Source organism: Aliiroseovarius sp. F47248L, assembly GCF_023016085.1.
Lineage (GTDB): Bacteria > Pseudomonadota > Alphaproteobacteria > Rhodobacterales > Rhodobacteraceae > Aliiroseovarius.
On sequence record NZ_JALKBF010000001.1, the window covers coordinates 165,138 to 280,480 of the forward strand.

A 115,343-nucleotide genomic window follows, 5' to 3' on the forward strand; every position below is an offset into this window, starting at 1 on the left:
TCAGATCAAAGCTCATCCGCTACGTGCCCGTTCTATTGCGTTCAGTATTTCCTCGGCCGTGGCCGGGGCGTTCAGGCCGGGATAGCCATCGCCGCAGGCCGACACCGCATCCGACAGCGCAAGCCAAGCGGAAATGCCCAGCATCAATGGTGGTTCTCCAACCGCTTTCGAGCGGAACACCGTGTTCTCGTGATTGGGCCGATCCCACAGGTCGACATTAAAGATGCGCGGCCGATCAGAACAGGCGGGGATTTTATAGGTTGAAGGGGCGTGAGTGCGAAGCCGGCCTTTGTCGTCCCAGACCAATTCTTCGGTGGTCAGCCAACCAGCACCTTGCACATATCCGCCCTCGATCTGCCCGATATCCAAAGCTGGGTTCAAGCTGCTGCCCGCATCATGCAGAATATCGGTGCGCAAGATGCGGTTTTCTCCGGTCAGCGTGTCGATGACGACCTCGGTCAATGCTACGCCATGGGCAAAATACAGGAAGGGGCGGCCTTGCCCTTTCATCCGATCCCAAGTGATGTCAGGTGTTTTATAGAACCCTGTGGCTGACAAACTGACGCGGGCTTCATAGGCGGCCGCCGCAGCCTTGGCAAAGCTAAGGGTTTGCCCGTCTGGACCAAGCAGCTTGCCTCCCTCAAAGGTGACATCCCCTGCCTTGCAGCTCCAAAGTTTCGCAACATGTTCAGACATACGCTTACGTATGGTCAGGCACGCCGCCTGCACAGCCATCCCATTCAGATCGGACCCAGATGATGCCGCCGTGGCCGAGGTGTTTGGCACCTTCGCCGTGTCGGTCGCGGTGATCTTCACAACCTCGGTCGGAACGCCGAAACACCGTGCGGCGACCTGTGCGACCTTCTGGAATAACCCTTGCCCCATTTCAGTGCCGCCATGGTTCATGCGGATCGACCCGTCTGCATAGACATGCACCAGTGCACCTGCCTGATTTAGATGGGTGAGCGTGAAGCTGATCCCGAACTTGACCGGAGAATAGGCGAGGCCCCTTTTTAGGATCGGATTTTCCGCATTGAACGCATCGACCCTTGCCCGTCGTGCAGCATACTCTGCCCGATCCAGCAACGCGTCGGTCATGGCCGGGACGTGGAAGCCCTCGATGGTCTGACCGTAATGTGTCGTCTGCCCGTCGCGATAGAAATTGACGCGCCGCACCTGAACTGGATCCAGACCTTGCACGGCGGCGACATGATCCAGAATGCGTTCGATACCCAATACACCTTGCGGGCCGCCGAACCCGCGGAAAGCCGTGGCCGACGCCGTGTTGGTCTTCAGCCGATGGCTTTCTATCCGCACGGCAGGCAGGTGATAGGCGTTGTCCACATGCAGCATCGCCCGATCTGCCACCGGCAGCGACAAGTCTTGCGACCAGCCGCATCGTGCCAGCTGAGTGACCTCAAGCCCCAGAATGCGCCCCTCATCGTCGACGCCCGCGCGATAGGTGATACGGAAATCGTGGCGTTTGCCAGTGATCACCATGTCATCGTCGCGGTCATAGCGCATGTTGCAGGGGCGCCCTGAACGCCGGGCAGCAACGGCACAAGCCACGGCCAGCGCGTTGCCCTGACTTTCCTTGCCGCCAAAGCCGCCGCCCATCCGGCGCGTCTCGACCCGGATACCGTGCATCGGAACGCCAAGCGCCTCGGCCACCTTGTGCTGAATTTCTGTTGGGTGCTGGGTCGAACTGTGGACCAACATGTCGCCCGCTTCCTGCGGGATCGCCAACGCGGCCTGGCCTTCCAGGTAGAAGTGTTCCTGTCCGCCCATCTCGAACGATCCGGTCACGGTGTGCGGGGCGGATTGGATGGCGTCTGCTGCTTCGCCGCGCGACCAGATCACCGGGCCGCCTTCGAAACGGCTGTCAGCTTCCATCGCTTCGTCTATGGTCAGGATCGCGGGGCGTGGGTCGATGGTGATCTCTGCCTTCCGGGCAGCTTTGCGGGCTGCAAGATGGGTGGTCGCGACCACAAGGAAAATCGGCTGGCCGTGATAGTAGACCTCGCCCTGCGCCAGCAGGGGTTCGTCATGGACCGAGGGAGACACATCATTGGCATGAGGCAGGTCAATTGCCGTGAGCACGTCTACCACGCCGGGCGATTGACGCACCTTTGACAAATCAGCGTGGGTGATCACGCCGCGTGCCGTATCGCTGAGGCCAAATGCCAAATGCAGGCAATTGGCAGGGGTCGGGATGTCATCGACATACCGCGCCTCGCCCGTCACATGAAGGCGGCCTGAATCGTGGGGAAGGGGGCGACCGACGCTCATAGTTGCACCTCAATCACGGACGTCGTCAGCCCTTGATCTTCATACCAATAGCGGATCAGCAGGTTCTGCGCCGTTTCCATTCGATAGCCGGCCGAGGCACGCATATCGGACATCGGGGTGAAGTCTTTCTCGAACAGCGGAAGTGCGGAGCGAATGGTCGCCTCTGACCACACTTTGCCCTTAAGGGCTGCTTCGACATGCGATGCGCGCTTGGGCGTGCCAGCCATGCCTCCAAAGGCGATGCGGGCATCTACGACTGTGCCGTCATTTACCGTGATATTGAACGCCCCCAAAACGGCCGAGATATCCTGATCAAACCGTTTAGACAGTTTATAGACCCGCAGCCGATCTGGCTGGCGCTCAAACGAAACAGCTTCGACAAACTCGCCGGGGCGTCGATCCTGTTTGCCGTAGTCGATAAAGAAACTTTCCAGCGGGATTGCCCGGGTTTCAGACCCGCGCCGCAGGTGCAAGGTGGCATCAAGGGCAATCAGCGCGGGCGGCGTGTCCCCGATGGGGGAGCCGTTTGCGATGTTGCCGCCAATCGTTGCGACGTTGCGAACCTGGATCGAAGCAAAGCGGCGCAGCATTTCGGCAATATGGGGATGGTGGGGTGCAATAGCTCCGCGCAGGTCTTCCAGCGTCACGCCCGCACCGATGCGGATCTTGTCATCACCAATATGGATGTCTTTCAGATCTTTGACGTTGCTTAGAAAGATAACCGGGTTCAGGTCACGCAACGCCTTGGTGGCCCAAAGCCCGACATCCGTCGCGCCCGCGATCAAGGTCGCGTGGGGCGAGGTCATCAGGGCATGTGCAAGCTCATCAGATGTTTCGGGCCGGGCCGGGTCCTTGTCGTCAACAGTATCCGGCAATGAGCCAGAACGAGCGTCGAACCCCTCTGGAACGGCTTTATGTGCAGCGTCCTCGGCGGCGCGAATGATCGGGGCGTAGCCTGTGCAGCGACACAGGTTGCCTGCCAGCACATCGTCGTGGTTTTGATCGCCGTTCAGATGCGCGGCTGCCAGTGACATGGTGATGCCGGGCGTGCAGAAGCCGCATTGCGACCCGTGCCGATTAATCATCGCATCCTGCACCGGATGAAGCTGGTCGCCCTGTGCCAATCCTTCGACAGTTGTCAGGGATTTGCCGTTCAACTGCCCCAGAAACAGAATGCAGGCGTTGACGGCTTTCGCGCCATGCGCGTCAGCGATCATGATCGTGCAGGCGCCGCAATCGCCTTCGTTGCAGCCTTCTTTGGTGCCAGTCAGTCCTTGAGTGTCGCGCAGCCAATCCAGCGTGGTCCGCGTGGGGTCCACGTCATGCAAGGTCACACTCTCTCCGTTCAGAAGAAAGGCGATATCCATGAGATGCGTCCTGCCGCGTTACCCTGTTGTGGCCCCAATTTGCCTGTCTTCGATGCGGCGTAGAAAACAGGCGGGGTTTTATTGTGTTGGTTAAGCAAAGCCGAGATTCGGCGTTCTGGCAAGAAATTCCTTCTTTTCATATCTGGCGCGGCTTTGATTGAAGGTAGGAACTTGGGTGGTTGCGAGCGTTGTGCAATCTGCATACAGTGGCATACAATAGAGGAAGTTGAAGATGATTACGCAGCTACATCACGTCCAACTGGCCATGCCAGTGGGGCAAGAACATCTGGCCATCCGTTTTTATTCGAACCTTCTGGGCTTGGACATTGAACCAAAGCCCGATGTCTTGGCGAAACGTGGCGGCGTATGGTTTCGGCTAGGTGAGGTGCGCGTTCATCTTGGTGCCGAAGAGCCGTTTGTGCCAGCAAAGAAAGCGCATCCTGCTTTTTTGTGTCATGATCTGGACGTCCTGGCGCAAACGCTGAAATCAGCGAAGTTTCACGTGCATTGGGATGAAAAACTCAGCGGTTTCAAGCGCTTTTATACCGCCGATCCGTTCGGAAACCGGATTGAGTTTCTTCGACCTGCAACCTAGTCGTTTCTGCGCTTCCCCCGTGGCGGGTGCTCGTCTAGTTTGACGCTATGACCAAACACCCCCGATTCATTCACCTGCGCGTTCACACCGAATATTCCCTTTTAGAGGGGGCTATTCCGGTTAAGAAGCTGCCAGGCTTGTGTGCTGCAGCGGGAATGCCTGCCGTTGCAGTCACAGATACCAACAATATGTTCTCGGCGCTTGAGTTTTCGGTGACGGCCGCCGGGCAAGGGGTCCAACCTATTATGGGATGTCAGGTCGATGTGTCGTTCGACACACCTGCCCCCGGTGAAAAAAAGCGCCCTGCCGCACCACTCGTTTTATTGGCGCAGAACGAGCGGGGGTATGAAAATCTGATGAAGCTCAATTCCTGCCTTTATATCGACAAAGGCGGAGAGCTGCCGCAAGTCCAATTGGATGAGCTTGAGACCTACTCCGAAGGTTTGATCTGCCTGACAGGCGGATCGGAAGGCCCGGTGGGCCAGTTGTTGCAGGCGGGGCAGAGCACGAAAGCCAAGGCGCTGATGCACCGATTCCACACATGCTATGGCGACCGGCTTTATGTCGAACTGCAACGCCATCCAGACGAGGGCGGACAGACAACACAAGCAGAACGCGCGACCGAACAAGGCTTCGTAGAAATGGCATATGCGTTGGGCATCCCTCTAGTTGCGACCAACGACGCCTATTTCCCCAAGCAGAAACTTTACGAGGCCCATGACGCTCTGATTTGCATCAAAGAAGGCGCTTATGTTGACCAGCAAGAAGGGCGTCGTCGTCTAACGCCCCAACATTATTTCAAAAGCCCCGAAGAGATGATCACGCTGTTCGCTGATCTGCCCGAGGCGATTGAAAGCACAGTGGAGATCGCCCGCCGCTGCGCCTTCATGGCTTATCGTCGTGATCCTATTCTACCCAAGTTTGCCGATGACGAGGTGCAGGAACTGCGCCGTCAGGCGAACGAAGGATTGCAGGCTCGTCTTGCCGTAATACCTCATGCAGTTAGCATCGACGACTATCAGAAACGCCTCGACTTCGAGCTGGATATCATCGAAGGCATGGGCTTCCCCGGCTACTTTCTAATCGTCGCCGATTTCATCAAATGGGCCAAGGATCACGAGATCCCCGTCGGACCGGGTCGTGGTTCTGGTGCTGGTTCGCTGGTGGCCTATGCGCTGACCATCACCGACCTTGACCCCCTGCGCTATTCGCTTCTGTTCGAGCGGTTCCTCAACCCCGAACGTGTGTCGATGCCTGACTTCGATATCGACTTCTGCATGGATCGCCGGGAAGAGGTCATCCGCTATGTGCAAGAGAAATATGGCCGCGACAAGGTGGGCCAGATCATCACCTTCGGCGCGCTTTTGTCCAAGGCGGCGGTGCGCGATGTGGGGCGTGTGTTGCAGATGCCTTACGGGCAGGTAGATCGCCTTTCCAAGCTAATCCCGGTTGAAGGGGTCAAGCCAGTGTCGATCGAAAAGGCGCTGGCCGATGAGCCGCGCCTGCGCGAAGAAGCCCGCGCCGAAGAAGTTGTTGACCGGCTGCTGACTTATGGCCAGCAGGTCGAGGGATTGTTGCGCAATGCCTCGACCCATGCTGCCGGGGTGGTGATCGGTGATCGGCCCTTGGACGCGCTGGTGCCGCTGTATCAGGATCCAAAATCCGACATGCCTGCCACCCAGTTTAACATGAAATGGGTGGAACAGGCGGGGCTAGTGAAGTTCGACTTTCTGGGTTTGAAAACGTTGACCGTGATCCAGAACGCCGTGGACCTTATCAGGGGGCAGGGGCGTGACATTCACGTCAGCGCAGATGGCCAAACGCTTTATGACCCTCCTACAGGAACCGAGAACGAGATTAACACCATCCCGCTGGACGATGAAGCGACCTATAAGCTTTACGCCGCGGCCAAGACCGTCGCCGTGTTTCAGGTGGAAAGTAGCGGCATGATGGATGCGCTTCGGCGCATGAAGCCGACCTGTATCGAGGATATCGTGGCACTTGTGGCCCTGTATCGTCCCGGCCCGATGGAAAACATTCCAACATATTGCGAGGTAAAGAACGGGCTGCGCGAGATCGAAAGCGTCCACCCCCTGATTGACCATATCCTTGAGGAAACGCAGGGCATTATCGTTTATCAGGAGCAGGTGATGCAGATCGCGCAGGTCATGGCGGGGTATTCCCTCGGGGGTGCTGACCTTCTGCGCCGCGCCATGGGTAAGAAGATCAAAGAGGCTATGGATGCTGAACGTCCAAAGTTCGAGAAAGGCGCGGCCGAAAACGGTGTGCCCGCCAAGAAGGCGTCCGAGGTTTTTGACCTTCTGGAAAAATTCGCCAATTACGGCTTCAACAAATCCCACGCCGCTGCCTATGCCGTGGTCAGCTATCAAACCGCATGGCTGAAGGCGAACCACCCGGTCGAGTTCATGGCAGGCGTGATGAATTGCGATATCCACCTGACTGATAAATTGTCGGTCTATGCCCATGAAGTACGCCGCGGCATGGAGATCGAGATTGTACCGCCCTGCGTCAATCGCTCGCTTGAAACTTTCAGCGTGGATCAAGGCCGCTTGGTTTATGGGCTTGGGGCGCTGAAGAATGTCGGCATCGAGGCGATGAAGTTGGTGGTCGAAGGCCGTCGCGTAGACAGTATCGACAAACCGTTCGCGACACTCTTTGACTTTGCGCGTCGTGTTGACCTGAAACGTGTTGGGAAACGCCCGATGGAAATGCTGGCGCGGGCAGGAGCATTCGACCAGCTCGATCCAAATCGCCGACGGGTGTTCGACAGCCTTGACGCGCTTGTCAGCTATTCAGCGGCAATCCATGAACAGCGAGCGTCAAATCAGGTCTCATTGTTCGGCGAAGCGGGCGATGACCTGCCCGAACCACGCCTGTCACCGGTTGGCGATTGGTTGCCCAATGAGCGGCTGGCAGAAGAACACAAGGCTATTGGATTCTATCTGTCCGGCCACCCGTTAGACGATTATCTGCCCGCATTGAAACGCAAGGGCATCATGACCCTACGCGAATTGCGCGACAAGGCGGAACGGTCCGGGGCTGCCGTCGGCAAGGTGGCGGTGAATGTCAGTGGCCTTCAGGCCCGCAAATCGGCGCGCGGCAACCAGTTCTTCCGGCTGAATATCGACGACCCGACCGAGCAAGTGTCCGGTATCTTGCTGTTTGCAGATGATTTCGAATCCTGCCGCAAGGTTTTTGACGAAACCATGCAGGTGGTCATGCAGCTTGAAGGCCGGTTCGAGGAGGGCCAGTTCGATCCGCGCGGCCGCTCGGTTGCGCCGCTGGATGCGGTGATTGCTGATGCGGGGGGGATGGCGCTGAAGCTGTATCTTGATCAGGCCGAAGCGCTGACCCAAGTCGCAACGCTTTTGCAGGACGCGATGGAAAAAGCCCGAAATGTGCGGCCCGGGGAAGTTTCAGTCTGCTTGATGGATCCCACTCTGCCCGGTGAGGTCGAGATGACGCTGGGCCAGTCCTTCCCTCTGAACCCACAGATTAAAGGAGCGCTGAAATCACTGCCCGGCGTGTTGGACGTGGAAGAGGTATAAGGGCCTTGCCCCTCTGCGCATGCGCGCATTCACCCGAAGATATTTTTGGCCAGAAGAAACCGAGATGTCAGTAGTGGGGTGGGCGTTCGTCGCCCAGCACGACGCCACCGGAATTGGCTTGTTCCCGCTCGGCTTCGCGTTCCATCAGCGTCCGCACGCGATGGGTCATCTTTGACAGTTCGGTGTCTTGCCGCGCGACAACTTCGTTCAACTCCTCAACCTGCCGGGACAGGTGGGCGATGGTTTCTTCCAGTTGGGTCAGGCGATCTTGTGTCATGGGGGCGTGATAGCGTGACTTTGTCACGAGACCCAGCGGTTTTTTGGGTGTGTGCGAATACAGGCTTTCCTTGCCCCTGACGCCCCCATCCGCTAGACCGCCCGCGACACTTATCTGAACCGGGACCAGCCATGGCCAAGCAGAAAAAACAGCCCCGCCCCAAGGCAGCGACACCCAAGGGGTTTCGCGACTATTTCGGCGCAGAGGTGGACGAGCGGAAACACATGCTCGACCAGATCGCAGCGGTATATCATCGCTATGGGTTTGATGCGCTGGAAAGTGCGGCGGTGGAAACGGTTGAAGCACTTGGAAAGTTCCTGCCGGATGTGGATCGCCCGAACGAGGGTGTGTTCGCGTGGCAGGAGTTTGATGAGAAGGGAGATGGCGACTGGTTGGCGCTGCGTTATGATCTGACCGCGCCTTTGGCACGTGTCTTTGCGCAGCATCGTAACGATCTGCCGACACCCTATCGTCGTTATGCTATGGGGCCGGTCTGGCGGAACGAGAAGCCGGGGCCGGGACGATTTCGTCAGTTTTATCAATGTGACGCGGATACGGTTGGCACGGCATCCATGGCGGCGGATGCCGAGATTTGTGCACTGCTGGCCGACACACTGGAAACAGTTGGTATTCCGCGTGGCGACTATATGGTTCGGGTGAACAACCGTAAGGTTCTAAACGGTGTACTAGAGGTGATGGGCGTCGATGAAGGACCGGTTCGTGATGCCGTTCTGCGTACAATCGACAAGTTCGATAAGGTTGGCGAGGCCGGTGTGCGCGAGCTTCTGGGCAAGGGACGGCTGGATGCGTCGGGTGCGTATATTGATGGCGTAGGCCTATCTGATGAACAGGCTGGACCGGTGCTGGCTTTCCTGACTTCAAAAGGGGACACCGCCAATCAGACACTTGCGAACCTTCGTGCAGCGGTTGGTAACAGTGCCATTGGCGCCGAAGGCGTGGGTGAGTTGGAAGAGATCTCGACATTGTTGACCGCACAAGGCTATGGCCCGGATCGTATCGAGATCGACCCCTCCGTCGTACGCGGCCTTGGCTATTACACCGGTCCAGTATTCGAAGCGGAATTGACCTTCGAAATTTTGGATGAAAAAGGGCGACCGCGTCAGTTTGGGTCGGTTGCAGGTGGCGGTCGCTACGACGATCTGGTCAAACGGTTCACGGGGCAGGCAGTGCCAGCGACGGGTGTTTCGATTGGTGTGGATCGCCTGTTGGCGGCATTGCGCGCCAAGGGGCGCGTTGGTGGCAAGGCTGTTGGCCCCGTCGTCGTGACCGTGATGGATAAGGCGCGACTTGCGGATTATCAGGCGATGGTGGGTGAACTGCGGCAGGCGGGCATCCGGGCCGAGGTCTATTTGGGTAATCCGAAGAATTTCGGCAATCAGTTGAAATATGCAGATAAGCGAGAGTCCCCCGTCGCGATAATCGCGGGCTCTGACGAGTTTGAAGCGGGAAAAGTGCAAATCAAGGATTTGGTGCTGGGTGCGAAAATCGCCGAGAACGCCACGCTTGAAGAATGGAAAGAACGCCCTAGCCAGTTCGAATGCGACCGCGCCGATATGGTTGCCAAGGTGCGTGAGATCGTTGAGGGCTATGATGGCTGACAAGGCACGCGTCCGCATCGAGGCCGCGCGATACCTTCAGTTTTTCGAAGATCACGGTGCACGCGTCGTTGAAGCGGATTTCCTGCAACCTGCGGAAACCCTTCTTGATCTTTACGGCGAAGACATTCGCGCGCGCGCCTTCGTAACATATGATCCGGATTTCGGAGAGGCGATGTTGCGCCCGGACTTCACCGTTCCTGTAGTGCAGATGCACATGGCAGGGGGCGCGGAGCCTGCGCGCTATGTCTATATGGGCGAAGTGTTTCGCGCACAGGAAGAAAGCAAACACCGCGCGTCTGAGTATTTCCAAGTGGGGTACGAGGTGTTCGACCGCGCCGCCCCGATCGAAGCGGATGCCGAGGTTTTCGCCTTGTTAAAAGAGGTTCTGGAACCTCTGAATCTGCGCGCTGCCACCGGGGATATGGGGTTGCTGTTGGCGGCTGTGCGCGGGCTTGGCACGACGGATCGGCGAAAGGCCGCATTGTTGCGCCATATATGGCGCCCCCGTCGCTTTCGCGCGTTGTTGGATCGGTTCGCCGGACGCGCGCCTTTGCCCGAAGGTCGTGATGCATTGTTGGCGATGGCAGAACCGATGAGCAAAAAGACATCGCAGATCGGTTTACGTTCGCGTGCCGAAATTGCCGAACGGATCGACGCTTTGCGCGAAGATGCCGCGGCTGCGCCTATATCGGCGCAAGAAGTCGAGTTGCTGGATGATCTGCTGGGGCTGCGCGAGACCACGGCCAACGTATTGGAACATTTGCGTGACATCGCGGTCGATATGCCCGCGATTGCGCAAGCGGTTGATCGGCTGGAAATGCGTGCGGAAGCACTGACCCGGCGCGGCGTTGATGTGGACACGCTGGATTTCGAAGGCAGCTATGGCCGCACTTCGATGGAATATTACGACGGGTTTGTCTTCGGCTTCTATGCCGAGGCCCGGCCAGACTTGCCCCCGGTCGCGACCGGCGGGCGGTATGATGCGCTGACTCGCGTATTAGGAAATCAGAACGGTGAAGCGCGCGACATTCCGGCAGTTGGTGGCGTGATCCGCCCCGAGTTGACACTGGAACTGACAGGCGAGGCAGGGCAATGACCGTGAAGCTGGGTGTGCCCTCGAAGGGTCGGTTGATGGAAAAGACCTTCGATTGGTTCGGAGCGGCGGGGATTGAATTGTCGCGCACCGGGTCAGATCGGGAATATGCCGCTGCTGTCGATGGGATCGACGGTGTGGAGTTGGTGCTTTTGTCTGCCGGTGAGGTTCCCCGCGAACTAGCCGCCGGGCGCATCCATCTGGGCGTCACTGGGTCTGATTTGGTCCGCGAAAAGCTGGGCGCGTGGGACGAGAAGGTGGTCGAGCTTGCACCGATGGGGTTCGGTCATGCCGACCTGATCATAGCTGTGCCCAAATGCTGGGTCGATGTGAACACACTGGATGATCTTGATGCGGTGGCCGCTGCGTTCCGCGCCAAGCATGGTTTTCGCCTGCGGATTGCCACCAAGTATCACCGTTTGATCCGTGACCATTTGCGGAATCACGGTGTGGCCGACTACCAACTGGTCGACAGTCAGGGCGCAACCGAAGGCACGGTGAAGAATGAAACCGCCGAAGCGGTCGCGGACATCACGTCAACTGGCGAAACGCTGCGGGCGAACCACCTGAAGATTTTGTCTGGTGGACCGGTGCATAAAAGTCAGGCCACTTTGTTCAAATCGCGTAAGGCGGATTGGTCGGATGCTGATCGTGCAACGCTGGCAGATCTGTGCCAGAAGTTGGGCATCGAACGGTAAAGGCACGGCGGTCAGGCAGGCAGGTGTTCAACCATCCAATTGCGGATTGGATCGAAGACACGCAGCGCGTGGGAGATCTCGGCCCCAGCGGTGGCACCCATGGCTTGGACAAGCGCTAACCCATCCTGCCAGACTGCAATGCCTTTTTGACGCAGTAAAATAGCGTTCTGGTGATCGGCAGGGTGCGGCGACGGCACGCGTTTTAGGTCGGGTTCTGACAACCGTAGTCCGGCATTCTGAGCCTCTTGGATTAGATCGGACAGAGTGTCGCCCGCCGGGCCAGCCACCACGTCGCGCCATCGGGCGAGCCGCTGCTTGTCAAAAGCAAACAGGCCATAGCCAATGACAAGTTCGCCAGGTTGCAGACCAAACATCCAGGCTGCCCCCGTCGCAGCATCGCTTAAACTGATATGCACATGAGTGTTGTAGGGGGTTTTATCCTTCGAAAACCTCAGGTCGCGATGGATGCGAAAGATTTTGGCGGTGACATCTGTGTTGTACTGCACGGCCAGTCGTGGGGTTAGATCGTCGCAGAACGCCTTGGCTGCATCCTTCACATGGGATGTATAGCGGGCCTTGTTCTGGGTAAACCACGCGCGCGTGTTATCTGCCTTGAGGTCTTGCAGAAAGGCCGTTGTTTCCTTGCTGAACATCTCGCTCCTCCTGATCATGGTGTCTGCGCCCATTGACGCAGACACCGGTGTTACCCGCGCAGTTTGTGGTGAAGCAGGATCGGCACGACCAGATCTTCTTCGTCCGACAGGTGACGTGACAGGAACCCTTTCAGCACCCCGGACAGATCGTGGACCGAATGGGCCTCTTCTCGCGCTTGCGCTTTGTCAAGCTGGGTCAATTTTACCACACGATTGGATTGTCGTGTGAACTGATCCAGCAGATCATCCAATGCAACGTGGTCAGCTTCCAGCGTGTCCAGCCCGTGATCGAACCGACCATCGATTGCAGACAACTCTGGGAAAAACTTGCGATCTTCCCAATGATGATGCCCATGCAGATTCCGCACCAATAGGTTTCCGTAGTGCGATAATCGCCGGGCGTGATCGTCTGGATCGATTTGCTTTTCCAGATATCCCTCGCTGTTCAAACGGATCGATTCAGCCAGTTGTCCAAACATAACATGTGCCCCCATCCAGTTTTGAATGGACGCGGCGAAATTCGGGTGATCTGGCCACGCGTCGCGTGGGTAGTCCCGAAGCAAAAGGCGCATGTCTTCAGGCAGGGCCTCTTGTCTTAGTGTGGGCATTTGTATCATGACTGGGTAAGTAGTGTAATGTTATAACAAATCAAGTGCTGATTTAACACCGCCCTAAAGATCAGCCCGGAGCATCCTTGAAACCGACCTGCTTGTGACTGCCATCGCAAAACGGTTTGTTCTTCGAATGCCCACAACGGCACAGATACGCCATACCCAGCTTTGCAATACGCTTGCCGGTGCCAGTGCACATTTCGACATTCCCGTCGATTTTCAGTGGGCCATCTGGTTGCCGGTCCACTTTCACCGCACCCCCCTGTCCATCTTTTTCCGGTGGGGTCTTTGGTGCAGGTTCGCCGGTTGTCGCAAAGCCCGTGTCCACATGGCTGTTGTCACAGTAGGGTTTGTTTTTCGACTGCCCGCAGCGGCATAAGGCCACGCGCGTTTGCGTGTCGCTGTTTTCTATCGAGATGTTTCCCGCAAGAACCAATGGTCCGTTTTCAAGGATCGCCAGCCGGTTGATCTGTGGCGGCTGCTCGTCCCGTCCGTCCTCTCGTTGATAGGCCAGCGCACCGGAGGGGCAGGCTCGGATCACGGCGGCCACCTCTTCTGCGGCAGCTTGATCGGGTTGGACCCATGGGCGGTTGTTGGGATCAAACACCTTTGGCAACTGCAGGAAGCAGTTACGAGAATGGATGCAGCGTCCAAGGTCGAAACTGACTTTGATATCCTGACCGGTGTATTCTTTCCGCTTCATCGCGCATTCCTTTCAGCTGTGAACCTTCAGCCTAGCCCGGAATGCGTCACTGACCAAAAACTTGAACGAGAAAGGGCGCGAAGCTGTCTGCGCCCTTTGTATACGACCAAATTTTGAGCTGCGTCGACTTACCCTCGACGAGACCGCAAAAAACCCATGATCTCATATGTCTGGTCAAGGATCGGTTGGGCGATTGCTTCGGCGCGTTCGGCACCCTGCGCCAAAACCCGGTCAATCTCGGCCTTGTCGTTCATCAAGCGTGCCATTTCTTCCGATATCGGTCCCAACCTTTCCACGGCCAGATCGGCCAAGGCAGGTTTGAATTTGCCCCAACCAGCACCTGCGAACTCAGCTATAACCGCTTCGGGCGAGGTTTCGGACAAACCAGCGTAGATATCCACAAGATTGCGTGCCTCAGGACGCCCTTTAAGGCCATCAAGTGTGTCGGGTAGGGGCTCTGGGTCGGTGCGCGCCTTTTTGAATTTCTTCGCGATCGTGTCGGCGTCATCGGTCATGTTGATGCGCTCCATGTCGCTTTCACCCGATTTGGACATTTTCTTGGATCCATCGCGCAGGTTCATCACCCGGGTTGCTGGCCCTTCGATAATGGGTTCAGGCAGCGGGAAGAAACCTTCGGCGCCGAAATCGTGGTTGAATTTTGCAGCAATGTCGCGCGTCAGTTCGACGTGCTGTTTCTGATCCTCGCCCACAGGCACGTGGGTGGCGTGATAGAGCAGAATGTCGGCAGCCATCAGCGCCGGGTAAGCATAAAGACCCAGCGAGACTTTCTCGGCGTTCTTCCCCGCCTTGTCCTTGAACTGCGTCATGCGGTTCATCCAGCCCACGCGTGCGACACAGTTGAACAGCCACGCCAGTTCGGCATGGGCAGGCACCTGACTTTGGTTGAACAGAACGGACTTCGACGGGTCGATCCCAGCGGCCAGATAGCCCGCCGTGACTTCGCGGGTGGCATCCATCAGCTCTTTCGGGTCTTGCCAGACGGTGATGGCATGCAGGTCGACGACGCAAAAGATTGCCTCGTAATCCTGCCCTTGCATGTCCACAAAACGCTTGATGGCCCCAAGGTAGTTGCCCAATTGTAGCCCGCCCGAAGGCTTAACGCCCGAGAAGACGCGAGGCGTGTGATTGGTCATGTTTTCGCTCCGTCTGGATTTCTTACTTCACGTCGCTTACCCATGTGGACAAAGGCCGTCAAGAAAGGCCCGTATGGAAGTGGCCAAGGAGAGCCAGTTATGAGCAGTTATCGCGAAGAAAGCCCCGTAAACCCGTTGCCGCCGGTGGTGATTGCGCTGGCCGTGTTCCTGATCGGCATTGAACTTGTGTTTGCTGCGGGCAGTCGGGGCTTCATCGGTGGACCCGAAGCCGCAGGCTGGCGCATATCTATGATCGAGGAATGGGGGTTTTACGAACCCTTGTTCTCGAAAATGGTCGAAACCGGCAGCTTCCCACTTCGCGAGCTTGCGCGCTTCTTCACCTATCCGTTCCTGCACCTTAGCTTCACCCACCTTCTGTTCGTGCTGGTTTTTCTGCTGGCGCTGGGCAAAATGGTGGGCGAGGTGTTTTCGCCTCTTGCCTTTCTGGTTGTGTATTTCGGAGCGTCGATTGGCGGGGCGTTGGCGTATTGGGTGGTGTGGGACACACCGGTCATCCTGTTTGGTGGGTTTCCGTCGGTCTATGGCCTGATCGGGGCATACACGTTCCTTTTGTGGAGCAATCTTGCAGCAACAGGCGGCAACCAGCTGTCGGCCTTCCGTATTATCGCGTTCCTGATGGGATTGCAGTTGATCTTTGGGTTGCTGTTCGGGGCAGGTCTGAACTGGGTGTCCGAAATCGCCGGGTTCGCGGCGGGGTTCGGCCTGTCGTTTCTGGTCAGCCCTGGTGGCTGGTCAAACGTTCTGGCACGGCTGCGCAAGCGATAGCGGATATCAACCCCGGCGCAGTGCGTCCTTGATCTCGGACATGCGGAAGGCGCCGAACAATTGGCCCAAGACGCCATAGGTGACGATCCCGCCGACCACCAAAATAACGAGCGCCACGATTTTCAATCCCGGAATGCCGAACATGGGCCCCATGACAAGCACCAGAATCCACAGAACGGCACCCATGGCCCAACTGGCTGCGGCCAATCGCCAGAAGCGGCGCCAGAACCGTGCATCGAACCGTGTATCCTCGCCCATGCGCGCCGCGCCAATCCATGTCAGACCGGTGATTGTCCAACCGGCAACCGTTGTGCCAATGGCGGCGGCAATGAAGCCGATCCAATAGCTTAGCCCGACGGCGACCAGCAGATTGACGACCATTCCCACAATAGCGAAGTGGAACGGCGTGCGGGTGTTTTCTCGGGCGAAATAGACCGAGGCGAGAACTTTCTGCAGCACGAATGCTGGCAACCCTGCCCCATAAATCGCAGTTGCCAAGGCGGTCGATGCAGTGTCATCGGATGTGAACGCGCCGCGTTGAAACAGAACTTCGATCAACTGGGTCGGAACCACCATTAACGCAACCGCCGCCGGAAAAGTCAGCGCCAGAGACAGCTCGCCCGCGCGGCTCATGGCATTGCGCCCGGCAAGATTGTCACCGGATCGTAGGTTACGCGAAAGCTCTGGCAACAGAACGATCCCGATGGCAATACCCACGACGCCCAATGGCAGTTGATAGAGACGGTCGGCGTAGTAAAGCCATGCCACTGCTCCGTCGAAAAAGCTGGCAACCTGACGGCCCACCAGAAGGTTGATCTGCGTCACGCCACCGGCAAGGGCGGCCGGTGCTGCGATGATAAACAGGCGCTTCAGTTCGGGCGTCATATGTGGCATGCGCGGCACAAGACGATAGCCCGCACGGCTTGCCGCCACCCAGACCAGAACCACTTGCGCGATTCCGGCGACAGGCACGGTCCAAGCCAAGGCGCTACCGATGTCACAACCCAGACTGTCAGCAACAAACATCGCCGCTATGAAGATAACGTTCAGAAGGACAGGGGCCGCCGCCGCCGCCATGAATCGTCCTGTCGCGTTCAGGACGCCGGATAACAAGGCTGCCATCGAGATGAACAGGATATAGGGAAACGCAATGCGTCCATAGGTGACGGCCAAGTCAAACCGGTTGTCCTCAGCAAACCCCGACGCCATTGCATAGACCAGCGCAGGCATGAAGATCTGAGCAAGGATGGTAAAGATCACCAAGATGAAGGCCAACCCCGACATCGCGTCACGCGCGAACTCCTTCGCCCCTTCGCCGCCCTCGTGCTTTTTGGCAAACATCGGCACGAAGGCCACGTTCAACGTACCTTCGGCAAAGAACCGGCGGAACATGTTGGGCAGGGAAAACGCGATCAGGAACGCCTCGGCGACTGCCGATGATCCCAAAAACGCGCCGATCATGATGTCACGCACAAAACCAAGGATACGGCTGGCCATCGTCCAGCCGCCCACGGTCATGAAGCCACGCGCCAGTCTGGAAGCCATTACGCCGTTGCCCTTTCGGCCGTTTGTTCGATTGCTTGCCGCAACTTGGCTTCAAGTTGCAGCTTCTTGTGCTCGGCCATGATCTTTAGTCCAAACATGTCCTTGACGTAGAACGAGTCCACGACCTGTTCGCCATACGTCGCGATCACGGCTGACGCAATATAGATATTCGCACTTGCCAATGTCCGTGTCAGGTCATGCAGCAGGCCGGGGCGATCCCGCGTATCGACCTCAATGATCGTGTAAATCTCGGACCCATCATTGTCGAAGGTGATATGCGTGGGCACTTTGAACACCCGCTCGCGCTTTTTCAGCTTGTCGCTGTTGGCGTTGGCCTCGGACGCGATGACCTCGCCCTTCAACAGGCGATGAAGCATCTTTTCTATGCGTTCCTTGCGCGCCACGTCAAATGGGTGCCCGTCAGAATCCTGCACCCAGAAGCAAGCCGTCGCGTACCCGTCCTTCGAAGTATAGGTCCGAGCATCAACGATATTTGCGCGAACAGCCGTCAACGCGCCTGCAATACGCGAAAAGATGCCCGGATGATCCGCCAACGCGAAATAGACGCGGGTCACGTCGCGTTCTTCATCCTCGTAGATGTCGATCCGAACCTCGTCATCCTTGATGTCGCGCAAAAGCTTGGCAAAAACCTTGTGTGCAGTGACATGCAGCCCTTGCCAGTAGCTGTCGTAATGGCGGGCTGTTTCGGCGCGCAGGTCTTTATTCGACCAGTCTGATAGTTCCTGACGCAGGGCGCGCTTGGCCTCGGTGCCACGCGTGGCGCGGTTCAGGTCCTCCATCCCGTCTTCAAGGGCGCGCTGTGTTTGGTTGTAGAGCGTGCGGATCAGCGTGGCTTTCCAGTTGTTCCACGTGGTCGGGCCTACTCCGCGAATGTCGCAGACGGTCAGTACGGTTAGAAGTTCCAGCCGCCGCATGGTTTTCACAGCCTTGGCGAAATCCCGAACTGTGCGTGGGTCGGCGATGTCGCGTTTTTGCGCCATATCAGACATAAGCAGGTGATACCGCACCAGCCATTCAACCGTCGCGGTGTCTTTGGCGTTCAACCCCAGCCGCGGGGCGACGCGGCGGGCGATCTTTGCACCAAGTATGGAATGATCCTGTGGTCGCCCCTTGCCGATATCATGCAGCAGCATTGCCACGATCAGCACCTTGCGATTGACCCCCCTGTCCAGAATCTCGGTCGAGATCGGCAGTTCTGCCCCTAACTCGCGCCGCTCGATCTGGGCAAAATTCGATATCACCTGAATCGTGTGCTCATCCACCGTATAGGAGTGATACATATTGAACTGCATCATCGCGACAATCGGTTCAAATTCGGGAATGAACGCCGCCAACACGCCGACCTCGTTCATCCGACGCAGCGCACGTTCTGGGTTGCCGTGCTTCAATAAGAGATCAAGAAAGATCCGATTTGCCTCTTTATCGTTGCGCATACCATCGTCAATCAGATCCAGATTGGCCGACACAAGTCGCATGGCATCCGGGTGGATCAACATGCCGGTGCGCAAACCTTCCTCGAACAGGCGAAGCAAATTCAGCTTATCCGATAAAAAGGCCGTGCCACTGACCACATCAAGACGGCCATGTTTCTCGCGGTATCCCGCCTTCAGGCGTTTGCGTCGTTTGAACAGCCGCAGAAGTGTGGGGGCCTCTTTCAATTGCGCCGCTTCCAACGCGCTCAGAACGATGCGCGTCAGGTCACCCACTTGGGTGGCATGCCGGAAATACGCCTGCATGAAATGTTCAACCCCACGCCGCCCTTCGGTGTCCTTGAACCCCAGTCGATCCGCTACTTCGACCTGAAGATCAAAGGTCAGCTGGTCCGATGGTCGATTGGTCACAAGATGCATCTGGCATCGCACAGCCCAAAGAAATTCTTCGGCGTTGCGGAAGGTTTCGTATTCTTCCTCCGTAAATACGCCCTTCGAGACAAGATCTTCGGGTTTTTTGACCCGGTGTTGGTATTTCGCGACCCAAAACAAGGTTTGCAGATCGCGCAGGCCGCCTTTGCCCTCCTTCACGTTGGGTTCGACCATGAACCGCTGATCACCCTGTTTTTCGTGTCGGGCATCGCGTTCGGCCAGTTTGGCTTCGATGAATTCAGCAAGAGTGTGCTTGAACAGCTTGTTCCAGAGCAGATCGGAAAGCTCTTTGGCAAGTTTAGCATCGCCGCAGATGTGACGTTTTTCCAGCAACGCAGTGCGGATGGTGAAATCCTCTTCGCCAAGACGCAGGCAATCGTCGATCGTTCGTGACGCATGACCGACTTTCAACCGCAAATCCCACAGCATATACAACATGCTTTCGATTACGCTCTCGGCCCATGGGGTGATCTTGTAGGGTGTCAGGAACAGCAGATCGACATCTGATTGGGGTGCCATTTCTGCCCGTCCATACCCACCCACTGCCAGCAGGGCAATGCGTTCGGACGCAGTGGGATTGGCTAAAGGATGCAATTTTTCAACTGCCACCCGATATATAAACGAGACTATCCCATCCGTCAGAAAGGCATAGGACGCAATGGCCGGATAGGCGGTCAAAGGGTGTTCGGCAAGCGCGTCGGCAATCGCTGTGCGACCCGCCTTCATTGCGTTACGCAACAGCGATACGGTGGCATTCCGCACCGTTGCCGCATCAGGTCCGTCGTCGAACACCGGCCGCAACTTGTCCCATAACGCCGCACCATCAAAGATGTCGCGTTCTGGGCAAATCAGATCAGAGACCGGGGGGGAAACGTCCCGGCTTGGCTCAGAACCCGGCACCGCCAAAGCTTCTGGGTGCTGGGTCGATCACGACGACCTGATTGTTCCGGATCTGAGCGACGGCCAGTCCGCGCTCGTTCGTGCCGTTTGGACGAAGACGGAAGATGCCGTTGACCCCCACAAAGCCCTGCGACTGGGTCAATGCGGTCGAGGTAAGCGCGTTTGCGCGGCCGGATTTGGCAAGCGCACCGATGGCCGCTATGCCGTCATACGCAAGACCGGCAATTGGGTGGGGTGCTGCGCCAAAACGCGCCTGATAGCGGCTGGCGAAACGGCTGGACAAACCGGGGTCGGGCAGGGCAAACCAACCGCCCTGAACGCCGGGCAAGGCCAACGCGTTAGATGGGATATCCCAGCGTTGCAAACCAATAAACTGGGTGGTTGCCGGGCTGACGCCGTTTTCGGGAAGAAGACCAGCTAGGAACGGCAGCGCGCCTGAAGTGCCGGATGTAAAGAACACTGACTGTGCGCCCGAGCTTTTCACCTTGGAACTGATCGCAGGCATCGCATTGATGATACCATTTTGCGATAGTTCGAATGATGCGGTGCCTGCAAGTGTCGCGCTTGAATTCGCAATTGCGGCGCGGATGGCATTACTGCCCTGCACTTCGGCCTGATCATTTCCGTGCAAAACCATGATGCGGCCTTTGCCACTACGCGCGGCATAGCGAACAAGACGGTTGGCCACGTTTTCAAACGTATTACCCAGTACGAAGACGTTGCCTCCTGCAATTCCCGTGTTGTTCGAGAAGCTCAGCACATTCACATTGCGGCGCGCCACAGCAACGCCGGCCGCGTTCGCGCTTTGGGCAAAGACAGGTCCCAGAATGATTTTCGCACCGTCATTCACCGCTTTGGTCGCCATCGCGCCCGCTTGATTCGGACTGCCGCCGGTATTGTAAACCCGCAGGTCGATCTCGACCCCTGACAGTTCCGACATCGCCATACGCGCTGCGTTTTCAAGTGACGCGGCAAGGTTTGCGTCATTCGCCGAACCTGATCCTCCGGGCACCAATAGGGCTACAGGGACAGGTTTTCCGGGGTTTATGTTCTGACCGACCTGCGGACCTTGAACGCCACATGCTGAAAGTGCGGATAATCCTAATGTGGCAAATAGCAGACCGATCGCCTTGCGGGTGCGGACGAAAACAGAGAACATACTAAAATCCTTTCCCAGACACGGCACCGAACGGCCGATGCAGACGGACGTATCATAGACTCAACAATTGACAGGTCCAGTGTGAAACCCCAAAACACCCAGCTTGATCCGGGCCTCTATCTTTTGGCGACGCCCATCGGTAACGCGCGTGACATCACGCTCAGGGCGCTGGACGTTCTGGCGTCCGCTGATGTGATCGCGGCGGAAGACACCCGCACGACGCGCAAGCTGATGGATATTCATGGGATTGCATTGAATGGGCGCAAGCTCATTCCCTATCACGACCATTCAGGCGGTGCCGCACGGGCGGGCATTGTGAAGCTGATTGCCGCCGGAAAATCCGTCGCATATGCCAGCGAAGCGGGCAGCCCCCTGATCGCTGATCCGGGTTATGCGCTCGCGCGGAATCTGGCCGAGGGTGGTCACTATGTGACGGCTCTGCCGGGAGCTTCTGCTACGCTTGCCGCGTTGAGCCTGTCTGGTCTTCCTACCGATAGGTTTCTGTTTGCCGGGTTTCCGCCCGCCGCAAAAGGTGCACGCGCAACGTGGCTGGCTGAATTGCTGCCCCTGCCTGCAACACTTGTTTTTTTTGAAAGCGCCAAACGTATTCAGAAATTGTTAGAGGAATTGTGCTCTTCTGGGGCTGATACACGTCAGGCTGCCGTGTGCCGCGAACTGACCAAGAAGTTTGAAGAGGTGAAGCGCGGTACGGTTGCCGAACTGGCTGATTGGCTGGACGAAAAACCCATCAAGGGCGAGGTTGTGTTTGTGCTGGATCGCGCCGGTGACGTGCAAGATGAAGGGGAGATGGAGGATTTGTTGGTGAAAGCTATGGCGGACATGTCGATGAAAGATGCAGTCAATGCGGTGTCACAAGCACTGGGTCTGCCCCGTCGCAAAGTCTATCAGGCGGCGCTCGAGATTGGGCGCAAGGAATGAGCGGACTTGTCTCCTATCTGTCCGGTCGGGCAGCCGAGGATGCGATCGCGACTGATTATGATCGCAGGGGGCAACCCGTTGAAGCGCGTCGGTGGCGTGGCAAATATGGCGAAGTTGACCTGATCGCCCGAGATGGCGAAACGGTGGTGTTTGTCGAAGTTAAAAAATCCCGAGACTTTCTGCGCGCAGCCCAGCGGATCACACCAGCACAGCTAGAACGCATTCATGCCACGGCCTGCGAATATCTGGAAAATGAACCAAAAGGCCAGATGACGCCCTGCCGTTTCGACATGGCTTTGGTAAATGCCCAAGGTGCAACCGAGATCATCGAGAACGCATTGGCCTATTGAAGCCCATTGCGCATTGGCGCCGGCTGTCCCATGTAAGGGAAGCTGAATAAGGAGTGCGCCATGTCGCTGAAAGTCGCCATTCAAATGGATCCGATCGATCATGTTAACATCGACGCGGACAGCACGTTTCGGATTGCGGAAGAGGCACAAGCGCGGGGCCATTCGCTGTTCTACTATACGCCTGATCACCTGAGCTATCGGGAAGGAAAGGTTTGCGCCCGAGGTTGGCCTTTGACCGTACGTCGCGAGAAAGGCAACCACTTTACTTTGGGTGAGCAAACGGATGTCGACCTTCAGGATTTTGACGTCGTCTGGCTGCGTCAAGATCCGCCGTTTGACATGGGCTATATCACCACCACCCATATTCTGGATATGATCCATCCCGATACGCTTGTGGTGAACAATCCGTTCTGGGTGCGAAACTATCCTGAAAAATTGCTGGTGTTAGCTTTCCCTGATCTGACCCCACCGACGATGATCGCACGTGATTTTGCCACTTTGAAATCCTTCAAAGCGGAACATGGCGATATAATTCTAAAGCCACTTTACGGTAACGGTGGGGCCGGCGTTTTCCGGTTGGACGTAAATGACCGCAACCTTGCTTCGCTGCACGAACTGTTCGTTGGCATCAATCGCGAGCCTTTGATTGCGCAAAAGTTTTTGCCTGATGTCTCAAACGGCGACAAGCGCATCATTCTGGTGGATGGGGAACCCGTCGGCGCCATCAATCGTGTGCCTGCAGCCGGTGAAACCCGATCAAACATGCATGTGGGCGGTCGTCCTGAAAAGGTTGGGCTGACGGACCGCGATCTGGAAATTTGCGCTGCAATTGGACCTCTCTTGTGCGAAAAAGGGCAGATATTCGTCGGTATCGACGTGATCGGCGATTATCTGACCGAAATTAACGTGACCTCACCCACCGGTATTCAGGAGCTGGAACGGTTCGACGGTGTGAACATCGCCGAAAAGATCTGGCAGGCTATCGAGGCGCGCCGGGCGTGAGTTGGCAACTTGCGACGGCGAAGTTTCTCGGACGTCTGCTTGTCAAAACTCGCCTGAGACATCTGAGTGACATCAACTTGGCTCGGCGCGAATTGGAGCTCGCGGCCGACTGGCTGTTTCGCGCTCCACCCTTCGCGTGGTATCGCGAGGCAAAGTTGGGCAGCCTACTTGAAACGCTGTGGATCGAAACCCGCCCGGCTTCGCACTCTGCACCGAATGATAAGGTCATCCTTTATTTGCATGGCGGCGGCTTTGTTGCTGGATCGCCAAAAACTCATCGCAAGATGTTAGCACGCTTGTCATGGCTGACGGGCCTGCGAATCTGCGTTCCGGATTACCGAAAGGCACCCGAATACCCTTTCCCGGCTGCTCTTGACGATTGTATCGCGGCCTATGAAGCGTTGATTGCGGATGGATATGCCCCGCGAAATATCATTATCGGCGGGGACAGTGCCGGCGGTGGGCTGACTTTCTCATTACTTGCTCAGATCGACGGGCGGATGCCAGCGCCTCGGGCCGTGTTTGTCTTTTCACCCATTGTGGATTTGCGATTTATGTCGCCGTCTTTCTGTGACAACAAAGACAACGATCCGCTGTTGCCGTCCGAACGCCACGATTTGGTGGTCGAGAACTATCTGGGTGCGATCGCGGCGGATGACGAACGCGCGTCGCCCATTTTGCATGATTTCAAGTCACCTCCTCCAGCGTTTTTTCAGTTCTCAACGACTGAGATTCTGCGTGATGAAAGCCTTCGTATGGCCGAGGTTTTTCGCACGGCAGGCGGCCATGTCGAGCTGGACGAATGGCCGGATGCGCCGCATGTGTGGGTGATACTTGATGGCTGGTTGCCCGAGGCGCGTGAAGCGCTGTGCCGTGCGGCCGATTTCATCACCCGACAGTTTCGCGATGGGATACAAGGCGAAAGCTAAGTGACTCGGCCACATGTTTGCGAGAGATTTCCGACGCGCCCGCCAGATCTGCGATGGTGCGCGCGACCCGCAACACCCGATGATAACCGCGCGCAGACAGGCCAAACCGCTCGGACGCTTTTAGAAGCGTGTCGCGCCCTTCCTGATTAGGGCTGGCAAAATCCGTCAGTGTCTTTCCTTCGATGTCTGCGTTGGTGGTCACTCCGCTTAACCCGGCATAACGCTCGGTCTGAATGGCGCGGGCGTTGGTGACCCGCTGGGCGACCACTTGTGACGGTTCGCCATTTGCAGGCAGGTCAAGATCCTGAAACGTGACCGGCGGCACCTCAACCCGCATGTCGAACCGATCCAGCAACGGCCCGGATATCCGCTGCATATAGTCTTCGCCGCATAGAGGCGCTCGATTGCAGGCGCGATTGGGGTCGGTCAGGTGCCCGCATTTACACGGGTTGGCCGCTGCGATTAGCAGAAATCGACTGGGATAGCGTACATGCGCATTCGCGCGCGCGACGGTGACATCACCGGTTTCCAAAGGTTGGCGAAGGGTTTCCAACACTTGCCGGGTGAACTCGGGAAATTCATCCATAAACAAGACACCATTATGGGCCAGGCTGATCTCGCCAGGTTTTGCGCCGCGTCCTCCACCGACAATGGCGGCCATCGAAGCCGTATGATGCGGTGCGCGATACGGCCGATCTTGCGAGATGCCGCCCCCGTCCAGCAAACCTGAGACCGAGTGAATCATCGAGGTTTCAAGTGCCTCGGCGGGCGACATGGGCGGTAGTATTCCCGGCAATCGCGCCGCCAGCATGGATTTGCCAGAACCGGGCGGGCCAACCAGCAACAGGTGGTGGCGCCCGGCGGCGGCGATTTCCAGTGCGCGTTTGGCGCGTTCCTGCCCTTTGACATCGCGTAGGTCTTTGGTGATTGTCTCTGTCCTGACCTTGCCGGGTTCTGCTACATCCAATGGCGACAGACCCGTGAAATGCTGCAACACGGCGGCAAGCGACGTTGCGGCGTGCACTTTGGTCGCCCCGATCCACGCCGCTTCAGCCCCGCAATCCTTTGGGCAGAACATCGACATATCCTTTTCGGCGGCGGCCAGTGCGGCGGGTAGGGCGCCGACAACAGGCAACAGGGTGCCGTCCAGCGCCAGTTCGCCAAGAGCGACCACATCGGCGATGTCTTCGCGCGCCAGAATGCCCGCCTCGGCCAACAGCGCCATCGCGATGGGAAGGTCAAAATGAGACCCTTCTTTCGGGATGTCTGCGGGGGATAGGTTGATGACAATCTTGCGCGGGGGCAGGGCGACTGACATCGCCGACAGCGCCGCGCGCACCCGTTCACGAGCTTCGGAAACCGCTTTGTCCGGCAAACCGACGATCGAGAAACTGGGCAATCCCGGTGACAGGGCGCATTGCACCTCTACCAGCCTGGCGCAGATCCCTTCGAATGCGACCGTGTTTATCCGAGCGACCATCACCGACCCCACATTAAGTAGATTGCAGCGTATCGGGTCGTGGTTACCGAATGGTTAACTGCTCATCTTGGGCTGCAAGCCAAACAGATCTATCAAGGCTGATGATTGATGGAATGAACTGACCAGAGCCGCCCGTCCCAATCCAGCCGCGTCACCGACAGATTGTCGATCTTGTGCCCCAGCGCGGCATAGGGCGTCATGCCGCCTGCTCGGGCGATCTGGGTCAGGATAACGCCGAAATGTGCGACAGCAATGACATGGTGATGGCCGCTGGTGTTGATCAGGTCGACGGTGTCCGAGACCCGTGTGGCGAGTTGGTTCCAGCTTTCTCCATTCGGTGCTTGATGCACGCCCGGGTCTTCCCAAAAAGCACGGGACAGGGTGGGATCGCAGGTGGCGACCTCGTTCCAGTGTAATCCGTCCCAATCACCAAAATTGAACTCACGCAGGGATTGCTGATGAGGCAAACGGACGCGCGAGCCGGCCACTGCATCTGCCGTTGAAACGGCGCGCAACAGGTCAGAAGACACAACGGTCGCTTGACTTGGTAAATATGCGGACAGACGGGCAATCGCGGCCGTGTCCGACAAGTCCGCGGGCACATCGCGCCAACCCACCATACATTTGGCGTGCGTTGGGCCGTGTCGCACCCACCACCAACTGACCGGGGTGGTCATGGTGCTCCCTTCGGCAACCGGCCCTTCAGCACCAAAGGCAAACCAGCCATGACAGTGACCACTAGATCCGCGCGTTGGGCAAGTCGTTGGTTCAATTCACCCTGCGATTGTCGAAACCGTCGCGCCAGCGCGTTTTCCGGCACGATGCCAGCGCCAACTTCATTTGATACCACGACGACGGGCGCCGCGCAGTTGGACAATGCGGCGAACAATCGGGTTTCAGCATCCGGCAGATGCGCCTCTGCGAACAGATGGTTGGATAGCCACATGGTTGCGCAGTCAAACAGGACGACCTCGGTCTGGTCTGCGGCGTCGAGAGCGGGGGCGGTATCCAGAGAAGTCTCAAGCGTGCGCCAGCCAGCGCCGCGCCGGGATTGATGACGCGCGATCTTCGCTGCCATCTCGGCGTCATGCGCCTGAGCGGTCGCGATGTAGAGCATTGGGCGTGCGGTCGCAGCAACCAGCCGTTCGGCATAATCCGACTTGCCGGATGCAGCGCCGCCCAGAACGAGCGTAAGGGGAGGAAGCGTGACGGTCATGGCGCTTGCCTAGCACTGCGACACGGGGTCCGCCAAGACGAAAGCTCTTGAGGAGATCTGCTGCCAGACATAGCCTTGCCCTATGAAACTGTATCCCTTTCTCTTTCCACTGCTGGTCCCGATGGCAGCACATTCCATGGATGCTGGACCAAGTGCAGATGATTTGGCACTTTTGGCCACGGCGGACGTGGTGATCATTGGGGAAACTCATGACAACCCGGCCCACCACGAAGTTCAGGCACAGATTGTCGCCGCACTGCAACCTGCGGGTTTGGTGCTGGAGATGCTGGCTCCAGAGCATGTGTCGGTGCTAACGAAAGACGTTCAGGGGTTCAGCGAAGCGTGGGAAGAGGCAGGCTGGCCTGATTACGAGATGTATTTGCCCATCTTCACCGCATCGAACGCCGAGATTTTCGGGGCTGCCGTCCCGCGTGATGTGGCGCGGGCGAGCTATACCGAGGGTGTGGCTGCTCACTTCGACGGTGATGTGGCGTTGTTTGGACTGGATCAGCCGCTGCCCAGGGATCAACAAGAACAACGGCTGGACCTTCAGTTCTTTGCCCATTGCGAGGCGATGCCACGTGTCGCGCTAGGCGGGATGATCGAGGTGCAGCGCCTGCGGGATGCAATGCTTGCGAAAGTGGCGATAGATGCGCTTGAACACGTTGGAAAGCCAGTGGTTGTTATTACCGGTAACGGACATGCGCGCACGGATTGGGGTGTTCCGGCTACGTTGCAACAGGCCCACACGGATATTATTGTGAAAAGCATCGGTCAGGCAGAAGATGGAAACGCGCCAGAGGGTACGTTTGACCTTGTTTATGACGCGCCCAGCGTCGACCGACCCGATCCGTGCGAGACATTCAAGTGATCGACACCAACCCTGCCCATTGATCCATGCGCGCTGGTCCCGTAACTGTTTGATGAACCTAACCCGGGGGCTGCTATGCTGGCTGGCAAACACATCCTATTGATCATTGGCGGCGGGATCGCGGCCTTTAAGGCGTTGGACCTGATCCGACGGCTGCGTGAACGCGGGGCCGAGGTGACTCCGGTTCTGACCCGTGCAGGACAGGAATTTGTGACGCCCTTGTCGGCGTCCGGTCTGGCGGCCCGCAAGGTCTATACCGATCTGTTCGATCTGACCGACGAGTCCGAGATGGGGCACATCGAACTTAGCCGCTCTGCCGATCTGGTGGTGGTGGCCCCGGCCACCGCTGATTTGCTGGGCAAGATGGCGGGGGGGCTGGCCAATGATCTTGCCTCGACCCTTTTGATGGCGACCGACAAGCGCGTTCTGGTTGCGCCAGCGATGAACGTGCGGATGTGGGATCATCCGGCCAATCAACGCAATGTCACCACGTTAAGGCAAGATGGCGTCCTGTTTGTTGGCCCGACCGATGGGGCCATGGCCTGCGGAGAATTCGGCCCCGGCCGCATGTCTGAACCGCTGGAGATTGTGGCTGCCGTCGAAACCGCTCTGACGGATGGGCCGCTGAAGGGCAAGCATGTGCTCGTGACATCTGGCCCAACGCACGAACCGATTGACCCCGTGCGCTATATCGCCAACCGATCTTCAGGCGCGCAGGGCACGGCGCTTGCGCGTGCGCTGTCGGCACTGGGGGCGGATGTGACCTTTATCACTGGCCCGGCCGACGTGCCGCCACCTGACGGTGTGAAGGTCGCGAAGGTGCAGACCGCACAGCAAATGCTGGACGCCGTGCAGGCCGCGTTGCCCGCAGATGCCGCGGTGTTCGCAGCCGCCGTTGCCGATTGGCGTGTCGCTTCGGCCTCGGATAAGAAGATCAAGAAGGACCAGGCGGGAAGTCTACCGGTATTGGAGTTTGCCGAAAATCCCGACATTCTGGCGACTGTCAGTCAGATGAAGAAGGACCGCCCCGAGCTGGTAGTCGGCTTTGCTGCTGAAACCAATGATGTGGTTGCGCATGCCACCGCCAAGCGCAAACGCAAAGGCTGTGACTGGATTGTCGCCAATGATGTCAGCCCGGAAACGGGTATCATGGGCGGATCGGAAAACGCGGTGACATTGATTTCCGATCAAGGGGCGGAAGATTGGCCGCGCATGGGCAAGGATGATGTGGCGCGTCAACTCGCCGCCCGAATAGCTGATGTGATTGGAGGCGATACGTGATGCCGATCATTAAGGTATTGCGCGATACCGATGCCGATCCATTGATTTCGCTTCCCACTTATGAAACGTCCGGCTCTGCTGGTGCCGACCTGCGCGCCAATTTGCCGGATGTGGACCGCAAAAGCGGCTTGACGCTTGCCCCGTTGGAACGGCGCATCGTGCCAACCGGATTACGCGTCGAAATCCCCAAAGGGTATGAAATGCAAATCCGCCCACGTTCGGGTCTTGCCGCGAAGCACGGCATCACGCTGGCGAATGCGCCCGGCACAATCGACAGTGATTATCGCGGCCCGCTGGGGGTGATCCTGATCAATCTTGGTCCCGAGCCATTCACGATCGGACATGGCGACCGCATTGCGCAGGCGGTGATTGCCCCGGTGGTGCAAGCTGACTATGTCCAAGTGGACACATTGTCAGACACCGCCCGCGGCGTGGGTGGCTTCGGCTCGACCGGGCGTGGCTGATCGGAGGCGATTGTGATCTGGGTTCTGATCTGGATGGCAGTGATATGGGTGGGCGGCAGCTATGGCGGCCTGTCAAGTGCGCGCCGATGGCAGTTGACGGCGCTTTTGGGTGCAGTCGTGTTGCTGAGCCATCTGGTGTTGCCGGAAGGTGCGGGAATTCGACGGGCGCTGGGCGGCAACTTCACGTCTTGGGCGGTATTGTTTGCCGTAATTTCACTGGGTGCGCTCTATGGGCGCGGTTTGTCATGGCTGAAAGCGCGCGCACCAAAGGTGCCTGTTGCGAACTCCGATGAAGGCCTCTTTTCGGAGGCTGAACTGAACAGATATGCCCGACATGTCGTATTGCGTGAGATCGGTGGGCCGGGGCAAGTGGCCCTGAAGAATGCACGGGTTCTTGTGGTCGGTGCTGGGGGTCTTGGCTCGCCTGCGCTCATGTATCTGGCGGCGGCAGGCGTGGGCACCATAGGCGTGATTGATGATGATGTTGTCGATAGCTCGAACCTGCAACGACAGGTCATTCACAGGGACGCAGATATTGGCATGCCCAAGGTGTTTTCGGCCGAAGCGGCGATGCGTGCCCAAAACCCCGCAATTGTGGTTCGGCCTTATCGGCGACGCCTGACCAATGATATCGCGGAAGATCTGATGCACGACTATGATCTGGTGCTGGAAGGAACGGATAACTCTGAAACCCGCTATCTGGTTAATCGTGTCGCTGCAAAGCTTGGCAAACCGATGATCGGCGGGGCATTGAGCCAGTGGGAAGGGCAGGTATCGACATTTGACCCAGCCAACGGGGTACCGTGCTATCAATGTATCTTCCCCGAAGCGCCCGCCCCCGGCCTTGCGCCCAGTTGTTCCGAAGCAGGTGTAGTCGGACCTTTGCCCGGTATCATCGGATCAATCATGGCGACCGAGGCAATCAAGGAAATCACCGGCGCGGGTGAAGGTTTGCGCGGGCGGATGCTGATCTATGACGCCTTGTATGCCGATACCCGGATCATCCGCACCGCAAGACGCGAGGGATGTCCTTGCTGTGGTTGATCTTGAACTTGCCCCTTTAAGTATAGATGACGTGCCCGGCCTGTTTGCCTTTGAGGTCAAGAACCGACTGTGGTTCGAAAAACATGTCGGTCCACGACCGGACAGCTATTGGAACCTCACCACCCTGACCGAAGTTGTGCACAAACAGGTGAGTGCGGGTGAAATGATGTTCTTGCTGAAAATCGGTGGACGGATTGTAGGTCGGGTGAACGTGACCGCATTGGAGGGCGGTGTGGCGCAACTGGGCTATCGCATTGGACAGGCCCATTCAGGGCAAGGCATCGCGACACGCGCTGTCGCTATGGCCTGCCAAGAGGCATACGACCGGGGTGTCTGGGCGCTTGAAGCACGCGTACTTCTCGACAATATCGCCTCAAAACGTGTGCTTGAGAAGGCGGGATTCATTCGAACGGGAAACACCACGGTCGGGGATCTGGACTGCGAAACCTTTCGCCGCGATCTTGATCAGGATTAACCTGACAAAAGTCCGCCGCTGTCTCTGGTAATCCATAAGCGTGAGGCATAGCTTCTGCGCAAAGGAGATTTGCCGATGACCAATCCGCTTCTGGCCCAATGGGACACCCCGTTCAAGCTTCCGCCCTTCGACGATATCAAGGACGAAGATTTCGAACCTGCGTTTGATGCGGCCTTAGATCAGACGCGCGCCGCCATTCGCAAAATCACCAAAAATACCGATGCCCCTAGCTTTGCCAACACGATTGAGGCGTTGGAGCTGTCTGATGCCACGCTCGACCGGGTGTTGGGCGTGTTCTATAATGTTGCAGGTGCCGACAGCACGCCTGCGCGGGAAGAACTGCAGCGCAAAATTTCGCCACGTTTAGCTGCGTTTTCATCGGAAGTTATGATGAATGAAGCGCTGTTTGCGCGGGTTGAAGCCTTGTGGCAGGCCCGCGACACGCTGGACCTGACGGATGAACAACAGCGTGTATTAATGCTGACACGCCGCCGATTTGTTCGGTCTGGTGCCTTGTTGACGGGGGCGGACCGCGATCGGTTGAAAGACGTGCAGCAGACGCTGGCGACCCTGGGCACTCAGTTCACGCAAAACCTGTTGGCTGATGAGCGATCATGGTTCATGCCGCTGACCGAGGACGATATTGACGGGCTGCCGGATTTTGTCGTCAATGCTGCCCGCGCTGCCGGTCAGGAAAAGGGCTGTGACGGTCCAGCGGTCACGCTGTCGCGATCGGTCATCACGCCGTTATTGCAACATTCGCCCCGACGCGACCTGCGCAAAACGGCATATTTGGCTTATACCGCCCGCGGGGCGAATGGCGGTGAGACTGACAACCGTGCGATTGCCGCCGAAACACTTGCCTTGCGTGAAGAACGCGCGCGTTTGCTGGGCTATGATAATTTCGCCCAGTTCAAGCTGGAAACCGAGATGGCGGGCAATCCCGAACGGGTACGTGAATTGCTGATGGAAGTTTGGGAACCCGCCCTCAAGTCAACCTTGGCAGACGCTGCCAAGATGACAGAAATGCTACATGCAGATGGTTATAACGGTGATCTAGAGCCATGGGACTGGCACTATTACGCGGAACGGCGGCGCGAGGTCGAACATGATCTAGACGAGGCCGAGATCAAACCGTACCTGCAGCTGGATCGCATGATCGAAGCGGCGTTTGACACAGCGCACAAGCTGTTTGGGTTGGAGTTTTCACCGCTTGATGTGGCGCTCTATCATCCCGACGCCCGCGCGTGGGAGGTGACGAGGGACGGAAAGCACCTGGCGGTGTTCATCGGGGATTATTTCGCCCGCGGCTCGAAACGGTCGGGTGCGTGGTGTTCGACGATCCGCGATCAACAAAAATTGGCAGGTGATATTCGGCCCATCGTTGTCAATGTCTGCAACTTTGCCAAACCCGAGACGGGTCAAGCCGCGTTGTTGTCTTGGGATGATGCGCGCACTTTGTTTCATGAGTTCGGCCATGCGCTGCACCAGATGTTATCAGATGTGACCTATCCATCGATCTCTGGCACGTCTGTGGCGCGTGATTTCGTTGAGCTTCCCAGCCAGCTCTATGAACACTGGCTTGAGGTGCCAGAGGTGCTGGGTAAGTTCGCCACCCACGCCAAAACGGGCGATCCGATGCCCAAGGCGCTGCTGAAGCGACTTCTGGCGGCTTCGACCCATGATATGGGGTTCCAGACGGTAGAGTTTTTATCGTCCGCTTTGGTCGATCTGGATTTCCATGATGGTCCGGCACCCAAGGATGCCATGGTCGCGCAAGAGGCAACGCTGAAACGTATCGGAATGCCTGCAGCCATCAAGATGCGCCACGCCACGCCGCATTTTGCGCATGTGTTTGCCGGCGACGGCTATTCGTCCGGTTACTACAGCTACATGTGGTCCGAAGTCATGGATGCCGACGCCTTCGACGCGTTCACGGAAACCGGCGATGCATTTGACCCCGATATAGCGCAGAAGCTAGAGGACCACATCTTGTCCAAAGGCGGATCGGTCGACGCAGAAGACCTTTATACTGCGTTTCGCGGACGATTGCCGGGCGTGGAGGCGCTGTTGAAAGGACGCGGGTTGGCGGACGCCTGAGCTTAACTATCCTGACGTGACGGGTCATCGGGGTGTGGTGTCACCCCGACGGGATCCTTGTGGATCATTACATCCGTGTCGGGATAAGCATGCAGGATCGCGCGGCGCAGACTTGCACCGATCGCATGAGCTTCGTCCAGGCTTTGGCTGCCATCGAGTTCAATGTGCATGTTCACAAAGGTGATTGACCCTGACCGGCGTGTCTTGAGATCGTGAAAGCCGTGGATGCCTGGATGGGTGCGGGCGATATCCTCGACCCCGGCAACAAGATCGGGGTCGGCGGCGTGGTCCATCAACCCGTCCCATGCGGTTTTGAAAATTCGCAGAGCACCGACGACCAGCATGATTGCAGCGCCGATGGCAACGACGCTGTCAATGGACTCCATCCCGAACAGGTTCGCAGCCCAAAGGGACAGGATCGCGCCGATATTGGGGATAAGGTCGCCAAGATAGTGCAGGCTGTCGGCCTTTACGACAGCCGACCCGGTTCGGGATGCCACGCGCCGTTGCCAAAGCACCAGCCCGATGGTCAGCCCGATAGAAACAACCATAACCGCGATGCCGCGCTGATGGGCCATAATCGGCGCGGGCTCGCCTGACAAAAGCCGCGCTATGGCGGCCCAAGTGATGATACCCGCCGAGGCCATGATGAAAAGGCTTTGCCCAAGAGCAGCAAGATCTTCTGCGGCGGAATGCCCGAAGGCATGATCATCATCGGCAGGGCGGGCGGCATACCAGATCGCTGCCAAGGCCCCCAGTGACACCATCAGGTCCATAGCGCTGTCGGCCAGCGATGCCGCGACGGATAACGACTGTGTTTGACCCAGCGCCCATAGCTTCAGCGCGACCAGCGTCACCGCCACTGATGCCGAAGCAATGCCGGCAGATAGGTTCAGTCTGATGCGCTCGTCTGTCATGGGTTCCGGCTTACCCAGCCGATTTACCAGACGCAAGTGGGGTGGGTGGTTCTATTCGATCACTTCGTTTGGACGCACGCCCCAAAGATTGGATTTGAGCGTCCAGCCCCGAATGCCATCGGCCTTTACCCTGCACCAGTCAAGGCCGCAGTTTTCAAGCCGCGCTATAACGCCAGCCTCAAGATAGGCGTCAATCTGGCTTTCAGTATCAGCTCGGCTGAACAGCGGGCTGAGATCTGTATCAACAATAGATGTACGCACACCGGACAGAAGCGAATAATGCACCCATCCGCCGACACCGTCCCGGTCACGCACCTGACGCCAGTGACCAAACTCTCCGATGATTTCCAACGGCATACCCGGGTGTTTGAAAACCCAATCTATGCGATGGCGCAAGGACGGTCCACGCCGCACATTCCCTTCCGAGGTCTTCAGCGAAACGAACCGTGGAATCGGCAGATTGGTCACAGACCCGCGTTTCTGAGAACCTTGACCCTGATCCGCTTTTACCGGCCCGTGCCAAAGTGTTGCAACAATGGCGATTGCAACCACTGCCAACCTTCTGGAAAACCGCATTTCCACCCTCATTTCCTGTATCACACCAGCGTGCGCGCAATTTTCTTTCGTTTGCGTCCCAGCGGTGCTTGTGCCTTGCCTCGTTCCTTGTCACTTTGTCAGGGAGACGCGCAAAAGAAAAGCCAAAGGGAGGGCGGGCATGGCCGCTGAACGTCTGAGTGTTGTTGTCACGCGACGGTTGCCCGAGGTCGTCGAGACCCGGATGACGGAACTATTCGATGTCGAGCTTCGGGATGATGACACACCGATGACCCGATCCGAACTGGCCGAGGCGATGACACGCTGCGATGTGCTGGTCCCTACGATCAATGACCAAATCGACGCGAACATGCTGGCTGGGGCCGGCGACAGGTTGCGGCTGATCGCCAATTACGGAGCCGGGGTCGATCATATCGACGTAGGGTCGGCGCGTCAGCGCGGTATTCTGGTATCGAACACCGCGGGCGTGTCGGCAGATGACACCGCTGATATGGCGATTGCCCTTATCCTGGCTGTGACCCGTCGGTTCCCGGAAGGGATTCGGCTGATGGCGTCAGGCGAATGGGCGGGCTGGTCGCCTACTGCGATGCTTGGCCACCGGATTCAGGGCCGCCGCGTTGGCATTCTGGGCATGGGTCGAATCGGTCAGGCTGTTGCGATGCGGGCGCGGGCCTTCGGGATGCAGGTGCATTACCACAACCGCAAACGCCTTCACGCCAAAATCGAAGAGCAGTTAGAGGCCACTTACTGGGAGAGTCTTGACCAGATGGTAGCCCGCATGGACGTTCTGTCGATCAACTGCCCGCACACGCCGTCAACGTTCCACCTGATGAACGCTCGACGGTTGAAGCTGATGAAGTCGGATGCGGTGATCGTGAACACCTCGCGCGGCGAGGTGATTGATGAGAACGCCCTGACCCGGATGTTGCGCGCGGGCGAGATCGCGGGTGCTGGACTGGATGTTTATGAGCATGGGAACGAGATTAATCCACGTTTGCGGGACTTGCCCAATGTCGTGGCATTGCCGCATATGGGATCGGCCACCGTCGAAGGACGCATTGAGATGGGCGAAAAAGTGTTGATCAACATCAAGACCTTCGCCGATGGCCACCGGCCGCCTGATCAGGTCGTGCCGGGCATGCTATAAGGCCATCTGTTGCAAATGAAAGCGCGGCTGATCTTGGTGTTGGGGTCGTTGGTGGTGCTGGCCGTTTCAGGCTGCGCTCGCAAACTGTCTGAAACCGAGGTTGAGCTGTCGCAGCTTGTGTTTGGCGACAGTCTTGATACCGAAAAGGTGCGGGTGCGAGCGGGGATCGGCATTTTGCCCCTGCCGGATGCAGAGCCCATCCCGAAAGGCGCGCCTAAAAACTACGCGCACAAACTGCCCAAAGGCGTTTGCGATCGTGTGCCTCAGCCGGACAGAAAAATCGAGTTTCCAGCGGGCTTTGTCCTTTGGAACCAGGTATTTCTGAAACGCGATCTTTACCGTGACGACATGTTCGAAGGCTGGCCTGAAAGCCTGCCAATGCCGCACGCCCTTTTGATGATGCATGAGCTTGTGCATGTCTGGCAGTGGCAGAACCGCAGCCGCACCGGATACACGCCGGGTCGGTCAGGGGCAGAAAGCCTTCGCCCCGGTGATCCCTATTATTGGCCGGCGCGCGAGGCAGGCGCATATCTGTCCTATGGGTTTGAGTCGCAGGCAGCGATGGTCGAGGATTACATGTGCATGACACTGTTTGATCCCATGAACCCTCGGCGTGCCGATCTGGCCGCGCTGATCGGCCCGGTTTTGCCTGTCACCCGGTTGGGCGACGCATTGGGGCGCTGAATCCCGCGTCAATGTCGTTTTCTCGCAGGTAAAGGTCGGGCTGGATTGGCACGATTACCGACCATGGGGCATCTATGTTGCAACGCAAATACCCCAAGGGAGTCGCCCCATGAAAACCCAAGTCAAAGCGCTTGTCGTCGGCGGTGGTGCTGTTGGCACCTCGATTGCCTATCATCTTGCGAAGGCGGGGTGGGACGATGTCATGCTGATTGAGCGGGATGAACTGACCTCGGGGTCTACATGGCACGCAGCAGGGCTGCTTCCCTTGTTCAACATGTCCTACGCCACAACCCATATTCACGACTATTCGGTCAAGTTTTACAAAACACTTGAGGAAGAAACCGGTCTGAATGCCGGTTTTGCCGTGGTTGGAAACCTGCGGATGGCCCAGACGGACGCGCGTATGGACGAATATATGCTCTATGCCACGACGGCTGATACTGTGGGCATCAACTATGAATTCCTGACCCCGGATCAGATCAAAGAACGCTGGCCGTTGATTGAAACCTCGGACCTGAAGGGCGCGCTGTATCACACCGAAGACGGCTATATTAACCCGGCAGACGTGACGCAGGCCATGGCCAAGGGTGCCCGCCAGCGCGGCGTTGAGATCGTGCGCAAGATGCAGGCGGACGACTTCCACTGGAACGGCACCCACTGGGAGGTCACCTGCACCAAGATGGTGGAAAAGGGTGGCAACCTTGTTGAGTCCGACGAGAAGGTGGTGATCACCGCCGAGCACGTCGTGACCGCATCGGGTAACCACGCGCAGCGTACCGCCAAGATGCTGGGCATCAAGATGCCCGCCATCCCGGTCGAACACACGTTCATCGTCATGGACAAAGACCCCGAGTTGGTGAAATGGCGCGAAGCGGGCAACCCGGAGCACCCGGTTGTGCGCGACGCCGACAATGAAAGCTATGCCCGTGAAGAGCGCGGCGGCTGGATTCTTGGCATCTATGAGCGCGGCGCACCCGCCCGTTTCGAACATGGCGTGCCCGACAGCTTCCGCGCCGACCTGTTCCCGTTGGATCTGGACCGGATTGCCGATCAATACATGGCGATGGCCGAGCGCGTGCCGTCCTGTGCGGAAAGCGGCTTGAAAGACGATTTCAACGGTCCGATCTGCTATACCCCGGATGGCAACCCGCTGGTTGGCCCCGCGCCGGGTCTGCGCAACATGTGGCTGGCCGAAGGGTTCAGCTTCGGCATCACCGCCGCTGGCGGCACCGGCTATTACCTTGCCCAGATGATGGTTGATGGGGAAGCCGAGATCGACATGGCTTCGCTTGATCCCAAGCGGTATTCCTCGAACTGGATGACCACCGAGTTTGCCGCGCGCAAGAACGAAGAATGCTATGAGCACGTCTATATCCTGCATCACCCGGACGAAGAACGCTCGGCAGCGCGCCCGTTGCGCACATCGCCAGCGTTTGATCGTCAGAAAGAAAAAGGTGCGCAGTTTGGCTGGATGAACGGGTGGGAACGTCCGAATTACTACGGACCGCTGGATGCGCCTTCAAATTTTGACGAAGAAAGCCGGTCCTTCCGCCGTGGCGGCTGGTGGCAATATGCGGTCGAAGAAGCCAAGGCGATCCGCGAAGGCGTCGGCCTGATCGACGCCACCGCCTTCACCAAGCACGTGGTCAAAGGACCGGGTGCCACGCAATTCCTTGACTGGTTCACGTGCAACAAGCTGCCCAAGGTTGGACGCATCAACCTGACTTATGCCCTGACGGCAGCGGGCACGACGCGCACCGAATACACCATCGTGCGCAATGGCGAAGGTAACTATTACCTCGTATCCGCCGGGGCCTGGACCGAATATGACGCCGACTTCCTGCGTAAGGCAGCCGAAGACAAGATGGAAGAGTTCGGCTATATCGAAATTCAGGACGTCACCACTCAATGGGGTGTATTCGCGATCGCCGGGCCGAAATCGCGCGCTGTCTTGAACGAGGTGATCGTTGACGCCGATCCAGCGACGGCCCTTTCCAACAAACGCTTTCCTTGGTTGACCACGCGAAAGATCGAACTGGGCATGTGCCCGGTCAATGCCATCCGCGTGGCCTATACGGGCGAGCTGGGCTGGGAACTGCACCACCCGATCGAGATGCAGAACTACCTCTGGGATTTGCTGATGTCAGCGGGCGAGAAGCACGGAATGAAGCTGGTTGGCGCACGGGCACAAAACTGGCTGCGGCAGGAAAAATCCTATCGCGCATTTGGCACCGAGTTGGGTCGTGACGCCACCCCGGTCGAAGCTGACCTGCCGCGCTTCATAGACCTTGAAAAAGACTTCCACGGCAAGGATGCGATGCTTGCCACTGGAATCCGTTCCAAATGCGTTACGCTGTTGATCGACGGGCCGGAAGATGCCGATCCTTGGGGCCGCGAAGCGCTCTATGACGGCGATACTAAGGTGGGTCGCTTGACCTCGGGTGGCTATTCGGTCGCGTTCGGAAAGTCCATCGGTATGGGTTATGTCCGCCCTGAACTGGCTGCGCCGGGCACAAAACTAAAAGTTAAAATGTTCGACAAATTGTGGGACGCCGAAATTACTGTGGACAGCCCATACGACCCGAAAAACGAAACCATCCGCAAGGATGGGTGATCATTGGACAACCAGAAAAATGGCCCCGTCACAGGGCCATTTTTTCTCGCGCTGTTACAGCGCAATCAAGTGATTGTCCCATGCCCAATGGCCTTCAACGGGTATCAAGGTCTCAACCCCATTTGCGCGATGCACCAACCCTCCATCACGTGTAATCAACAACCCGCCATCTGGTGCCGAAGCGACACCAGACGCGGTGCCGTGATGCGCTGATCCAAGCGGTCCTTTGTCAGCATCAAAATAGATCACCGTGTTGCCCCTTGGCCCCGTAACGGCGGTGTCCCCGGACTTTGCGCAGATCGCAACCGAGCCAGCATAGTTTTTCAGAAGACTGTCATCGGGGTGTGGCATGAATTCGAATTCAGCCCCGATACGATGACGCAGGACAAGCGGCACATGCCGAGTTGGCGTGCCCTGCCACTGCAAAGCTGCCACGACGGCACCGTCGCCATCAATTGCAATATGGCGGATCGAGTTCTGGTGCATTTCACCGGTCAGTTCTGCCTGATCCAAAATCGCGGCTTCTGCCGTCAGATAGGTCAGGTTGGTACGCATAGTCGGCAGGTTCAGTTTCGCACGCTCCATATCGGGATGGGTTTGGATGCCGCCATTGGCAACAACAAAACCGCCGTTTGGCTGGCGGAGAATTTCGTGAGGACCGATCCCGCCGGACGACACTTCTCCCACACGGCGATAGCCATCAGTTGCGTCCCAGATACCAAGGACACCTGCCGCGGCGTCATAATCGTTTTCTGTGGTGAGCAGGGTTGTACCATCAACCGAAAAAGCCCCGTGCCCGTAGAAATGCCGACCTTCGGGCGTTTTCAGACGTGCAATTTCGCGGCCATTGGCACAGTCAATCACAACAGCGAAGCGGCCCGGGCGGCGGGCAAATGCCACAGCATGAGCCGCCCGCGGGTGGACTGCCGCGGCATGTCCCCGATTGGGAATCGGAATTTGGAATACCACTTCACCACTATGCGTCAGCCCCACGAGCCATGATGTTCTGTCAGCTTTGTTTCCTGCTGTGATGAAATCGGGCGCACCGGCTGCCGCCCATGACGGTGCGACCAGACCACCCAATCCAAGGCTGACCGAGGCTCCTGCAAGAAAACTGCGGCGTTTCATGTCAATCCCCGTCACCAGCGCTGAACCCGGCATCAATGCCCAGAAACTCTCCGATTTCCTGGTCTAGCTGAAGCTTTAGATAGTCCAGTTTGGTTTGCAGCGCCTCCACGCGGATGCGCATCTGCGGATCGTCAAACGCCTCGGACAGTGGTGCTCCGATGGCTTGAATGCGCGTCTGAATATCCCGCGCGCTCTGTGTGACTTTGGCCCGTGTTGCGTCGGGGATGGTATCGGCAAAACCACTGTCGACAACTTCGATCAAGCCGTCGATCTGCGCGATCATGATGTCATTTGTTATACCGGATCGCCATGCTTCGGCCCGCGTGGGGAAGCTGCGATCATAGGTGCCGAGTGCACGCCCGATCCGGTGCTCGCGCAACCGCAGGATTGAAAAGTCCAGCGCTGTGATGATCTGGCGGGTAAACTCCTGATGTGACAGATAGACCGGATTGTCAGGACCCGCGTGTCTGACAAGGTCGGCCCAACCATCGGGCGCAAACCAGCCATCATAAAGTGCGTGTCCAATCTGGGCCAGATTTCCAGCCACACCGACAAGGGCCGGACAGGTCTGAACATCATCAAACAGCAGCCGCTCAAGCGCTGGCAAGCCTTGGGTGCCGGCGCTGGATGCGGCGATCACGGCAGGGATTGCCTGTTCGCCTTCCGGGCGCTTTAGAAGATCAGTCACCGCGCGACCGACAAAGTTCTTTTTGTCAGGAAAGAAATTGACCGTGAGTGCCGCTGCCTGGGTTTCGATTGGGCCGAACTGATAGGCATCCAGCGGGGCCCATGCACGCCACGCATCTGCAAAAGCATCTTCGATCAAGGTGCGGTCAGCAGACGTTTCACAATATGCGGTTGCGGCGTCGAACAGGGAGGCAGTTTCGTCTTGAAACTTACCAAACTGATGTTCCAGAGCGGCAAGCATGCGGTCGGTCAATGCGTTGTAGTCGATGGCTGGGGTCTGGTCAGCAGCCCACAAAATCGAGGGCAAGATGCTGGCGGTTACAAAGGTTACTAGGTTTTTCATAGTGATTCCAAAAACGCGATCAGGGCAGCACGATCTTCCGAACCCAACAGGCGGGTGTTTTCGCGCGCTGTCGCAGCTTCGCCACCGTGCCACATAATTGCTTCTAACACTGTGCGCGCGCGTCCGTCGTGAAGAAAGCTCTTTTGTCCGCTGACCTGTTCGGTTCGCCCCAACCCCCACAAAGGCGCTGTGCGCCATTCCCGTCCCGTGGCGTGCCATTCCGGGCGGTGATCGGCCAATCCGTCGCCCATGTCGTGCAACAGCAGGTCTGTGAATGGCCAGATCAGCTGAAAGGACCGCACGGGATCGTCTGGCAATCGGTGTGTCACAAAGGCAGGCTGGTGGCAGTCTGCACAGCCCGATGAATGAAAGACAGACTTCCCTCTGAGAACCTGCGCATCATTTGCATTCGCGCGAACCGGAACCGCAAGATTGCCGGCGTAGAACGCCATGAGATCCAGCGCCGTGTCGCCAAGCTCCTGATTGTCCTGCGGGGCCGAATTGCCATTGCGTGCGGTGCGGCAGTTTGTCTGCTGCGCAGTGCAGTCGCCATACGGCGTGGGAAACAGAGTGCTGGACAGGCCAATATCGCCGTTCGCTGCGTCGGCGGTCTGCTGACGTATCGTAGGATTGCCCGCTTTGTGGCCAAACCGGCCCAGCATCCATTGATCAAATTCGCGCGACCAGACGCGGTTGGGGCGGCCGGAAATGCCGTCTTTGTCGGTGTCGACGGGGTCCGCATTTGCCAGAATGTCTGCTTCCGGGATCGCTTCCATTAATCCCAATCCGATCATTTGCGGCGCGATGCGCGGAGAGGTCATGGTAAGTTCGTTCAATGGGCCTTGGCTGGATGACGCCAGCGTGTAGGTTGGGGCCTGCAACTCGACGACAAGACCGTCCGCCATGGTGACATGCTGGGTTTCGTAGTCAATGCGAAGTGAGCCTTCGGCCAAGTGCCCCGATATTGCTCGATCTTGAATTTGAGACCCGTAAAGGGGATCGGGATAGACTAGGCCATCCGAGGTAATTTGCGACAAACGTAGAACCAGACCGGGGGTCGGGTCATTAGGGTCTTCTGGTGGATGACCTCGCCCATCATTGATGTGACAGGCGGAACAGGCACGGGCGTTGTAAAGTGGGCCAAGTCCGTCCGATGAAATGGTCGAAGCGGGCCCCTGGACCCAGAGCTTTTCGAACAGAGCCTCGCCCAGCCTGAAATCCAGCGCCTGTATGGCTGTCAGCCCTGACGCTGGTTCCGAAAACGGTGCATGAACCGGAGGAGACATCGCGGTGGCTGCACCTGCAGATCGGCTTTCGTAGGGCGAACCTTTATGAAGGTCAGACGCGACTGCGGCGTCAATCCGCAGTTTCTCAGCTTCGGTGCGGGGGATGGGGGCAAGATGCGGCTCACCCCAGGGGGGCAAATCATCAGCCATCGCAACGTGGCCACCAATAATGAAAAGCACCAGACAAAGCGGGCCGCGCATCTCAGGCTCCTATAGAATGCGCCCCGTTTGTATTGCGGCAAGCCGATAAGGTAAAGTGACTCTGATAAAAATAGTCGGGATTATCTTGCTTCGCTACAGCTTCGCGTTTTTGCGCACAAAGGCTTCGATTGCATTGGCTGGAATCGCCCCGGCATGACGCGCAATTTCTTTACCGTTTTGATACAGGATTAGTGCGGGAATGCCTCGAATGTTGTTTTTCACAGACACTTTGGGGTGGTCTTCCGTGTTGATCTTCGCGAACCGGGCTTGCGGAGACATCGACCGGGCGGCCTGCGCAAAGGCTGGGGCCATCGACCGACACGGGCCACACCACGGAGCCCAGAAATCCACCAACAAAGGCGTGTAATCGTTCTTGGCGGCTTTGGACAACGTGGCGGGATCCAACTCACGCACCTTGCCGTCGTTCAGTTTTGCGCCGCACGTGCCGCATTTGGGGCCAGCGCCCAGCTTATCGGTTGGCACACGGTTTACGCTGCCGCATTCAAGGCAGGTCAATTTGGCTGAGCTGGACATCGGGTGCTCCTTTGAATTCTGTAAGTTGCATATGATAGTGGCAGCTGCAGTCGTCAAGAGATCAAACCGTGCTAAGCAGAATGCTGGTTTCACTGTTGGTGATACCCTCGACAACCCTCACATCGCGCAGCACCCGATCAAAATCCGTCAGACTTTCGGCGGTTAACTGTGCCACTAGGTCCCATTTCCCGTTTGTCGAGTGCAAACTGCGCAGCTCTGGCAACCCGCGTAGTCGCTTTATAACGGCAGTGGTGGATCGCCCAGACACTTCGATCATCATGATTGCATGAACGCCGTCAGGGCCATGGTCCTGTCGTGCGCGAATCGTGAAGCCCAGAACCGCGCCGCTGTCCAATAGACGGTCAAGGCGTGCCTGCACCGTGGCGCGTGACACACCGAGTATTTCGGCCAGTTTTGAGATAGGCGCGCGGCCATCTTCACGCAAGATTGCGATCAGGTTGCGATCAAGGTCGTCAAAAATATGCATAACATTTTGCTAAGTGAAATAACCAAATATGACAAGCAATTGTGTAATCATTTATAGTTATGCATATTATTTTTTAAAACATGAAGATGTTATGCTTGGATATTCAAATTGTTCCGAGACCCAGATGCCACAATCTTCACTCCAGGCGCCAAGCGCTGTGATCATGATCCGCCCTCATCATTTCCACCCGAATGCCGAAACGGCGCGGGACAATGGGTTTCAAACGGATGCACCTGCGAATGCCGCTGAAAAATTGGCCAAGCAGGCACAGTCCGAGATCACAATGGCAGTGCAGACGTTACGCGAAGCGGGCGTTCAGGTTCACCTGTTTGATGATCCACGCGATGACCGCCCGGACGCTGTGTTTCCGAACAACTGGTTTTCGACCCATCCCGGCGGGCATGTCGCTGTGTATCCAATGTATTCGCCGAACCGCCGGATCGAGCGGCGGTCTGATGTGCTTGAATTGCTCAAGCAACGTTATCGGGTACAGGACATCATCGATTATTCCGGGCTGGAGCAGGATGGGCTGTTTCTGGAAGGCACAGGAGCGATGGTTCTGGATCATGTTGAACGCGTCGCCTATGCTGCCCGGTCCAAACGTACCAGCGAAGTGCTGCTGGAACGGTTCTGCACACATTTCAACTATGAGCCCATGGTGTTTGATGCCTATGACGCTGCCGGTCTGCCGATCTATCATACTAATGTGTTGATGTGCATTGGTACCGACGTAGCGTTGATCGGGCTGGAAACGATTCACAATGCCGTGCGTCGCGAAGAACTGCGCGAGCGCTTGGCGCAAGGGGACCGCGATATCGTTGAACTGACACAGGATCAGATTGCAAATTTCGCAGGCAATGCGATTGAGTTGCAAGGGCGGGACGGTCGCCTATTGGCCATGTCAACGCGCGCTGCAAATGCCCTGTCTCCCACGCAACGCCAAAGAATCGAAGCGCATTTGAAGATATTGCCGCTGGAAATCCCTACAATCGAAATGGCGGGAGGGTCCGTGCGTTGCACCATTGCTGGAATCCACCTAAGCCCGCGTCCGCAATCCAACCCGGAAGGAGAGGCCCAATGACCAACATCCATCTGCTAGGTGCCCCAATAGAAGAAGGTGCTGGTCGTCGCGGCTGCATCATGGGGCCAGCGGCCTATCGTACTGCCGGTTTGGCTGAGGAACTGTCGTCGCTGGGCCACGAGGTCACCGATCTGGGCGACGCGCAACGCGATGAGGTTGGCGCGATTGAAACCGAACACACTCACCTGAAATTCCTACCGCAAGTTGCGGGTTGGGTACGCAGCCTGCACCGCCACGCCTATGATCTGGCAAAGCAGGATGTGTTACCAATCTATCTGGGTGGTGATCATGCGTTGTCGATGGGCACCGTAACCGGCCACGTCGCCGCCGCAGCCGAAATGGGGCGCCCACAATTCGTCTTGTGGCTGGATGCACATTCCGATTTCAATGTCCCCGCGTCCTCGCCCAGCGGCAACATCCATGGCATGCCGGTGGCGTTTGCTTGCGGGTTGGAGGGGTTCCCCGACATGTTAGGCAAACCCTTGCCTGCGCCGTTGGATCCGCAAAAGGTCTGCATGATCGGACTAAGGTCCGTGGACGGGATGGAGCGGGATTTGCTGCAAGCTTCAGGCGCACATGCTTATGACATGCGGGCCATTGACGAACACGGTATGGCCAAGCTTCTGTTGCCGTTTCTGGATCGCGTCGCGCAGGCCAACGGTCTGCTGCACGTCAGCCTTGATGTGGATTTCATTGAACCAGATATCGCACCCGCTGTCGGCACCACGGTTCCCGGTGGCGCCACATTCCGCGAGGCGCATCACATCATGGAAATGCTGCATGACAGTGGGCTTGTCAGTTCGCTTGATCTGGTCGAACTGAACCCGTTTCTTGACGACCGTGGTCGCACCGCCCGGTTGATGGTCGACCTGACCGCGAGCCTGTTTGGCCGGCGCGTTCTGGATCGCCGCACACAAAGTTACTGATCGTCGAAAGGACTTCCCATGCCTCCACTACCTTCTGAACTTGCTTATGTGCCTTTCGTGTCGGTTGAACACATGATGGGACTTGTCCACCATATCGGCATCGAGAAAGTGCTGATCGAACTCGCTGACGAAATCGAAGCCGATTTCAAACGGTGGGAGTTGTTTGACAAAACCCCACGCGTGGCCAGCCACTCTGACGTAGGGGTGATTGAGCTTATGCCGACTTCGGATGGCGAGATGTATGGCTTTAAATACGTGAACGGCCACCCCAAAAACACCAAAGAAGGGCTGCAAACTGTTACGGCTTTCGGTCTGCTGGCCGATGTGAACAGCGGCTATCCCAAGCTGCTCAGCGAAATGACAGTGCTGACTGCACTGCGCACAGCGGCGACCTCTGCGATGGTTGGTAAGCATCTGGCCCCAAAAGGTGCGACCACGATGGCGATGATCGGCAATGGTGCGCAATCGGAATTCCAGTGCCTGGCCTTCAAGGCGATCTGTGGCATCGACACGGTGCGTCTTTACGACATTGATCCGGCAGCGACCGCGAAATGCGCGCGAAACCTTCAAGGACAAGGCCTGACCGTGGTACCGTGCAAGACAGGCGAAGAAAGCATGGAAGGCGCACAAATCATCACGACCTGCACCGCAGATAAGCAGTATGCGACCATTCTGACCGACAACATGATTGGTGAGGGGGTGCATATCAACGCTATCGGCGGAGACTGCCCGGGTAAGACCGAACTTCACCGCGATATCCTGCTGCGCTCAAACATCTTCGTGGAATATCCCGAACAGACATGGATTGAGGGTGAAATTCAGCAACTGGATAAAGATCATCAGATTACCGAGCTGTGGCAGGTGATCACCGGTCAGGCAGCGGGTCGTCGTACCGACAAAGAAATCACATTGTTCGACAGTGTCGGTTTCGCAATCGAGGATTTCTCGGCTTTGCGCTACATCCTCAAGTCGATCGAAGGTACAGAGTTCTTCACCCAGCTTGATATGCTGGCAGACCCGGATGACCCGCGCGATCTGTTCGGAATGCTGGAGCGGTCGAAAGCCTAAGATACTGAAAGAAAAACTACGGGCGATGGATCACTCCACCGCCCGTTTTTTGTTCGTAGGTTTCGCGATGCTCAGCTTTCGTCGGCATAGTCCGCCAAAGGCGGGCAGGTGCAGACCAGATGACGGTCGCCATAGGCGTTGTCCACTCGGTTGACCGGCGACCAGTATTTGTCCACCCGGAAGCTGCCCGCCGGGAAACACCCCTGTTCGCGCGTGTAAGGACGATCCCATTCACCCACGAGGTCGACATAGGTATGCGGTGCGTTCTTCAGCGGGTTGTTTTCCGGGTCGATCTTACCGTCTTCGATCTCGCGAATTTCTTCACGGATCGCCAGCATAGCGTCGCAGAAGCGATCCAATTCGGCTTTGGTCTCGGACTCGGTCGGTTCAATCATCAACGTGCCTGCCACCGGCCAGCTCATCGTCGGTGCGTGAAAGCCGTTGTCGATCAGTCGCTTGGCGATGTCATCAACGGTAACGCCCGCGCTGTCAGCATAGGGGCGCGTGTCGATGATGCACTCATGCGCCACACGGCCATTGTTCCCGGTGAACAACACGTCGAACGCGCCTTTCAGTCGGGCAGCAATATAGTTGCCGTTCAGGATTGCTACCTTTGTGGCTTGCGTCAGGCCATCGCCGCCCATCATCAGGACATACGCCCAGCTGATCGGCAGGATCGAACCTGAACCGAAGGGTGCTGCAGACACCGCGCCCTCTTCCCCGATCAGCCCATTGCCCGGCAGGTGCGGCGCAAGATGTGCTTTGACCCCAATCGGGCCCATGCCGGGGCCACCGCCGCCATGCGGAATTGCGAAGGTCTTGTGCAGGTTCAGGTGGCTGACATCGCCGCCAATCTCGCCGAGTTTGGACAGGCCGACCATGGCGTTCAGGTTGGCACCGTCGATATACACCTGCCCACCGTGATCATGCACAATCTGGCATACTTCACGCACCGTGGCTTCGAACACACCGTGGGTCGAAGGATAGGTGATCATGCACGCGGCCAGCTTGTCGCCTGCCGCTTCTGCCTTGGCGCGGAAATCTTCAAGGTCGATATCCCCGTTCGCCGCCGACTTTACCACAACCACATCCATATCAACCATGTGTGCCGAGGCCGGGTTCGTCCCGTGCGCGGAAATTGGGATCAGGCAGATGTTGCGATCGCCCTGCCCATTGGCGCGGTGATAGGCCTGAATGGTCAAAAGCCCTGCATATTCGCCCTGTGCGCCCGAGTTGGGTTGCATCGACATATCGTCATAACCAGTGATCAAGCATAGCTTTTGCTTCAGATCCTCGATCATCTCGGCGTAGCCTTCGACCTGATCTTCAGGTGCCATCGGATGGATATAGGCAAACTCGCGCCATGAAATCGGCATCATCTCTGCCGCCGCGTTCAATTTCATGGTGCACGACCCCAAGGGGATCATGGCGCGATCAAGGGCCAGATCGCGATCCGCCAAACGACGCATATAGCGCATCATTTCGGTTTCCGCCCGGTTCATGTGGAACACGGGGTGGGTCAGATACTCGGACGTGCGCAGGCTGTCGTCTGGCAGACGATATTCGTTGTCGCTGTCGTCATAGTTGCGGGTGATGCCAAAGGCGCGCCAGACACCTTCAATCACTGCGGGGCGGGTGGCTTCATCCAGTGTGATGCCTACATATTCGCTGTCGACGGGACGCAGGTTGATGCCTTCCTCGCGCGCCGATTTCAGTACGGTGTTCTGAAGCGCACCCACATGTACGGTGATCGTATCGAAGAAGTGTTTCGAGGTGATGGTGAATCCCGCATCCTCAAGCCCTTTGGCTAGACGAACGGTTTTCAGATGCACGTCCTGCGCGATGGCTTTCAGGCCTTCGGGACCGTGGAACACCGCATAGAATCCTGCCATCACTGCCAGCAGCGCTTGCGCCGTACAGACGTTCGAAGTCGCTTTTTCGCGGCGGATGTGTTGCTCGCGGGTTTGCAGCGACAGCCGGTAGGCCTGATTGCCGCGCGCATCGACAGACACTCCAATCAAACGACCCGGCATGTTACGTTTATGCTTGTCGGCAGTTGCCATGTAAGCCGCGTGCGGACCACCAAAGCCCATTGGCACGCCAAAGCGCTGTGATGATCCGACGGCGATGTCGGCCCCCATCGCGCCCGGTTCTTTCAAAACCGTCAGAGCCAGCGGATCGGCAGACACGATACCAACGGCGCTTGCTGCGTGCAGGGCGGTGATCTGGTCGGTGAAGTCACTGACGCGGCCATAGGTGCCGGGATACTGGAAGATCGCGCCGAAGACGTCGTCCGCGACAAGATCTTTCTCGGGGTCACCGATGACGATCTCGATGCCAAGGGGAGCCGCGCGGGTTTTCATCACCGCGATGTTTTGCGGATGACAACCTTCGTCGACGAAGAACTTGGTTGCTTTCGATTTGGCGATACGCTGCCCCATAGTCATGGCTTCAGCACAGGCGGTGGCTTCGTCCAGCAACGATGCGTTGGCTATTTCCAGCCCAGTCAGATCTGAAATCATGGTCTGGAAGTTCAACAGTGCCTCAAGACGTCCTTGCGAAATCTCGGGCTGATAGGGTGTGTAAGCTGTGTACCACGCAGGGTTTTCCAGAATGTTGCGTTGGATCGCAGGTGGAGTGACGGTGCCGTGATACCCCTGACCAAGCAGTGAACGCATGACCACGTTCTTCGCCGCAACATAACGCATCTTGTGCAGTGCTTCGCGTTCGGACAAGGCCGGACCCCAGTCAAGCGCTTCATTCTGTCGAATGCTATCGGGCATGGTCTGGCTGATCAGATCGTCCAGATCCTTAACGCCGACGGTTTCGAACATCTCATCCATTTCGGTGGGCGAGGGGCCAATATGGCGGCGGTTGGCGAAGTCATAAGGTTTGTAACCAGTTGGCGCGAAGGGCATGGGCTTTCTCCATACGGGGGCGTGACAGTCGGGCGGGGGTAGTCAAGCCCCCGCGCAGGTTGTTCAATTGGGCAAGGCCCGAGGTTCAGCCGATGAACTTCTTGTACCCGGCTTCGTCCATGTAGTCGTCCAGCGGGCTGGTGTCAGAGGCTTTGATTTTGAAAAACCAAGCTTCACCTTCAGCGTCTTCGTTGACCTTGGTGGGCTCATCCACAATGGCTTCGTTCACTTCGACCACTTCACCATCAAGCGGGCTGAGAATGTCAGACGCGGCCTTGACGCTTTCGATCACGACAATCTCGTCATCCTTGGATACGGTGGCGCCGACCTCGGGAAGTTCGACAAAGACAACATCGCCAAGTTGTTCGGCAGCATGGGCGGTGATGCCTACAACATAGACGCCGTCTTCTTCGCGTAGCCATTCATGTTCTTCGGTGTATTTCATTCTGAGTCTCCTGCTGGATTTCTTGAATCAACGTTTATAGGTGGCGGGGCGGAACGGCATGTCCGCTACCGTAACAGGCAGGCGCTTGCCGCGTACATCGCCAAAAAGTTTCGTGCCAGTTTCGGCGTGGTCAATGCTGACGTAACCCATGGACATGGGGCGTTCTATCGACGGACCAAAAGCGCCAGAGGTCACGTGCCCAATCGGGCCGTCGGCATCCTCTGATGAAAATAGCTCGGTCCCGGCCCGCATGGGTGCGCGACCTTCCGGCAACAACCCAACACGGCGCCGGCTCGCACCGTTTTCAAACTCGGCCAGGATGCGGTCGGCCCCGGGGAAGCCGCCTTCGCGCTCGCCACCAGTCTTGCGCACTTTCTGCACGGCCCATTCAAGTGCACCTTCGACGGGCGTGGTCGTGGTGTCGATGTCATTTCCATAAAGGCACAACCCGGATTCAAGCCGCAAACTGTCACGCGCGCCGAGGCCGATAGGCTCGACAGTATCAATGGCAATCAAGGCGCGGGCGAATGCTTCGGCGTTTGCTTCTGGGACGGAAACTTCATAACCGTCCTCACCTGTGTATCCCGAGCGGGAAATCCAAAGTTCGCCAAAATCACTGTCCGTGATGGCAACGTCCATAAACTTCATCGCGGCGGCTGAAGGCACAAGACTGGACAGAGCTTCTTCAGCGGCGGGGCCTTGCAGGGCCAGAAGGGCCCGGTCGTTGATCACGTCGATCTCGCAATCTGTCAGATGCGCATGCATGTGGGCGATGTCGGCGTCTTTGCAGGCCGCATTGACCACGAGAAACAGGTGATCCCCGCGATTGGCGATCATCAGGTCATCCAGAATGCCGCCATCGACATTTGTAAACAGGCCATAGCGTTGACGTCCTTCGGCAAGGGCCATAACCGACTGGGGCACAAGGCGTTCTAGTGACTGAGCTGGATTATCGCCGCGCAGGATCACCTGACCCATATGGCTGACGTCAAACAGGCCAGCCGCCGCGCGCGTGTGCAAATGTTCCTTCATCACGCCAAGTGGATATTGCACAGGCATTTCATAACCCGCGAATGGCACCATCTTGGCACCAAGCTCAACGTGAAGGTCATAAAAACCTGTCCGCTTCAAATCGTCTTGGGATGCACCCATGGTCATTCCTCCATCTGTCGCCGGAATGCTATGGAAGCCATGCGTCCGACATCTTTTGAACGCTTGCGCGTTCATTGATGCCCCCTCTGTCCTTGTCGCCTGAGATCGTTATCCCTTCGGCGGGCATCTAGTGCCTCTCTCCAGAGTCCTGTGCGCCACATCGGTCCTTGGGCCTGAGAGTTTACCAGGGCGGTTGCTCCTTCGGCACTGGCGTTCGCCAGATTCTCCCGATGCGATGACGCTAAGTTAGCCGCCCGGATCGGTTAGAGCAAGAGCTTGAATGCAACCGTATGCGGCGTCATAGTATCTGTCATGAACGACCCCTATTTCTTCGGCTATGGTTCGCTGGTGAACCGTCGCACCCATTCATTTCAGAACACTCAGCCCGCGCAGGTGTCGGGCTGGCGGCGGGCTTGGCGCCGTTCGCCGCTTAGGAAGGTATGCTATCTGACGGCGGTGCCTGACCGTGCGGATTACATAGAAGGGGTGATCGCTTCGGTACCCGGCGCAGATTGGGCCGCACTGGACGAGCGCGAGCGGGCCTATGCGCGCGTTCCGCTTGGACCGGAGTTGCGACATCAAGCCGGTGCGGTGGATGTGGCAATATATGCTATCGAACATGATAAACATTTTGAGCCGACAGACGAAAACCCGGTTCTGCTCAGCTATCTTGATGTAGTGGTGCAGGGGTATCTGTCCGAGTTCGGCATGACAGGCGTCACGCATTTCTTCGAAACCACGGAAGGCTGGCACGCGCCGATTTTGAATGACCGCGATGCACCAATGTACACGCGCGCGCAAAATTTGACTGAGGACGAGCGTCAGATAGTGAACGAAGGCTTGTCGCGTTTATCGGCGAAAGTGAAACAGGGAAATTCGCTTGGTTAGCCGCTGATACGACTCGGCGTCAGTGTCGTATCGGGCCGGAGCCACCCTGCGCAATGTACTGGCGGACAACACCAAAGCAATGGCCGCAAAAATCAACCCACCTGCAGCCTGCCCGATCAACACGCCCGGAGCGCCCCACAGGGATGCGCCCAGAATGACAAGTGGTATGGTGCCCAATGTTTGACGCCCCCAATTGATCCAAGTGGAATAGAACGGGTGACCGAGATTGTTGAAGCTGGCATTGGTGACAAAAATCACGCCGTTGAAAAACCACGCGAGCGCCAATGGGCCACAGAACAGAAAGACAAGATCGCGGCTTAAACCTTCGGCATTGAACAGATCCGCAATAGGCGCGCGCAGGATAAACAGGATTGCGCTGACACCAACCGAAACGCAGAGGACAAACAGCAACCCGTCACGTATTGCGCGGCGCACTCGGTCTAATTGACCCGCCCCGAAATTTTGGCCGACGATGGGGCCGATGGCTCCGGACAGTGCAAAAATCACGGCAAAGGAAACCGGGACTAGTCGCCCGACGATGGCCATACCTGCTACGGCTTCTTCGCCGAATTCAGCCATGGCGCGGGTGACATAGGCCTGACCAACAGGCGTTGCAAACTGGGTCAGGATGGCAGGCAGGGCGATTGTCATGATGGCGGTGAAATCAACCTTGAAATCAACCGATCGGGGGCGGTCCAGCCCGCCATGATGGCGCAGCACGGGGTAAATCGACATGATCGCGATGGTGGCTCGCGCGCAGACCGAGGCAAGGGCAGCACCGGTCAGTTCGAGGTCCAATCCAAAGATCAGGATCGGGTCAAGCACCGCATTGACAACGCCGCCCCAGATTGTCGCCATCATGGCACGGCGTGCATCCCCATGCGCGCGCAAGATTGCGCCGCCGACCATGCCTACGATCAGAATTGGCAGGCTGGGAAGGATGATCCTAAGATATCCTGTGGCAAGCACCAATGTCTCGCCGGATGCACCCAATAGTGCGGTCAGTTGGGGCACGAATATCCAGACAATGGCGGCGAACACGCTTCCGATCACAACACCATACAGAAGGGCCGTCGCAGCACGCCGTTTTGCGGTTTGCTTGTCGCCTTCGCCCAATGCTCGTGCAACCAGCGCCCCTGCGGCAATGGACATTCCGATGCCAAACGAAGTCGTGAAGAACAGGATCGCACCGGCATAACCCACGGCCGCTGCGAGTTCTTCATGGCCAAGCATCGAGATGAAAATCATATCGACAAGGTCGACAAGGAAGATAGCCATCAAACCAACAGACGCGGTTAGCGACATAACCGTTATATGACGCATCAGATTGCCGCTTAGGAACGTCGCCTGTGCGGCGCCTGCGTTTGTCGGTTGGGCCATCATTATCTCCTGTCACGCCTGTTCAGCATGCAGGAGAGAGACGCGGTGGACCAGAGGCAATTGTCGCGTGGCTAATGCATGACCCGCGTGTGGGGTCAGCCCTTTGCGCGGATCACTTGCAGCAGCGGCAGAAGGGCCGACATGTCCGGCCCGTGGCTCATGCCAGTGACGGCTTTGCGCAGCGGCATGAACAGCCCGCGCCCTTTACGGCCCGTGGCTTCTTTCACGGCGGCGGTCCATTTTGACCAGCTGTCGGCGTCGTAAGGACCATCGGGCAGAAGCCCCATCGCGGTTGCGACGAACTCGCGGTCTTCTTCGTCGATCAGCGGCTCGGCGCCGTCGCGGCACAGGGTCCACCAGGCCTCCAGATCGCCAAGCGTTGTGATGTTCTCACGCGCGACGCTCCAGAACGCGTTGGCTTTGTCGGCGGGAACACCAAGGCCGTCGAGCGTGTCCGCGACTGCTGTGACAGGCAGGTGCGACAGATAACGCGCCGTCAGCGGAAACAGGTCCTCGACATCGAACTTGGTGGGGGCAGAACTGAAACTCGACAGGTCGAACCCCTCGACGATTTCATCCAGCGAATTGCGAAGCTCGACCGGTTGCGATGACCCCAGACGGGCCAACAGGCTCAGCAATGCCATCGGCTGCACGCCGCGTTCGCGCAGGTCACGGATCGCCAATGTGCCAAGACGCTTTGACAGCGCCTCGCCCTGCGGGCCGGTCAGAAGCGAGTGGTGGGCGAAGGATGGCACCTTGCCGCCCAGGGCTTCGATAATCTGGATTTGTGTGGCGGTGTTAGTCACATGATCCGACCCCCGCACCACGTCCGTGATGCCGAAGTCGATGTCATCACAGACCGACGCCAGCGTATAAAGAAACTGCCCGTCACCCCGGATCAGCACCGGGTCAGACACGGACGCCGCATCAATCGAGATGTCACCCAGAATGCCATCGGTCCAGTTGATCCGCTCGTGATCCAGCTTGAACCGCCAGTGACCCTGCCCACGTTCTTCGCGCAGCTTGGCTTTTTCATCGTCAGCCAGCGCCAACGCCGAACGGTCATAGACCGGCGGCTTGCCCATGTTCAGTTGCTTCTTGCGCTTAAGGTCCAGCTCGGTCGGTGTCTCGAAGCACTCATAAAACCGACCCATATCGCGCAATTGCTGTGCGGCTTCTTCATAGCGGTCCAGCCGGTCGGATTGCTTTTCGACCCGATCCCATGTCAGGCCCAGCCATTCCAAGTCTTCCTTGATGGCATCCGCGTATTCCTGTTTGGACCGCTCGGGGTCTGTGTCATCAAGGCGCAGGATGAATTGTCCGCCCGATTTGGCCGCGATCAAATAGTTGAACAGCGCGGTGCGCAGGTTGCCAACATGGATGTAGCCGGTGGGCGAAGGTGCAAAACGGGTGGTGGTCATGGGTCAGGTCTCCTTGGCTCGACCCTCTTTCATACTGGCCCGCTTTTGTCCATATAATCTGGTATGACTCGCAAATACGCCCCCTCCATCACTGATATCGAAGCGCTTGCCCATGACGCCCGGCAACGCTTGCCGCCTGCCTTTGTCGAAAAGGCGCTGGAGGTCGCGATCCGGGTCGAGAACATGCCGAATGCCGTCCTACTGTCCGAGATGGAAATCGAAGATCCGTTCGAGTTGACCGCCGTTTACGAAGGGATCCCTCTGACGCAGAAATCTGTATCCGATCAGCCCTTCGCGCCGGACACGGTCACGTTGTTTCGCCGTCCCATTCTGGATGAATGGGCGTCGCGCGGGGATGTTTCGCTGGCTGAACTGGTTGGGCACATCGTCGTGCATGAATTTGCCCATCACTTCGGATGGTCGGACGAGGATATCGCGCAAATTGATCGTTGGTGGGAATGATCAGCTGGGCCGAACCTTCCATGTCTTGTCCAGTTCGCGAAGTCCTGCGCGGATAAGTTCGGCCAATACGTCCCGATCAATATCGGCCAGTTTGTTTACGTAAAGACAGGACTTGCCCATCTTGTGTTTGCCAAGCCGGGCCAGAATGTCACCGAAATCCGCATATCCCGGCATGATATAGATTGAATGGCGCGCCTTTCGCGGGGAAAATCCGGTGGCCAGAAAATCTCCCTCGCGCCTGCTGTCATAGCGGTAGTGATAGCGGCCATAGCCGATGATGGAAGGTCCCCACATCGCAGGTTGAAACCCCGTGACATCGCGGAACAACTGGTCAAGCGTGTGGGCATCCTCGCGTTTTGACAAGGGTTGGACCGCCGCGATGAAATCGGTGACGGCCTGTCCGGTAGGTTGGGTTTTAGTGTCGCTCATGTTCTGCCAATGTGCTTGCTTTCTAGGCATGTCACGATTGCGTGACGCTATCCATTTCTAGTCGCATTTCCAGTATAGTGCAGGTTCGATTTTCATCAAAATCTGCTCTTACTGGGAGGTCACTCATGAAAACTTTTTCTTTTCCAAATCTGTCGCGTCGGCATCTGTTGATGGCGGGCGCAGCTGCCCCTTTGGCCGGACTGGCCACAGCTCCTGCGTACGCTTTTGCCCCGCAAACGGGATTGACCACCACTGCATCGCAGACCGTAAAACTTGGGGAATTTGAGGTTACGACACTTTTGGCGGGCAATCGAACAGTGGAAGATCCGCAAAGCATATTTGGCATGAATGCCAGTGCAGAAGAGTTCGCGGCGGCGTCAGAAGCCGCAAATATTTCAACAGCCGCCGCTCAATTTTTCTTTACGCCGACATTGATCAACACTGGGTCTGAACTTGTATTGTTTGACACCGGATTGAATGCCGAAGGGATCACAGCTGCACTGGCGCGGGCGGGATACACGCCCGACCAAGTGGACATCGTTGTGATCACCCATATGCACGGGGACCATATCGGCGGGCTGTCTGGCGATGCGGGCGTTACTTTCCCCAATGCGCGCTATGTCACCGGAGCGGTAGAGTTCGATCATTGGGCAGCGGCGGGCAACGAAGGTTTTGAGGCAAAGGTCGCCCCACTGGCCGAGCAAACCACGATGATCAATGGTGGCGACACTGTCATTTCGGGCGTCGAATCTGTCGAAGCCTTTGGGCACACGCCCGGCCACATGGCTTACCGTATTGAAAGTGAAGGCAAGTCGCTGCTGATCGCGGCGGATTTCGCCAACCATTATGTCTGGTCACTGGCTTACCCGGATTGGGAAGTGAAGTTTGACCAAGACAAATCCGCAGCTGCCGACACTCGCAAAACGCTGTTGGGAATGCTGGCAGCCGAAAAGATGCCCTTCATCGGTTATCACATGCCATTTCCCGCGCTGGGCTATGTCGAGGAACGTGACGCAGGCTTCCACTATGTGCCGCATAGCTATCAGCTTTTGATGGGCTGATGCGCAAGCGGCGGGGCGATCAGCTTTCGTCCCGCCAGCGGTTCACAATCGGATAGCGACGATCCAACCAGAAGCTGCGCATGGTCAGACGGGTGCCCGGCGCGGATTGGAAGCGTTTGTATTCCGAGATGAAGATCAGGTGCTCGACCTTCTTGACGGTCGCGCGGTCAAACCCTTCGGCCACTAGTTCGGCCACCGATTTTTCGTCGTCGATTAGGCCCTCAAGGATACCGTCCAGCACCTCGTAAGGTGGCAGGCTGTCTTCGTCCTTTTGATCCGGGCGCAGTTCAGCGGAGGGGGGTTTGTCGATGATCGATACCGGGATCACCTCGCCCTCGGGGCCTTCCATCCAGTCGCGGTGATTGGCGTTGCGCCAGCGGCATTGCTCAAACACCCGCGTTTTATATAGGTCTTTGATCGGGTTATAGCCGCCGGACATATCACCATAGATCGTGGCATATCCCACGGCGACCTCGGATTTGTTTCCTGTGGTCAAAAGCATCGCGCCAGTCTTGTTGGACAGCGCCATAAGCAGCAGACCACGCAGACGCGACTGGATGTTTTCCTCGGTCACGTCAGGTTCGGTGCCTTCAAAAAGCGGCGCCAGAGTATTGGTAATCGCGTCACGACCTTCTTTGATCGGCACGATGTCATAGGAGCAGCCAAGGCGCTGGGCGATGTCCTTTGCGTCATCCAGTGAGCTTTGTGATGTATATTCCGAGGGCAACATGACACAGCGCACGTTCTCCGGCCCAAGTGCATCAGCAGCAATGGTCGCGACAATCGCGCTGTCGATCCCGCCGGACAGGCCAAGAAGCACCTTTTTGAAGCCGGTTTTACCCATGTAGTCACACAGGCTTTCGACCATCGCGCGATAGTCCTGTTCCCACTCATCCCCATGCACGGCAATGGGGCCGGGGGTGATGCGCCATCCGTCATCTGTCAGGTTCAGATCGACGTGCCGGATTTCTTCGTCGAAGGTCGACATGCGGAACGCAAGCTCTCCGCCTGGGTTCAGCGCGAAAGACCCGCCATCGAACACTTGATCGTCTTGCCCGCCCACCATGTTCAGATAGATCAGCGGCAGCCCCGTTTCGACGACGCGCGCCACCATGTGGTTAACGCGAACGTCGAACTTGCGTCGGTAATAGGGCGAGCCGTTGGGTATCAGCAGAAACTCGGCCCCGCTTTCGGCTAGAGTTTCGCAGACGTCCTCGCCATGCCACGCGTCTTCGCAAATCGGGATGCCGACACGGATATGACCCATGGCAATTGGGCCTTGTGGATCGGCAGATGTAAACTGCCGTTCTTCGTCAAACACTGTGAAATTGGGCAGGCGTTGTTTCAAAACACGTGCCGCTACTTTGCCTCCGTGCAGAATGTAATAGGCGTTGAACAGATGCGTGCCATCATGGAACGGGCCTCCAATGCAGATTGCGGGGCCATCCGCACATTCTGAGGCCAGCTGCTCGACTGCCGCCATCGCATCGCGGAAAAACTGGGGGCGCATCACAAGGTCTTGTGTCTGATAGCCGGTGATAAACGCTTCGGGCAGGGCCAACAGGTCGCTGCCCGCGGACTTTGCTTGCTCCCACGCAATGCGCGCTTTGTCAGCATTGGCCGCAATCGCTCCGACGGTGGGGTTTAGTTGTGCCAACGTCAGGCGGAAATGGTCACTCATCGCGCGTATCCTTGTGGCCCGGCGATCCCTGCCGGGTTTGATCTTGCGCACAGATGTAGCAGGTTTGCGTGCGGGATAAAGACCATGCGTTGGAAAACCGTTGTTTCGGGGCAGACCCTCGCATAGTCTTGATACGGGTTTGCGTGGGTTGAAGCGCGAAAATGGTACTCATTGAAAGAGGTTGGACATGGATCCCCTTCGCACAGGTTTTCGCGGTGTTGTCTTTGGATTGGCGCTGGGTACGTCGCCCGTATTGGCGCAGATCGAAACCAAGCAATATGAAGATGGCGCGGTTTATGAAGGGACATTCAAGGGCGGTGTGCAACACGGCATGGGTACACTGCAACTGCCAACGGGTTACGAATATACCGGAGAGTTCATCGAAGGCGAGATCATCGGACAAGGGGTGGCGCGGTTTCCCAACGGCTCGATCTATGAAGGCAGTTTTGCCAAGGGCAAACCCGAGGGGTTCGGCAAGATCACTTTCGCTGACGGTTCGACCTTCGAGGGTGATTGGGTGGATGGCAAGATCAACGGATCGGGGCTGGCGATCTATGCCAACGGCATCAAATACGAAGGCGGATTTCGCAACGCCATGCATCACGGGCAGGGGCGGCTGCAAAGCCCGACTGGCTATGTCTACGAAGGTGACTGGGTCGCCGGCGTGAAAGAGGGGCGCGGCACCTCAACCTATGCTGACGGTTCGTCGTATGATGGTGAGATGCGCGCAGGCGAACGTCATGGCACAGGTGTTCTGACCCAAGCGGATGGTATGATTTTCGATGGCACGTGGGAAAAGGGCCAGATGCAGGGTGAAGGCATCCTGAAACAGGCCAATGGTGACATCTATTCCGGAAACTTCGAAGCGGGGGCCCGTCAGGGGCAGGGTGTGGTCGAATATACCAACGGTGACCGCTATGAAGGGAGCTTCGAAAATGACAAGCGCCAAGGCCAAGGCGTATTCGAAGGTACTGACGGTTATCGCTATGAGGGCAATTGGGTTGCTGGTGTGATCGAAGGTGCGGGCAAAGTGACCTATCCCGACGGCTCGGTTTACGAGGGACAGTTTCGCGATGGACTGGCTGACGGTACGGGCATGATCACCTATCCTGACGGCAACACCTATGAAGGTGAATGGAAAGCTGGCGTGATCGAAGGCAAGGGCGTTGCCCGCTATGCCAATGGCACCGTTTATGACGGCATGTTCAAAGATGCGCTTTATGACGGGCAGGGCAGTTTAACCACAGCGGATGGAACATCCTACATTGGGGAATGGCAAGCGGGTCAGCCGCACGGGCAAGGCCGCTCAGTCTTCGCCGATGGTGCGACATATGAAGGTGGGTTTGTTGGGGGGTTGCGTGAAGGCAAGGGCAAATACACTGTTGCCGAAGGGTTTTCGTATGATGGTGAATGGCTGTCGGGGCTGTTTCACGGGCAGGGTGTGGCGATCTATGCCAATGGCGACCGCTACCAAGGCAGTTTTCAAAAAGGAAAACGTCATGGCGAAGGCGTTGTGACCCGTGCTGATGGCAGTCAGGAAGATGGCACATGGGAAGACGGTGTTATTGCCGGGGCAGCCACAACTTCGCCTGCGCCAGAACTTGACAGTACAGCCGGGGCAGCCGCGGCCGAGGCAAGTACGGACGCCGCTGCCAACTAGGTTTAACCCAGCTAATAAGATAAAATGCTTTATCTCGACAAATACCGCCCTATAGTCGCGCCTATGGCAATGCAGAAACATATCACGACTTCGGGCCCCGCGCTGGGTCTTCTGCTTCTTCTTAGCCGCCTCTGAGCGTGCCGTTTTGGCGCGACCGCTCAGGGGATCCGCCATACGCGCCACGAACCGGCCCGATATCGGGCCACCAAGGCTAAGACATTTCTACTGAAAGATAAGACTATGACCACCACATCGGATCACGTGTTGATTTTCGACACAACTTTGCGTGACGGCGAACAAAGCCCCGGCGCGACCATGACACATGACGAGAAACTGGAAATCGCCGAGATGCTGGACGACATGGGCGTCGACATCATCGAAGCTGGTTTCCCGATTGCGTCCGAGGGCGATTTCGCAGCGGTGAGCGAGATTGCGAAACGGTCGAAAAACTCGGTTATTTGCGGGCTGAGCCGCGCGAATTTTAAAGACATTGACCGCTGCGCCGAAGCTGTGCGGCATGCCACCAAGCCGCGTATCCACACCTTCATCGGCACCTCGCCCCTGCACCGAGAAATTCCCAACCTGACCAAAGACGCGATGGCGGATCTGATCCATGAAACCGTGACTCACGCGCGCAATCTGACGGATGATGTGCAATGGTCTGCGATGGATGCCACCCGCACCGAGCATGACTATCTGTGCCGGGTGATTGAGATTGCGATCAAAGCGGGCGCCACAACGATCAACATTCCCGACACAGTGGGCTATACCGCCCCGCGTGAAAGCGCCGATCTGATCCGCATGCTGATTGAGAAAGTGCCGGGCGCAGACGAGGTAACCTTCGCCACTCATTGTCACAACGATCTGGGCATGGCGACCGCGAACTCGCTGGCGGCGGTTGAGGCTGGGGCGCGCCAGATTGAATGCACCATCAACGGTCTGGGCGAACGCGCGGGCAATACTGCGCTGGAAGAGGTCGTGATGGCCTTGAAAGTGCGCCACGACATCATGCCGTGGGACACAGGCGTGGATACCACCAAGATCATGAACATCTCGCGTCGCGTGGCGCAAGTGTCGGGCTTTGCCGTGCAATACAACAAAGCCATCGTTGGCAAAAACGCCTTCGCCCACGAAAGCGGCATTCATCAGGACGGCATGCTGAAGAATTCTGAGACGTTCGAGATTATGCGCCCCGAAGATGTGGGTCTGTCTGAAACCAGTCTGGTCTTGGGTAAGCACTCGGGCCGGGCTGCGCTGCGCGACCGGCTGAACCAGTTGGGCTTTGACATTGGTGACAACCAGTTGAAAGACGTGTTCGTGCGGTTCAAGGAACTGGCAGACCGCAAGAAAGAGGTGTTTGACGACGACCTGATTGCTCTGATGCGCGACGGGACGGACGCCGCGAATGACCGCATTCAGGTGAAGTTCCTGCGGGTGATCTGCGGGACCGAGGCACCGCAATCCGCTGACCTGACATTGGAAATCGACGGCGTGGACCACCAGAAAACCGCCACCGGCGACGGGCCGGTCGATGCGACGTTCAATGCGATCCAGGCGCTGTTTCCACATGACGCCCGCCTGCAACTGTATCAGGTGCACGCCGTGACCGAAGGGACCGATGCACAGGCAACCGTGTCCGTCCGGATGGAGGAAAACGGCAAGATCGTCACCGGTCAGTCTTCCGACACCGATACGGTGGTGGCATCCGCCAAGGCTTATGTGAACGCGCTGAACAACCTGTTGGTGCGGCGCGAGAAAACCAAGCCCGAAGGCGTTTGAAACATTGACCAACATACGGGCGGGGCTACACTCGCCCGTATGATACGCGCCCTATCCAACCGTACATATGCCACGCTGTTCACAGCACAGGTGGTGGCGTTGTTGGGCACCGGGTTGATGACGATCGCTCTAAGTCTTCTGGCCTACAAGCTGGCAGAGGATGCAGCCGGCGCTGTTCTGGGCACGGCCTTTACGATCAAGATGGTTGCCTATGTCGGACTGTCGCCGGTTCTGGCTGCGATTGCAGAGCGGCTGCCGCGAAAAGCAGTTATGATCGGTGCCGATCTGGTGCGTGCGGCGGTAGCGCTGGCTATGCCATTCGTTACCGAGGTTTGGCAGATCTATCTTCTGATTTTTATGCTACAAACTGCGTCAGCCAGTTTCACGCCGGTGTTTCAGGCGACCATCCCTGATGTGCTAACGGATGAAGACGACTACACGCAGGCGCTTTCCCTGTCGCGTCTAGCCTATGACCTTGAAAACCTTCTCAGCCCAACGCTTGCCGCATTGCTTTTGCTGGTAATCTCGTTCCACGGGCTTTTCGTTGGCACTGTTATAGGATTTCTGGTTTCAGCGGCTCTTGTGGCGTGGACCTCGCTTCCTCAGCGTGAACAGTCTGCGGAAAAAAGACCGTTTCGAGATCGGCTGACTCGCGGCAGTCGGATATATCTTGCGACACCGCGATTGCGCGGTCTATTGGCGTTGAACCTAACGGCCGCTTCGATTGGGGCTTTTGTTCTGGTCAATTCGGTTGTGCTGGTCCGGTCTGAATACGGGTTGGGAGAGCGGTCATTGGGTGTCGCTATGGCGGCATTTGGGGGTGGCTCGATGCTGGCAGCGATCTTACTGCCTCGCGTGCTGAAGCGGGCGCGAGAACGTGATGTGATGGTGCCGTCCGCATTTGCGCTGATAGCTTTGGCCTTTGCCTTCGCCGCGTTAAGTTGGGGCGCGTCGCTTCCTTCTTGGGGGATTTTCTTGACAATTTGGGCGCTGATCGGCGGGCTTTACTCGGCGATCCTGACACCTTCTGGGCGGTTGTTGCGCATCTCGGCCCATTCCGAGGATCGTCCGGCAATCTTTGCGGCGCAGTTCGCTCTGTCTCATGCGTGCTGGCTTGTGACCTATCCCTTGGCAGGTTGGGTCGGTAAAGTTGCGGGTTTGTCGGTTTCACTTCTTATGCTTGGTGGGATGGGCGCGCTGGGCGTTCTCGCCGCGATCAGGTTTTGGCCCTCCACGACCGAACGGATCGTCAAACATAGCCATCCCCACCTGCCTCCTGATCACCCGCACATGAAAGCTTATCACGGTCACGGGCATAGCCATGCACATGCCTTCATCATTGACGATGAGCACAAGGTCTGGCCGACCCACGGTTAAGCAGATGAATGCTTCTTGCAATAACGCAATTTCAGCCTTTCCATCTAAGCAATAAGCCGCTTGTGAATGCGTATTAGGTCTTTCACCCAAGCGTGCCGACCCTTATATATCCATCGGTCTGCGCCCATTTGGGGAATCGCGGACCATAAGGGTATTGAAGCGGGGTAGGCAGTAATGGTTGGGTTTTCGAGTCTGTTTTCGTCGGACATGGCAATTGACCTTGGAACGGCGAACACACTGGTTTACGTGAAGGGCAAGGGAATTGTCTTAAACGAACCTTCGGTCGTTGCCTACCATGTCAAGGACGGGGTCAAAAAGGTGCTGGCCGTTGGTGAAGACGCCAAGCTGATGCTGGGCCGGACCCCCGGTTCCATCGAAGCCATTCGGCCCATGCGCGAAGGTGTGATTGCCGACTTTGACAGCGCGGAAGAGATGATCAAGCATTTCATCCGCAAAGTGCACAAACGCACAACATTCTCGAAGCCGAAAATCATAGTCTGCGTCCCCCACGGTGCCACCCCGGTTGAGAAACGTGCCATTCGCCAATCCGTGATCTCGGCTGGTGCCCGCAAGGCCGGGTTGGTTGCCGAACCGATTGCTGCTGCAATTGGGGCCGGTATGCCGATCACCGATCCGACCGGGAACATGGTCGTCGACATTGGCGGCGGTACCACCGAGGTGGCCGTAATGTCGTTGGGCGATATCGTCTATGCGCGCTCGGTGCGCGTGGGCGGCGACCGAATGGATGATGCGATCATCAACTATCTGCGGCGTCAGCAGAACATTCTTGTGGGCGAAACCACGGCAGAACGGATCAAGACCTCAATCGGCACGGCTCGTATGCCGGACGATGGGCGCGGCGCGTCGCTGAAAATTCGCGGGCGTGACCTGTTGAACGGCGTGCCCAAAGAAACCGAGATTTCTCAGGCACAGGTGGCCGAAGCATTGGCCGAACCCGTGCAGCAAATTTGCGAAGCGGTGATGACCGCACTGGAAGCCACCCCGCCCGATCTTGCGGCGGATATCGTTGACCGTGGCGTGATGCTGACCGGTGGTGGTGCGCTTCTGGGCGAGTTGGACCTTGCGCTGCGTGAACAGACCGGTTTGTCGATCTCGGTCGCGGATGAAAGCCTGAACTGCGTGGCGTTGGGAACTGGCAAAGCGCTGGAGTTTGAAAAGCAACTGCGCCACGTCATCGACTACGACAGCTGACTGTCCCGCCCCGTATCGTTGGGGCTGGTCTCGTCCAGTGTGAGCGGAGGCCATCTTGGCAAAAAAGAGCAATCAGAGCGACATCTATGCCCGCCCGCTGCGCAGGCTGCTGGTCGGGATTCTGATGCTGTGTCTGTTTTTGGTCTTCCTTATCTGGCGCATCGATAGTCCGCGGGTGGAACGCTTTCGCGCTAATCTGGTGGATCGCGTAGTGCCCAGCTTTGACTGGGCTCTGGTGCCGGTCACGAAACTTGTTGGTATGGTCGAGGATTTTCAATCTTATCAGCGAATTTACGAGCAGAATCAGGAATTACGCCGCGAGCTGCAGCAGATGAAAGCCTGGAAAGAGGCCGCCCTTCAGCTGGAACAGGAAAACGCGCAGCTCTTAAACCTGAACAACGTTCGGTTGGACGCACAATTGTCCTATGTCACCGGTGTCGTGTTGACCGACAGCGGGTCGCCGTTTCGCCAATCGGTGCTTCTTAACATAGGCGCGCGTGACGGGATCATTGACGGTTGGGCCACGACGGATGGGCTGGGACTGGCGGGCCGTATTTCGGGTGTCGGTCAGAAAACAAGTCGCGTGATCCTTTTGACCGACAGCAACAGCCGTGTGCCGATCATCGTCCAGCCGTCAGGCCAGACGGCCTTGTTAGTGGGCGATAACTCGGCTGCGCCACCTATTGAGTTTCTGGAGGCTCCCGAGAAGGTGCGCCCCGGCGATCGTGTCGTGTCATCGGGCGATGGCGGGGTTTTCCCAGCAGGGCTTTTGGTTGGGCATGTCGCAATGGGCACCGATCGACGTTTGCGTGTCCGACTATCAGCCGACTATGAAAGATTGGAATTCCTTCGGGTTCTGCGCAGTCATCCCGGTGAGAAGGTGGATGACGACGGGGCGTTGATCGTCTCGACGCCCGCACTTCCCCCGCTTCCAGAACCAACCCTAGAGAGCACGGACCCAGAGGCGCAAGCCGAAGCGCCGGCGACAGGGGGGACGGACGGATGACAGATCATCTTACCCTCATGCGCTGGCTGTTTTCGATCGCGCTTGCCGCAATCGCGGCGGTCGTGCTGTTCGCGCGCCTTTTGCCGATTGATCTGACGCCGGGGCGGTTTCCCGGCCCAGATATCCTGTTAGCCTTCACGTTTGCCTGGGTGCTACGCCGCCCCGACTATGTGCCGGTCTTGCTGGTTGCTGTTCTGTTTTTCCTGATGGATATGCTATTATTGCGTGTCCCGGGCGTCTGGCCTCTGATGGTCGTCGCAGGATCGGAATTCCTGCGTCGTCGCGAATCCGGACTGCGCGAACAGCATTTCCTTGTCGAATGGGGGCTTGTCGCCATGACCCTGTTCGCCATGTTGATTGGGCAACGCGTTCTGTTGGCTGTGTTCTTCGTCGATCAGGTGCCATTTGGGCGGGAGTTGATGCAACTCATTTCGACGGCTGCGGTCTATCCGTTGGTGGTCTTTGTGTCTGTCTTTCTGCTGGGTGTGGAAAAACTGCAGCCCGGGGACGATGCAATCACAAGGCAAGCGTCATGAAACGATCGCCAATTGATACCGAAAAAAGTGCCCGGGGCATCACCCGTCGGGGGTTGTTTCTGGGTGGCTTACAAGTGTCCTTTGCCGCGCTTCTGGTTGGGCGAATGCGGTTTATGCAAGTCGATCAGACCGATGAATACCGCACGCTCGCCGAAGAAAATCGTATCAAGTTTCAGCTGATCCCACCCGCAAGGGGATTGATCCACGACCGCAATGGAAAATTGATTGCGGGTAACGAACAGAACTATCGCATTGTTCTTGTGCGTGAAGATGCGGGTGATCCAGCCAAAGTATTGAACCGGCTTCGAAAAATTATCTGGATCGAGGATGAAGAGGTCGAGCGTATCTTGACAGAGATGAAGCGGCGCAGCTCTTTTGTGCCGGTTACAGTGGCGGATCGCGTCGCTTGGGAAGACGTCGCAGAGGTAGCGATTAACGCGCCCGTTCTACCCGGCATCACCCCCGAAGTCGGCTTGTCGCGCATCTATCCGCGTGCCTCCGATTTTGCACATGTGGTGGGCTATGTTGGTCCGGTGTCCGACTATGACCTGGGCAAGCTGGAAGACCCCGACCCGCTTCTGCAAATCCCGCGCTTTCAGATTGGCAAAAGCGGTGTAGAGGCGAAATTGGAGCTGTCATTGCGTGGTTCTGCCGGCACGCGCGAGGTCGAAGTGAATGCCGTCGGGCGAGAGATGCGTGAGCTGGGGCGCGAAGAAGGGCAAGCGGGGGACAATATCCAGCTTACCATTGATGCGGACCTTCAAGCATATGTTCAGGCGCGGATGGCAGGCGAAAGCGCAGCTGCGGTCGTGATGGACACGCATACCGGTGACGTGTTGGCCATTGGGTCAACGCCATCCTTTGACCCCAACAAGTTTGTACGCGGAATTTCAGGATCGGATTACAAGGCGCTGCTGGATGATCCGTATCGACCGCTCGCGGCGAAACCGGCACAGGGCACGTATCCGCCCGGTTCGACCTTCAAGATGGTGACGGCGCTGGCCGCGCTGGAAGAGGGCGTGATCGGCGTCGGAGAAACAGTGAATTGCCTTGGCCATGTCGAGGTGCACAAACGTCGGTTCCACTGTTGGAAGCGCGTCGGGCACGGCAAGGTCGACCTAGTGAAAAGCCTGCGCGAAAGCTGTGATATCTATTACTATGAGATTGCGCAACGGGTCGGGATCGAGAAGATCGCGGCAATGGCGCGGCGTCTTGGTTTGGGCGATCGTCTTGATCTGCCCTTGTCAGCCGTCGCTCAGGGCTTGGTTCCGGATAAAGCATGGAAAAGAGAAGCCCGCGGGGCGGATTGGGTGATCGGCGACAGTCTGAATGCAGGAATCGGGCAAGGCTTCGTGTTGGCATCGCCCTTGCAACTGGCTGTGATGACGTCGCGGATCGCAACGGGTCAATCTATCTCTCCACGTGTGGTGCGCGCAATCAATGGGGTCGAGCAACCCATCCTGAACGGCGGACCGCTTGGCATCGGGCAAGACAGTCTGCAATTCATTCGGCAGGGGATGTACGAGGTGGTGAACGCCAAACGTGGCACAGGTGGGCGATCCAAGATCGTGGCCGATGGTCTGCGCATGGCTGGCAAGACCGGCACCAGTCAGGTGCGCAACATCACCAAGGCCGAACGCGCGCGCGGTGTTACACGCAACGAAGACTTGCCGTGGAACCGTCGCGATCACGCGCTTTTTGTCTGCTATGCCCCCGCCGAAGCGCCGCGATATGCGGTGTCTGTGGTTGTTGAGCATGGCGGAGGCGGGTCAACAGCCGCCGCCCCGATTGCACGCGATATCCTGCTGCAAACTGTTTACGAAGGCGAACCGCCGCTGGAGGCCTATCCTTCCAGCCAACGTGGCACCATTCGGTCGCGCCAACGCGAGATCGAGGAGATGTTGAGCCGCCCCCCCGCTGAGCGCTTTGTAGATCGGAACGATCAGGCATGAGCTATCTGGAGTATAATGTAAAATACGTGCCGGCGGGTCTGCGCAAGGTGCTTTACGTCAATTGGTTTCTGGTCTTGCTTTTGACCGCTGTAGCGTCGATGGGTTTCCTGATGCTCTATTCCGTGGCTGGGGGCAGCATGGAACCGTGGGCCGCAGCGCAGATGAAGCGGTTTGCCCTGGGCATGACTTTAATGTTCGCAATCGCGATGGTGCCGATCTGGTTTTGGCGCAACATGGCGGGTTTGGGATATATCCTTTCACTGGTTTTATTGATCCTGGTTGAATTCGTGGGTTCGACGGGCATGGGTGCGCAACGGTGGATTGATCTAGGGTTTATTCGCTTGCAACCTTCCGAGCTGTCCAAAATCACATTGGTGATGATCCTTGCCGCCTACTATGACTGGCTGGATATCAAGAAGGTGTCGCGCCCTTTTTGGGTACTGTTGCCGATCATCCTGATCCTGCTGCCTACGGCATTGGTTCTGAAACAGCCGGACCTTGGCACGTCGATCCTTTTGCTTACGGGTGGTGGTGCCATCATGTTTCTGGCCGGTGTCAGTCTTTGGTATTTTGGTGCAGTTATCGCGGCGGGAATTGGTCTTGTGACATCTGTGTTCATGTCGCGCGGCACCGATTGGCAGCTTCTCAAAGACTACCAATACCGCCGTATCGACACGTTTCTTGACCCGTCGTCCGACCCGTTGGGGGCAGGGTACCACATCACCCAGTCGAAAATTGCGTTGGGGTCAGGGGGATGGACCGGGCGGGGCTTCATGCAAGGCACGCAATCACGGCTGAACTTTCTGCCCGAAAAGCAGACGGACTTCATTTTCACCACATTGGCGGAGGAACTTGGGTTCCTTGGTGGTGTATCCCTGCTGGCGCTTTATGTGCTGATCCTTGCGTTTTGTGTCGCATCTGCTCTGCAAAACAAGGATCGCTTCAGTTCGCTTCTGACGCTTGGTGTTGCTGTCACGTTCTTTCTGTTCTTCGCGGTTAATATGTCGATGGTGATGGGCCTTGCCCCAGTCGTTGGTGTACCCTTACCGCTGGTCAGCTATGGCGGATCAGCGATGCTGGTTCTGTTGGTGGGCTTCGGACTCGTGCAAAGCGCGCATGTGCATCGGGCGAGGCAGAAACGGTGACAGTGAACGTCCTATATGCTGGCAACCCGAAACTGTGGTCGGTCTATGACGTGGAGCTGCGCAAAGCTCTGGCCAAGCAGCATATTACTGCCAACGTTTCGGCCGATGTAACACCTGAAGACGTAGATTACATCGTATATGCCCCAAACGGCCCGTTGCAGGATTTCACACCGTACACCCGCGCGAAAGCGGTGCTTGGACTATGGGCCGGGGTTGAGAAGGTGGTGGGCAACCCAACCCTGACGCAACACTATGCAAGGATGGTCGATGACGGCCTGACCCAAGGGATGACCGAATGGGTCACGGGCCACGTTCTGCGTCACCATCTTGGGATGGATCAGTATATTCACCGCACCGATCCGATCTGGCACCAACCAGCCCCGCCTCTGGCGCGCGACCGGACGGTTGCAGTATTGGGTCTTGGGGCGTTAGGGGCTGCGGCGGCTCAGGCACTGCGGGCGTTGGATTTCAAAGTCTGTGGCTGGAGCCGCAGCCAAAAAAACATTGCAGGCATTGACTGTTTTAGCGGAGACGAGGGCTTGCGCAATGTTTTGTCCCGCGCGGAAATTGTAGTTCTTCTTTTGCCCAAGACACCGGCGACCGAGAATATCCTGAACGCCGAGCGTTTGGGTTGGCTGCCGAATGGTGCGGTGATCATCAATCCGGGGCGTGGCCCGTTGATCGACGATGGGGCATTGCTGGCCGCGCTGGACAGTGGGCAGATTGGCCATGCGACCCTCGATGTGTTTCGGGTCGAGCCTTTGCCTGCTGATGACCCTTATTGGGCGCATCCCAAAGTGACAGTTACGCCGCATATTGCTGCGGATACCCGCCCTGCCTCGGCCGCTCGAGTTATTGTCGAAAATATCAGACGAGGTGAGGCAGGCGAGCCTTTATTGCATCTGGTCGACCGCGAAGCAGGATACTGATCTGTTTCGGCGCTTAGAGTTCCATCCAGATCGTCACCGGCCCGTCATTCACCAACGAGACTTTCATGTCTGCCCCGAACTGTCCCTGCCCTGTGGGAATGCCAAGTTTGCGCAAGGCATTTGCAAAGTGATTGTAGAGCCGTTCCCCTTCTGCGGGGCTGGCAGCGGAGGTAAATCCAGGACGGTTCCCGCGCGAGGTATCGGCGGCCAACGTGAACTGGCTGACCACAAGAGCGCCACCATCTGTATCAAGCAACGAGCGGTTCATCTTACCAGCATCATCCTTGAAAATGCGCAGTTTTGCGATCTTGGCAGCCAACGCATTTGCATTGGTGTCGGTGTCGCCCTCCATCGCGCAAACAAGGATCATCAGGCCCGGCCCGGTCTGACCGATCTGAACCCCATCAACTTGAACGGCGGCTTCGCTGACGCGTTGGATCAGGGCTTTCATGTCTCGTCCTCTTGTCCGTGTAGACGCATCCACTCATCCATCGGCGCACGCGAGGTGCGAAAACCGTTCGCTGGGTGTGTTTTATCGGGATAGCCGAACGATATTCCGCTCAGAATGATGCGGTCATCAGGCAATCTAAACCATTCGCGCAAAAACGGAGCATAGGCCGCCACAGCTGCTTGCGGGATCGAAGCCAGACCGAGTGATGTGGCCGCCAACGTGAAGCCTGTGATGAAACCGCCGCAATCGAGATAGGCATTGGGACCAAGCTCAGCCGGAGCGGTTAGCAAGGCGAAGCAGGGCGCCCCGAACAGTCGGAAGTTTTCCATCAGCTGCTGAGCCGACGCGGCCCGGTCGCCCCGAGCCACGCCAACAGCTTTATAAAGTTGCAAGCCGCAGGACTTGCGCCGGGATTGATGCTTTCCTGTATAGGCGCTGGGCCACGGGACATCGGGGGTTTGAGCCGCGGTCATCGCATGGTCATACAGTGCTGTGCGTAGACGGTCTGTTTCAGCGCCCACCGTGATGTCGACTTGCCATGGCTGCGCATTGCACCAGCTTGGCACTTTCTGCGCGGCGGTCAGGATCTGCTCGATTTTGATTGCGGATACCGGATCGGAGCGAAACCCGCGGCAGGAATGCCGAGCGCCAAGTAGCGCTGTGAAATCATCATATTGCATGATGCGGTCCTATTGGCTTTGGGCCGACAGATAACCGATTGTTGCAGCTACAATCAGCCCTAAAATGACGGCGAAAGTGATCTTCCAAGCGGAATAGGGGCGTTCACCCTGCACCCGCCCATTTTGTCCGTTCACCACGAACCGATAAGTCTTGCCGCGATACTTGTACGCCGCCAGCCAGACCGGCAGAAGAATGTGTTTGAAGGTCACGTCGGACATCTTGGTGTCCATTGACGTGACACGCTGCCGATCTCCGCCGATGTCAAACTTCACGTCGCGCAGGATGATCCGGTTCATGTAATCGCGCGCTTCGGAAAAGCCTTGCTTCAGATCAACGGTGTAGCCTTCGGCTTGAAATCCAGCCAGATATTCGGGTCGATATGGCTCTAGTCGCGATAGATCCCAAGGTTCCAACGCATCAGTGTATTTCTTTGGCAATCCGCGTGACGCCAGCACCAATACATCATCGAAGAACCGCGCGACCTTCCCAGATGCAGGGCGCCACCTGACAGTTTGCGAGCGTTGTTTGCGCTCTTTACCGTTGACCGATACCGTTCTCACACGTTCATGCACCGTGCCGCGTTGGCCGCTGTACGTGGTACGCGTGTCGGCGTCATAAGTCCAGTAGGGAACATAGATCCCAGACATGCGCCGCCCCTTGCGCGCGTATTCGCGCAGCCCATTTGGCGCAAACCACAGCCGCCCCAGCCAATCGGTCATTGCTTTGTGCGCATCGCGTTCCTTGACCTCAAATGGGGCAAGCCCCTTGGGTTTGAACCGTCGATGCGCACCTGTATCGGTGACGACCGGCGTCGCGCAGAAGGGGCATTCCGTGGCGTGGGTTTCACCATCAAATTCAATCAGAGCCGCACAATTCGGGCACGTAACAACGCGCGTGATTTCGGTCTCGGACTCCGGCAGTTGTTCGGAAAGGGCGCGTTTTAGATCCAGTTCACGAATGACTGGTACGGTTTGTGGCCGATCATCAATTGCTTGTTCATTGCCGCAGTGATCGCAGGTCAACAGGTTGCGTTCGGGATCAAACCGCAAATCCGCCCCGCATTGGTCGCAGGGAAAGCGGTGTTCTTCCAGCGGCGCTTGTGTGTCTTCACGCGGATAAGCCATCCGGGTCGGCCTCGTCATTCAGGCAGAGGAAAGAGGTGGGCGACGCGGGTGCCGCCCAAAAAATCAGGAGCTGGGCGGTGGGGGTGGCAGAACGGTAAACAACTGCGCTAGCTCTGCCACATCTTCGGCCCGTTTCCAGCCATCCAGACCGGGGGTCCAGACATGAGTATCGCGCGTCAGACCGCCAGAAGCAGCCATACGACCAAGCGCGGCTTTGGAGAATGGCCCCTTTGTCTCACCGTTCTCGGCCACGTGCCAGACACGTTCAACCGGTGGTGGTGGCGGCGCCTGAGGCGCGGGCGCCGCAGGCGCAGCCCCCCACGGACCGGCCTGTGCCATTTGTCCAGCCATAGCCATACCCATCCCCATGCCAAGGCCTGCGCCCATACCACCGCCGCCATTTGGGTTCTGCGCGGCGGTTGTCATCGCCTCTGCAGCCGAATATTGCGTGAACGCGCCCAGATCTCCTGCCACGCCCATTGACGTGCGCTTGTCCAATGCAGCCTCAACAGCTGGGGGAAGTGAGATGTTTTCGATATAGAATTCAGGAATGATCAGGCCGTATTCGGCGACAATACCCGAGATTTCGGCGGCAATCAGCTTGCCCAGATCGGCCGTGTTCGCGGCCATATCCAGAACCGGGATGCCTGCACTTGCAATCACGCGACTGAACGCCTGTACGATGATGTTACGGATTTGATAACTGATCTCGTCCATCGTAAATTCGCCATCCGTACCGACGATTTCGACCAGAAACTTCGCCGGGTCAGAAACACGCACGCTGTAGGTGCCGAATGCTCGGATACGGGTGGGACCAAACTCGGGATCGCGCAACATGATCGGGTTCTTAGTGCCCCATTTCAGGTCATTGAAACGGGTCGTGTTGACGAAGTAGATCTCTGATTTGAATGGCGATTTGAAGCCGTGATCCCAATGGTTGATCGTCGTCAGGATCGGCATGTTGTTGGTTTCGAGCATGTAAAGACCCGGCGTGAACACATCTGCCAGTTGACCTTCATGCACAAACACCGCCGACTGCCCTTCGCGCACCGTCAGCTTGGCACCATATTTGATTTCGTGATCTTCACGTTCGAACCGCCAGACCATGGTGTCTCGGGTGTCATCCACCCAGTGAATAACATCGATAAACTCGCCGGTTAGAAAATCAAGAATTCCCATAGTTACGCTCCCTCCTTGGGGTGTCGATCATACTGCACCGCCGGTCAATTCGGCGGCAATCTGTTGGATAATCGGTCGGGCTTCATCTGCGGTCATGTTCGGCCGCAGCCGATCATCGTAAAGCATGCGAAGCAGGTTTTCATCATGTGTGGTCAGCAGACCAAATTCCTCGTCATCATTGAAAATTGACGGGCGCGCGACAGGACTGTCATTGGACAAGCCCAAGCCTTGCGCGACCTCTTCATGGATGCACGAGGTTCGCATCAGGTCGGGGTGTTCGCTGCGGATCACAGCCACCGCCTGTTCGAATTGTCCGTTATTGGCCGGGTCGCGCCCAAAAACGAGACAATAGGTATCGCGGGGCATGTTAAGGACCGCTCGCTGGCTAAGTGCGCTGATGCCGGGCACGACCCGGCGCAGTTCCGGTCCAAAGGCTCTGCGTTCATCCTCGTTCAGGATATAGACGTGAAAATTGCCAACGCCATTGGTCATGCTAATCGGGTGGCCGGTGACGCGGGCCAATCTGCGCACGTATCTGGACAGAATTGCGCGGTCCTGCACCTTTCTTTCGTTCGGTGTAGACAACCCAAACTGGATTGATACCCGAACTGGTTTTTCCCAACGCGTCAGGTGTGAGGCATTCTCGCGTGCAATCAAGCGCCCTCCGGAGGCTGAATATTCTTGAAAGAACGCGATGCGTTCAAAGTTACGGGCCAACATGGCCGCACTGAACGGAACATCAGCGCCGCCGCCATCGGTGCGTAACAGTCCTTGTGTAAGCAAACTGCGCTGGACACTGGCGTAATAGGAGGTCAACGCTTTGCTTTCAGCACTTGGCACATCGGGGATTGAGGCTGCCCTTGGCTTCGGTGTCGGCGATGTAGGTAACCCCGTCGCGCCGGGTCCAGACGGTTGACATGCCGACAGCGCCAGCATTGCCGCCAGCGCTCCGGTTGCCATTTTCAGGGCGTATCGCCGCATTCTGTCCCTTTCGCAGTCCAGTTTATCCGTGCGGAACCGAGCTTGCCATGTTGTGCGCCGATGCTGTGCCGCGCGATGTAGCGGCCGCAAGCGTTTCCTTCAGCTCGGCTTCCATCTTGATCAGATCTTCCTCGGCTGCAGCGCGTTTAGCCTTGCCTTCGTCGGCAATCGCCAGGCTTTCTTCGATCGTGGCGATCAGAGTGGCATTGGCGGATTTCACGGCTTCGATGTCAAAGACACCGCGCTCCATTTCCTTGCGTACCATACGGTTTGCTTCTTGCAGGTTCTCGGCATTGGCGGTCAACAACTCATTGGTGAGATCGGTGGCTGATTTCACCGCCTTGGCAGCTTCAGCCGACCGTTGGATGGTGACGGCCTGCGCCAGTTGGGTTTCCCAAAGCGGCACGGTGTTCACCAGGGTCGAGTTGATCTTTGTCACCAGCGACTTGTCATTTTCCTGCACCAACCGGATAGAAGGCAGCGACTGCATCGTCACTTGGCGTGTCAGTTTCAGGTCATGCACTCGGCGTTCCAGATCATCCCGCGCGGCGCGCAGGTCACGCAACTCCTGAGCTTTGATCACGCCCTGATCTTCGGGCGCGTCGGCCACTTCGGCTTCCTTGGCGGGGATGACGGTGTTATCCAGCTCGGCTAGCTTGGCCTCGCCCGCCGAGATATACAGCGCAAGTTCGTCATAGAATTCCAGCGTCTTTTCATAGAGCTTGTCGAGCGATTTGATATCTTTCAAAAGCGTATGCTCATGCCCCAGAAGATTGTCAGTGATTTTATCGATCTGCCCCTGAACATCTTCATAGCGCGCCATGAACTTCGCTGCTGGCGCCAGACGACCCAGCAGTTTTTCCCACCAGCTGCGTTCGCGCCGCATGTCCAACTCGCTGATCGAAAAGCCGCGGATTGTGGTGACGATGTTGCGCAGGCTGTCACCGGCTGGACCAACATCTTTGTTGCGCACACCGGCCAGCATATCCTGACTGATCACCTGCAATTCGGACTGGGCGGCGGATCCGAACTCGATGATTGACTGGGTATTTTCCATGTCGATTTCAGCCATGCGCTTCTCAATAGCGGCGCTGACTTTTTTGTTGGCTTTTTCTAACGGCACCAATGCGTTTGACGGTTCCGGCAGCACCACGGCTGTCACTTCTTCGATATCCTTCAGGGCGGCTTCGGCCTTCTGGCGGGTTGTGTCGGTCATTTGAAAATCCTCACAAGTTACTCGGTTCGCACGCCTTCGCGCGCAAGTCTTTCGCGCAAAACTTCGATTTCGACATCAAGGTCGGTGCGGTTGTCGTTCAGGAATTGTTGAGTGCGGGCGGCGAAGTTGGCTTCGAGATCATCCAGAAGAGCCTCGTAGTCCGCGCGCGCGTTGCTGCCGGGATCACGCATGTGGATATCAACGAATTTGGTCGTCGCATCACGTGCGCCCAGCAAGTAAACGCCCAAAAACTTTCGTGCTGCGGTCAGATCGCGAGGGTCGTCTTCGACCGTGCGAAACATGTCGCGCGCAATTGCAATAAACCGGTCTATGCGCCCTTCAAGTTGACGATCCTTGGTGCGGTCTATGGTCTCTTTCATCGCGCGCAGGTGTTTTTCAGCCTCGGTGACAGCGCGGGCCACACGGTCGGTTTGAAACGTGTCCACATCTTCCATGCCTTTGTCACTCAGAGGGTCTAGCCCAAAGGAAAACATGTGCAGACCAAACCCCAGAAGCCCGAGCGCTGTCGCGATGACAGGTGTGCCGTCGACTGAGCCTGCCAGAAACAGACCAACCCCCGTCATGGCCGAACCAAACAATTTGCGTGGAATGGCTGGTCGGCGTGCGATTTTCCGAGCGTCATATTCTTCCTGCGCCAAGATGCCTTCGCGGGTCAGCCATGCGGCTGCGATCAACGCGCCAAACGCAAGCAGCCGCAAGATCAGGTCCCCGGGATCGCGGAAAAACGCCAAAAGGGCCAGCGGAAGGGGCGCAAGAAACAACAGGTTGACACGTCCCCCTGCGCGAGAGCGGGACTTGCCGTGGTAAGGCGCACGTTCGACTGACCCGGCGTCAGGTCGAGTGTCGGAATTGCGATCAGAAGATTTCGGGCTGAATTCGCCTCCGTAACGCTGTGACATCACGCGCCCCCTGTGATGGAAACATAGAGGATCAACGCGACAAGCACGAAAAAAGCGGTCTTTTGTAGTCCGGTTTCAGACAATCGGGGCCCTTTCTCGGTCGCAGTTTCAAAGCCAATATAGGGTCGTATGCCCTGTATCGCTATGGGTTTGTTGATGGATTACTGTCTGGCCAGCACAAATATGGCGTTGGGCTGTCAAGGGTTTGTTATCTATTAAGCGGTCTTTTGTTCCATTGGGGTGTAATGGTGCTCACCTTATATGGGTGCGCTAACATCGCAACGGGGAAACGCGCCGATTGTTCCCCGGACGTGTGCCTTGTTTGTGGTCAGCTCTCTAAGGTGTTGGTGTGGCCCGAGCCTGCCATTTGCGCAATGCGTGCCCCATTACACGATCCCACAGGGGCGGGATCAGTGCGATCGTCGCCATCATCGGCAGCGAATACGGCAACATGGGGGCTTGGTCCGCATTGGGTAGTGTCAGCGCGGGATAGGGCCGCATCGGATGGGCGTGATGGTCTGAATGGCGCGACGCGTTTAGCATCATATGGGAAGAAAACCAATGTGGTGTGTTCCAACTGTGATCCACACCTACCGGGGCATAGTCACCGTCCGCACGCTTTTCACGTAGAAGCCCGTAATGCTGGACGTAATCTGACAAAAGCAACTGCATCTGAGCATGAAGACAGAGCAGAAGATAAATCAGAAAACCGCCAACTCCGCCGATCCACAGTGCCCCAGCCATCATTAGCAGGCCCCCGAGAACATAGATGTAATAGGGGTTCAAACCTGGCCGCTGGCGGCGTGCAAGGTCTTGCTTTTCCATCTCATACCCCGCGATGAAAGATCCGACCCATGCACGAGGGGCAAAATCGTAGAAGCTCTCGCCTTCCTCGGCGGTGTTGGGATCGTCAGGGGTCGCCACCCATCGGTGATGAACCTTTGGATGAGCCGATGCGTGATGACCGAACAGAAGCGAGATATAGACCCATCGGCCAACCGTGCGCAGGATGCGATTGCTGCGGTGGATCAATTCATGCGCATTCGCGTTTGACACCTGCCCAAAGAAAAGCCCGGCGGCAAGGAACGTGCAAGCGGTTGCCGCAAGGCTGTGCTGCATCCTGCCGCCAAGCGAATACACAACCAGACAGAGTAAGCCGAAGTGGCAGATCGCAAGAAAGGCTGACAACAGATCAGCGTCATCGGCCGTTTCGTCTTCATCCAAAGCCGGTGAAACACGTGCAATAATTGCATCCAAGACATAGGCGAGCAGCGTCATATAGGTCAGGGCTGCGACTGCAAACCAGCCACCGAAAAGCGCTGCAAGCGTGATCAGCACGATGGGCGTCAAGCTCGCAAACGCGTAAACCTTCAAGGGATGTGATAAAATACCAGACATGAGCGCTCCGCTTACAGAACCGGTGGGGCTTTGGCGAAATATCGTGGAAACGGCTCAGATACGCAATCCGCCACATCTATGTCGTTTTTGGATGGCGCGGGCGTTGGGGCGCTGTTTATTGTGGGGCGATAACACATTGGGGTTGATCATGGCGCTGGACGACAAAAAAGGCATCTGGAAATCGGGCAAAGGTAAAGGGCGCCGTAAGCCAAAGGGCCGCCAGATTGACCCTGTTGCATTGAATGAAGTGCGGGCTTTGCTGGGTGACCGTCCGCGTCGTCGCGACCTGTTGATTGAGTTTCTGCACCTGATCCAGGACGCCCACGGCCACCTGTCCGCCGCCCATCTCCGCGCGCTGGCGAACGAGATGAAGATGAGCCAAGCCGAGGTTTACGAGGTCGCCAGTTTCTATGCCCATTTCGATGTGGTGCGTGAAGACGAGACACCTCCGCCCGCCTTGACCATTCGTGTCTGTGACAGCCTATCCTGCGAACTGGCAGGGTCCGAGGCGCTGCAAAAGGCATTAGAAGACGGGCTGGACGCGGATCAGGTGCGTGTCGTGCGCGCGCCCTGCATGGGACGTTGCGATACCGCGCCTGTTTTGGAACTTGGCCATAACCACATCGACCATGCCACGCCCGAAAAGGTGCAGGCGGCGATTGCGGCGGGTGATACTCATACCAAGCTGCCTGGCTATGAAGACTTGGCGGCCTATCGCGCCGCTGGAGGCTATGCCAAACTGGAAGACCTGCGCGAGGGTGGTGATTGGGAGGCTGTGCAGACCCAAGTGCTGGACGCTGGTCTGCGCGGGCTTGGTGGGGCCGGGTTCCCGTCTGGCAAGAAATGGGGCTTCGTGCGCGCAAATGATGGCCCACGCTATCTGGCGGTCAATGGCGACGAGGGCGAGCCGGGGACTTTCAAGGACCGTTACTATCTGGAACGCACCCCTCATCTTATGCTGGAGGGCATGCTGATCGCTGCCTGGGCGGTCGAGGCCGAGACCTGCTTTATCTACATGCGCGACGAATACCCCGCCGTGCTGGAAATCCTGCGGCGCGAGATTGCGGCGCTGGAGGAGGCGGGCATCGTCGCGCCGGGCCATATCGACCTGCGCCGCGGGGCCGGGGCCTATATCTGCGGCGAAGAAAGCGCGATGATCGAATCGATCGAAGGCAAGCGGGGCCTTCCGCGTCACCGCCCGCCCTTCGTGGCGCAGGTGGGTATTTTCGACCGCCCGACCTTGGTGCACAACGTGGAAACCCTGCATTGGGTGACGCGCATCCTGCGCGAGGGCGGCGATGTGCTTTCCTCGGTCGAAAAAAATGGCCGCACGGGGCTGCGCAGTTATTCCGTTTCGGGACGCGTCGCCAATCCGGGTGTCTACCTGCTGCCCGCCGGGTCTACGATCACCGATCTGATCGACGCCTGCGGGGGTATGGCCGACGGGCACAGCTTCAAGGCCTACCAACCGGGTGGCCCCTCATCAGGTCTGCTGCCCGCGTCGATGGATGACATCCCACTGGATTTCGATACATTACAACCACATGACACTTTCATCGGATCCGCGGCGGTTGTCGTCTTGTCGGATAAAGACAGTGCGCGCGACGCCGCGCTGAACATGCTGCGGTTTTTCGAGGATGAAAGCTGCGGCCAGTGCACCCCCTGCCGGTCTGGCTGTGAAAAAGCTGTGAAGCTGATGCAAGCCGACCACTGGGATCAGGCATTGCTAGGAGAGCTGTGTACAGTGATGCAGGATGCGTCAATTTGTGGCTTAGGACAGGCGGCGCCAAACCCGATCCTTATGACCATGAAGCACTTCCCGGACGAAATCTAAGGCACGCGAAGAACGGTTCTTCCGACATCACGCTTGACCCGCGTGCGTGGGCGGGCATGTGATGGGCATTGAGCAACCATCTTAAGTTAACGGCTTGGTGCAAGGATACGACATGACCAACCTGCCGATCCTTTTGGGCCTGTTTTTTGCCGCCGCGTATTTTCCCCTGACTTCGTCACAACCGTCTTGGTCGCGGTCGGTAATCAAGACCATACCGCTGTTAGCCTTCGCAATTGCCGCATTCGTAGCGGGCTTGGGGCCGTATCTTGTAGCGGGTTTGTTTCTGTCCGCGCTGGGGGATTTCGGCCTGTCGCGCGATGGGGACGCGTCGTTTTTATATGGATTGTCCGCCTTCGCACTGGCCCATCTGGCGTATATTCTGCATCTGTTGGGCATATCGGGCACCCAGGTGTGGGACGCGTTTTCATCTGCCCCCATCTCCGCAATCGTCCTTGTTGGCTTGATGATGTCGACCGAACTTTGGCTGGCCACACATACCGGGCATCTTCAATGGCCCGTGCGTATCTATGTTGTGATTATTGGCGTGATGGGCCTGTCTGCGTTGACCATTCCGTTCGGATGGACAGTGGTTGGTGCCGGGTTGTTTATCCTTTCGGATGTGATCCTTGCCATCAACCTGTTTCGTATGTCTGACACGCACCACCACCGGCTTAAGGCCGGATACGCGATATGGGCGTTCTACATAGCAGGACAAATGTTGATTCTTTGGGGCGGATTGCAGGGCTGACGCCTATGCTGCCCTCTTCCATCCGCCCACCATGTGGCTTAGGTGGATAGAAAGCGATCAAGAGGGCGCACATGGCTTTTTTCTCGAAACTTAAGGAACGTCTGTTCAAATCGTCATCCAAAATTGAAGATGGGCTGGAGGCGATCGTCGAGGATGGCGGCGAAGAAGAACTGGTTGAAGCGACGCAAGACGAGGTGGTGGAAACCGCCGCGCCGGATGTCGTTGATATTGAGACCGCCGTAGATGACGTAATTCCTGAGCCTGAGCCTGAGCCTGAGCCTGAGCCTGAGCCTGAGCCTGAGCCTGAGCCTGAGCCTGAATTTGATCAAGCAGCCGCCGATGAAGAATATGAAACCCTCATCGCCGATATGGATGAGGTGACGCCCGAACAGGCGACTGTTGCCGAAGCGTTGGAGCCTTGGGTTGAGCCTGAGGACAGCATTGACGCGTCATTGGATGAACAGCTTGATGAGATTGAGGATACGATCGAAGCCTTGGCAGAGCCTGACGACGGTACGAAGTCCAAAAGGGATCTTGAAGCGAAGCAAAAGGTCGCGGAAGTTTCACCCGAACCCGAACCCGAACCCGAACCCGAACCCGAACCCGAACCCGAACCCGAACCCGAACCCGAACCCGAACCCGAACCCGAACGCCAGCCCGCTGCGCAACGCGATCCGGCACCGCTGGATGTGGCCGCCGAGGTTGCAACAACTCCCGCCGCCAAGCCGGGCCTTCTGGGTCGCATGTTCGGACGGCGCGAAGCCAAGAAAGTTGTACGGCGCACCGTCGATGACGACATGTTGGAAAGCCTTGAGGACTTGATGATCACGTCCGATATGGGCGTCGACACGGCGATGCGCGTAACGGCCAACATCTCGGAAAGCCATTTCGGCAAAAAACTGTCGGTGGACGAGATCAAATCGGTGCTCGCTTCCGAAGTTACACGCATCATGAAGCCCGTCGCTGTGCCGATGCCGCTCTATTCCAAACGCCCACAGGTCGTACTGATTGTGGGGGTGAACGGCGCGGGCAAGACCACGACGATCGGCAAGCTGGCAAGCCAGTTCACAGCGGCGGGCAAGAAGGTCGTGATCGCGGCAGGCGATACGTTTCGTGCGGCTGCGGTCGAACAGTTGCAGGTTTGGGGTGATCGCGCCGGCGTGCCTGTTTTGACTGCGCCCGAAGGTTCGGACCCCGCCTCATTGGCATTTGATGCCATGACAAAAGCCGAAGCTGACGGTGCTGACCTTCTGATGATCGACACGGCAGGCCGATTGCAAAATCGCACCGATCTTATGGAAGAGCTGGCAAAGATTGTGCGTGTCATTAAGAAAAAAGACGACACCGCGCCGCATAACACGCTGCTGGTTCTGGATGCGACCACGGGGCAGAACGCTCTGTCTCAGGTCGACACGTTCCAGAAACTTGCCGACGTGTCTGGATTGGTGATGACCAAACTGGATGGCACCGCCAAAGGTGGTGTACTGGTTGCTTTGGCGGACAAGTTTGCCCTGCCGATCCATGCCATCGGTGTGGGCGAACAAATCGACGATCTGGCCCCGTTTGACCCCGAGGAATTCGCCCGCGCCTTGATCGGCATCTCCGAGTAAGACCGGGTTATGAGCGACTGGCTGCTATCGCTGGAAGGCACTGAAGCCGGTCATCAGCTTGCATTGATACTCGCCCTGTTCGCAGCGTTCCTACATGCGCTTTTCGGCGCGTTACAGAAAGGGCGGCATGATCCGTGGCTTTCGCGTGGCGCGATTGATCTGTCTTATGGCGTGATTGCAGCGCCCTTTGCGTTGTTCGTTGTCCCGTGGCCCGAGACACATATGTGGCCGATCTTCGCCGTCGTTTTCGTGATCCATGTGGGATATAAATTGGCGCAAAGTTACACCTATGCCTTGGGGTCATACACGGTGGTCTATCCCGTCGTGCGCGGTACTGGCCCTCTGTTCACGGTCTTTGGCGCGGGTCTGTTGTTTGGTGAACACTTCACTTTTGTGCAGTGGTTTGGCGTCGCAACGCTGGTGACGGGGATTTTTGCACTGGCGATCTATAACCTGCGCCATTGGCAGATGGGTCGCGCGCAGTTGAAACCGGCGCTGGCGATGGCGGTTGTGACCGGCTTGTTTGTCGCGGCCTATACCACCTATGACGCCTATGGTATCCGCGCGACCGCCAACCCATTTACCTTCCTTGCGTGGTTTTTCTTCATCGACGGGTTCTTCATGCCGGTGATCGCGGGCTTGCGGTGGTGGAATATGCCGGAGCGACCAGCTCTTGGCCCCTTGATGGGGCGCGGCGTTCTTGGCGCCTTTCTCGCCTATTTCAGCTTCGGGTCGATCATGTTGGCGACGCGTCTGGACAGCGTGGGCGAAGCGGCGGTGCTGCGCGAAACCTCAACCGTGTTTGCCGCCTTAATCGGCTGGCTTGTGCTGAAAGAACGCGTCGGCCCGCGCCGCGTGGCGATGATGGCTTTGATCGCCGTCGGCGCCGTGATAGTCGAGATGGGTGGATAAGGAGACACCATGACCGAGAAACAGGCAAACCCCACCGTCAGAGCAGCTTTGGAATACGGCCCCATCATCCTGTTCTTTGTGGCCTACACATTCCTGAAAGATCGCAGCTTTATGGTGGGTGGCACCGAATATTCGGGATTTGTTGCCGTGACCGCGCTTTTCATCCCGGTTCTGGCGCTTGCCACCTTGGCAATGTGGAAAATCACCGGCCACCTGTCGAAGATGCAGATTGTGACGCTAGTGCTGGTGGTTGGCTTCGGCGGTATGTCGATCTGGTTTAACGACGAACGGTTCTTCAAGATGAAGCCGACCATGATCTATGCTCTATTCGCGGGTATTCTGGGCTTCGGGCTGATGCGTGGCACCAGTTATCTTGAGGCCGTCATGGACCGCGCCCTGCCGCTGGAACGCGCGGGCTGGATGATCTTGACCAAGCGTCTGGCGCTGTTTTTTCTGGGCCTCGCCGTTGCGAACGAGGTGATTTGGCGCAGTATGTCCACTGATGCTTGGGTCAACTTCAAGACCTTCGGCTTGCCGCTGGCAATGTTTGCGTTCTTCATGACGCAAGCGGGATTGTTCAAGAAATACGGCACGGAAGAGGATGCCAGCGAAGGCTGACACCCTTGCGCTAAGCCGCCCCTATCGTTTGAATAAAACGTCCTGTGCTTTCTTGTCAGTTTGCAGATTGCTCCGCTCTTCCGATGCCAGGGCGCGTCCTCGTTGCACAGCAGGTCGCGCGCCTACCTCGTCCAGCCAGCGGGCGAGGTGAGGTTTGTCGTCGAGTGTTTGCTCTTGCCCTTCCCAAAGTGACGCCCAGCCCCAACATGCTATGTCGGCGATGGAATAGAAGTCTCCGGCAAGATAGCGATTGTCGGCAAGCTGCCGGTCCATCACGCCATAAAGCCGAGCGGTTTCCGCGCGATAGCGATCTTTGGCATAGGGCAGGTCGTTGGGTGGCTCCATCGACGGTGCGTATTTCAGGAAGTGGTGCGCCTGGCCGGCCATGGGCCCAAGCCCGCCCATTTGCCACATAAGCCATTGATCGACCGCGATCCGGTCCCGCTCGGTCTCGCCGCAGAACGTGCCGGTCTTGCGCGCCAGATATTGCAGGATCGCACCACTTTCAAAAATCGAGATTGGCGCGCCGTCTGGTCCTTCTGGATCAATGATCGCAGGCATTCTGTTGTTCGGAGCGATCTTCAGGAAGTCAGGTTCGAACTGATCCCCTGCGCCGATATTCACCAGTTTAACGTCGTAGGGCAGCTCCATTTCCTCCAGCGCGATGGATATCTTCCACCCGTTGGGTGTGGGCCAATAATAAAGCTCGATAGGCTTTGACATATCGTGTCTCCTTCTTTGCGGGCAGGATGACAGGCTGTGGTCGATTGGCAAGTCGGCAAGGCAGACAGGCGGTTCACATTCGGGCGAGCGGTTCACAGCTGCGCCCTTGACGCAATTCTTAACTGACGCTAGGGCTAACGCGTGGCGATTTGTTCACCGGATTGCGGGCCACGTAAAATATACTGCTAAAGAGGTCAGGGACCTTGTGGGCATCTTTCCCCGCAGCTTCGCCCCCGACGCTCATTTTGCGGTGGGGGTTTTTTTGTGCGAAAGGAACGCGCGATGACAGAGGCTAAATCAGGTTGGTCGAAACGGACGATGGCCGTGCATGGCGGCACCCGTCGCAGTCAATACAACGAAGTCAGCGAAGCGATCTTCCTGACGCAGGGCTTTGTTTACGACAGTGCCGAACAGGCCGAGGCACGCTTTATCCAAAGCAGTCGTGAAGAGTTTATCTATGCCCGCTACGGCAACCCGACTGTGGCAATGTTTGAAGATCGTATGGCGGCGCTGGAAGGGGCCGAGGATGCGTTTGCCTCTGCCTCGGGCATGGCGGCGGTCAACGGGGCTCTGATGTCCGTGCTGAAAGCGGGTGATCACGTGGTCGCCGGTCGAGCCTTGTTCGGATCCTGCCTTTATGTTTTAGAAGATATCCTTGCGCGTTTCGGGGTCGAAGTGACACTTGTTGATGGCACCGACCTTGACGCGTGGCGCGCGGCCGTGCGCCCCGACACTGCAGTCTGTTTTTTCGAAAGTGTTTCCAATCCGGCGCTTGACGTGATCGATATCGAAGGGGTTGCCAAGATCGCCCATGATGTTGGTGCTCTGGTTGTTGTGGACAACGTTTTTGCCACACCGGTGTTCAGCCGAGCAATAGAGCAGGGCGCTGACGTAGTTGTCTATTCCACCACCAAACACGTAGACGGGCAGGGGCGTTGTCTGGGCGGCGTCGTACTGGGCACTCAGGAATACATCCGCAAAACGCTGGAACCTTTTATGAAGCACACAGGTGGTGCGATGAGCCCGTTTAATGCATGGGTTATGCTGAAGGGGTTGGAGACGATGGAGCTGCGTGTAAAGGCGCAGGCCACATCCGCGTTAGAAATTGCCCGCGCCGTGGAAGGGCATGAAAAACTTGCTCGTGTAGTGCATCCGCTTCTGGACAGTCACCCCGATAAGGCTCTGGCCGAGCGTCAGATGATTGGTGGGGCAGGCACCGTATTGGCGCTCGAGCTGGCAGGCGGAAAAGAAGCTGCTTTTCGGTTTCTGAATGCGCTTCAAATCGTCGTCATTTCGAACAATCTTGGTGACGCTAAATCCATCGTGACCCATCCGGCAACAACTACGCACCAGCGACTGCCGGACGATCAAAAAGCGCTGTTGGGGATCACCCCCGGCCTACTACGCTTGTCCATCGGGCTTGAGGACACGCAAGATCTGATCGCTGACCTGAAACAAGGCCTAAACGCAGCCTGATTGGTCGCATCTGAGCATCGTGTTTGGAAAATTCTTGTCACACACTTATGTTGTTAGGGTGCGGCAGGGTCGGAGGGTCCGATATGAACCAGATGAAGCGCAGGGGCGGTAAGGCTCCAAATGCGGATGAAGCGCGTGATGCGTTGGACGTTTTGCGCAACTGGGCGGCAAAGGCGGACCCGGTCGAGGTTGCAAAGCTAGACCCAGCCATAGCCCGTCTTTTGCCGGGTGCCGAACTGCCGAACTATCCCGACCTCAATCGCGACTACCCGGTCGATTTTGCACCCGATGCAGCCTATAAAGCATCGATGCCCGACCTGCAAAATGGTCCTGCCAGCCTTATTCAAGGGGCGAAACGGCATATTCAACACGTGGGCATCTCAAACTTCCGCTTGCCGATCCGCTATCACACCCGTGACGGCGCGGATGTGACGCTTGAAACTTCGGTCACTGGAACGGTCAGCCTTGAGGCGGGAAAGAAAGGCATCAATATGTCGCGCATCATGCGCAGCTTTTATGCCCATGCCGAAAAAACCTTCAGCTTCGATGTGATCGAGGCCGCTCTGGACGACTACAAGACTGATCTGGAAAGCTTGGACGCACGGATCGAAATGCGCTTTTCCTACCCCGCGCGGGTCAAAAGTCTGCGGTCTGGGCTGTCTGGCTATCAGTTTTACGACATTGCGCTGGAACTGGTCGAACATCGCGGCACGCGGCGCAAGTTCATGCACTTAGACTATGTTTATAGCTCAACCTGCCCCTGTTCGCTTGAGCTCTCGGAACATGCCCGCCAGAGGCGCGGTCAACTGGCCACGCCTCATTCGCAACGGTCGGTGGCGCGTATCTCGGTTGAGAAAATACATCAGCCCAACCACACGCTTTGGTTCGAGGATTTGATTGACTTGTGCCGTGCTGCCGTTCCGACGGAAACGCAGGTCATGGTGAAACGCGAGGATGAACAGGCATTTGCTGAGTTGAATGCCGCCAATCCGATCTTTGTCGAAGACGCAGCGCGCTTGTTTTGTGAACACCTGCAAAAGGACGCGCGTATAGGAGACTTCCGCGTTGTTGCCAGTCATCAGGAAAGCCTACACAGCCATGATGCGGTGTCGATCCTGACAGAAGGCGCCACCTTTGAGGCCGACAGTCTTGACCCTAAGCTGTTTTCAACGCTGTTCCACGTGGGATAAGCAGCCAGTTGACCCGCCGGACGGAACTATCACACTGCATCGGCCAAGCATCTCTTGGCCGCAACTGATCCTTGACAGTTTACGCGCGTGGGGCCAACCCTGCGCCCATGTTTGATCTGCGACCTGTCGTTTATGTCACGGGCCTTTTGGTTGCTGCCCTTGGGGTCACGATGGTGATTCCCATGGGCGTCGATCTATTCTATGGCAGCTCAGACTGGGCGGTCTTTCTTGAAAGTGCGGTCATCACAACGCTGATTGGCGGGTCGATGGCGTTGTCCACGGCCAATGGCGTCGGCAAGGGGCTGTCGATTCAGCAGACCTTTCTACTGACCACAGGTGTCTGGTTGGCACTGCCCATCTTCGGGGCGATTCCTTTTGTTTTATCCGACGTAGGTGTTCGCCCGGTTGACGCTTTTTTCGAAGCGATGTCGGGTTTGACGACCACAGGAGCAACCGTCCTTTCAGGGCTAGACGATATGCCAAAAGGGCTGTTGTTCTGGAGGGCGCTTTTGCAGTGGTATGGTGGCATTGGTATCATCGTGGTTGCCATGGTTTTCTTGCCCGAATTGCGTGTGGGCGGGATGCAAATCTTCCGGTCCGAGGCTTTTGACACGATGGGAAAAGTGTTGCCACGCGCCGCTCAGATTGCCGGCCGCATCAGTCAGATTTACCTTCTTTTAACAGTTGCTTGTGCGGTTCTGTACGTGGCTGTCGGGCTGCCTCCATACGAGGCAATTTACCATGCCATGACGACCCTATCGACCGGAGGGTTCTCGTCAACAGACGCGTCATTTGGCGCGTTTCAGGGCGTGCCGGAATATGTTGCGGCGGTGTTCATGATCTTGGCCAGCCTGCCATTTGTTCGATATATCCAACTGCTTAGTGGCACAGCACGGCCCATACTGAGAGATACTCAGATCAGGACGTATTTGATTATCATCTTCACGATCACGCTGATGATGACCATCTATCGTCTTGTTGCCAACGGTGATCACCTGGAGCACGGTTTTCGCGAAGGCATCTTCAACGTCACGTCCATCATCAGCGGAACAGGGTATTCCAGTGTAGATTATCAATTGTGGGGTGCTTTCCCAGTGGTCGTGTTTTTCTTCCTTGGTTTGATTGGTGGGTGCGCGGGTTCGACTGCTTGTTCGATCAAGGTGTTCCGCTACCAGCTTTTGTTTTCGTCGATCAAAGCACAAATCCGGTCGATCCACTCGCCCCATGGCCTGTTTACGCCGCGCTATGCCGGGCGTCGTGTCGATGACGAGGTGCTGTCCTCGGTCATGGGTTTTTTTGTGTTTTTCGTCGTGACGCTGGGGATTGTGGCGGTGATCCTGGGCATGACCGGACTAGATTTCACCACTTCTGTTTCAGGCGCGGCAACTGCCGTTGCTAACATTGGACCCGGCCTTGGCGATATTATTGGACCTGCAGGAAACTTCGGAAGTCTGAACGACACCGCAAAGTGGATATTGGCCCTGACAATGCTGATTGGTCGGCTAGAGCTTTTGGCCGTATATGTCTTGTTCACAGTGAAATTCTGGCGCGGATAAGTCGCCCCAGCCGATGCTTCGGGCGACCTTGGTCACAACAGAAACCGAACGTTTACTTCCAGCAACTGACAAGAACCGTCATGTCAGCGGCCTGGGCGCTCAGATCCACCGGGTCCATCGACGTACCGGCATCTTTAGCGTCAGGTGTGACACCGTTTTCAGCAAGGAAGGACGTGACCGATGCGGCATCCAGCGCAAAGCTGACACCTTCCGGAAGTGAGCGACCTGCCGAAACTTGACTGGGCAGGAGCATTCCCATCACAGCGCCGCCCGCGTCCAGAACCGGTCCGCCGGCATCCCCTGGCAGTGCCGCAAGGGTCAACCGGTTCAGTTCTGCTTCACCGTTCAAGCCGGTCAATTCTGTCAGGCTGCCATAGGTCAAGCTAGGCGCACTTAGCCGACCTTCATAGCTATACCCCGCGACCGCAACATCAGATTTCAATCGTGGGTCTACGGTCAGGAACGCGGCATAAGCCAGCGGCGCCAGCGGGTCTTGCGGTGTGAGAAGCGCCAGACCCCGCGCATCGTCCAGAGCCGAGACATCGGCGATATAGTCGTCGTTCACAGTGACACGGTCGCATCCCTTGACGGCTTCGGCTGTTGTCAGGATCGTTCCCTTGGCATCCACATAGAAACCGGACCGAGACATCTCGGGCGTGCGAATTTCCAGCCCTGACAGCAAATCAAGGCTTTGGGTGGCCGCGTCCAACCCGGCATTGTCTGCCAAGGCTTGCGATCCCAGCGATGCAAAGCTTGCCTTCATGTCTTGTAAGACCATGTTGCGGCGCTTCTCGTCGCCCACCGGCCAGATCAGAGTGAAGCCCTTAACCGTTCCATCAACCAGTTGTGCTTGGGTGTATGACGTGATGTCGCCGTCTGTACCTTCGATGGTGAACGAATTTTTCTTGCGCTCGCGCGGTCCTTCAACTGGCACGATCTCAAGCGTTTGGAGAATGTCGTAGAGGCCATAAAGCGTGTCCTGATCACCGGTCTGGCTGATCAGCACCACGCGCACGCCGCTGTCGCCCTTGGTGTCGAAATGTACAAATGGCGCTTCATAGCGAGCAAACTCGACCATCGCGCCGGGGATGGCGATCGAAATTCCGGCCTGAGCATCCTCGTACGGTCGAATACCCAACGATGCGATGACCGCCTGAAAGTTTGCCAGAAGCTCTTCGCGCTGGCGGGTCGTGAGAACTCCAGTCGGATCATAGCCTCGATCGGTCTGCCACGCGGCCATAGAGCGTCGGGTGCCTGCGCCGAACGCTCCGTCAATGGCCGAAGTGTAATACCCTTCCCATTGCAGCGCGACCTGCAACGCCTTGCGCTGGTCGCGATCCAGAAGTCGTTCGCCATCCAATGCCTCGCGCCGGGTTTCATCGCGCGGCGGTTCGGGTTCGGTCAAGATGGGGGGCGCGTCGGGTTGAGCCACGGATGCGATCTGATCCCCCTGTGCAGGCGTCTGGTTTGTCTCCGTTTCGGCTTCAGCTGCGTCAGAAGCTTCAAGCGGGTCCGTGTTCAGTGCATTGGCCCCGACCGGCCAGAACTGTTGTCGCAACTTATTGGAATAGGTGATGAAGCTGTCCCGCGGGATTAGCCCCCCGTTTCTGAGGGATCGCAGCTGAATATTCGCTGCCGTTTCGGTGTAGGGGCCAAGAATGACTCCGTACCAGTTGCCACCGATACGAAACCCGTTCACGCCGTCCAGGCGGGCTGCATAGTTACGCACACGCTCTTCGGCTTTGCGCAGCGTCGGTTGCGCCTCGATCTGGATCCAGAAGAGGTTGTCGGCCTGCTCTCCGGACGGCACTGAAGGTGTCTGTTGGGCAATCGCCGGCAGGCTGATCAAGCTGGTCGCAAGTCCGGTGAAAAGGGCAGCAGCAATGCGTTTCGTCATGGATCCTCGTGGCCTTCGCGGCGTGGCTGGAAATTTTCCGGGCAGATAACACGTTTCCGCCGGATGTGGTCAATAACAGGGAGGCAATATGACAGTTTTGCGCGGGGGGTCCAGCGTGTTCATCAATTTTTGCGCGAAACCCCGTGGCCTGTTGCCAGACTGGGCTAAAAAGCGGCGCTTTCACGCGTTGACCCTTTGGGGGGCAGGCCCTATTGAGGGCTGATATTTCAGGAACGACCAGACGGGCAGGGCCATGGCCAACAGCGACACGCGTCCAAAGAGCTTTCAAGAGATCATCCTGCGGCTTCAGACCTACTGGGCCGAGCAGGGTTGCGCGATTTTGCAGCCATATGACATGGAGGTCGGCGCGGGCACGTTCCACCCGGCCACCACGCTCCGTTCGCTTGGCTCTCAGCCTTGGGCGGCGGCCTATGTTCAGCCCTCGCGCCGTCCGACCGATGGACGTTATGGCGAGAATCCGAACCGGTTGCAGCACTATTATCAGTATCAAGTGCTGATCAAACCCAGCCCACCCAACCTGCAAGATCTGTATCTGGGGTCACTCGCTGCGATTGGTGTGGACGCCGATCTGCACGACATCCGCTTTGTCGAAGATGACTGGGAAAGCCCGACCCTGGGGGCTTGGGGCTTAGGCTGGGAAGTTTGGTGCGACGGTATGGAAGTCAGCCAATTCACATATTTCCAGCAAGTCGGGGGATACGATTGCCACCCGGTTTCAGGCGAACTGACCTATGGGCTTGAGCGTCTCGCGATGTATATCCTTGGCGTCGATCATGTTATGGATATGCCCTTCAACGACCCCTCCGCGCCGATCCCACTCACCTATGGCGACGTATTTAAACAGACCGAGGAAGAATACGCGCGCTGGAACTTCGATGTGGCGAACACGGATGTTCTGCTAAAGCAGTTCGAAGAGGCTGAAGCAGAGTGCAAAGCCATTCTAGACCAGGGTCCAATTGACCCGAAAACCGGCAAGCGCATCGTCATGGCCCACCCCGCCTATGACCAGTGCATCAAAGCCAGCCATCTGTTCAATCTGCTGGATGCGCGCGGCGTGATTTCAGTCACCGAACGTCAGGCCTATATCGGGCGGGTGCGAACGCTGGCCAAGTTGTGTGCGGATGCATTTGTGCAAACCCGCGCCGGTGGCTGGACGGACGAGGACGCGGCGTGAGCGGCAGGATCATTGGGATATTCATCGTGGTAACGGCACTTGTCGCAGGCATTGCGATCTATTGGCTGCAGCTTTATGCGTTCTACGACGACGTGTCGTTGAACACCGAACTGCGTATGACGAATGTCGTGACGGGCGAACCAGAAGCCGTGCTCTATGACAGCTTTCAAGGGATTGATGCCGATAGCTCACCGCTTCGGTTCCGGGGGTGTTTCACCACCACCATGAGCCTTGCGATGCTGACCGAGACTTTTGAGACTTACGAACAGGCAACACCTTTGACTGCGCCCGGTTGGTTCGATTGTTTCGATGCTGACCAGATCGGTGCTGCGCTGGAAGCCGGTGAAGCCATCGCCTTTCTTGGCGAACGTGACATTCAGGACGGGGTGGACCGCGTGGTTGCGATCTTTCCCGATGGCCGGGGTTATGCCTGGCACCAGCTGAACCAAAAATACAGCGAGTGAACGATATGCCCGACCTGCTGATTGAACTCTTTTCCGAAGAAATCCCTGCGCGCATGCAAAAACGCGCCGCGGATGATCTGAAAAAGCTTGTGACCGATGGGTTGGTCGAGGCGGGGTTGACCTATGCGGGTGCTGCCGCGCTGTCCACGCCACGTCGTCTGACCTTGGCTGTCGAAGGGTTGTTGGCCACGTCGCCCGATACACGCGAGGAACGAAAGGGGCCGAAAGTCGGCGCGCCTGACAAGGCGATCGAGGGGTTTTTGCGCGGTGCGGGCCTGACCCGTGAGCAGTTGGAAGAACGCGACACGCCGAAAGGACCGGTCTATTTCGCGCTGATCAAACAAAAAGGTCGCCCTGCCACCGACATTGTCGCCGAAGTTCTGGATGCCGCCATCCGCAACTTCCCCTGGCCCAAGGCCATGCGCTGGGGCGCGGGCAGCCTGCGCTGGGTGCGTCCATTGCATTCGATTCTATGCATCTTGTCGGACGAGGCGGGCGCAAATGTGGTCCCCTTGGATATTGATGGGATCAAGGCTGGCGACACCACTGAAGGGCATCGCTTCATGGCGCCCGGACGTTTCGCCGTGTCCGGCTTTGCGGATTACGAGGCGAAGCTGAAAGCTGCCAAAGTGATTTTGTCTCCGGACGAGCGCGCCGATCATATCTGGGCCGAAGCACAAAATGCAGCGTTCGCTCAGGGATTGGAAATCGTTGAGGATAAAGGCTTGCTGGCCGAAGTGGCGGGGCTTGTCGAATGGCCTGTTGTCCTGATGGGTGATATAGCCGAGGAGTTCGTTCCCTTACCGCCGGAGGTGCTACAAACCTCCATGCGCGAGCATCAGAAATTCTTTTCGGTGAAGAACCCCAAATCGGGCCTGATCGAGAAGTTTGTGACCGTCGCCAACCGCGAAACAGCGGATCATGGGGCCACCATTTTGGCAGGCAACCAGAAGGTGCTGTCGGCCCGTTTGGCGGATGCTAAGTTCTTTTGGGAGAATGATCTGCGTGTCGCCGAAGCTGGTGCGTCGTCTTGGCTGGACAGCCTCTGCAATGTTACCTTCCACAACAAACTTGGTACGCAGGGCGAGCGGATTGAGCGGGTTGCGCAACTTGCCCGTGCGATCGCGCCTTCCGTAGATGCCGCCCCAGACTTGGCTGAGAAGGCCGCGCGCTGGGCCAAGGCCGATCTGTCGTCCGAAATGGTCTATGAGTTCCCCGAGCTTCAAGGCCTGATGGGCAAGTATTATGCTGCCCCTGCTGGATACTCGGTCGAAGTCGCGAATGCGGCGGTCGAGCATTACTCGCCGCTTGGCCCTTCGGATGACGTGCCCACAGCGCCCGTGTCTGTTGCGGTGGCGCTGGCCGATAAGCTGGACACGCTGACTGGCTTTTGGGCGATTGACGAAAAGCCCACAGGGTCGAAGGATCCGTTTGCACTGCGCCGCGCGGCGCTGGGGGTGATCCGGTTGGTGTTGGACAATGACCTGCGCATCGCGCTGGATCAGCTGTTCGATGCCCAGTTGTTGCGTCACGAGATTGCTTTGAACGAAAACGGGACTGTGCGCGCGGCCTTGCTACGTGATCTGGACAATGAAATTGCTGATCACGGGGTTTTTGGTGCAGCTATCCGAACGGTTCTGGATCATTTTGACGGGGATTTGTCCAAACATCTGGAAGAGGTCAAGGACAACCTGCCTGACACGTCTCGCGATCTTCTGGGTTTCTTTCACGACCGGCTGAAGGTTTATCTGCGGGATAAAGGCGTGCGTCATGATGTGATCGACGCCTGTCTTGCCATGCCGGGCAACGACGACCTGACCCTGCTGGTCAAACGCGCCGAGGCGCTGAGTGCATTTTTGTCCACTGACGACGGCGAGAACCTGTTGCAAGGTGTCAAACGCGCCAGCAACATTCTGGCGCAGGCGGAGGAGAAGGACGGCGTTGAGTACTCTTACGGTGCCGACGTGAAATTCGCAAAAGCGGATGAGGAAAAGGCGTTGTTCGCCGCGCTGGACACAGCGGAAGCCGCGATCAAGCCAGCGATGGACGCAGAGAATTTTTCCGCTGCCATGCAGGCAATGGCCAATCTTCGTGCACCCATTGATGCGTTCTTCGAAGCGGTTCAGATCAACACAGATAATCAAGTGGTGCGCCGCAATCGTCTGAACCTGCTGTCGCGCATTCGCATGATTTGTGCGGGTGTCGCGGATCTGTCTCGCATCGAAGGCTGAGTTGTTTAGACCGCTGGTGCCACAAATGGGATGGTAACCCCTCTGCCCCAGCGCCATCACGCCAGATTTTGTCACGCGGTGTGCCGTCAACCTAGCACTTGTGCGATACGTCGCGCGCGTTATGGTGTTTTGCGATAGCAGTGCTGCAGCGCAGAAAGTGGGTACGATGGCCTTCTCAGAGATCACGCCAACAGCGGCAATAGAAAATGCCCGACATGGCGGGCGGGCGAAATGCCTGCAACGCCTCATCCGGTTGGACATGCCTGTGCCGCGCACAGTTGCTCTGAGCTTTGAAGCTGTTCACGGTATCTCTGCCGGTAACATGCCGGATCTAGAGGCGATGCTTGCACTGTTTGGCCCTGATCCGCTGGTCTCGGTCCGGCCATCATCGGAAGATCCTGATTGGGGCGGTCCCGGCGCGATCTTGAACATTGGCATGAATGACGCGGTTCATGCCAAGCTAACAAAATCGCACGGGGAAACGGCAGCCAACGCATTGTATCTTCGGTTCATCCAATCCTATGCCGTACATGTTGGTCGGCTGGACCCTGATGAATTTGAAACCTTCTCGACTCCATCTTCGGACGCTCTGCGTGCCGCGCTTGGACTTTACGAGGAGGAAACTGAAAACTATTTTCCACAGGATCCGAAAGAGCAGTTGGCCGAAATCCTGCGCTCGATGGCACGGGCATGGGAGGGTACAACGGCCCGGCTACTGCGGCAGGCAAAAGGGGCGCCAGCGGATGCCGGCTTGGGATTGGTGGTCCAAAAAATGGCTTTGGGTGTCGGTCAAAACACCTGTGGATCGGGTGTTATCCAGTTCGTCAATGGACAGACCGGCCGTAGTGAAATTCGCGGGCGTTATCTGTGTAAAAGCCAAGGGCGCGATGCGCTTGCTGATGCAGAAGACCGCGATGTCATGTATCTGACAAAAGACCCGCGCGGACGGTCCATCGAAGAGGTGCTGCCGGTCAACTTTGCCAATCTTCTGAAATACGGCGATCTGTGCCGGACCCGTCTGCGCGAAGAGATGGAGATCGAGTTCACCATCGACAACGAGGAACTGTTCATCCTTGATGCTGTGCGTGTTCAGCGCAGCGAACGTGCCAATGTGCGCATCGCGGTTTCACTGGCAAATGATGGGATCATCCGCCGTGAAGAGGCCGTTTTGCGCATCCCGCCGCGCGCACTCAGCGAATTGCTGCACAGCCAGTTCGACCCGAAGGACAGACGCGACCGGTTTGCCAAGGGAATTGCCGCCAGTCCGGGAGCGGCCACAGGCAAAATCGTGTTCAACGCGCGCGCCGCCCAGGCGATGGCGGCGCAGGGGGAAAACTGTGTTCTGGTGCGCAGCGAAACAAGCCCCGAGGACATTCGCGGTATGCACGCGGCCAAGGGTATTCTGACGGTTCGGGGTGGCATTACCAGCCATGCAGCGGTGATTGCGCGTGGATTGGGACTGCCTTGTGTTGTCGGCGCGCAAGGTCTGACGCTTGATAGTAAGCAGCGCAAGCTGATCGCCCGGGATGGCCGCGAGTTTTTCGAAGGGGACGTGATCAGCATAGATGGCGCGCTTGGCTATGCCTATGTCGGCGCTGTCAGCATGTTGCCACCCGAGTTGGGCGAGGGGTTCCAGACGCTTATGGCCTGGGCAGATGAGTTTCGCGATATCGGGGTGCGGGCAAATGCCGACACACCGCCCGATGCACGTAATGCCCGGATGTTTGCCGCCGAGGGGATCGGCCTGTGTCGGACCGAGCACATGTTTATCGACGATGACCGTCTGCTAGCCATGCGCGAGATGATTTTTGCCGATCACGCCAATGATCGCCGGGCCGCACTGGATCGACTGTTGCCGATGCAGCGCGCCGACTTTGCAGAGCTATTCGAAATCATGCAGGGCTTACCGGTATGCATTCGCCTGTTCGACCCCCCTTTGCACGAGTTTTTGCCCCATGGGCGAGAGGGGTTGCGCGAATTGGCCGAGGCGCTTGATCTGCCATTGCGTGATGTCGAACGGCGAGTAGAAGGTCTTCGTGAATTCAACCCGATGCTGGGGATGCGCGGTGTGCGTCTCGGCATCACCGTGCCCGAAATCTACGACATGCAAGCCCGCGCCATTTTCGAAGCGACGGTCGAGGCGTCGAAATCTGGTGATCCCGTGGTTCCTGAGGTGATGATCCCGCTGGTGTCAGCCAAGCGTGAAGTCGAGATGGTGAAGGCGCGGGTCGACGCCGTGGCCGCCGAGGTTCGTATCGAAACCGGGTCCGATTTCACCTATCGGCTGGGGGTAATGGTCGAAACGCCTCGCGCCGCATTGCGAGCGGGCGAGATTGCACAGCACGCGGCATTCATGTCCTTCGGCACCAATGATCTCACTCAGATGACCTATGGCTTATCGCGCGACGATGCAGGGCGGTTCATGGGTGAATATGTGGCACAGGGTGTGTACGAAGAAGACCCGTTTCACATGCTGGACGCCGATGGGGTCGGTGAGCTGTTGCAGATGGGTGCATCGCGCGGACGGGATGTGAACCATGACCTGACCCTTTCGATCTGTGGAGAACATGGTGGGAACCCGGAATCAATCCGATTCTGTCGTGATGCGGGCTTTGACTATGTATCCTGTTCCCCATTCCGCGTGCCTATCGCGCGCTTGGCTGCCGCCCATCTTGCGCTTGAGGGTTGCATGAGTGATGCTGACCTAACCGATTGAATTAATATAATTAAACGGTTTGAAATGGCGCTTTGAGTGGCGGTTTTCAACACGGGTTGTCACCTGTGACACCTTGCCTGACTGGACCGAAGCCCGTTTTTTTTGTACCCAGACGCCAAGAATTCAAACGTTTTCCGGTGTGGGGGATTACGAATGTTCCAACTTCTTCAGAAGGTGGCAGTGCGGCTTTGCCTTGCCGTGGCACCTTTTATCAGTGCGGGTTTTGCTGCCGCTGAGACGACTACCAACCCTTTTGGTGCGTTATTGTTGCATGATCGTGCGGCCGTCGAAGCCATGGCCGAAGACCGCATTGCTGCGCTAAGCACTCTACCCTCCTCACGCAAGAACGATGCGCCAAATGAAGTGCTGGCAACCAAATATTCGACCAAATGGCTGGCGACGCTTCCCAAACCCCAACAGGACGCAGAATGGCGCTGCCTGACCGAAGCTCTGTATTTCGAAGCGCGTGGGGAAACGATCAAGGGTCAGTTCGCGGTTGCAGAGGTCATCATGAACAGGGTGGATCACCCGCGCTATCCCAACTCGGTTTGTGGTGTGATCAATCAGGGCACGGGACGAAAATATGCCTGTCAGTTCACGTTCACATGTGATGGCCATCCTGAAGTGATCCGCGAACAAGCCATGTTCGCACGTTTGGGCAAGGTCGCGCGCGTTATGATTGACGGGATTGATCGGCCTTTAACCCATGGGGCCACGCATTACCACACGACTGCTGTCGCACCGGTTTGGGCCAGCCGGTTAACGCGCACGGCGAAAATTGGTGTGCACCGGTTCTATCGCTAATGTGCCATCTCTGTTCCGCGCGCTGGGATGCGGGTGTCGTTTTGCGCTGGCAATCAGACCTGTAAAAAGGGCAATGTGACCGCATCTTTGAAGAGGGTCACAATGACAGACGAAACCGCCGACGCCTTTGGGTCATTGGATCACCGCGCTGCGTCGCAGCCGAAACAATCCCCTATGCCTGACCGTATTTCCGTGCGTGATCATGTGGTCGAGGTTGAGATTGGGGCGTTTCAATCCGAACGACACATGACGCAACGGCTTTGCTTCAGCGTCGTTGTCGAGGTCGCCGCAAGCGCCGGCGCACAGACCGATGATGTGGATGACATCCTGTCCTATGACACCATCACCGAAGCAATTACGGTCGAGCTTGCAGCGGAACGTCTGAACCTGCTCGAAACTCTGGCGGAACGAATTGCGAAACGGATTTTGGCGGAACCACAACCGCTTCGTGTTTTCGTGCGGATCGAGAAGCTGGATCGTGGCCCAGGCAATCTTGGGGTCGAGATTGTTCGCTCGCGCGAAGCCAAGGCGTCTAAGCGCGATACGAGTTCTGTGCCAGATTTGAACGTGATCTTTCTTGAGAATGACGCTTTCACTGACCCAAATTTCCCCCAGTTTCTGAATCGGCTCGGCTCAGACCCTCGCGCTTTCGTTCTTTGTGTTGGCCCTGCCGGCACCCATGTGCCGCGGGTAAATGACAAGACCGCCCAACATCATATCAACCTTCTGGAAATCGAACAAAACGCTTGGCGTTTGTCCGCCAAAGACCCGCGCTGCGTCGTGGTTGGCACACGGACTGAGCTGGATTGGGGGATGAAAAACAACCAGATCAGCGTTTGGGCACCTTCGAAGCTGGTTCTGGATGCCGTGGATGGTCCGCGAGATGATGCACCACAACAATTGGCCCAATGGTTGGCCGATGTGATGGGGGCAAAGACGGTCGTCAGGGTTGGTCGGGGCCAAAGCACATTGGCGGATTTACCATGATCGCGCGTTTGCAACCTATTCCGCGATCTGGTGCGCCCTTTGAAGGGCGATCTTTGGCCGGGTCCACCGATCTGTGGTTCGACGAAGTGTTTGTGCGCTGCGGCAAAGCTTTGGTCACTCGGAAACCGTTAGCGGAATGCTCGTCGGAGGAGCAATCCCGGCTGTCTCTGCCTCGAGCGCCAATATGCGATCTGGTGATGGATCGCCCGCGGATCATGGGCGTTTTGAATGTGACACCGGACAGTTTTTCCGATGGTGGAGATCACTCCACTCTGGCCGCCGCCGTGACCCGCGCCCGCCAGATGGCACAGGATGTCGACCTTCTGGACATCGGCGGGGAAAGCACCCGACCGGGTGCAGACGAGGTGCCAGAGGATGACGAAATCCGCCGCACGTCAAACGCCATCGCAGCGATACGCGACGCCGGGATCAGCACGCCAATTTCTATCGACACCCGCAAAGCCCGCGTGGCCGAGGCCGCACTGGATGCTGGCGCCAATATGGTCAATGACGTGGCCGCGTTTACTTTCGATCCCGAGCTTGCCGATCTGGTTGCCGAACGCGATGTGCCGGTGTGTCTGATGCATGCGCAGGGACGGCCAGACACCATGCAGACCGACCCGCGCTATAACGACGTATTGTTCGACGTGATGGATTTTCTCGAAGAACGGATCACCTATGCCACCAACTGTGGTATTGCGCGTGAGCGGATAGTGACCGACCCCGGAATCGGGTTTGGTAAAACTTTGGAACACAATGTGACTTTGCTCAGAAACCTGTCGCTGTTACACGATCTGGGTCTGCCGATCCTTTTGGGTGTGTCCCGCAAGAGGTTCATCGGAACCATCGGTCAGGCAGCCGAGGCAAAAGACCGCGTGGCAGGGTCGCTTGCGATTGCTTTGCACGGCGTGCAAAACGGAGCGCAGATTCTAAGGGTCCACGACACTTATGAGACCCGGCAGGCCATACGCTTGCAACAGGCGATGACAAAAAGAGAGAATTGAGCAGTGGTTGACAAACTATTCGGGACCGATGGCGTGCGCGGGCTGGCGAACAGTTGGCCGATGACCGCTGAGATGGCGTTGAGACTGGGCGCGGCCGCTGGCCGCCACTTTCGCCGAGATGGGTTGAACGGTCACCGGGTCGTCATCGGCAAGGACACGCGATTGTCGGGCTATATGCTGGAAAATGCGCTGACCGCGGGTTTGACCTCGACCGGGATGAACGTGTTGTTGCTTGGTCCAGTGCCCACCCCTGCCGTGGGGCGATTGACCCATTCGATGCGTGCGGATCTGGGGATCATGATTTCTGCGTCGCACAACCCCTATCATGACAATGGCATTAAATTCTTCGGCCCCGACGGGTTTAAGTTGTCGGACGAAGATGAGGCGGACATCGAAAGCCTTGTGCATCATGGTGTCGAACCTGTGCAAAACCAGAATATTGGACGCGCCAAGCGGATCGATGAAGGTCGGATGCGCTATACCGAATACCTCAAAACCACCTTCCCGGAAAACAAGCGTCTGACCGGAATCAAGGTCGTGATCGACTGCGCAAATGGCGCCGCTTATCGAACTGCGCCGGAAACTCTTTGGGAACTGGGGGCCGAGATCGTTCCGGTGGGCGTGGCACCCGATGGCACCAATATCAACAAAGGGTGCGGATCGACCGATACAGCTTTGGCCGCGCGGACTGTTGTCGAAACCGGGGCCGATCTGGGCATCTGTCTGGATGGTGACGCCGACCGCATCATGATCATTGATGAAAAAGGACAGGTTGCAGACGGCGACCAGATCATGGGCTTGTTCGCAAGCCATTGGGCGCGCGAGGGGCGATTGAAGGGCGGCACACTGGTCGCGACCGTGATGTCGAACCTTGGGCTAGAACGGTTCATGACAGCGCAAGGACTAGACCTATTGCGCACCAAAGTTGGTGACCGGCATGTCGTGGAAGCAATGCGTGCGGGGGGTTACAATCTGGGTGGCGAGCAGTCCGGCCATATCGTGATGACCGATTTCGCGACGACCGGCGATGGTCTGTTGGCAGGCATTCAGTTTCTTGCCTGTATGATTGAAACCGGCAAACCTGCATCCGAGCTGTGCAAGGTGTTCGACACTGTGCCGCAGCTTCTAAAAAATGTCCGCTATTCCGCGGGGCAAACGCCACTTGAGGCAGACAGTGTGAAAGCCGTTATTTCGGACGCCGAGACGAAACTGAACGGTCAAGGGCGTTTATTGATCCGCAAGTCGGGCACGGAACCCCTGATCCGTGTCATGGCAGAATGCGAAGATGACGTATTGCTGACCGAAGTTGTCGACGGCATCGTGGCCGAGGTCGAGGCGGCGGGTTAAGCCGCGTCGCCCATCAGTTGGCCGGTTGCGTCAATAGCGTCGGTGTTAGAAACACAACCAATTCGTCGCGAGTAGCAAAAGATCGACCTACCCTTGTTCTGAACAAGCGCCCGACTCCGGGAAGATTGCGCAATCGTAACGGTTTGGGGCGCTTCTTGATCTGCCACTCGGTGTCATTGTGGGTGACGCTGCAAAGGTTGGGCAAAGGGCTTGGCGCAATCGAGTCGATTGCCAGAACGCTACCGTATAAGTAAACATCACCTGCTGGCTTTGCGGTTTTGATCCGGGTTTCCAGCGGTTGACGCAAAACACCCTTTCCCAGTGAATTCAACAGCGATCCCCGAACCGGATAGTGATGCATCTCGCGGTTCAACTGCCAACCAATTGGCCGGCCCTCGATCAGCGACAAAAGAACCGTAGGCCGCACTGTGCGGCCAGAAAATCTGAATTCAATGTGACTGGTTAAAGCACGCCGGTCGCGATCTTTGATCGTGGCATTCCCGATTGCCGGTGAAAAAAGTGTGCTCGCAACTGCGCCGGATATAAGTTGACGACGATCCATGTGATTTCCTCCCCTCATACATTCTAGCACAAATTGTGCGAATACTGGGGCTTCAGGTGGAGAATAACATTCTACGCAGGCTAAACCATTGACTGACGGCCAGTCCTGTCAGGATCATTGCCAGGGCAACAAAGAAGCGCAGGGGCAACGCCTCGGCCAAGACCCAAGCTCCGAACACCATTGACCAAACGGGCACCTGATAGTTCACCAACGTCATGAAAACGGATCCCGCGCTGCGGATGATCGAAACTCTTAGCAACGTTGCAAGTGCTGTCGGAACCAGCCCCAATGCGATGATCGCAAACCCGGATCGTGAACCTGACCACCCAGGCACACCTTCCGTTGCAAGCATTATTGGCAACAGGACGACAGACCCCACGACCAGTGTCAGTGCGGCCAGAGTGACCGGGTCGACCGGTGGGCAGCGCCGTGTGAAAATGGAGGCAATAGAATAACACAGCGCGGCGCCGATACAGGCCAGTTGGGCCAGCGGTTCGGCGCCTTGGCCAAGCTGTGCCAAACCCGGCCCAATCAGCACCAAAGCCCCGCAAAACCCCAATGAGACGCCGATGAATTTTCGTGAATTCAACGGCTCGTCCGAGAAGAAATGTGCAAGCGGCAACACCATCAATGGGATGGCGGCCATGGACAATCCGGCAAAAGCAGACGGCACGAATTGTTGCCCCCAACTCAGTAGAACGAAAGGCAGGGCCGTCGACAGCAGACCAATCCAGAAGATGTAGCTCCACAATGTGCGGTTCCAACGCGGAAAGCTGCGCCCAGTGGCGATCATCGCAGCCAACAGCGCGACCGCGCCCAGCGTCGTGCGGGCGGTTGCGACGGTCACGGGGCCATAGCCTTCCAGAGCGATGGACACGACCATGAAGGTTGCGCCCCAGATCAGGCCAAGAACGATAACGCCGCCCCAATCAAGACGGGAGGGATTGTCTGTCATGTATTCCAAATATCCTGTGAAGTTTACGATGTCATCCGATGAAATTGAATATTCGTAAGTTTTAGCTTACGGTAAGTAATGACTTACCAAGAATCACTTGCCGCACTCGCGGACCCCACTCGACGACAGATATTTGAAGCGCTCGCGGACGCACCGCGACCAGTTGGAGAATTGGCGCAAAGTATGCCCGTCAGCCGCCCAGCTGTGTCACAGCACTTAAAGGTGTTGTCGGGTGCGGGTCTGGTTATGTGCCGCGTGGAAGGAGCGCGCCGAATATATGCGGTGCGCCCGGAAGGGATTGCACAACTGCGGATGTGGCTGGACCGGCATTGGGCCAATGTCATGGATCGTTTTGCTGAAGAAATTAACCGAAAGGACGGCTTAGATGACTGATCCAATTGTGAAAACAGTGGACGTAGCCTGTGACCCCGATCAAGCATTTGATGTATTCGTGAACCAGACCTCGTCGTGGTGGCCGCTTGATGGTCACGCAGTATCTGCTGGTCAGGGCGAAGCGGCGCTTGCGGTTACTATTGAGCCGCGCGTAGGTGGCGCAGTCTTTGAAACCATGTTCGATGGTACTCGCACCGATTGGGGTAAGGTGTTGGAGTTTGTCACCGGTCGCAAACTCGCCATGACTTGGCATCCGGGCAATAATGCAGATGCGCCGACTCGTGTCGATGTGGCGTTCGAAAGGCTGGGTAAAGGTGCAACACGCGTGACCCTGACCCATTCCGGTTGGGAGGCTTGGGGAGAAAATGCCGAAGCACGGCGCGGCAGCTATGATGGTGGCTGGGACAATGTTTTTGGAAACTGCTACGTCGGAGCGTTTGCAGATTGAACCACGAAAAAGGGCGGCACAAATGGCCGCCCTTTTGCTGACAATTGCCAGATTTAGTTTTTTTCCTGATCGACCAGTTTGCCTGCCGAAATCCAGGGCATCATGTCGCGCAGCTTCTTGCCGACGACTTCAATCTGGTGTTCGTCATTGGCACGGCGCGAGGCTTTGATGGTCGGTTGACCGACAGCGTTTTCCAGCATGAAGTCACGCACAAACTTGCCAGACTGGATGTCTTGCAGGCTTTCTTTCATCGCCTTCTTGGTTGCTTCATAGGGCAGAATGCGCGGGCCGGTGACATACTGACCGTATTCGGCAGTGTTCGAGATCGAGTAATCCATGTTCGCGATGCCGCCTTCATAGATCAGGTCAACGATCAGTTTGGTTTCGTGCAGACACTCGAAATATGCCATTTCCGGTGCGTAGCCGGCTTCGACGAGAGTCTCAAAGCCACAACGGATGAGTTCAACGATACCACCACACAGGACAGCTTGTTCGCCGAACAGGTCGGTTTCACATTCTTCGCGGAAGTTCGTTTCGATGATGCCCGAACGCCCACCACCGATGGCCGAGCAATAGGACAGGCCGATTTCCAGCGCCTTGCCGGTGGCGTCGGTATCCACCGCCACAAGGCAGGGCACACCGCCGCCTTTCTGGTATTCGCCGCGCACGGTGTGGCCGGGACCTTTGGGGGCCATCATGATGACGTCTACGCCCTCTTTCGGCTCGATCAGGCCAAAATGCACGTTCAGGCCGTGGGCGAACGCGATGGCGGCACCCGGCTTGATGTTGTCATGTACGTATTTCTTGTAGGTCTCGGCCTGCAATTCGTCGGGCATGGTGAACATGATCAGGTCACACCAGGCTGCGGCTTCTGCGATGCCCATGACTTCCAGCCCTTCGGACTGCGCCTTCTTGGCGGATTTCGATCCTTCGCGCAGGGCGACGACAACGTTCTTCGCACCCGAATCGCGCAGGTTCAGCGCGTGCGCGTGACCTTGGCTGCCATAGCCCAGAATGGCCACTTTCTTGTCCTTGATCAGGTTGATGTCGCAATCGCGATCATAATAAACGCGCATGTTTGGCGCTCCTTCTATGTATCTTGTTCTGACGGGCAGCATAAGGAAGGCTGATGTGTTAGCGAGATGCAAAGCAGCAGAAATCACAATCAATTTGTTAGTTTTAATTCGCCAAACACAATGATAGTGAAAATATCATGCTAGATGACGCAGATAGACGTATTCTTAGACAAATGCAGGCCGATCCCTCCATGGCCCTGCCAGACCTTGCCGAGCTTACGGGCATGTCCACATCGCGACTGGCGCGCCGGATCGAGCGGTTGCGGGATCAGAATATACTGCGAGGTCCGCGCGCCATCATCAATTGGCGTGCGCTGGGCTACGCGGTCGAAGTCAGCCTGCGCATCACGTTGGACAAGACGCAAACCCGCGCGTTTGACGACTTTATCGCCGCAGCGCGTGACATTCGCGAGGTGATCGAGATTCAAACCTTTCTGGGTCGAGTTGATCTGCGCCTTTCCGTCATCGCCCGCGACATGGCGCATTATCAGGCAATCTATCGCGACCAGCTCCTGTCGCTGCCTCATATCGCGGATATCGAAGCCCTGATGCATGTGGCTCGGATCAAATCAGATGAGGCTTTACCGCTGTGATTGAACTCGACGATATCGACCGCGCCTTGTTGCGGGCATTGTCACAAGATGCGACCCAATCGGCGGGCGCGTTGGGGCGCGATGTCGGGCTGAGCCAACCCGCCACATGGCGGCGGATCAAACGACTGACCGACAATGGCATCATTGCAGGGCGGCGGCTGGATCTGGATCGCGAGGCTCTGGGCTTTGGCGTGGCGGTTTTTCTGGGTATCAAGCTGGCAACCAAGGGACGCGTTGGTCTGGAAGATTTTGAACGTGCAGTGTCGGCCATCCCCGAAGTTCAGACGGTTGAACATGTGTTAGGGATGTATGATTACCGCCTGCGCGTGGTGGCCCGCGACATTGCTGATTTCGAACGGGTATTAAGGCGCCGGATAATGACGCTTCCCGGTGTTGGGGATGTTGAGGCTAATGTGCTTTTGTCTGAAGAACGCCGGATGGGGCCGATTTGATGCCTTCCAAACCGGACCAATTTGGGTCACGGTGAATCCAACCTGGAACCTATGACCGGAGCCTGCCATGAAAGCCCTTTTGCCTGATATCGACCCAGATGGGATGCTTGAATTTTCAGTTGTTTTCACCGACCGGTCGCTGAACCATATGTCCAAAGCCTTTCAGGGCGTGATGAACGATATCTCGGCCACAATGAAAGAGGTCTACAATGCTGATGCCGCCGCGGTCGTGCCCGGTGGCGGCACCTATGCGATGGAAGCCGTCGCACGTCAGTTCGCCACTGGCAAGCGCGTCATGGTCATCCGCAACGGCTTCTTTTCCTTCCGGTGGAGCCAGATTTTCGAGATGGGATCGATCCCGTCAGACGAAACCGTGATGAAGGCCCGCCGCGTCGGCAATGCGCCCGACGCCCCCTTCGCCCCCGCCCCGATTGACGAGGTGGTGGCCCGCATCAAGGATGAACGCCCTGAGGTGGTCTTTGCCCCACATGTGGAAACCGCCAGCGGCATGATCCTGCCGGATGACTATTTGAAAGCCGTTGCGGACGCCGTGCATTCGGTCGGCGGCATCTTCGTGCTGGATTGCATCGCGTCCGGTTGCGCTTGGGTTGATATGAAAGTCACGGGCGTCGATGTGCTGATCTCAGCCCCACAAAAGGGGTGGTCGGCGCAACCCTCGGCCGGGCTTGTGATGATGAATGAAAACGCCCGCGATCTGGCGAAACAGGCGACCTCGACTTCGTTCGCGGTAGACCTGGGCAAATGGCTTTCTATCATGGAGGCGTATGAGAGCGGAGGCCATGCCTACCACGCGACGATGCCCACGGATGCCCTGCGCGCCTTCCGCGACACGATGCTGGAGACCAAGGAATACGGCTTTGACAAACTTCGCGAGGCACAGTGGGAACAGGGTCGTCGGGTGCGAGAGCTGCTGGCGTCTAAGGGGATCAAATCGGTGGCGGCGGATGGGTTCACCGCGCCGGGGGTCGTCGTGGCCTACACGTCCGACCCGGATATCAAGGCGGGCAAGCCCTTTGCGGCCGAAGGGGTGCAAATCGCTGCGGGCGTACCGTTGATGTGCGACGAGGGCGACGACTATTCCAGCTTCCGTCTGGGGCTGTTTGGCCTCGACAAGCTTTATGACGTGGACGCGAGCGTTGCCCGTCTGGATGAGGTTCTTTCGAAAGTTCTGTAGCCGTGAATGCGCGGGCGTCAGCCTTTGCCGCCCGCCATCATGATCAGCAATAGGTAGATCACCGGAACCGTGGCAACTGCAACCAGCCCAACTCCGGTCAGGCCCATTGTCAGAAAACCAAGCACAAGTGCCAACACAATCGCGCCGAAAATACCGAAAGTGATTTTCTCTGCACGCGCTTCGGCGGCTTTTTGTTCGGGGGTTTGCTGGGTCGTCATGTCTGTATCTCCTGTTCGCGAGTTCGTATGGGTATCCTTCGCACGCACAGAAAAAAACATGCGACAATCCGGCTGTGCGTCGGCATGCCGCAGCTTACATTATTTTGGTCCCAACCCGGCACGCATCACACGTTTGCGCATCGGGGCCACATCATGCACCGCTTTCAGCCCGATCAGCCGCACCGCCTGCATGACCCCATCCCCTGACTGGGTAACACGATTGAATAGGTCAATCACGCGTGCCCTCCGTGCGATATCGTTGGTGCGAGCTTTGGTATAGGCCTGCATCATCGCAGCATCACCCAGCGCATCTGGGGCTGTCTCGGCTGCGTCCAGCAATGCGATCACGTCATTCAGTGATGTGTTCAACCCCTGCGCGCCGATGGGAGGTAGAGCATGCGCGGCCTCGGCTACCACAGCAATACGACCAGATGTCAGTTGATCAGCTGTCTGGGTAATGATTGGCCAAGCTGAACGATGACCTTGCAGGTGCATTCGCCCCAGAAGTCCAGTTGAGCGTGTGTGCATCACATCCTCGAACTCAGCGACGGGCATGTTCATCAGCTCGACCGCGCGTGGCCCTTTATTCATCCAAACAATTGCCGATGCATTCTGACCGTCAATGTCAGGCAAAGGCACTATGGTGAACGGGCCGCCCTCGTTATAGATCTCGGTGGAAATGTTGTCGTGCGGCAGATCATGCGTGACCGTGAAGGCTAGAGATTTCTGCCCATACCGTGTGGTCGAGACAGATATCCCCGCCGCCTCGCGCAGGGGCGAGAATTTACCATCCGCCGCTATTCCCACCCGGGCACGGATGACGTCGCCATTGGTCAATGTCACGATAATTTCGCCGGTCCGCTGGACGAGCGACCGAAAGCCGGTGCCATAAAGTGCTTTGATCCGCGGCTCGTCTTGCAAGTAGCCCCAGATTTCGCGTCGCACGACCCAGTTCATCAGGTTCCAGCCAAAGGGTTCACTGCCCACGTCATCGGACTGAAACACCCGGCGATCACGAATTTCTGGTGACCAGCCGACCGTGTCGATCACGGCCAGTTGGTCCAAAGGCTTCGCATGAGCCTCTAATAGGGGCCACAATCCGATCCGGTCAAACAATTGACGTGCAGGCTGCAAGAACGCGGTAGAGCGCAGATCGGACCTGTTGTCGTCAGCGGTGACAACAGGTGTGAACGGGTCGGCCATGATGACTTTAAACCCGGCCTCGGCAAAGGCGGCCGCGGTCACTTGCCCGGCAATGCCGCCACCTGAGATGAAGATATCAGCGCTGTGGTCCGTCATGGCTCATTCCTTTGGGTCGGCTGGGAAGGCGGCATCGACAAGCTGGCGCAGGAATGTGGTCAGGTTGTCGGTGTGGTGGTGAATATGATTGGCATGGATCGCATCTGGCGCGACGTGAACGGTACGCATTCCCAACGCATGTGGAACGGCAAGGTTGCGGGGATCGTCTTCGAACATCGCGGCAATTTCTGGTGCCAGCCCATCGCGGGCGAAGACACGGTCGAATGCCGCACGATCAGGTTTGGGATGAAAATCTGCATGTTCGACACCGTAAACCGCATCAAACAGCTCGACCAATCCGCGCGCGGCAAGCACCCGTTCAGCATAGGGGGCTGAGCCATTGGTATAGACGATCTTGCGACCGGGCAGCGCACGGATATGGTCGGCCAGAGCCGGGTCAACCTCGAGATGGTCCATCGAAATATCGTGGACATCGTGTAGGTAAGGCGTGGGATCCACCCCGTGTTCGCGCATCAGGCCAGCAAGCGTGGTGCCGTATGTCTTCCAATAGTGTTGACGCAGGCGGTTAGCTTCGTGTCGATCCACACGCAGTTCTTGCATCACCCAGTTGGTCATTCGGATCTCGATCTGATCGAACAGTCGCGCGTGGGGAGGGTACAGCGTGTTGTCTAGGTCAAAAACCCAGGCGCTGACGTGAGAAAAATGATCTTTCACCATAGCGAGACGCTACCGTTCTTGACAGGCAGAGGAAAGGGGAAGGCGACAATTTCGGGTAGGCTGCGACAGTGTGTGGCCCGGTTCGTGTTTGCTTTGATCAATAGTGCATGGTTAGGTAACGCAGTGAATTGCCCGAAGGATGGACGAGGACAAGGTGGCAGACGTTAAGCAGGGACAAAAAGACGCCTACGAGCTGATCCTCGAAGCGATTGATACCGGTACGTACAAACCGGGTGACAGACTGGTGGAAAGCGAGTTGGCCGACAGGTTCGGGGTGTCGCGAACACCGATTCGCGAGGCTTTGCAAAGGCTTGAGACCCAGTCGCTTTTAACGCGGGACGGACGCAGCTTAATCGTTGCATCGCTCAGCCATAATCAACTGGCTGAATTGTACGTAGTGCGTTCGGCTCTAGAGGGTCTGGCCGCATCACTGGCCGCTCAACATGCGACGCCGGAAGAAATCAGCGTGCTGCGCGAAATGGTCGACGAAGATCGCAAACGCCTGTCTGATCCCGCCGCCTTGTCGCGATCAAACAGGCGTTTTCACAAGCAGCTGCACCTGGCATCGCACAACCGCTATCTGGTGCAACAGCTAGATCTGGTTCATCGGACGATGGCCCTGCTGGCGACGACGTCACTGGCCGCCGAAGGGCGAAGTGAAAAAGCGATATCCGAACATGACGCGATCGTCACCGCGATTGAAGCGCGGGATCAGGCGGCGGCACATACGGCGCTGAAGACACATATTTCAAAAGCGTTCGAGACGCGGATCAAGCTGGATTCAATGGCGGGGGAATAGCTGCGTTGAGATCGGGTTCGTCGAATTTGCCGTGTTGGGTCTTGTCCCAGTAAAACGGCTTTGTGACGATCTCGGTAAACCCCTTCATCGCGGCAAGGGATGCCAAAGGATAATAGAAGTGCAAGGTCGGCACCCAAAACCGTAGCCAACGCAGCTTGGCGTTGCTGACCGCTTGAATGCCTACAGTGATGGTTAACAACTCGGTCGCCATGAAGACGGTGCCAAGGATGATCAGAAGCTCATTGGGCATCACGCCACGCAACGGGTGGGGAAGTCCCAAGGGAAACGCCCAGAATGTCCACAGAACCGGTGCCAGCAGGAACTGTGACAGGCTACCCAAAAACAGAATCTGAAAGCCCAGGAATTTCCACCAGCCCAGATCACGCAGCAATTTGCGGGGCGCGCGCATGTGAACCCCATAAGTCATGGCATAGCCTTTGATCCAGCGCGAACGCTGCTTGATCCATGGCCACACGCGGCAGTTGGCTTCTTCTTCGGTCACCGTGTCAATCAATTCAGTCCGATAGCCATGCCGTGCCAAACGAATGCCCAGATCAGCGTCCTCTGTGACGTTATGTGCATCCCATCGTCCCAATTCTTCCAGCGCATCACGGCGAAAAAACAAGGTGGTGCCGCCCAACGGTATAGCAAAACCGGCCCGTTCGACACCCGGCAGCACGATGCCCCACCATGTTGCGTATTCAACAGTAAAACAACGGCTTAACCAGTTGGTGCGCGCGTTGTAGAAATCCAGTTTGCCCTGAAGGCAGGCCACGTCAGCGCCGCGTTCGGCAAATCTGCGCACCACCTTGTGGATTTGGTCGGAGTCTGGTGCGTCCTCGGCATCATGGACGCCGATCACCGAACCTCGGCAGAAATCCAGCGCAAAATTCATCGCACGCGGTTTGGTTTTCACGACCCCGCGCGGCACCACGATCTGCCGCATCCAGCGCGGCAGGCCTGCCTGCGCAAGGGTGTCTTGTGTCAGGGTGTCGTCTTCCTCGACTACAAGGCACACGTCCAGCAACTCCTTTGGATAGGACAGTCGCGCCAAGCGTTTCACCAAACGCCCGGCAATCTCACGCTCTTTGTAAAGTGGCACGAGGATGGAAACGGTGGGTAGTTTCAAAAACCCATGCTTGGATGCGGGTTTCAATGGGTTTGGTGGCATTGCCGCGCCGTTGCGCCAGTATTGAATGGCTGCAATTCCTTTGAGAGCCGAGTTCAAAAGCAAAGTTAAAACCGCCCAGATCACCAACGTTAAAAAGCCTGCGAATGTCGAGATAACGAAAACCGCGCATAGTCCGATCACCAGCGCAGCGGCCATTCGCGCGACGGAACCTGCCCGCCATCCGCGACAGCTTTCCGCCTCAGAGACGCGCGTTTCGGCACGGATCGTCAGTGATCGGTGCCGCATTGCCACCAGTGCGGCTTGGATGTCGCCCTCTGGCGCGATCGCCAGAAAGCAGCGCCCCCAATCGGCGGGAAAAGCTAGTGATAATTCTAAGAATTCATCCGGGCGCGAACATATGACGACCGTCGCGCCACCAACCGTTTTCCAAGGTACGATACCTTTCCTGATGCAGAATGCTGCGCCTAATTGGTCAATCAGGCGCACATCTGGCGGCTCATGCTGTAGATCAGCAATCTGACACCCGTATTGCAGCGCCAGCCCTGCATAAAGATCCGCCTCACGCACCCAGCCTTGCGTCAGGAGAATGTCGCCAAACCGCGCATCTTCGCGCGCTTGAAGCGACACCGCCATGGCAAGGTTTTCGGGACTTACCGCACCCATCTCGACAAGTATTTGCCCAAGCGGTTTGCGTGTCTGTTGCCGCGTGTTCGCCGTGGCGACAACCTGCGGTGAGTTCAGGGTGTCAGGTTGGACAAGTCGCAGGTTGGCCGTTTGCATCTGAGTGCTCTTTGGTTTGTTGGACCAAACGACCATGTCGACCCTTTGGTTAATGACGGGTTAACCAAAGGCTGATACTGCAAATTTGTGCGAAACTTGAGGCGATCTAGGCCCGTTCGTCCATGGCTTGGGCAAACCGCTCAAACAAGTAATAGCTATCCATCGGGCCGGGGCTGGCTTCGGGATGGTATTGCACCGAAAAGACGGGGCGATTTTCCATACGCAACCCGCAGTTAGACCCGTCAAACAGCGATACATGGGTTTCAACCACGCCGTCGGGAAGGCTGGCCGTGTCCACGGCGAACCCGTGGTTCATCGACGTGATTTCCACCTTGCCGGTGTCTTTGTCTTTCACCGGGTGGTTTGCGCCGTGGTGGCCGTGATTCATTTTGATCGTCCGCGCGCCTAGTGCCAGTGCCAGCATCTGATGCCCTAAGCAGATACCAAAAACCGGAAGGTCCGTGGTGTCCAGGATGGTTTTGATCATCGGGACAGCATATTGCCCCGTCGCGGCAGGATCGCCTGGCCCATTGGACAGGAATACGCCGTCAGGGTTCAGGGCCAGCACCTCGTCCGCTGTGGCGGTTGCGGGCAGAACCGTAACGTCGCAGCCTGCCGAAGCAAGACAGCGCAGGATGTTGCGTTTTGCACCATAGTCCAGCGCTACGACCTTGTGGCGCGGGTTGTCCTGTTTGGGATAGCCATCGGGCCAGGCCCAACGCATCTCGTCCCATTTGTAGCTTTGTGCACAGGTAACTTCCTTGGCGAGGTCCAGCCCTTCCAGCCCCGAAAATGCGCGGGCTTCAGCGATTAATGCTTCAATGTCGAAATTGCCGTCCGGATCGTGGGCGATTGCAACATGTGGCGCGCCTTGATGACGGATTGCCCGGGTCAGACGCCGGGTGTCCAGACCACCAATGCCGATCCGGCCACGTTTTTCAAGCCAATCAATCAGTCGCTCGGTGGCACGCCAGTTTGACGGCTCGGTTGGATCCCATTTGACGACCATCCCGGCGGCGACAGGTTCGCCTGTTTCGTCATCTTCGGGGTTCACACCGACATTGCCGATATGCGGAAAGGTAAAGGTTACGACCTGACCGGCATAAGACGGGTCGGTCATGATTTCCTGATACCCCGTCATGGCGGTGTTGAAACACAGCTCGGCGGTAGTTGTGCCGGTCGCGCCAAACCCATGGCCATAGAATATGGTCCCATCGGCAAGGGCCAGACAGGCTGTGGGTTTGGCGATAGCTTGGACTTGGGCGGTGGCAGCGGACATGTGGCGACTCCCGATCGACAAATTGGCGCGAAACTAGATGTGCTGGCCCGCCGGGTCAAGGGGCAGCAGGTTGGAAGGTCAATTTTACATATTTATACTTATCAATGGGTTACAAGGTTTCAACCCCGGTTGAATGCCTCTTCGCTTTTCGATAAGTTGCGAGCTTCGTAATGGACACTGTAGATGGATGAACCCATGGACATGCGCAACCGGGTAAATGACGCCCTGAAGACGGCGATGAAAAACAAGGATGCGGCGCGGTTATCGACGCTTCGCTTGATCAGCGCTGCGATCAAGGATCGCGATATTGCCATGCGTGGTACGGGCGAAGAGGTTGAAATCACGGACGCCGACGTTTTGGCCATTCTGGGTAAGATGGTAAAGCAACGGCAGGAAAGCGCGCGAGCCTATGAAGAAGGCGGGCGGCTTGAATTGGCCGAGAAGGAGCGCTCAGAAATCGTCGTGATCGAAGAGTTTTTGCCAAAACAACTGTCCGAAGAAGAAACGGACGCCGCTGTGGCCGAAGCTATTACCGAAGTCGGTGCTGACAGCATTCGGGATATGGGCAAGGTCATGGGCGCGTTGAAAGCGAAATTCACCGGACAGATGGATTTTGGTAAAGTCGGGCCAATGGTGAAAGAAAAGCTGGGGTAAATCAGCCTTTGCCAGCTTTAGAGCAATTTTTCCAGCCACTTGGGTATAATGGTTGTGTCTGATAAACGAGATACCCAAACAATGCTGAAGATCGAACGCGCCAGATTTCCACAAGATACGCAAATCGTTGCGAAACTGTTTCTTGGCTACATCGCTTTTCTGTTCGAAAGATCGCCGGAAGAACGAGAGAACATCCAGAAGAAATACGACCCGAACAAGATTGACGATCTGGTGACGGGGTTTGCACAGATCCATGCCCGTCCACACGGTGATCTGCTTATCGCATATCAGGATGGCAAAGCGGTTGGCTGTGGCATGATGCGCAGGATGGAAGAAAGCGTGGCCGAGATTCAGCGTGTCTTCGTCACACATGAAGCGCGCGGGCTTGGGGCTGGAGAGTTGCTGACTTTGGCGCTGATGGAGCAGGCCCGGAAGGATGGACATAAAATCGTCCGCCTCGACACTGGCCGCGCCTTGGTTGAAGCGTCAGGCCTGTACGAGAAGCTGGGCTTCAAGGAACGCACACCCTATCATCAAGAAACACCTTATCTGGATCATCTGATAAGGTATTACGAGCGACCACTTTAGGTCTGCGTCGCGGTGGTCGTGTCAACCTAGCCATATGATTTGGCACGTAGCAGAGCCTCGCATAGTTCTTCATACAGTTTTGGACGCTCTTTTTCAGAGAGGAACGCACCAATCTCGACCTCACGGTTGTTTCCTTTCAGTGTCACATAGTTTGGGATAGGTCCTCCTTTCTTGTGCATTTCGACTGTGACCCAATATGTGTTCGCTTCCCAATGCTGGACATTTCGCCCCGGGCCGTGCCGGGTCAGGGTAATTCGATCCGACCAGATCAGCAGTTCTTCCAGAATTTCGCCGTCCTTGTAGCTTTTCTCGATGAAGAACCACAGAGCCCCCATGGCTCCCAATGCAAACGGCAGCAGCCACCACAGCGTTGCCGTGCCTAACAGAGCCAGAAGTGGGATCAGCATCAGCGAAAAGCCCAGCCCCATGATCCATACAAATCCGCGACGCGGCAGGGATCGGAACGGCCATATGTGCAGCTCTGCTTTTGGGCCCCCGGGGGCGTCGACTGGCATCCACTCGTATGGCATCGGGGCTGGCTTTCTGCGGTTCAAGAACGCCTATGAAAAACCCGTGCAGGCTGATGACGCAAGAGAAAAAGCTGGAGTTTGGTCTGCGTTTCGCCATGGTGTCCCGTCACACCGCTCGCCCAGACGTGATTGGCACAAGTCGCGTTGGCGGGGCACACTCAACACTATCACATGCAAGGAACGGTATGATGCGACATCTGTGGATTGGCCTGCTTTGCGCAGCCACACCCGCCATTGCCCACGAGGCCGAGATTGTTGATGCGACTGCATCTTCTTCCGGCTCTGGTTGGAATATCTCAGTTACAAT

The 115,343-nt window shown here is 57.2% G+C and carries 105 protein-coding genes and 2 riboswitches (2 of these 107 cut by a window edge); of the genes, 59 read left to right on the top strand and 46 right to left on the bottom strand.

The genetic code is table 11. The features are described 5' to 3' along the window. The 3 genes in view from xdhC to xdhA are tightly spaced (each overlapping or abutting the next) and all read right to left on the bottom strand, a layout consistent with a single transcriptional unit that may run on beyond the window. Window positions 1-16, bottom strand: the 5' portion of a protein-coding gene (gene xdhC / locus MWU51_RS00925; RefSeq protein WP_247033212.1) for a xanthine dehydrogenase accessory protein XdhC. It extends 977 nt beyond the left edge of the window; only the first 16 of its 993 coding nucleotides appear in the window; the start codon lies at window positions 14-16; its stop codon lies beyond the left edge, outside the window. After that, entirely contained in the window at window positions 13-2,289 is a 2,277-nt protein-coding gene (gene xdhB / locus MWU51_RS00930; protein WP_247033216.1) for a xanthine dehydrogenase molybdopterin binding subunit, read from the bottom strand. The genes xdhC and xdhB overlap by 4 nt, the downstream gene beginning before the upstream one ends. After that, the gene (xdhA, locus tag MWU51_RS00935) at window positions 2,286-3,656 is read right to left on the bottom strand and encodes a xanthine dehydrogenase small subunit (RefSeq protein ID WP_247033218.1); all 1,371 of its coding nucleotides are present in this window, start codon (window positions 3,654-3,656) and stop codon (window positions 2,286-2,288) included. Before xdhA ends, xdhB begins: the two co-directional genes overlap by 4 nt. A gap of 232 nt (window positions 3,657-3,888) precedes the next feature. Between xdhA and MWU51_RS00940 the strand changes: the two genes are divergently transcribed. Both MWU51_RS00940 and dnaE read left to right on the top strand, forming a co-directional pair. Next, the gene (locus MWU51_RS00940) at window positions 3,889-4,251 is read left to right on the top strand and encodes a VOC family protein (RefSeq protein WP_247033219.1); all 363 of its coding nucleotides are present in this window, start codon (window positions 3,889-3,891) and stop codon (window positions 4,249-4,251) included. Window positions 4,252-4,298: 47 nt separating this feature from the next. Further along, window positions 4,299-7,820: a DNA polymerase III subunit alpha gene (dnaE, locus tag MWU51_RS00945; RefSeq protein WP_247033220.1), complete on the top strand. Its 3,522-nt coding sequence runs from the start codon at window positions 4,299-4,301 to the stop codon at window positions 7,818-7,820. A gap of 67 nt (window positions 7,821-7,887) precedes the next feature. On the opposite strand, the gene MWU51_RS00950 is transcribed toward dnaE, so the two are convergent. Further along, window positions 7,888-8,082 carry a SlyX family protein gene (locus MWU51_RS00950; RefSeq protein ID WP_247038635.1) on the bottom strand — a complete coding sequence of 65 codons (195 nt, stop codon included), beginning with the start codon at window positions 8,080-8,082 and terminating at the stop codon, window positions 7,888-7,890. A 146-nt stretch (window positions 8,083-8,228) separates the two neighbouring features. Here MWU51_RS00950 and hisS point away from each other — a divergent pair, with 146 nt between their 5' ends. The 3 genes from hisS to hisG are packed head-to-tail and all read left to right on the top strand — an operon-like array spanning window position 8,229 to window position 11,507. Further along, window positions 8,229-9,716, top strand: coding sequence for a histidine--tRNA ligase (gene hisS, locus MWU51_RS00955; RefSeq protein WP_247033222.1), 1,488 nt, complete (start codon window positions 8,229-8,231; stop codon window positions 9,714-9,716). Beyond that, window positions 9,709-10,812, top strand: coding sequence for an ATP phosphoribosyltransferase regulatory subunit (locus MWU51_RS00960; protein ID WP_247033224.1), 1,104 nt, complete (start codon window positions 9,709-9,711; stop codon window positions 10,810-10,812). Before hisS ends, MWU51_RS00960 begins: the two co-directional genes overlap by 8 nt. Further along, a complete protein-coding gene (gene hisG, locus MWU51_RS00965) occupies window positions 10,809-11,507 on the top strand; it encodes an ATP phosphoribosyltransferase (RefSeq protein ID WP_247033225.1) in 699 nt (232 codons plus the stop codon). Before MWU51_RS00960 ends, hisG begins: the two co-directional genes overlap by 4 nt. 11 nt (window positions 11,508-11,518) lie before the next feature. Here hisG and MWU51_RS00970 read toward each other — a convergent pair whose 3' ends face one another. The 4 genes from MWU51_RS00970 to trpS form a co-directional block, all read right to left on the bottom strand. After that, on the bottom strand, window positions 11,519-12,160 hold the full coding sequence (locus tag MWU51_RS00970; protein ID WP_247033227.1) for a DUF2461 domain-containing protein: 642 nt from the start codon (window positions 12,158-12,160) through the stop codon (window positions 11,519-11,521). 50 nt (window positions 12,161-12,210) lie between these two features. After that, window positions 12,211-12,768: a hemerythrin domain-containing protein gene (locus MWU51_RS00975; protein ID WP_247033229.1), complete on the bottom strand. Its 558-nt coding sequence runs from the start codon at window positions 12,766-12,768 to the stop codon at window positions 12,211-12,213. 70 nt (window positions 12,769-12,838) lie between these two features. Further along, window positions 12,839-13,474 (bottom strand): CDGSH iron-sulfur domain-containing protein, encoded by a 636-nt coding sequence (locus MWU51_RS00980; protein WP_247033232.1) that lies wholly within the window; start codon window positions 13,472-13,474, stop codon window positions 12,839-12,841. Between the two features lie 128 nt (window positions 13,475-13,602). Beyond that, window positions 13,603-14,628, bottom strand: coding sequence for a tryptophan--tRNA ligase (gene trpS / locus MWU51_RS00985; protein ID WP_247033233.1), 1,026 nt, complete (start codon window positions 14,626-14,628; stop codon window positions 13,603-13,605). 99 nt (window positions 14,629-14,727) lie between these two features. On the opposite strand from trpS, the gene MWU51_RS00990 reads away from it, so the two are divergent. Then, window positions 14,728-15,414: a rhomboid family intramembrane serine protease gene (locus tag MWU51_RS00990; protein ID WP_247033235.1), complete on the top strand. Its 687-nt coding sequence runs from the start codon at window positions 14,728-14,730 to the stop codon at window positions 15,412-15,414. Window positions 15,415-15,420: 6 nt separating this feature from the next. On the opposite strand, the gene murJ is transcribed toward MWU51_RS00990, so the two are convergent. The 3 genes from murJ to MWU51_RS01005 are packed head-to-tail and all read right to left on the bottom strand — an operon-like array spanning window position 15,421 to window position 20,901. Continuing rightward, complete coding sequence (gene murJ, locus MWU51_RS00995) at window positions 15,421-16,959, bottom strand: murein biosynthesis integral membrane protein MurJ (protein WP_247033237.1); 1,539 nt, start codon at window positions 16,957-16,959, stop codon at window positions 15,421-15,423. Beyond that, window positions 16,959-19,748, bottom strand: a complete 2,790-nt coding sequence (locus tag MWU51_RS01000; RefSeq protein WP_247033239.1) for a [protein-PII] uridylyltransferase — start codon at window positions 19,746-19,748, stop codon at window positions 16,959-16,961. Before MWU51_RS01000 ends, murJ begins: the two co-directional genes overlap by 1 nt. After that, window positions 19,729-20,901, bottom strand: coding sequence for a penicillin-binding protein activator (locus MWU51_RS01005; protein ID WP_247033241.1), 1,173 nt, complete (start codon window positions 20,899-20,901; stop codon window positions 19,729-19,731). The genes MWU51_RS01000 and MWU51_RS01005 overlap by 20 nt, the downstream gene beginning before the upstream one ends. Before the next feature lie 81 nt (window positions 20,902-20,982). Between MWU51_RS01005 and rsmI the strand changes: the two genes are divergently transcribed. From rsmI to MWU51_RS01025, 4 genes are read left to right on the top strand one after another with little or no spacing between them, the layout of a single operon-like run. Then, entirely contained in the window at window positions 20,983-21,840 is an 858-nt protein-coding gene (gene rsmI / locus MWU51_RS01010) for a 16S rRNA (cytidine(1402)-2'-O)-methyltransferase (RefSeq protein WP_247033256.1), read from the top strand. After that, on the top strand, window positions 21,837-22,190 hold the full coding sequence (locus tag MWU51_RS01015; protein ID WP_247033258.1) for a YraN family protein: 354 nt from the start codon (window positions 21,837-21,839) through the stop codon (window positions 22,188-22,190). The genes rsmI and MWU51_RS01015 overlap by 4 nt, the downstream gene beginning before the upstream one ends. A 60-nt stretch (window positions 22,191-22,250) precedes the next feature. Further along, window positions 22,251-23,192, top strand: coding sequence for a glutathione synthase (gene gshB, locus MWU51_RS01020; protein ID WP_247033260.1), 942 nt, complete (start codon window positions 22,251-22,253; stop codon window positions 23,190-23,192). Next, window positions 23,189-24,121: an alpha/beta hydrolase gene (locus tag MWU51_RS01025; protein ID WP_247033261.1), complete on the top strand. Its 933-nt coding sequence runs from the start codon at window positions 23,189-23,191 to the stop codon at window positions 24,119-24,121. The genes gshB and MWU51_RS01025 overlap by 4 nt, the downstream gene beginning before the upstream one ends. Here MWU51_RS01025 and MWU51_RS01030 read toward each other — a convergent pair. The 3 genes from MWU51_RS01030 to cobU form a co-directional block, all read right to left on the bottom strand. Continuing rightward, window positions 24,081-25,601 carry a YifB family Mg chelatase-like AAA ATPase gene (locus MWU51_RS01030; protein WP_247033263.1) on the bottom strand — a complete coding sequence of 507 codons (1,521 nt, stop codon included), beginning with the start codon at window positions 25,599-25,601 and terminating at the stop codon, window positions 24,081-24,083. The genes MWU51_RS01025 and MWU51_RS01030 overlap by 41 nt on opposite strands. Before the next feature lie 92 nt (window positions 25,602-25,693). Next, window positions 25,694-26,278, bottom strand: a complete 585-nt coding sequence (locus tag MWU51_RS01035) for a histidine phosphatase family protein (RefSeq protein ID WP_247033272.1) — start codon at window positions 26,276-26,278, stop codon at window positions 25,694-25,696. Further along, a complete protein-coding gene (gene cobU, locus MWU51_RS01040) occupies window positions 26,275-26,817 on the bottom strand; it encodes a bifunctional adenosylcobinamide kinase/adenosylcobinamide-phosphate guanylyltransferase (protein ID WP_247033276.1) in 543 nt (180 codons plus the stop codon). Before cobU ends, MWU51_RS01035 begins: the two co-directional genes overlap by 4 nt. Before the next feature lie 82 nt (window positions 26,818-26,899). On the opposite strand from cobU, the gene MWU51_RS01045 reads away from it, so the two are divergent. From MWU51_RS01045 to MWU51_RS01070, 6 genes are all read left to right on the top strand, one after another. Continuing rightward, window positions 26,900-27,688, top strand: a complete 789-nt coding sequence (locus MWU51_RS01045) for a ChaN family lipoprotein (RefSeq protein ID WP_247033278.1) — start codon at window positions 26,900-26,902, stop codon at window positions 27,686-27,688. A gap of 75 nt (window positions 27,689-27,763) precedes the next feature. Next, window positions 27,764-28,969, top strand: a complete 1,206-nt coding sequence (gene coaBC, locus MWU51_RS01050) for a bifunctional phosphopantothenoylcysteine decarboxylase/phosphopantothenate--cysteine ligase CoaBC (protein ID WP_247033286.1) — start codon at window positions 27,764-27,766, stop codon at window positions 28,967-28,969. After that, complete coding sequence (gene dut, locus MWU51_RS01055; RefSeq protein WP_247033294.1) at window positions 28,966-29,433, top strand: dUTP diphosphatase; 468 nt, start codon at window positions 28,966-28,968, stop codon at window positions 29,431-29,433. Before coaBC ends, dut begins: the two co-directional genes overlap by 4 nt. 12 nt (window positions 29,434-29,445) lie before the next feature. Further along, entirely contained in the window at window positions 29,446-30,477 is a 1,032-nt protein-coding gene (locus MWU51_RS01060; protein ID WP_247033302.1) for a HesA/MoeB/ThiF family protein, read from the top strand. Then, window positions 30,470-30,952 (top strand): GNAT family N-acetyltransferase, encoded by a 483-nt coding sequence (locus tag MWU51_RS01065; protein WP_247033309.1) that lies wholly within the window; start codon window positions 30,470-30,472, stop codon window positions 30,950-30,952. Before MWU51_RS01060 ends, MWU51_RS01065 begins: the two co-directional genes overlap by 8 nt. A gap of 75 nt (window positions 30,953-31,027) precedes the next feature. Next, window positions 31,028-33,052, top strand: a complete 2,025-nt coding sequence (locus MWU51_RS01070) for a M3 family metallopeptidase (protein WP_247033316.1) — start codon at window positions 31,028-31,030, stop codon at window positions 33,050-33,052. 2 nt (window positions 33,053-33,054) lie between these two features. On the opposite strand, the gene MWU51_RS01075 is transcribed toward MWU51_RS01070, so the two are convergent. Together MWU51_RS01075 and MWU51_RS01080 are read right to left on the bottom strand one after the other, a co-directional pair. Next, complete coding sequence (locus MWU51_RS01075; RefSeq protein WP_247033323.1) at window positions 33,055-33,969, bottom strand: cation diffusion facilitator family transporter; 915 nt, start codon at window positions 33,967-33,969, stop codon at window positions 33,055-33,057. A 51-nt stretch (window positions 33,970-34,020) separates the two neighbouring features. After that, entirely contained in the window at window positions 34,021-34,545 is a 525-nt protein-coding gene (locus MWU51_RS01080; RefSeq protein ID WP_247033333.1) for an SH3 domain-containing protein, read from the bottom strand. A gap of 139 nt (window positions 34,546-34,684) precedes the next feature. Between MWU51_RS01080 and MWU51_RS01085 the strand changes: the two genes are divergently transcribed. From MWU51_RS01085 to MWU51_RS01095, 3 genes are all read left to right on the top strand, one after another. Beyond that, window positions 34,685-35,671, top strand: coding sequence for a D-glycerate dehydrogenase (locus tag MWU51_RS01085; RefSeq protein WP_247033336.1), 987 nt, complete (start codon window positions 34,685-34,687; stop codon window positions 35,669-35,671). 15 nt (window positions 35,672-35,686) lie between these two features. Further along, complete coding sequence (locus MWU51_RS01090; protein ID WP_247033345.1) at window positions 35,687-36,355, top strand: hypothetical protein; 669 nt, start codon at window positions 35,687-35,689, stop codon at window positions 36,353-36,355. Between the two features lie 109 nt (window positions 36,356-36,464). After that, complete coding sequence (locus MWU51_RS01095) at window positions 36,465-38,969, top strand: FAD-dependent oxidoreductase (protein WP_247033353.1); 2,505 nt, start codon at window positions 36,465-36,467, stop codon at window positions 38,967-38,969. Window positions 38,970-39,023: 54 nt separating this feature from the next. On the opposite strand, the gene MWU51_RS01100 is transcribed toward MWU51_RS01095, so the two are convergent. The 5 genes from MWU51_RS01100 to MWU51_RS01120 all read right to left on the bottom strand — a co-directional run bounded on the left by MWU51_RS01100 (window position 39,024) and on the right by MWU51_RS01120 (window position 43,635). Beyond that, window positions 39,024-40,097, bottom strand: a complete 1,074-nt coding sequence (locus MWU51_RS01100; RefSeq protein WP_247033360.1) for a DUF1513 domain-containing protein — start codon at window positions 40,095-40,097, stop codon at window positions 39,024-39,026. Window position 40,098: 1 nt separating this feature from the next. Continuing rightward, the gene (locus tag MWU51_RS01105) at window positions 40,099-41,127 is read right to left on the bottom strand and encodes an imelysin family protein (protein WP_247033362.1); all 1,029 of its coding nucleotides are present in this window, start codon (window positions 41,125-41,127) and stop codon (window positions 40,099-40,101) included. Beyond that, the gene (locus MWU51_RS01110; protein ID WP_247033364.1) at window positions 41,124-42,614 is read right to left on the bottom strand and encodes a di-heme oxidoredictase family protein; all 1,491 of its coding nucleotides are present in this window, start codon (window positions 42,612-42,614) and stop codon (window positions 41,124-41,126) included. Before MWU51_RS01110 ends, MWU51_RS01105 begins: the two co-directional genes overlap by 4 nt. Window positions 42,615-42,707: 93 nt before the next feature. Next, on the bottom strand, window positions 42,708-43,148 hold the full coding sequence (trxC, locus tag MWU51_RS01115) for a thioredoxin TrxC (RefSeq protein ID WP_247033371.1): 441 nt from the start codon (window positions 43,146-43,148) through the stop codon (window positions 42,708-42,710). A gap of 61 nt (window positions 43,149-43,209) precedes the next feature. Further along, complete coding sequence (locus MWU51_RS01120; protein WP_247033373.1) at window positions 43,210-43,635, bottom strand: Lrp/AsnC family transcriptional regulator; 426 nt, start codon at window positions 43,633-43,635, stop codon at window positions 43,210-43,212. A 163-nt stretch (window positions 43,636-43,798) separates the two neighbouring features. Between MWU51_RS01120 and MWU51_RS01125 the strand changes: the two genes are divergently transcribed. The 3 genes from MWU51_RS01125 to MWU51_RS01135 are packed head-to-tail and all read left to right on the top strand — an operon-like array spanning window position 43,799 to window position 46,710. Continuing rightward, window positions 43,799-44,716 carry an arginine deiminase-related protein gene (locus MWU51_RS01125; RefSeq protein WP_247033375.1) on the top strand — a complete coding sequence of 306 codons (918 nt, stop codon included), beginning with the start codon at window positions 43,799-43,801 and terminating at the stop codon, window positions 44,714-44,716. Continuing rightward, window positions 44,713-45,642 (top strand): arginase, encoded by a 930-nt coding sequence (rocF, locus tag MWU51_RS01130; RefSeq protein WP_247033389.1) that lies wholly within the window; start codon window positions 44,713-44,715, stop codon window positions 45,640-45,642. The genes MWU51_RS01125 and rocF overlap by 4 nt, the downstream gene beginning before the upstream one ends. Before the next feature lie 18 nt (window positions 45,643-45,660). Then, on the top strand, window positions 45,661-46,710 hold the full coding sequence (locus tag MWU51_RS01135; RefSeq protein WP_247033391.1) for an ornithine cyclodeaminase: 1,050 nt from the start codon (window positions 45,661-45,663) through the stop codon (window positions 46,708-46,710). A gap of 71 nt (window positions 46,711-46,781) precedes the next feature. Here MWU51_RS01135 and gcvP read toward each other — a convergent pair whose 3' ends face one another. The 3 genes from gcvP to gcvT all read right to left on the bottom strand — a co-directional run bounded on the left by gcvP (window position 46,782) and on the right by gcvT (window position 51,225). Further along, entirely contained in the window at window positions 46,782-49,628 is a 2,847-nt protein-coding gene (gcvP, locus tag MWU51_RS01140; RefSeq protein ID WP_247033401.1) for an aminomethyl-transferring glycine dehydrogenase, read from the bottom strand. An 85-nt stretch (window positions 49,629-49,713) separates the two neighbouring features. Further along, window positions 49,714-50,073 (bottom strand): glycine cleavage system protein GcvH, encoded by a 360-nt coding sequence (gene gcvH / locus MWU51_RS01145; protein ID WP_247033403.1) that lies wholly within the window; start codon window positions 50,071-50,073, stop codon window positions 49,714-49,716. 27 nt (window positions 50,074-50,100) lie between these two features. After that, on the bottom strand, window positions 50,101-51,225 hold the full coding sequence (gene gcvT / locus MWU51_RS01150; protein WP_247033405.1) for a glycine cleavage system aminomethyltransferase GcvT: 1,125 nt from the start codon (window positions 51,223-51,225) through the stop codon (window positions 50,101-50,103). Window positions 51,226-51,376: 151 nt separating this feature from the next. Beyond that, a riboswitch (glycine riboswitch) is annotated at window positions 51,377-51,465 on the bottom strand. 72 nt (window positions 51,466-51,537) lie between these two features. On the opposite strand from gcvT, the gene MWU51_RS01155 reads away from it, so the two are divergent. Next, window positions 51,538-52,113 (top strand): gamma-glutamylcyclotransferase family protein, encoded by a 576-nt coding sequence (locus MWU51_RS01155; protein ID WP_247033407.1) that lies wholly within the window; start codon window positions 51,538-51,540, stop codon window positions 52,111-52,113. On the opposite strand, the gene MWU51_RS01160 is transcribed toward MWU51_RS01155, so the two are convergent. Then, the gene (locus tag MWU51_RS01160; RefSeq protein WP_247033415.1) at window positions 52,075-53,493 is read right to left on the bottom strand and encodes an MATE family efflux transporter; all 1,419 of its coding nucleotides are present in this window, start codon (window positions 53,491-53,493) and stop codon (window positions 52,075-52,077) included. The two genes, MWU51_RS01155 and MWU51_RS01160, sit on opposite strands and share 39 nt — an antisense overlap. Before the next feature lie 95 nt (window positions 53,494-53,588). Then, window positions 53,589-54,914: a glutamate--tRNA ligase gene (gltX, locus tag MWU51_RS01165; protein ID WP_247033417.1), complete on the bottom strand. Its 1,326-nt coding sequence runs from the start codon at window positions 54,912-54,914 to the stop codon at window positions 53,589-53,591. 63 nt (window positions 54,915-54,977) lie between these two features. Here gltX and MWU51_RS01170 point away from each other — a divergent pair, with 63 nt between their 5' ends. Beyond that, window positions 54,978-55,376 carry a metallopeptidase family protein gene (locus tag MWU51_RS01170; RefSeq protein WP_247033419.1) on the top strand — a complete coding sequence of 133 codons (399 nt, stop codon included), beginning with the start codon at window positions 54,978-54,980 and terminating at the stop codon, window positions 55,374-55,376. On the opposite strand, the gene MWU51_RS01175 is transcribed toward MWU51_RS01170, so the two are convergent. Next, window positions 55,377-55,805, bottom strand: coding sequence for a DUF1801 domain-containing protein (locus MWU51_RS01175; RefSeq protein ID WP_247033423.1), 429 nt, complete (start codon window positions 55,803-55,805; stop codon window positions 55,377-55,379). A gap of 125 nt (window positions 55,806-55,930) precedes the next feature. Between MWU51_RS01175 and MWU51_RS01180 the strand changes: the two genes are divergently transcribed. Further along, window positions 55,931-56,866 (top strand): MBL fold metallo-hydrolase, encoded by a 936-nt coding sequence (locus MWU51_RS01180; protein WP_247033425.1) that lies wholly within the window; start codon window positions 55,931-55,933, stop codon window positions 56,864-56,866. A gap of 19 nt (window positions 56,867-56,885) precedes the next feature. Here MWU51_RS01180 and MWU51_RS01185 read toward each other — a convergent pair whose 3' ends face one another. Then, on the bottom strand, window positions 56,886-58,547 hold the full coding sequence (locus MWU51_RS01185) for an NAD+ synthase (RefSeq protein ID WP_247033427.1): 1,662 nt from the start codon (window positions 58,545-58,547) through the stop codon (window positions 56,886-56,888). Between the two features lie 187 nt (window positions 58,548-58,734). Between MWU51_RS01185 and MWU51_RS01190 the strand changes: the two genes are divergently transcribed. The 9 genes from MWU51_RS01190 (at window position 58,735) to MWU51_RS01230 (ending at window position 70,143) form a co-directional block, all read left to right on the top strand. Then, window positions 58,735-60,207: a 2-isopropylmalate synthase gene (locus tag MWU51_RS01190; RefSeq protein ID WP_247033429.1), complete on the top strand. Its 1,473-nt coding sequence runs from the start codon at window positions 58,735-58,737 to the stop codon at window positions 60,205-60,207. A gap of 240 nt (window positions 60,208-60,447) precedes the next feature. Continuing rightward, window positions 60,448-61,986, top strand: coding sequence for a 2-isopropylmalate synthase (locus tag MWU51_RS01195; RefSeq protein WP_247033430.1), 1,539 nt, complete (start codon window positions 60,448-60,450; stop codon window positions 61,984-61,986). A gap of 39 nt (window positions 61,987-62,025) precedes the next feature. Next, window positions 62,026-63,363 carry an MFS transporter gene (locus MWU51_RS01200; RefSeq protein WP_247033432.1) on the top strand — a complete coding sequence of 446 codons (1,338 nt, stop codon included), beginning with the start codon at window positions 62,026-62,028 and terminating at the stop codon, window positions 63,361-63,363. 174 nt (window positions 63,364-63,537) lie between these two features. Next, entirely contained in the window at window positions 63,538-64,575 is a 1,038-nt protein-coding gene (locus MWU51_RS01205; protein ID WP_091431404.1) for a rod shape-determining protein, read from the top strand. A gap of 55 nt (window positions 64,576-64,630) precedes the next feature. After that, window positions 64,631-65,581: a rod shape-determining protein MreC gene (mreC, locus tag MWU51_RS01210; protein WP_247033434.1), complete on the top strand. Its 951-nt coding sequence runs from the start codon at window positions 64,631-64,633 to the stop codon at window positions 65,579-65,581. After that, window positions 65,578-66,117: a rod shape-determining protein MreD gene (locus MWU51_RS01215; RefSeq protein WP_247033436.1), complete on the top strand. Its 540-nt coding sequence runs from the start codon at window positions 65,578-65,580 to the stop codon at window positions 66,115-66,117. Before mreC ends, MWU51_RS01215 begins: the two co-directional genes overlap by 4 nt. Continuing rightward, the gene (gene mrdA, locus MWU51_RS01220; RefSeq protein ID WP_247033438.1) at window positions 66,114-68,069 is read left to right on the top strand and encodes a penicillin-binding protein 2; all 1,956 of its coding nucleotides are present in this window, start codon (window positions 66,114-66,116) and stop codon (window positions 68,067-68,069) included. Before MWU51_RS01215 ends, mrdA begins: the two co-directional genes overlap by 4 nt. Then, entirely contained in the window at window positions 68,066-69,214 is a 1,149-nt protein-coding gene (rodA, locus tag MWU51_RS01225) for a rod shape-determining protein RodA (RefSeq protein WP_247033440.1), read from the top strand. Before mrdA ends, rodA begins: the two co-directional genes overlap by 4 nt. Then, window positions 69,211-70,143 (top strand): glyoxylate/hydroxypyruvate reductase A, encoded by a 933-nt coding sequence (locus tag MWU51_RS01230; RefSeq protein WP_247033442.1) that lies wholly within the window; start codon window positions 69,211-69,213, stop codon window positions 70,141-70,143. Before rodA ends, MWU51_RS01230 begins: the two co-directional genes overlap by 4 nt. A 13-nt stretch (window positions 70,144-70,156) precedes the next feature. On the opposite strand, the gene dtd is transcribed toward MWU51_RS01230, so the two are convergent. The 8 genes from dtd to MWU51_RS01270 form a co-directional block, all read right to left on the bottom strand. Beyond that, window positions 70,157-70,594, bottom strand: coding sequence for a D-aminoacyl-tRNA deacylase (gene dtd, locus MWU51_RS01235; RefSeq protein ID WP_247033444.1), 438 nt, complete (start codon window positions 70,592-70,594; stop codon window positions 70,157-70,159). Then, window positions 70,591-71,274 (bottom strand): nitroreductase, encoded by a 684-nt coding sequence (locus tag MWU51_RS01240; RefSeq protein ID WP_247033452.1) that lies wholly within the window; start codon window positions 71,272-71,274, stop codon window positions 70,591-70,593. The genes dtd and MWU51_RS01240 overlap by 4 nt, the downstream gene beginning before the upstream one ends. A gap of 9 nt (window positions 71,275-71,283) precedes the next feature. After that, complete coding sequence (locus tag MWU51_RS01245; RefSeq protein ID WP_247033454.1) at window positions 71,284-72,399, bottom strand: TFIIB-type zinc finger domain-containing protein; 1,116 nt, start codon at window positions 72,397-72,399, stop codon at window positions 71,284-71,286. A 63-nt stretch (window positions 72,400-72,462) separates the two neighbouring features. Then, entirely contained in the window at window positions 72,463-73,578 is a 1,116-nt protein-coding gene (locus MWU51_RS01250) for an SPFH domain-containing protein (protein ID WP_247033456.1), read from the bottom strand. A 27-nt stretch (window positions 73,579-73,605) separates the two neighbouring features. After that, window positions 73,606-74,559 carry a DUF2927 domain-containing protein gene (locus tag MWU51_RS01255; protein WP_247033458.1) on the bottom strand — a complete coding sequence of 318 codons (954 nt, stop codon included), beginning with the start codon at window positions 74,557-74,559 and terminating at the stop codon, window positions 73,606-73,608. Between the two features lie 22 nt (window positions 74,560-74,581). Further along, the gene (locus MWU51_RS01260) at window positions 74,582-75,775 is read right to left on the bottom strand and encodes a toxic anion resistance protein (RefSeq protein WP_247033460.1); all 1,194 of its coding nucleotides are present in this window, start codon (window positions 75,773-75,775) and stop codon (window positions 74,582-74,584) included. Window positions 75,776-75,792: 17 nt separating this feature from the next. After that, window positions 75,793-76,695 carry a 5-bromo-4-chloroindolyl phosphate hydrolysis family protein gene (locus MWU51_RS01265; protein ID WP_247033468.1) on the bottom strand — a complete coding sequence of 301 codons (903 nt, stop codon included), beginning with the start codon at window positions 76,693-76,695 and terminating at the stop codon, window positions 75,793-75,795. A gap of 336 nt (window positions 76,696-77,031) precedes the next feature. Then, the gene (locus MWU51_RS01270) at window positions 77,032-78,093 is read right to left on the bottom strand and encodes an alkane 1-monooxygenase (protein WP_247033470.1); all 1,062 of its coding nucleotides are present in this window, start codon (window positions 78,091-78,093) and stop codon (window positions 77,032-77,034) included. A gap of 148 nt (window positions 78,094-78,241) precedes the next feature. Between MWU51_RS01270 and MWU51_RS01275 the strand changes: the two genes are divergently transcribed. From MWU51_RS01275 to MWU51_RS01295, 5 genes are all read left to right on the top strand, one after another. Further along, complete coding sequence (locus MWU51_RS01275) at window positions 78,242-79,927, top strand: NAD(P)H-dependent oxidoreductase subunit E (RefSeq protein ID WP_247038637.1); 1,686 nt, start codon at window positions 78,242-78,244, stop codon at window positions 79,925-79,927. A 112-nt stretch (window positions 79,928-80,039) separates the two neighbouring features. Next, the gene (locus MWU51_RS01280) at window positions 80,040-80,675 is read left to right on the top strand and encodes a lysoplasmalogenase (protein ID WP_247033472.1); all 636 of its coding nucleotides are present in this window, start codon (window positions 80,040-80,042) and stop codon (window positions 80,673-80,675) included. A gap of 71 nt (window positions 80,676-80,746) precedes the next feature. Next, the gene (gene ftsY / locus MWU51_RS01285; RefSeq protein WP_247033477.1) at window positions 80,747-82,285 is read left to right on the top strand and encodes a signal recognition particle-docking protein FtsY; all 1,539 of its coding nucleotides are present in this window, start codon (window positions 80,747-80,749) and stop codon (window positions 82,283-82,285) included. 9 nt (window positions 82,286-82,294) lie between these two features. Then, the gene (locus MWU51_RS01290) at window positions 82,295-83,197 is read left to right on the top strand and encodes an EamA family transporter (RefSeq protein ID WP_247033479.1); all 903 of its coding nucleotides are present in this window, start codon (window positions 82,295-82,297) and stop codon (window positions 83,195-83,197) included. Window positions 83,198-83,206: 9 nt separating this feature from the next. Continuing rightward, window positions 83,207-83,815: an inner membrane-spanning protein YciB gene (locus MWU51_RS01295; protein ID WP_247033481.1), complete on the top strand. Its 609-nt coding sequence runs from the start codon at window positions 83,207-83,209 to the stop codon at window positions 83,813-83,815. A gap of 21 nt (window positions 83,816-83,836) precedes the next feature. On the opposite strand, the gene MWU51_RS01300 is transcribed toward MWU51_RS01295, so the two are convergent. Beyond that, window positions 83,837-84,538 carry a glutathione S-transferase N-terminal domain-containing protein gene (locus MWU51_RS01300; RefSeq protein WP_247033483.1) on the bottom strand — a complete coding sequence of 234 codons (702 nt, stop codon included), beginning with the start codon at window positions 84,536-84,538 and terminating at the stop codon, window positions 83,837-83,839. A 131-nt stretch (window positions 84,539-84,669) separates the two neighbouring features. Continuing rightward, a riboswitch (SAM riboswitch) is annotated at window positions 84,670-84,748 on the top strand. Window positions 84,749-84,820: 72 nt separating this feature from the next. Between MWU51_RS01300 and metZ the strand changes: the two genes are divergently transcribed. From metZ to MWU51_RS01315, 3 genes are all read left to right on the top strand, one after another. Beyond that, the gene (gene metZ, locus MWU51_RS01305; RefSeq protein WP_247033485.1) at window positions 84,821-86,014 is read left to right on the top strand and encodes an O-succinylhomoserine sulfhydrylase; all 1,194 of its coding nucleotides are present in this window, start codon (window positions 84,821-84,823) and stop codon (window positions 86,012-86,014) included. A gap of 83 nt (window positions 86,015-86,097) precedes the next feature. After that, window positions 86,098-87,204, top strand: a complete 1,107-nt coding sequence (gene folE2 / locus MWU51_RS01310; protein ID WP_247033502.1) for a GTP cyclohydrolase FolE2 — start codon at window positions 86,098-86,100, stop codon at window positions 87,202-87,204. A gap of 107 nt (window positions 87,205-87,311) precedes the next feature. After that, window positions 87,312-88,760 carry a TrkH family potassium uptake protein gene (locus MWU51_RS01315; RefSeq protein WP_247033518.1) on the top strand — a complete coding sequence of 483 codons (1,449 nt, stop codon included), beginning with the start codon at window positions 87,312-87,314 and terminating at the stop codon, window positions 88,758-88,760. A 52-nt stretch (window positions 88,761-88,812) separates the two neighbouring features. Here the strand turns inward: MWU51_RS01315 and MWU51_RS01320 are convergent, their stop codons facing one another. Beyond that, the gene (locus MWU51_RS01320; protein ID WP_247033520.1) at window positions 88,813-90,657 is read right to left on the bottom strand and encodes a serine protease; all 1,845 of its coding nucleotides are present in this window, start codon (window positions 90,655-90,657) and stop codon (window positions 88,813-88,815) included. 253 nt (window positions 90,658-90,910) lie between these two features. Between MWU51_RS01320 and MWU51_RS01325 the strand changes: the two genes are divergently transcribed. The 8 genes from MWU51_RS01325 to glmM all read left to right on the top strand — a co-directional run bounded on the left by MWU51_RS01325 (window position 90,911) and on the right by glmM (window position 101,405). Then, a complete protein-coding gene (locus tag MWU51_RS01325; protein ID WP_247033527.1) occupies window positions 90,911-91,852 on the top strand; it encodes a glycine--tRNA ligase subunit alpha in 942 nt (313 codons plus the stop codon). Beyond that, the gene (locus MWU51_RS01330; RefSeq protein WP_247033529.1) at window positions 91,849-92,316 is read left to right on the top strand and encodes a DUF6446 family protein; all 468 of its coding nucleotides are present in this window, start codon (window positions 91,849-91,851) and stop codon (window positions 92,314-92,316) included. Before MWU51_RS01325 ends, MWU51_RS01330 begins: the two co-directional genes overlap by 4 nt. Window positions 92,317-92,321: 5 nt before the next feature. After that, window positions 92,322-94,547 (top strand): glycine--tRNA ligase subunit beta, encoded by a 2,226-nt coding sequence (gene glyS / locus MWU51_RS01335; protein ID WP_247033531.1) that lies wholly within the window; start codon window positions 92,322-92,324, stop codon window positions 94,545-94,547. A 166-nt stretch (window positions 94,548-94,713) separates the two neighbouring features. Next, entirely contained in the window at window positions 94,714-97,263 is a 2,550-nt protein-coding gene (locus tag MWU51_RS01340) for a putative PEP-binding protein (RefSeq protein WP_247033532.1), read from the top strand. A gap of 153 nt (window positions 97,264-97,416) precedes the next feature. Next, window positions 97,417-98,067: a cell wall hydrolase gene (locus MWU51_RS01345; RefSeq protein WP_247033534.1), complete on the top strand. Its 651-nt coding sequence runs from the start codon at window positions 97,417-97,419 to the stop codon at window positions 98,065-98,067. A gap of 102 nt (window positions 98,068-98,169) precedes the next feature. Then, on the top strand, window positions 98,170-99,054 hold the full coding sequence (locus MWU51_RS01350) for a dihydroneopterin aldolase (RefSeq protein WP_247033536.1): 885 nt from the start codon (window positions 98,170-98,172) through the stop codon (window positions 99,052-99,054). Further along, a complete protein-coding gene (gene folP, locus MWU51_RS01355) occupies window positions 99,051-100,058 on the top strand; it encodes a dihydropteroate synthase (RefSeq protein ID WP_247033538.1) in 1,008 nt (335 codons plus the stop codon). Before MWU51_RS01350 ends, folP begins: the two co-directional genes overlap by 4 nt. Window positions 100,059-100,061: 3 nt before the next feature. After that, complete coding sequence (gene glmM / locus MWU51_RS01360) at window positions 100,062-101,405, top strand: phosphoglucosamine mutase (protein WP_247033540.1); 1,344 nt, start codon at window positions 100,062-100,064, stop codon at window positions 101,403-101,405. A 614-nt stretch (window positions 101,406-102,019) separates the two neighbouring features. Here the strand turns inward: glmM and MWU51_RS01365 are convergent. Further along, window positions 102,020-102,922, bottom strand: a complete 903-nt coding sequence (locus MWU51_RS01365) for a DMT family transporter (protein WP_247033542.1) — start codon at window positions 102,920-102,922, stop codon at window positions 102,020-102,022. Window positions 102,923-103,000: 78 nt separating this feature from the next. Between MWU51_RS01365 and MWU51_RS01370 the strand changes: the two genes are divergently transcribed. Both MWU51_RS01370 and MWU51_RS01375 read left to right on the top strand, forming a co-directional pair. Then, window positions 103,001-103,315 (top strand): metalloregulator ArsR/SmtB family transcription factor, encoded by a 315-nt coding sequence (locus MWU51_RS01370; protein WP_247033544.1) that lies wholly within the window; start codon window positions 103,001-103,003, stop codon window positions 103,313-103,315. Then, window positions 103,308-103,763: an SRPBCC domain-containing protein gene (locus MWU51_RS01375; protein WP_247033552.1), complete on the top strand. Its 456-nt coding sequence runs from the start codon at window positions 103,308-103,310 to the stop codon at window positions 103,761-103,763. The genes MWU51_RS01370 and MWU51_RS01375 overlap by 8 nt, the downstream gene beginning before the upstream one ends. 53 nt (window positions 103,764-103,816) lie before the next feature. On the opposite strand, the gene ilvC is transcribed toward MWU51_RS01375, so the two are convergent. After that, window positions 103,817-104,839 carry a ketol-acid reductoisomerase gene (gene ilvC, locus MWU51_RS01380; protein ID WP_247033554.1) on the bottom strand — a complete coding sequence of 341 codons (1,023 nt, stop codon included), beginning with the start codon at window positions 104,837-104,839 and terminating at the stop codon, window positions 103,817-103,819. A 137-nt stretch (window positions 104,840-104,976) separates the two neighbouring features. Here ilvC and MWU51_RS01385 point away from each other — a divergent pair, with 137 nt between their 5' ends. The 3 genes from MWU51_RS01385 to MWU51_RS01395 all read left to right on the top strand — a co-directional run bounded on the left by MWU51_RS01385 (window position 104,977) and on the right by MWU51_RS01395 (window position 107,079). After that, a complete protein-coding gene (locus MWU51_RS01385; RefSeq protein WP_247033556.1) occupies window positions 104,977-105,432 on the top strand; it encodes an Lrp/AsnC family transcriptional regulator in 456 nt (151 codons plus the stop codon). Beyond that, window positions 105,429-105,884 carry an Lrp/AsnC family transcriptional regulator gene (locus tag MWU51_RS01390; protein ID WP_247033561.1) on the top strand — a complete coding sequence of 152 codons (456 nt, stop codon included), beginning with the start codon at window positions 105,429-105,431 and terminating at the stop codon, window positions 105,882-105,884. Before MWU51_RS01385 ends, MWU51_RS01390 begins: the two co-directional genes overlap by 4 nt. Window positions 105,885-105,951: 67 nt before the next feature. Beyond that, the gene (locus MWU51_RS01395) at window positions 105,952-107,079 is read left to right on the top strand and encodes an aminotransferase class V-fold PLP-dependent enzyme (protein WP_247033563.1); all 1,128 of its coding nucleotides are present in this window, start codon (window positions 105,952-105,954) and stop codon (window positions 107,077-107,079) included. Window positions 107,080-107,096: 17 nt separating this feature from the next. On the opposite strand, the gene MWU51_RS01400 is transcribed toward MWU51_RS01395, so the two are convergent. From MWU51_RS01400 to MWU51_RS01410, 3 genes are all read right to left on the bottom strand, one after another. After that, the gene (locus MWU51_RS01400; RefSeq protein WP_247033565.1) at window positions 107,097-107,297 is read right to left on the bottom strand and encodes a hypothetical protein; all 201 of its coding nucleotides are present in this window, start codon (window positions 107,295-107,297) and stop codon (window positions 107,097-107,099) included. A 99-nt stretch (window positions 107,298-107,396) separates the two neighbouring features. Beyond that, window positions 107,397-108,596, bottom strand: coding sequence for an FAD-dependent monooxygenase (locus tag MWU51_RS01405; RefSeq protein ID WP_247033567.1), 1,200 nt, complete (start codon window positions 108,594-108,596; stop codon window positions 107,397-107,399). 3 nt (window positions 108,597-108,599) lie between these two features. Continuing rightward, window positions 108,600-109,274: a pyrimidine 5'-nucleotidase gene (locus tag MWU51_RS01410; protein ID WP_247033569.1), complete on the bottom strand. Its 675-nt coding sequence runs from the start codon at window positions 109,272-109,274 to the stop codon at window positions 108,600-108,602. Between the two features lie 154 nt (window positions 109,275-109,428). Between MWU51_RS01410 and MWU51_RS01415 the strand changes: the two genes are divergently transcribed. Beyond that, a complete protein-coding gene (locus tag MWU51_RS01415; protein ID WP_247033571.1) occupies window positions 109,429-110,073 on the top strand; it encodes a GntR family transcriptional regulator in 645 nt (214 codons plus the stop codon). On the opposite strand, the gene MWU51_RS01420 is transcribed toward MWU51_RS01415, so the two are convergent. Beyond that, complete coding sequence (locus tag MWU51_RS01420) at window positions 110,045-111,985, bottom strand: glycosyltransferase family 2 protein (protein ID WP_247033573.1); 1,941 nt, start codon at window positions 111,983-111,985, stop codon at window positions 110,045-110,047. The genes MWU51_RS01415 and MWU51_RS01420 overlap by 29 nt on opposite strands. Before the next feature lie 106 nt (window positions 111,986-112,091). Beyond that, window positions 112,092-113,264 carry a glutamine-hydrolyzing carbamoyl-phosphate synthase small subunit gene (gene carA, locus MWU51_RS01425; RefSeq protein WP_247033575.1) on the bottom strand — a complete coding sequence of 391 codons (1,173 nt, stop codon included), beginning with the start codon at window positions 113,262-113,264 and terminating at the stop codon, window positions 112,092-112,094. 195 nt (window positions 113,265-113,459) lie between these two features. On the opposite strand from carA, the gene MWU51_RS01430 reads away from it, so the two are divergent. Both MWU51_RS01430 and MWU51_RS01435 read left to right on the top strand, forming a co-directional pair. Next, a complete protein-coding gene (locus MWU51_RS01430) occupies window positions 113,460-113,918 on the top strand; it encodes a GatB/YqeY domain-containing protein (RefSeq protein ID WP_247038639.1) in 459 nt (152 codons plus the stop codon). A gap of 81 nt (window positions 113,919-113,999) precedes the next feature. Beyond that, entirely contained in the window at window positions 114,000-114,506 is a 507-nt protein-coding gene (locus MWU51_RS01435) for a GNAT family N-acetyltransferase (protein WP_247033577.1), read from the top strand. A 26-nt stretch (window positions 114,507-114,532) separates the two neighbouring features. Here MWU51_RS01435 and MWU51_RS01440 read toward each other — a convergent pair whose 3' ends face one another. Beyond that, window positions 114,533-115,036, bottom strand: a complete 504-nt coding sequence (locus tag MWU51_RS01440; RefSeq protein WP_247033580.1) for a DUF2244 domain-containing protein — start codon at window positions 115,034-115,036, stop codon at window positions 114,533-114,535. Window positions 115,037-115,224: 188 nt separating this feature from the next. Here MWU51_RS01440 and MWU51_RS01445 point away from each other — a divergent pair, with 188 nt between their 5' ends. Continuing rightward, window positions 115,225-115,343 carry the start of a hypothetical protein gene (locus MWU51_RS01445; protein ID WP_247033581.1) on the top strand. The gene runs 241 nt beyond the window's last position, so 119 of the gene's 360 nt are visible here — the first part of the coding sequence; the start codon lies at window positions 115,225-115,227; the stop codon falls past the right edge of the window.

Bases quoted from the DNA above. Each gene is read 5' to 3' on its own strand.
- xdhA (WP_247033218.1), bottom strand. From the start codon at position 3,656: ATGGATATCGCCTTTCTTCTGAACGGAGAGAGTGTGACCTTGCATGAC.
- MWU51_RS01185 (WP_247033427.1), bottom strand. From the start codon at position 58,547: ATGAGTGACCATTTCCGCCTGACGTTGGCACAACTAAACCCCACCGTC.
- MWU51_RS01420 (WP_247033573.1), bottom strand. From the start codon at position 111,985: ATGCAAACGGCCAACCTGCGACTTGTCCAACCTGACACCCTGAACTCA.
- MWU51_RS01005 (WP_247033241.1), bottom strand. From the start codon at position 20,901: ATGTTCTCTGTTTTCGTCCGCACCCGCAAGGCGATCGGTCTGCTATTT.
- MWU51_RS01435 (WP_247033577.1), top strand. From the start codon at position 114,000: ATGCTGAAGATCGAACGCGCCAGATTTCCACAAGATACGCAAATCGTT.
- MWU51_RS01440 (WP_247033580.1), bottom strand. From the start codon at position 115,036: ATGCCATACGAGTGGATGCCAGTCGACGCCCCCGGGGGCCCAAAAGCA.
- MWU51_RS00980 (WP_247033232.1), bottom strand. From the start codon at position 13,474: ATGAAGCGGAAAGAATACACCGGTCAGGATATCAAAGTCAGTTTCGAC.
- gcvT (WP_247033405.1), bottom strand. From the start codon at position 51,225: ATGGGTGCATCCCAAGACGATTTGAAGCGGACAGGTTTTTATGACCTT.
- MWU51_RS00960 (WP_247033224.1), top strand. From the start codon at position 9,709: ATGGCTGACAAGGCACGCGTCCGCATCGAGGCCGCGCGATACCTTCAG.
- MWU51_RS01385 (WP_247033556.1), top strand. From the start codon at position 104,977: ATGCTAGATGACGCAGATAGACGTATTCTTAGACAAATGCAGGCCGAT.
- MWU51_RS01215 (WP_247033436.1), top strand. From the start codon at position 65,578: ATGACAGATCATCTTACCCTCATGCGCTGGCTGTTTTCGATCGCGCTT.
- MWU51_RS01265 (WP_247033468.1), bottom strand. From the start codon at position 76,695: ATGTCACAGCGTTACGGAGGCGAATTCAGCCCGAAATCTTCTGATCGC.
- rocF (WP_247033389.1), top strand. From the start codon at position 44,713: ATGACCAACATCCATCTGCTAGGTGCCCCAATAGAAGAAGGTGCTGGT.
- MWU51_RS01250 (WP_247033456.1), bottom strand. From the start codon at position 73,578: ATGGGAATTCTTGATTTTCTAACCGGCGAGTTTATCGATGTTATTCAC.
- MWU51_RS01395 (WP_247033563.1), top strand. From the start codon at position 105,952: ATGAAAGCCCTTTTGCCTGATATCGACCCAGATGGGATGCTTGAATTT.
- MWU51_RS01075 (WP_247033323.1), bottom strand. From the start codon at position 33,969: ATGACAGACGAGCGCATCAGACTGAACCTATCTGCCGGCATTGCTTCG.
- MWU51_RS01200 (WP_247033432.1), top strand. From the start codon at position 62,026: ATGATACGCGCCCTATCCAACCGTACATATGCCACGCTGTTCACAGCA.
- MWU51_RS01125 (WP_247033375.1), top strand. From the start codon at position 43,799: ATGATCCGCCCTCATCATTTCCACCCGAATGCCGAAACGGCGCGGGAC.
- MWU51_RS01320 (WP_247033520.1), bottom strand. From the start codon at position 90,657: ATGACGAAACGCATTGCTGCTGCCCTTTTCACCGGACTTGCGACCAGC.
- gcvP (WP_247033401.1), bottom strand. From the start codon at position 49,628: ATGCCCTTCGCGCCAACTGGTTACAAACCTTATGACTTCGCCAACCGC.
- MWU51_RS01100 (WP_247033360.1), bottom strand. From the start codon at position 40,097: ATGAAACGCCGCAGTTTTCTTGCAGGAGCCTCGGTCAGCCTTGGATTG.
- MWU51_RS01110 (WP_247033364.1), bottom strand. From the start codon at position 42,614: ATGCGCGGCCCGCTTTGTCTGGTGCTTTTCATTATTGGTGGCCACGTT.
- MWU51_RS01120 (WP_247033373.1), bottom strand. From the start codon at position 43,635: ATGCATATTTTTGACGACCTTGATCGCAACCTGATCGCAATCTTGCGT.
- MWU51_RS01270 (WP_247033470.1), bottom strand. From the start codon at position 78,093: ATGTCTGGTATTTTATCACATCCCTTGAAGGTTTACGCGTTTGCGAGC.
- xdhB (WP_247033216.1), bottom strand. From the start codon at position 2,289: ATGAGCGTCGGTCGCCCCCTTCCCCACGATTCAGGCCGCCTTCATGTG.
- trxC (WP_247033371.1), bottom strand. From the start codon at position 43,148: ATGTCCAGCTCAGCCAAATTGACCTGCCTTGAATGCGGCAGCGTAAAC.
- MWU51_RS01315 (WP_247033518.1), top strand. From the start codon at position 87,312: ATGTTTGATCTGCGACCTGTCGTTTATGTCACGGGCCTTTTGGTTGCT.
- MWU51_RS01375 (WP_247033552.1), top strand. From the start codon at position 103,308: ATGACTGATCCAATTGTGAAAACAGTGGACGTAGCCTGTGACCCCGAT.
- hisG (WP_247033225.1), top strand. From the start codon at position 10,809: ATGACCGTGAAGCTGGGTGTGCCCTCGAAGGGTCGGTTGATGGAAAAG.
- MWU51_RS01155 (WP_247033407.1), top strand. From the start codon at position 51,538: ATGAACGACCCCTATTTCTTCGGCTATGGTTCGCTGGTGAACCGTCGC.
- MWU51_RS01045 (WP_247033278.1), top strand. From the start codon at position 26,900: ATGAAACTGTATCCCTTTCTCTTTCCACTGCTGGTCCCGATGGCAGCA.
- MWU51_RS01095 (WP_247033353.1), top strand. From the start codon at position 36,465: ATGAAAACCCAAGTCAAAGCGCTTGTCGTCGGCGGTGGTGCTGTTGGC.
- gltX (WP_247033417.1), bottom strand. From the start codon at position 54,914: ATGACCACCACCCGTTTTGCACCTTCGCCCACCGGCTACATCCATGTT.
- coaBC (WP_247033286.1), top strand. From the start codon at position 27,764: ATGCTGGCTGGCAAACACATCCTATTGATCATTGGCGGCGGGATCGCG.
- MWU51_RS01135 (WP_247033391.1), top strand. From the start codon at position 45,661: ATGCCTCCACTACCTTCTGAACTTGCTTATGTGCCTTTCGTGTCGGTT.
- MWU51_RS01340 (WP_247033532.1), top strand. From the start codon at position 94,714: ATGGCCTTCTCAGAGATCACGCCAACAGCGGCAATAGAAAATGCCCGA.
- MWU51_RS01405 (WP_247033567.1), bottom strand. From the start codon at position 108,596: ATGACGGACCACAGCGCTGATATCTTCATCTCAGGTGGCGGCATTGCC.
- MWU51_RS01345 (WP_247033534.1), top strand. From the start codon at position 97,417: ATGTTCCAACTTCTTCAGAAGGTGGCAGTGCGGCTTTGCCTTGCCGTG.
- MWU51_RS01190 (WP_247033429.1), top strand. From the start codon at position 58,735: ATGGATCCCCTTCGCACAGGTTTTCGCGGTGTTGTCTTTGGATTGGCG.
- gshB (WP_247033260.1), top strand. From the start codon at position 22,251: ATGTCGCTGAAAGTCGCCATTCAAATGGATCCGATCGATCATGTTAAC.
- MWU51_RS01365 (WP_247033542.1), bottom strand. From the start codon at position 102,922: ATGACAGACAATCCCTCCCGTCTTGATTGGGGCGGCGTTATCGTTCTT.
- trpS (WP_247033233.1), bottom strand. From the start codon at position 14,628: ATGACCAATCACACGCCTCGCGTCTTCTCGGGCGTTAAGCCTTCGGGC.
- MWU51_RS01105 (WP_247033362.1), bottom strand. From the start codon at position 41,127: ATGAAAAACCTAGTAACCTTTGTAACCGCCAGCATCTTGCCCTCGATT.
- MWU51_RS01410 (WP_247033569.1), bottom strand. From the start codon at position 109,274: ATGGTGAAAGATCATTTTTCTCACGTCAGCGCCTGGGTTTTTGACCTA.
- dnaE (WP_247033220.1), top strand. From the start codon at position 4,299: ATGACCAAACACCCCCGATTCATTCACCTGCGCGTTCACACCGAATAT.
- hisS (WP_247033222.1), top strand. From the start codon at position 8,229: ATGGCCAAGCAGAAAAAACAGCCCCGCCCCAAGGCAGCGACACCCAAG.
- MWU51_RS01205 (WP_091431404.1), top strand. From the start codon at position 63,538: ATGGTTGGGTTTTCGAGTCTGTTTTCGTCGGACATGGCAATTGACCTT.
- metZ (WP_247033485.1), top strand. From the start codon at position 84,821: ATGACAGAGGCTAAATCAGGTTGGTCGAAACGGACGATGGCCGTGCAT.
- MWU51_RS01370 (WP_247033544.1), top strand. From the start codon at position 103,001: ATGACTTACCAAGAATCACTTGCCGCACTCGCGGACCCCACTCGACGA.
- MWU51_RS01080 (WP_247033333.1), bottom strand. From the start codon at position 34,545: ATGCGGTTTTCCAGAAGGTTGGCAGTGGTTGCAATCGCCATTGTTGCA.
- murJ (WP_247033237.1), bottom strand. From the start codon at position 16,959: ATGGCTTCCAGACTGGCGCGTGGCTTCATGACCGTGGGCGGCTGGACG.
- MWU51_RS01090 (WP_247033345.1), top strand. From the start codon at position 35,687: ATGAAAGCGCGGCTGATCTTGGTGTTGGGGTCGTTGGTGGTGCTGGCC.
- MWU51_RS01195 (WP_247033430.1), top strand. From the start codon at position 60,448: ATGACCACCACATCGGATCACGTGTTGATTTTCGACACAACTTTGCGT.
- MWU51_RS01280 (WP_247033472.1), top strand. From the start codon at position 80,040: ATGACCAACCTGCCGATCCTTTTGGGCCTGTTTTTTGCCGCCGCGTAT.
- MWU51_RS01295 (WP_247033481.1), top strand. From the start codon at position 83,207: ATGACCGAGAAACAGGCAAACCCCACCGTCAGAGCAGCTTTGGAATAC.
- MWU51_RS01035 (WP_247033272.1), bottom strand. From the start codon at position 26,278: ATGACCACCCCGGTCAGTTGGTGGTGGGTGCGACACGGCCCAACGCAC.
- ftsY (WP_247033477.1), top strand. From the start codon at position 80,747: ATGGCTTTTTTCTCGAAACTTAAGGAACGTCTGTTCAAATCGTCATCC.
- MWU51_RS01400 (WP_247033565.1), bottom strand. From the start codon at position 107,297: ATGACGACCCAGCAAACCCCCGAACAAAAAGCCGCCGAAGCGCGTGCA.
- gcvH (WP_247033403.1), bottom strand. From the start codon at position 50,073: ATGAAATACACCGAAGAACATGAATGGCTACGCGAAGAAGACGGCGTC.
- MWU51_RS01015 (WP_247033258.1), top strand. From the start codon at position 21,837: ATGAGCGGACTTGTCTCCTATCTGTCCGGTCGGGCAGCCGAGGATGCG.
- MWU51_RS01430 (WP_247038639.1), top strand. From the start codon at position 113,460: ATGGACATGCGCAACCGGGTAAATGACGCCCTGAAGACGGCGATGAAA.
- MWU51_RS01350 (WP_247033536.1), top strand. From the start codon at position 98,170: ATGACAGACGAAACCGCCGACGCCTTTGGGTCATTGGATCACCGCGCT.
- mrdA (WP_247033438.1), top strand. From the start codon at position 66,114: ATGAAACGATCGCCAATTGATACCGAAAAAAGTGCCCGGGGCATCACC.
- MWU51_RS01255 (WP_247033458.1), bottom strand. From the start codon at position 74,559: ATGCGGCGATACGCCCTGAAAATGGCAACCGGAGCGCTGGCGGCAATG.
- MWU51_RS01070 (WP_247033316.1), top strand. From the start codon at position 31,028: ATGACCAATCCGCTTCTGGCCCAATGGGACACCCCGTTCAAGCTTCCG.
- MWU51_RS01160 (WP_247033415.1), bottom strand. From the start codon at position 53,493: ATGGCCCAACCGACAAACGCAGGCGCCGCACAGGCGACGTTCCTAAGC.
- folE2 (WP_247033502.1), top strand. From the start codon at position 86,098: ATGAACCAGATGAAGCGCAGGGGCGGTAAGGCTCCAAATGCGGATGAA.
- MWU51_RS01085 (WP_247033336.1), top strand. From the start codon at position 34,685: ATGGCCGCTGAACGTCTGAGTGTTGTTGTCACGCGACGGTTGCCCGAG.
- ilvC (WP_247033554.1), bottom strand. From the start codon at position 104,839: ATGCGCGTTTATTATGATCGCGATTGCGACATCAACCTGATCAAGGAC.
- MWU51_RS01300 (WP_247033483.1), bottom strand. From the start codon at position 84,538: ATGTCAAAGCCTATCGAGCTTTATTATTGGCCCACACCCAACGGGTGG.
- carA (WP_247033575.1), bottom strand. From the start codon at position 113,264: ATGTCCGCTGCCACCGCCCAAGTCCAAGCTATCGCCAAACCCACAGCC.
- MWU51_RS00975 (WP_247033229.1), bottom strand. From the start codon at position 12,768: ATGCCCACACTAAGACAAGAGGCCCTGCCTGAAGACATGCGCCTTTTG.
- glyS (WP_247033531.1), top strand. From the start codon at position 92,322: ATGCCCGACCTGCTGATTGAACTCTTTTCCGAAGAAATCCCTGCGCGC.
- rodA (WP_247033440.1), top strand. From the start codon at position 68,066: ATGAGCTATCTGGAGTATAATGTAAAATACGTGCCGGCGGGTCTGCGC.
- MWU51_RS01030 (WP_247033263.1), bottom strand. From the start codon at position 25,601: ATGGTCGCTCGGATAAACACGGTCGCATTCGAAGGGATCTGCGCCAGG.
- MWU51_RS00990 (WP_247033235.1), top strand. From the start codon at position 14,728: ATGAGCAGTTATCGCGAAGAAAGCCCCGTAAACCCGTTGCCGCCGGTG.
- MWU51_RS01325 (WP_247033527.1), top strand. From the start codon at position 90,911: ATGGCCAACAGCGACACGCGTCCAAAGAGCTTTCAAGAGATCATCCTG.
- MWU51_RS00940 (WP_247033219.1), top strand. From the start codon at position 3,889: ATGATTACGCAGCTACATCACGTCCAACTGGCCATGCCAGTGGGGCAA.
- MWU51_RS00970 (WP_247033227.1), bottom strand. From the start codon at position 12,160: ATGTTCAGCAAGGAAACAACGGCCTTTCTGCAAGACCTCAAGGCAGAT.
- MWU51_RS01290 (WP_247033479.1), top strand. From the start codon at position 82,295: ATGAGCGACTGGCTGCTATCGCTGGAAGGCACTGAAGCCGGTCATCAG.
- dtd (WP_247033444.1), bottom strand. From the start codon at position 70,594: ATGAAAGCCCTGATCCAACGCGTCAGCGAAGCCGCCGTTCAAGTTGAT.
- MWU51_RS01275 (WP_247038637.1), top strand. From the start codon at position 78,242: ATGGCGCTGGACGACAAAAAAGGCATCTGGAAATCGGGCAAAGGTAAA.
- MWU51_RS01180 (WP_247033425.1), top strand. From the start codon at position 55,931: ATGAAAACTTTTTCTTTTCCAAATCTGTCGCGTCGGCATCTGTTGATG.
- folP (WP_247033538.1), top strand. From the start codon at position 99,051: ATGATCGCGCGTTTGCAACCTATTCCGCGATCTGGTGCGCCCTTTGAA.
- MWU51_RS01170 (WP_247033419.1), top strand. From the start codon at position 54,978: ATGACTCGCAAATACGCCCCCTCCATCACTGATATCGAAGCGCTTGCC.
- MWU51_RS01175 (WP_247033423.1), bottom strand. From the start codon at position 55,805: ATGAGCGACACTAAAACCCAACCTACCGGACAGGCCGTCACCGATTTC.
- cobU (WP_247033276.1), bottom strand. From the start codon at position 26,817: ATGACCGTCACGCTTCCTCCCCTTACGCTCGTTCTGGGCGGCGCTGCA.
- MWU51_RS01240 (WP_247033452.1), bottom strand. From the start codon at position 71,274: ATGCAATATGATGATTTCACAGCGCTACTTGGCGCTCGGCATTCCTGC.
- MWU51_RS01260 (WP_247033460.1), bottom strand. From the start codon at position 75,775: ATGACCGACACAACCCGCCAGAAGGCCGAAGCCGCCCTGAAGGATATC.
- MWU51_RS01245 (WP_247033454.1), bottom strand. From the start codon at position 72,399: ATGGCTTATCCGCGTGAAGACACACAAGCGCCGCTGGAAGAACACCGC.